Origin of the sequence: Tardiphaga sp. 619_E2_N8_4 (assembly GCF_051810905.1) — a bacterium.
Lineage (GTDB): Bacteria > Pseudomonadota > Alphaproteobacteria > Rhizobiales > Xanthobacteraceae > Tardiphaga > Tardiphaga robiniae.
The window spans coordinates 4,887,564-5,000,048 of the sequence record NZ_JBPWQJ010000001.1 but is presented as its reverse complement, the minus strand read 5'-3'; the positions used below and the strand labels follow the sequence as shown (position 1 = coordinate 5,000,048).

The window sequence follows — 112,485 nt, the reverse complement described above, 5'->3', positions numbered from 1 at the left end:
CGAAGTTAGCAGCAGTCGATAAATTGCAAGTATTTGCGATGCGGTTAAATCGACGAAAATTCGCTTCATTCGGTTTGGCGTAAATTTTCCATTGATGAGCCGTTCGTGCGTTTTCCGACACGATGTTGGGGATGCACACTTTCGAAACCATATGGACGCGGCGATGGAAACTACTCGTTCACCATCGTTGCCGAATGGAAATGCGAAAACTCCTCTTAAATCAGCACTTACGCGTTAGGCATGGCGAACACGGGATGCGCTTTAGCGTTCGCTTAATGTCGCTCTGACACGTTGGCGCAACGATAAAAGGAGGCGTTTCGGCGCGTCTGAATTGACGATCAAGCCGAAGCGAGACCAGTGACAGTATCGACCATCATCCGCGACTGCCTTGATGCCATGCTGCACCCTTCAGTGCGCTACGATGCGCTGACGAGCGCGCGTCACCGCGCATTCATGGCGCCGCGTCTGCTTGGCAGCCTTGCGGCCTTTGCGGCTTTTCCTGTCTATCTCGCGCTACGCGGCGCGCCGAACGCGATCGAGGTCGCGGCTTTCGCCTGGCTGATGGCGCCGATCCTCTGCTCATATTTTCTGTCGCGCACCGGTCGCTATGAAAGCGCTCAGGTGCTGTCGTCCGTCGCACTCGCCGGCCTCGTGATGATGATGGCGATCTCCACCGGTGGCATCAATTCGTTTGCGGCGATCTGGCTTGTGGTGGTGCCGATCGAGGCGGCACTCTCGGCTTCGCGCCGTATCGTCGCCTTTGCATCGGCGCTGGCGCTGTCCTGCGTAAGCATTCTCATCGTGCTGACCAGCCTCGATTGGTTGCCCGTATCCGAAGCCGGTGTCGCCGGCCATGGCGTCTTCATGGCCTTCGGTATCGCGTCCGCCACCATTTATGCAGCCGGTTTGGCCTTCGGCGCGGAGTCGCTGGCGCGCACCAGCGTCTCGCTGCTCTATGTCGAGGAAGACCGCTATCGCTTGCTGGCGCGCAATATGAGCGACGTGATCTCGCGTCATCGTCACAATGGCGCCGTGCAGTTCATTTCGCCGGCGGCTGAAGCACTGATCGGCGCGCCCGTGCAGCGATTGCTCGGCCATGGCCTGTTCGATCGCGTCCATGTCGCGGATCGCCCCGCCTATCTCACGGCTCTGTCCGACGCCGCGCGCGGCGGCGAAGCCCGCAGCGTCGAATTCCGCCTGCGCCGCGATGTTGTGCGCGGCAATGATCGCATGCGTCCGTCTGGCGCCGAATTCATCTGGGTCGAGATGCGTTGCCGGCCGCTGGAGCAGGGCGCTGATATCTCGTCGCCCAATGCCGATGCGGAAGTCGTCGCGGTGCTGCGCGATGTCACCGACCGCAAGCTGCAGGAAGAGGCATTGGCGCAGGCCCGCATCGAAGCCGAGCGCGCCGATGCGTCGAAGACGCGCTTCCTCGCCACCATGAGCCACGAACTGCGCACGCCGCTGAATGCCATTATTGGCTTCTCGGATATGCTGGTACAGGAAGAGCTGATGATGCTCGATGCGACCAAGCGCAAGGAATATGCCCAGCTGATCAACGATTCCGGCCAGCACCTGCTGTCGGTGGTCAATGGCATCCTCGATATGTCGAAGCTGGAATCCGGCAACTTCGAGATTTCGCCGGAGCCGTTCGCCCCACGTCCCGCGCTGATCAATTGCTGCAATCTGCTGGCGCTGAAGGCGCGCGAGAACGGCATCGATCTCATCACCGATGCGCCGAAGGATCTGCCTGAGGTCAACGGCGATCCGCGCGCATTCCGCCAGATACTGCTCAACCTCGTGTCCAATGCCATCAAGTTCACCGAGCGCGGCGGCAGCGTCACCGTGGCAGCGGGCGTCGAAGGATCGCGCTTGATGCTGCGCGTCAGCGATACCGGCGTCGGGATTGCATCGGACGATCTCGCCCGCATCGGCGATCCGTTCTTCCAGGCCGGCAAGACCTATCAGCGGCGCCATGAGGGCACCGGCCTCGGCCTGTCCATTGTGAAGAGCCTCGTTGGCATGCATGGTGGCGAGATGCAGGTGCAGAGCCGGATCGACGAAGGCACCACCATCACCATCGCGCTGCCGCTGGAGTTTACGCCGCAGGCTGAACACGTCAGTAATATCGCGATCTTGAATCCCGCGGCGCGCACCGCGCCGTCCGACCAAGCCCATCAGGTGAAGAAGAGTGCCTAAAGCCAGTTCCAAAGCGACCAAGTCCAAACGCGGCCGCGCCGTCGCCATCGTCGACGAGCCCGCGGAGCGCGGTATCGTCCTGCGCGTGCTGCTGCACAGCCCGAAGGACATGGTCGCCGGGTTGATCGCATTCGCTGCGGTCAGCGCCATCATCGCCAATGCCATTTTCCTGCAGAAGGGCCATCATCCGTCGCCGATGTTCGGTTCGAGCACCGTCGTTGCATTTCCGGCACCGGCGCAGGTCGCCAATCCGCTGCCCAAGCCGCGTCCGCTGGATGCTGCTTCGCCGGACACCAAGCTCGATTCCCGCATGCTGGATTCCAAGCCGGTCAACAGCGCCAATGAGCCGAAGCCGTCACTCGCCGCCAAACCCGTCGAGCAGCGCGCGGCCGATCCGGTCGGCAATCTCCTGAAGGCGCCGGCACCACCGGCCTCACCGGCGACCACGGGCGCCGTGGCGCGCCCGCCGGCGGCGATCCCGAATGCGACCCGCACCGATCCGCTCGGTGATCTCATCACCAATACGCGCCGCGTCGCCGCTGTTCAGCGTGCGCTGACGGAATACGGCTATGGTCAGCTCAAGCCGACCGGCAATGTCGGCTCGGACACCGCGGCTGCGATCCAGCGCTTCGAGCGTGAGCGCAAGCTGCCGGTCACCGGGCAGGTGTCCGATCGCATGGTGCGCGAACTCGCCACCGTCACCGGGCGCGCGATCGACTAGCGCCAGCCCTGCGGCTGGCTTATCGTCGATTCCATGAGATTGAAGTCAGCAATATGGGTGGCCGCATATCTGCGCCGCTGCCAGACCGAAGGCGTGTTCGGCGCCGTGCGCCGTCGTGGTGCGGAGGAGGCGGGCGCCGTGTTCGTAAAGGTCGCGCTGCTGGATGGCACCGCGATGCTCTACACGCCGGCGCCGCAAACCGCCTATGACGAGAGCCGCCCTGTCGATCGCGTCTTCGCAGCCTCACCGCCGCAGCCGGTCGAGGAACGCAAGATCGAAGAGCGCCTGCAGAAGGAAATCTCGTTCGATCCCGACGTCTGGATCGTCGAGACCGAGGACAAGGCTGGACGGCATTTCCTTGAACTGGCGAAGGGCTAGCGCCCCGACGAATTTCTGATGCGCGTGATATCCTCGCCCGGCTGCACGCCCGGCCGTGCCTGTGGCGCGCTCGGCCGCGCGCGCTGGCGTTCGTCGTCATAGAGCGCGGGGCGGAACTTGGCGCGCGTCGCGGCCATATGCGCGCCGCGCCAGGCGGCCACCATGATCAGCGCCGAGCGTTCGCTCAGCACGTCATACATGCGCGCGATCCGGTAGACGTTCGTCACCGAGGTGCCGAATTCCGGATTGAGGAACAGCAGGACACGCTGGAAGATGTCGCTCCGCATGCCGAGCGCCTTGGCGCAGCAGGCAAGCGGCTCGCCGCCGGGGTCGCTCACGACCTGTTCGGCAATGGCGGCAGGCAGCATCAGGGCTTCGCTCAGCTCGCGTGCGAAGTTGTCGCGGTCTTCGGCGAAGGCGGCCATTTCGAGGATATGCATGGCGCGGGCGGCGCGCGCTTGCGGGATCCGGGCGGAGGATCGCAGCGGCGTTTCAGCGAGGTTATGCAGGATCTGCGCACGCTCGCTGCTCGATGCGGCAAAGAATAGCGTACTGATTTCGGACGCGTCCCTGGGCGCCATGGCCATATTGGCGGCGACACGCATCTGCGCTTCGCTCGGCTGCTTCACGGTCGGTGCGGGAGATTCTGCGGCGGAAATGGGCTGCGCGAGTGGCACCGATTGGCCGGGTTCGGTCGGGCGCAGATTGAGCCGGTTGAGGATCGCGCGCGGGGTGTTCGGATAGATCGACAGCCGCGCGCGCACCGCAGCGCGGGTGGCGTCGTCGACCTGATCGATCAGGCGCGCGGTGAGTTCGACGAACTGCTTCTCTTCGTCGATCGTATGGTTCGGTGCCTGGACATAAAGATCCGTCAGAACGCGCAGCAAGGTCGGTCGCACGTCTACACCTTCGCGACGTGAGAGCGTCAGCAATCCGTCAAAGCCCGGAAACATCGGAGGTGAGGCAGGCATGGCATACGCTTACTAAGGGAACCTTGCCTCAAATTATCGCGGACGCATTAATATGTGTTTAACCATGGGCCGTTGGCCGAGGCAGATCTGATTCCGACGAGTCGCTTCAAGCCTGAGCGTTGTAGTACCGCGGCATCTCGCGCGGCTTGATGGCCCGTTCGGCCCGGCGGCCCATGAAATACACGCCTGACGCCGCGTCGGCGCGGGCACGCGAGCGGCCGAGGCGATCGAAGTAGCGCAGCCAGAAGAATGGCAGGGTGAAGAGGCGCGAGAATTTGTCCCCGGCGCCCAGCGTGCGTGAAAAATACCGGATCGACCAGAGCAGGCCGATACCAGCGCCGCTGACGGCGCCGGCGTCGATCTCGGTGAATTTCTTGAACAGCCAGCGATGTCCGCTCTGGGTGAAGCGCGAGAAGTCGTAGGCGCGTTCGTGCACCTGCTGCATGAAGGGCGTCTCGGCATAGACAATGCCGTTCTGGCGCAGCACCCGATGGATTTCGGCCGCGACCGTGGCCGGCTCCAGAACGTGTTCGAGCACAGCCTGAATCCAGACGCCGTCAAAGGTCGCGTCCTCGAATGGCAGTCTGTGCGCGTCGGCGACCAGCGCGGTGTTGTCGGTGGAGAACACGTCGGTTCCGACAACTTCGACATCCGGATCATCATAGAGGCAGTCCGCACCGGAGCCGACGGTGCCACCGCCGACAACGAGCACGACAGGTCTCGCGGTTTCCTGCTTGAGAAGGTCGAGGAATTTCTCGCAGTTCTTGGCCGCGACAGGATTTTCACCAAACGTGAAGCGATGCAGGCGCGTACCGATCGATTGGCCGGCGACATCCCGCGGCATCACCGAGCCATTGTCGCGATGATACAGGCGGCGGTCGAACACGCTGGACTCGAAGTCAATGAGCACCGGCTGGCCATCGACCACGGGAAAGCCGGCGCTGCTGTAGTCGCAACTGTAGTTCACGCAGGACGGCTTGGTGTGAATGTCGGAGATCGATGAACCGCAGCGCGGGCAGCGCATGCGGAACTTCCAGTCTTCGGAAGAAGGGGTGGCGCGCTCAATCAAGGTTCCAGCAGTCTCGCTCACGATCAAATACGCCCCTTACTCAATTCAATGCTGCGACGCCTAATCATGTTCCCCAAGGCGGCCACCATATGGCGGTCTGGCGGCGTTAAGGCGTCATTAACCATGAATGTCCTTAATGACCGTGCGTCGGCAAAATGGGCGAAGCGGCGCGGAGAGACCTGGATAATGAGCACCATCATCAAGTTCCCGGCGGATGCGGCAGCGCGACGGCTGGGCGTGAATGTGGCGCCATCTCCCCGCGAAACCTCCGCAGAGATCCTGATCCTGCCGGTGATCCGAATCGAGCGTCAGATCGACGACAGCAATGGTGGCAGCGGCCCGGAAGAGGGCACTGCGCCGGGACGCCGCCGCAAGCGCCGCGCCCGTTCCTGACCCCGGACCTGTTCTGATGTCGGCGATATCCCATCCGAACCGGATACGGCTTCGGCGCAAGACGTCGTTTCTTGCGCCGTGTTTCGTACTTGCGAGCTTGATCGGCAGCACGCTCGGCGGCTGCGCTGGCGGCGATTTCGGCCGTACCCGCAACAATGCGGTGACCGACGACATGCATCGCTGGATCGGTGTCGAGGCGACCGGCAGCGTCGGCCTGAAGTCGTCGGAATTCCAGCTCACCGATCTCGAACGCCAGATGCGCGATCTCGCTTATCCGCTGATCGAGCCGCCACATTCGCGCCCTCTCTGGAAGAGTGTGTTCGGCGACTACAAGCCGATCGCATCGCCATGGCGGCAGAACATCACCTACGATCGCACAGCCTATGGCCGACTCCTGATCGACGAGCCGCATCGCTCGCATACGTCGCGCTACAGCGTGCTGATGGACGACGCGCGCGACGACATCCTGCGCTTCGAAGCCTTCTATGCGACGGCCGCAAAGGTCGTTGAGCTCGATCGCAAACGCAATGCCAGCCTGAAGCTGGTGTCGGCGCTGGAGCCGAAGGAGCGCGCCGACGCCATCGCGCGCATGGATGAGAACGCGCTGATCGTGCAGTGGGTCGAGCAATGCCTGCAGCGCCGGGTATCGTCCTATAAGTGGGCGCTGGAACGCATGGTGATCCACGCCCCCGATGGCATGGCATCCGGCGCCGATATGCTGATCGGCGAATTGGCAGCGCAGACCACGGCCATGGCCGGCAGCCTCACGCCGGTGCGCCCCGGCAAGGTGCTCCAGGTCGGCGGATAGCTGTACGTGTAGGGCTGGAAGAAGGGTGGATTACGCTTCGCTGATCCGCGCTACGGCATCGGACTTTTCCACTGGCTTCACCTGATCGTCCGGCACGGTCTGGCGGCCAAGAATCTGCCGCGCGCCCTTGCGCGAAAACGGCTGCACGATCTGTCCCAGAAAATCCGGTGCAACCTTGCCGCTGATGCCGAGCCGATCGGGCGACGCCTTGGCGGGATTGAGATAGGTGCCGAACACATGGTCCCACACCATGATGTTCTCGCAATAATTGCTGTTGCCTTCCTTGAGCATCTTTGAATGATGCCAGCGATGCAGTTTTGGCGTCGCAAAGATCGGATCGAACAGCGCCGTGCGCGTCTCCACATTGCAATGGGTGAGCAGGCCGGTGATGGCCGTCACCGCGCCAACCCAGAGGAAGACCGGCAGGGGCGCATCGAGCAGGTAGAGCGGCGCCTGGCTGAGCGCCATCTTGATCAGCGAGTCGATCACGTGGAAACGTCCGGTATTCACCACCCAGAGCCGGACCACGCTGTGATGAAGCGCATGGAAGCGCCAGAAGAACAGGTTTTCATGCGCGATCCGGTGCGACCAGTAGAGGCCGAATTCGGCAATCACCAGCGCGAGCACGATCTGCGCGATCAGCGGCCACTGTGTCGGCCACAGATGCGAGGCATGATCGTTCGCGCGCGTCAGGGTCGCCATCGCCATTGGAGCGATCGCGGTGGCCGCGACAGCCAGTTGCGCCGTGCCCTTGGTCAGCAGCGTATGCCCGATGTCGTTCAGTGTTTCGCCATCATGCCGCAGCCATTCGGCGCGATGCGGCATCAGCCGTTCGAGGGCGATGATGGCGAGAAACAGCGCGGCATAGACGATATTGAACCAGAACAGCGGCGCATTGCTGGCGAAGGCCATGCCGGCACCGAGCAGCGCCCCGAAATACAGCAGCGGCCACCAGATCAGGGACAGGAAATAGCTGACGGCCGTATCGGACGGCTCTTGGTCGTGTTGCATGGAGGCCCCGCATTCGCGCCGATTCGTGGGTCGGCGATGGATGCGGAGCTTCGCTGCGGGAGATTGCAGGCAGATTACGCCAGAGGGCTCCCTGGACGTTTTCTATGCGGAAAAACGTCACGGCCGAGGTCGTCTTACAGCTGATAATTCACGCCGATGCGGACGATATTGCCTGTGACGTTCGAATTAACGCCCATGATCGGTTTTCCTGGCCAAGCCGCGAAGGTGGCCTTGCTCAAGCTCGTATCGCTGATCGTTCCGAGATCGAAATGCAGATATTCAACCTTCGCGGTCCAGTTCGATGCGATCTTCGATTCCACGCCGCCGCCGATCGCCCAGCCGATCCGTGTCTCCGATGCAGAACCTGCGGAGCAGAGAGCGTTCCGCGCACATGGAAATGTCGGCTCCGGCACAAGAGTGGACGAGACTTTCACGTGGCCGTAGGCAAGACCGCCGGTAGCGAAGAACAATGTCTCCGGTGTCACCAGATAGCCCAATCGTGCACGCGCGGTACCAAACCAGCTCAGCTCGGTTTTATGGCTGGTCAGGGTTTCCGGATTGGCACCAATCTCCGGGGCGTAATAGGTGACGCTCGCGCCCATTTTCGAATAGGACAAGTCTGTTTCCAGACCTGTTACCCAGCGGTCGATCTGCCAGTTGTAACCGATTTCAGCGCCACCGATGAATCCATCGAAGCGGGAATTAAGCGACCGGGGCATCGTGCCCTGCGACAGGAAAAATGGCGTGATGATCGTGTCGATGGCCGTAATGGTGGACGCACTTTCGGTCCAGCTATAGCCCAAGGTGGCGCCGATATATGCGCCTGTCCATGTCACGATTTGTGGGGACACTGCCGCCTTGTAGTGCGGTTGAGCGAGATTGTCCGCGGCTAGCGCGGGCGTTGACACAAGCAGAACGCAGCCGATCACAAGGGCCAACTTAGCGGTTTCCGACATCGAGCTCTCCAGTACTTCGAGACATGACTTCCAGACGTGCGGGCCCGCCGGACAAGCAGGCCGCTCATTCGCGCCCCCGAAAAGTCGAGGGTCGCCATCGCCACTGCTAAGCGTTGCAGGATTCCGTGTCGTCACCCCGAAGTATGATGTGGTAAAATATGCTGCGTGTGCGCGTCCGGAAATTGACTTCGATCTCGCCCTGCCACACCAGAGCGCGCGCAATCACGGATTTGGAATGTTCATGGACGTTGTCGACAATGACGTGCTCTCTTCAATCATCGGAGATATCTACGATTGCGTTCTGAACCGTGAGGGATGGTCGAGCGTTCTCACCCGCATCACGCAGACGATGGACGCGGCCTACACCACGATCGCACTAGCCGGCACGTCGGATAATCACGGCCGGTTTGCTGCCCAATCGCCCTGGGATGCCGAGCGCATGCGCGCACTGCAGGACTACAGTTTCGATGATATTCCGGGCCTGAAAGCTGCGGTGGTCGGCGATATCGATACGCCTGTATCGACGCTCTCGCTGATGCCCGAAAGTGAATTGCAGCAGACCGCGTTCTTTCGCAATTGGGCCGGACCGCAGGGATTGCGCGAAGGGTGCATCGTCAAATTCGTCCACACGCCGGATCGCATCGGTCTGCTCGGCTGCACCACCTGGGCGGACAAGGCTGCCGTATCTGCCGAGGATCAACGGTTTCTGACCTTGCTGTCTCCGCATTTGCGCAGGGCTGCGATGATCAGCGACCTGCTTGATGACGTGCGCGTGACCGCGCAGCTGTTTCGTGAATCCCTTGAGAACCTCGCGGTGCCCGTCGTGTTGACCGACGCGGCCGGATCGGTGCTCCATGCCAATGCAAGTGCCGAACGCATGTTCGCAACGGATGGTCCGATCCTGCGTCAGGGGCGAACCATTCAGGCGCAGAACGTAGTGATGGGCGATGCCTTGCTGCAGGCCATCGCCAGTGCTGCCTCGGACCTCTCGCTCGGCGCCAAGGGCATTGGCTTGCCAGTGTCGGCAGCAGGACAACCGCCCGCGGTCGCCTATGTCCTGCCTTTGACCGCTGGTACGGCGCGCGCCGCTTTCCGCCCCGCCTGCGCCGCCATCTTCGTCTCGACGACGACGTCCGCCTCACCATTGCCGGAGGCTGTGCTGACAACGCTGTTTGAGCTCACGCCCGCCGAAGCGCGCGTGCTGGTGAGCGCCGGAAAAGGGTTCAACCCGTCCCAGACCGCTGCCTCGCTCGGGATCTCGGAGAATACGCTGAAGACGCATCTCAACCGGATCTATGCCAAGACCGGCAGCTCGCGGCAGGCCGATCTCGTGAAGCTCGTTGCGGATATCGGCACGCCGCTGGCTACGGGATAGCGCACGTAGGATGGGTAGAGCGCAGCGAAACCCATCAAATACACACGACGACATGATGGGTTTCGCGAAGACGCTCTACCCATCCTACGATGACGATCGCTTATCAGCGCTTGCCTTTCACCGGCGCAGCCGGCGGATCGGTCTGCACCCGACAATTCGATGCGGCGAGGGCCGCCTGGGCCTGGATCATCAGGCCGGGTTCGGCGGCGAGCGCCTTCAGCACGATCAGGCCGGTCGGGGTCGGCGAGTCGATGATGAGGCGGTCGGCGGACGTGACGTCCTCTTCCTCGGGCAGCGCTTCGTGCTGCGCCTCGGTCATCAGATCGAGCTCGATGACGCGGCGGCCGGCGGAGCGGTCGTTGATCGCGTAGTAAGCGACGTCGCTGCGGGTATAGAACGACACCGATGTGTAGGACTGGCTGACCGGCACGGTGAGCTTGATCGGTCCTTTGGCCAGGTCGTAGCGGCAGACAGCCATGGCGAAGGCCGGGTCCATGAACGGCAGCAGCGCATTGGCCGGCTCGGTCTGCGGCAATGCTGTCACCGCATTTTCTTTCGTCACCGAAGCGAGGCGCGAATAGGCGTCCTGCGTCGCGATACGCGGCAGCGCCAGCACGCTGACAAGATGCACGATGCCGCCAAGCACGACACCACCGATGAGCGCGAACATCAGCCGGATCATGGGCAGCTCACCGTGGCGATGGCGGGCATCGGTGCGTCTTTCTGCGTCCGGGTGGCAACGCCAACCGGCGTATCGTACAGCCGCAGCATCAACACATAGCGTTCCAGCGCTGATGTCGGCAGCCAATTTCCGGCGCGCGAGCGTGCAGCGATGCGGATCTCGAACGCGCCGTCGGCATTGCGCACCACTTCCTGGCTGGTGAAGCCGTAGCGCTGCAATGTGTTGGGCACCAGACGGCCCTTGGTGTCATAGAGCGAGAGCGTCCAGAAACGCGCAGCCGGTGTCACGCCTGACACGACGATATCGCAGCGACCGTCTAGCGGCTTTTTCTTGTCATCGGTGGTGGCAGTGAAAGTGACGCCGTCGCCCGTGCCGATCGGCAATTCGCCCGACCGTGCAATGGACGCACGCGCATAGGGATCGATCTCGCTGGTGCCGGTGCGTGGGCGCGCCGTCCATGCACCGATGGTGAGTGTGCCAAGGTCTGTGCCGCGGGTCGCGGTGGTCCAGGTCAGGCCGAGACCGACAGCAGTGGCGATCGCGAGCGCCAGAAGCGTGAGGAAGATCAGCCGCACGTGCGCACCGTCATGATAGCAGCTTCAGTTCTTGCGCGACGCGGGGGCGGTTGCGGATGTGGTCGTTTTGGCATCCGGTGCATCATTCGCCGACGCGTAGCTCTCGGGGAAGGCCAACGCGGAGGAGGCGCGGGGCTTCAACGGTTCGTTGGATGATGTGCGGCCGGCGGTCTTGCCGGCGTCGTCGAGCAGCTTCTCGACACGCAGCAGGACGTCGGCGCCGCGGCGCGTCAGCACCGGTGGCGGGCCGGGCTTGGCGTCCTGCGCGTTGGCGGCCATGACGGATGAGGCGGCTGCGGCAGGATTCTTGGTACCCGCGCCGACACCCGGGATTTCCTTGATCTCGATACCCTGATGGGCGGCGACCATGATGTCGTGCCATGTCTGCGCCGGCAGCGAGCCGCCGGTCATGCGGTTGGTCGGCGAGTAGTCGTCATTGCCGTACCAGACTGCACAGCTGAAGTTGCCGGTGTAGCCGACGAACCAGGCGTCGCGATACGCATTGGTGGTGCCGGTCTTGCCTGCGGTTGGAATGCCATCCAGCGCGGCGCGGCGCGCGGTGCCTTCGCTGACCACGTGGCTCATCATGCCGGCCATATCGGAGGCGACGGAGGCGGGGATGGCCTGCAACTGTTTCGGACCATCGCGGTCGAACCGCCAGACGAGGTCGCCGGCGCCGGTACGGACTTCCAGCACGGCATGTGGCTTCGACGAGCGCCCCTTGTTCGGGAAAGTCGCATAGGCGACGGCGTGTTCGAGCACGGTGACTTCGGTGGAGCCGATCGGCAGCGACGGCGTATCGAGCAGCGGCGCCGTGATGCCGAAGCGGCGCGCGGTCTCCACGATCTTGACGCGGCCGGCCTTGGCCGGATTCTGCGCGCCCTTGCCGAGCGCAATCGAAATCTTCACCGGCACGACGTTGATCGAACGGGTGATGGCCTGCGTCAGCGTGACGTTGCCGGAATAGGAGTGGCCATAGTTCTGCGGGCACCAGTTGCCGATACAGACCGGGCCGTCGAGGATGATCGAGGTCGGCTTGTAACCGTTGAGCAGCGCCGTCGTGTAGACATAAGGCTTGAACGATGAACCGGGCTGGCGCATCGCGTCCACCGCGCGGTTGAACTGGCTTGCGCCATAGTCGCGGCCACCCACCATGGCGCGAACGCCGCCTTCGAGGTCCGACACCACGGTGGCGGCCTGCGTCGCATGATAGTCGCGGCCGAACTGGCGCAACTGGTTTTCCACGGCGGCTTCGGCGGCGCGCTGCACATTCATATCGATGGCGGTGCGGACCACGAAGACGCGTTCGACATAGGATTTCGGGAATGTATCGACGAGCTTGCGCATCTCGTCGAAGGCCCAGTCGAGATAGTAGTTCGGCGAGATTTCCTGACGACGATCGACGGCGACGGCGGGATTGCGCCGCGCACCGAACACCTGGCCTTCGGTCATGAAGCCGGCGTCGACGAGGTTGTCCAGCACCACGTTGGCGCGGGCGCGGGCGGCGGGCAGGTTGATATGCGGCGCGTATTTGGTTGGGGCCTTGAACAGGCCGGCGAGCATCGCGGCTTCCGCGAGGTTCACGTCGCGCGCGGATTTGTTGAAATAGAAATGCGCTGCGCCGTCGACGCCGAACGTGCCGCCGCCCATGTAAGCGCGGTCGAGATAGAGTTTCAGAATTTCGTTCTTGGTCAGGCGGGTTTCCAGCCAGATGGCCAGGAACGCTTCGTTGACCTTGCGCTCGATGGTGCGCTCGTTGGACAGGAACAGGTTCTTCGCGAGCTGCTGCGTCAGCGACGAGCCACCCTGGCGTACGCCGCCGGCCTGCGCGTTGGTGACCAGAGCGCGCGCGGTGCCGGCGATGTCGATGCCGAAGTGATCGTAGAAGCGGCGGTCCTCGGTGGCGAGGGTGGCCTTGATCAGGTTATCCGGGAAATCTTCCAGCGGAATGGAGTCGTTGTGCTTGATGCCGCGGCTGCCGATCGGATTGCCGTAACGATCGAGGAACGTGACCGCGAGGTCGGATTTCTTCAGCCAGTCTTCATCCGCGGTTTCGCGAAACGCCGGCTGCGCCAGAGCGAGCATGAGGATCAGACCGCCTAGGCCGATGGTGGCCATTTCCGACAGTGGCTCGATGAACACCCAGCGCTTCCAGCGACCGACATAGGAGCGGTCCATGAAGGTGGAGTAGCGCTCCCAAAGCTCGCGGGTGCCGCGGCCGGACGAGAACAGGCCGGAATCGATGCGCGCATCCAGATCCAGCAGGAAATGCCGGAACTTGGTCTTCCAACGGGATGGCACGATCTGAGGCACAGGGGCCCTTGGTTTGTTGCAGCGCTCGCGTGCACCCACCGGCACCGCGCGGACGTCATGCTGAAATAATGCGGCAACCCGGCGGCAGGTTTGCGGCCGCCGGAGAGTCGTTCAAGTTCTAGCCGAGCAGGGCGGATAAACCAATGGCATTGCTTATCATTTGCACGACAGGGCTAACAGCTTGCCGGTTTTGCCCTTGTTTGCGAGCCGGCCGACACGATGTTGCTTGCAGAGCCTGCACCGCAACTCCTAGAAGGGCGTTTCACCGCAACCTGGATCGATTCAAATCGCATGACCGCGCGTCCCCCGCGTCCTTCCGCACAGGAGGGAATGTTCTGGAAAACCAAGACGTTGGAAGAGATGTCCGGCGCCGAGTGGGAAAGCCTGTGCGACGGCTGCGGGCGCTGCTGTCTGGAAAAGCTGGAAGACGAGGATACCGGCAAAATCTATTACACCCATGTGTCCTGCCGATTGCTCGATGCGGGTCTTTGCGCCTGCAAGGATTATCCGAACCGGTCCGACCATGTTCCCGATTGCGTGCGGCTGACCCCCGACAATGTCCGCACCCTGAGCTGGCTGCCGCCGAGCTGCGGCTACAAGCTCGCAGCCGAGGGGCGCGATCTCTACTGGTGGCACCCGCTGATCTCGGGCAGCGCCGACACCGTCCATGAAGCCGGCGTATCGGTCCGCGGGCGGGTCGAGGGCAGCGAGGACACGATCTCCGACGACGAGCTGCAGGATCACATCGTGACCTGGCCAGCGCTGCTGCCGCGCAAGGCGAAGCTGAAGAAGCGGCCGGCGTAGAATCCCCGGCGCGCGGTGTTCGATCACGCGCATATGACGGTCAGATGATCGCCGCGGGACGCTCCCATGCAAGGAAACAACTGTTGCTGCACGGGGCAGGGGAATAGATTTCTTCCAAAGAGAGTCTGTGCGCGGGAGTTCGCGCCGATCTGGCTCTCCGGTTACCTCCCAAGTCCTTTGAATCCGAAGTTTCATGAACAAGTTCGAGCGACAGAGCCGGTCAGCGGCCGATGATCAGGTATTGCCCGAGGAAATGCCGTCGGATGCGGTCCTGTCGGACGAGCTCGCGCAGGAACTATCGCGGATCCCCACAGAAGTAATCGAACCCGGCGACGCGCCTGCTGCCGTGAAGGCGCCGCTGACCCCCGCCGAAGTCCGCACCATCCTGATGAGCCTGCTACTGACCATGTTCCTGGCAGCGCTCGACCAGACCATCGTCGCCACCGCGCTGCCGACCATCGGCCGGCAATTCGCCGATGTGAACAATCTGTCCTGGGTGATCACCGCCTATCTGCTGGCATCGACTGCAGTGGCGCCCGTGTTCGGCACGCTCAGCGATATCTATGGTCGCCGCGCGATGATCATCACCGCGATGTCGCTGTTCATGGTCGGCTCGATCATGTGCGCATTGGCGCCGAACATGATCGTGCTCATTATCGCGCGCGCTTTGCAGGGCCTCGGCGGCGGCGGCATCCTGCCCATCGTGCAGGTGGTGATTTCCGACGTGGTGTCGCCGCGTGAGCGCGGCCAGTATCAGGCTTATTTCAGCGGTGTGTGGGTCGCGGCCGGCATCGGCGGCCCGATCATTGGCGGGCTGTTCGCCGAGCATCTGCACTGGTCGATGATTTTCTGGATCAATATTCCGCTCGGTGTGGGATCGCTGGCGCTGCTGTTGCCGAAGATGAAAAAGCTTCCGGTGTTTCATCGCCGCCGCAAGGTCGACTGGCTCGGCGGCATGCTGCTGATGGCTTCAGCCGTCGTCTTCATGCTGGTGCTGACATGGGGCGGCACCAAATTCTCCTGGGCGTCGCCGACCATCGTCGCGATGATCGGCGCAGCAGCGGTGATGGGTTTCGCCTTCATCTGGCATGCGATCCATCACGATGAGCCGTTCCTGCCGTTACCGCTGATGTCGGGCTCGGTGGTGCCTTTCGCGATGGCCGCCGGCGGCTGCGCGATGGGTGCGATGCTCGGGCTGACCGTACACATGCCGCTCTATTACGAAGTGGTCTACGGCCTGACTGCAGGTCAAGCCGGCGTTGCGCTGATCCCGATCGCGGCGGTGTCAGTCGGCGGCGCTGCCTTTGCCGGCCACATGATGACCAAGGCGAAACACTACAAGCGCGTGGCGATCGCCGGCACCGCCATGTCGGCGCTGATGGGTCTGCTGCTGGCGCTCGCGACGCCGCTGCCACTCTGGGCGCTGCTCACGATGCTCGGCCTGTTCTCCATCGGGCTCGGCACGGCATTTCCGGTCAGCCTGGTGTCGATCCAGAACGCCGTGCCACGCCCGCAGATCGGGACCGCGACCGGCGCCATGAACTTCTTCCGCGCGCTGATGGCGTCGTTCACCGTCGCCGCCTTCACCACCATTCTCCTGATGGCGCTCGGCACGGACATCTCGATCTCAGGCGAGCATGCCGCCAGCACGCATCCGATCGCGGCCAGCGATATGGTCAGCGCCTTCCGCTATGTGTTCGAAGCTGCGGCAGCCCTGCTGGCGCTGTCGACACTGTTCCTGCTGCTGATGGAAGAACGCCCGCTGGCAGGGCCGGCAAAGGCGAAGCCGTCGCTGGTTTCGGAGTAGGCGAAGCCGTCATCCGACTTCAGAAATGTTCCGCTGCCACGCGTGTGAAGGCGATGTCCTTGACCAGCGGCTCGAGCGGGACTGCCACGCTCGCAATATTCCCGTCTTCGCCGGTGGAAAATGAGAGGGAAAGCCGGCTCGGCATCAGGCCGCCGGGCGACGCAGGTGTCTCTGGCAGCTCGAACGTGTCCGAGTTTCGAGGCGTGAGCGGCTCCGACATGCCGCGAAACGCCCAATGCAATTTGCCTTGGGCATGCGTGATCGTCATCCGGCCGTAGCCGGGATGCGCGTAGTCACCGGCGTAATCCGCGAGGTCACGGTGCGGCTCGGTGGCCGGCGTCGGCGCGGCTTTCCCGGTCTGCAGCCAAGCCTCGTATTGCGTCACGAAGTTGCGGCGTTGCTCGCGGAAGCGATCGAAGCAGGGTACCGGTTCCTTGCCGCAGACTCGGTCGAAGACATAATTCGCGAGGATGTGCGGAGCGAGTATCGGAGTCATGCCATTATTGGCGAGCACCGCGACACCGACGCCGCGATCGGGCAACATCATCATCAGCGCATTCGTGCCGGTGAAGCCGCCTCCGTGCCACACCACGCGTTCTCCGCGATACCAGTGCGAGCGGAAGCCGAAACCGTAATGCACATCGCTGTAGTCGGCGAATCCGGTTGCCCCGACATGCACCCGCGGCTTCTGGAGCTCCTGTATCAGGCTGGATGACAGAAGACGTTGTCCTTCAAACGCGCCCTGGCCGAGATGAAAACGAAGCCAGTTCGCGAAGCTTGCAATCGACGTGCTCATGCCGCCCGCAGCCGGCACGCTGATGGGCCAGAGTTTCGTGCGCTGACAAGTGTCTCCCATCATCCCGTAGGGCACGGCCGCGTCGGTAGCTGCGGCAAGCTCCTCCACAGTGAACGTCACCTTCATGTCCAGCTTGTCGGTCAGCGAGCGGGTGAATTCGGCCCAGCTCTGGCCGCTGACGCGCTCGGCCACCATGCTCGCAATGAGGTAGCCGAGGTTCGAGTACTGAAAGGCGCTGCGAATGTCGGCGCTCGGTTCGAGATAGCGCAGCGCTGCCAGCATTTGGGCGGGTGACAGATCGCCGGGCAACCAGATCCAATCGTGACGTGGCAATCCGGAATGGTGGCATAGCAGGTCGCGCACCGTGACGCGGTCGCTCGCAACGGCGTCATAGAGCCGGAATTCCGGGATGTATTCCCGCACCGGCTTCTTCCAATCCATGCGCCGCTCGTCAACCAAGAGGGCCAGGCCCGTAGCGGCGAACGACTTCGAGACCGACATGATTTGAAACTGCGTATCCGTCGTGACGTTCAGGCCGGCTGCGATATCGCGAAGGCCATAGGTCCCAACGAACGCAACCTCCAGGTCTTGCACGATAGCGACGGCGAGGCCCGGGACCTTCCACTCCTTCATGACCTCTACGACAAGATGCTCGAATTCGGGAATGAACGCCGCGACGGATTGGCAGCATGCGACAGGTTCAGATGCCATTGGGACAAGCCTCGACACTTCTGGTTAAGTGCAAGCTGAAATGCAGACGATACCCGGCCCCACGATACTCCCAAGTCCCGTTGCTCCGGGCGAGCGCACACATAGTTACCGCACGATTAATTCATAATTGAGCCTGTTGGTGAACCTTCCTGCAACCTCTGCCGCTTAGGTTGAGTTCAGTTTTCAGGGGACGGCGTGGAAGAAATCCGCAGCCGTATGAGGAGATTTTCGTGTTGCGTTTGATTTCGAAATTTATCGACGATGAGTCTGGTGCGACGGCCATCGAATATGCGCTGATCGCTGCCGGCATCAGCCTCGCGATCATCGTGGCTGTGCAGGGCCTTGGTACCACGCTGAACGGGCGCTACGCCGCCGTGAATACCTCGCTGAAATAGGGCCGCGAAGACCGGCCGGTGCCGGGCGCCGCCATTGCAATCGACAAAAGACATGGCTGTCTTGTCGAAACGCAATGTCGTGAATGTCCTATCGATTGGGGTGCTGCACCCTATATGATCGTGCGCGGGCCTCGAGCCTGCGCATTTTCATATGGATGACCATCATGACATTGAATTCGCGTTTGAAGCTTTCGGCATTGGCCGGTTTGGGATTTGCGGCATTCATCCTCGCGGGAGCGACGCCGGCCTCGGCGGCTGGTGCGCAATTCTGCATCGCCCAGAGTGGCGCCAACGGCGAATCCTCCTATGTCAGCAACTGCATCTTTTCTGACTACCAGCAATGCATCAATGCTGCCGTCGGTACGCGAGGCAACTGCGTGGGCAACGTCGAGTATCGCGCCGGCGCTGCTGCGGAACCGGCGCCACAACGTCGCCGGCGCGCGCGGTGAGTGATCGTCCGCTCGTGAAGGACGCATCGATGACAACAAGGATTCGCAGGCTCCTATGGGCTGTGGCCGCGATTGCAATCGCGTCGGCGTCGTTGCCGGCTGTGGATTCTGCGCAGGCGCGGCCATCGGTCGCGGCCAGCTCCGGTATTCCGCCGTTCTGCGTGTTGACCGGCGGCCCCCGCGGGCCGGGGAGTGTGCCGCAGATCTGCCGGTTCTTCGACTATCAGCAGTGCCTGCAGGCCGCGACTGCGTTGCGCGGCAATTGCGTGGTCAATATCGACTATCCCGGCAAGATCACCGGTGCGCCGGGAGCGGCGTGGTCGCAGCCGCCGCGATAGCCAGCGCGTTGATCGCGCGGACAAAATTCCGATTTCAGGACTAAATTCAAATTCTAGGATTTTTAGCCTTGACAGCGTTGCGCTGTCGAAGTAGGTTTGCGGCATGCTCCACAATTGGGTTCGCAGGAAACGCCGCTGCTGATTGGCGGCGAATCTGCGCCGCGCTGTTTAGCCCGGTGTGCGGTGAATACCCGGAACATCGATCCAAATCCTGCGTTGCTTTCCATACGGTGCCGCAAGGAATCTCATCGGCATCCAACAGCAAGCCAAACGAGGGTGCCATGATAATCAGGAATTCGGCAACCAAGCAAAAAGAGCAGATCGTCGAATCCGCGACGGAGGCACGCCAGGCCGAACCGGGCCCGTCGATCCTCGCGCTTTTGGCGATCAGCCTCGGCCTCGCTGTGTTGATCCTCGGCGTGGTCTGGTTTGTGTTCTTCAGGACGTGATCGGTTTCGGCGATCGGCCGATCAATTTCAGTCAGTCCGGCATGATCGACTGACAGCAGCAACGAGTTCCCAACATGGTCAGAAAGCCAATAGCCCGCCCGGCGAGAAAGCCGGCGCGGGCTGCTGTCGTTGTGAAGGCCGCGCGGAAACCAAGGGCGGCGAAGAAGAGCTCCAAGAACTCGAAAGTAAAGAATTCACAGAAAACATGGAGCGCCGTTGACCCGGCCACCATGGCAGCAGCCGCTGAAAAAATCCGGGCCAGCGTGGTGGCCCGGAAGAGGACGATTGCGGCAACGACCATCTTCGCCGGACCGAGGAGGCCGAAACCAGCATCCGCTGCTGAAGTTGATATACCTCCAACTCAAATCAAGAAGCGACCGGCCGCAATGAAAGCTGTTACCAAGAAGCGGTCCAGCGCTCCGCGTGCAAGACGGCGAACGGCCGTCGATCGGTTCAATGATTTGCCGCCTGACGCGCCGCTGACCGATCGCGTTACCCAAGCCATCGAACGCGAACTCGATTCGATCCAGAAGATCGTTGGCCGCCGGCGCTTGAATGAAGCGTTGCGCACAGAGGCCGAGCGCCGCGCCCGCACGCTGGCTTCCCTGGCGCGCACATTGACCGAACTGAAGAAAGTGCAGGGCGGCAACGAACAGAGGCCCGCCGAAGATGACGACCGCCCCCGAGACCTCGACGAACTCCGTCGACGCATTGCTGAACGTCTTGCAAGACGGCCTGGCGGGCGACCGCCAATTCCTGTCGACGGGAATGACGCGGGGCGAGAGAGGCTTCCTGAGTGAGTGCTGGAATGTCTTCGCGCATGCGCATCAGGTGCCGCCTGACATCGCGCCGAATGGTGCGCCGTGGCTGACATGGCTCATGATTGGTGGACGAGGCGCAGGCAAGACACGCGCCGGTGCCGAATGGGTGCGTGCGCAGGCGCTCGGTCAGGCGCCACTAGCGCACGAAAAAGCCCGTCGTATTGCGCTTGTTGGCGAAACCGAACACGACGTGCGTGAAGTGATGATCGAGGGAGTGTCCGGGCTGCTCAGTGTGCATCCGGATCACGAGCGCCCGGTCTGGATGCCGTCACGCAAGCGGCTGGAATGGAGCAACGGCGCCGTCGCACAGGTATTCTCCGCGGAAGATCCCGAGAGCCTGCGCGGCCCGCAATTCTCCTGCGCATGGTCGGACGAGATGGCGAAGTGGCGCTATGCCGAAGCCACGTTCGACATGCTGCAATTCGGGCTGCGGCTGGGCCACCGGCCGCGGCAGATGATCACCACGACGCCGCGGCCGACGGCGCTGCTGAAACGCCTGATGGGCGATCCGACGACGGTGACGACGCGCGCCGCAACCGTAGTGAATGCGTTCAACCTCGCGCCGACGTTTCTGCAGAGCGTGATGGATCGCTATGCTGGCACACGGCTCGGCCGACAGGAGCTCGACGGCGAAATCATCGAGGATCGGCCCGATGCATTGTGGTCGCGGGGGCTGCTCGAACAGTGCCGCGTGCGCGAGGCACCGCCGCTACGACGCATCGTCGTGGCGGTCGATCCGCCGGTGTCGTCCGGCAAGCGCGCAGACTGCTGCGGCATCGTTGCCGCGGGGATCGCCGAGGGCGGCATCGTCTATGTGCTGGCCGACGACACCGTCTCGTCGGTGACGCCGACGGCCTGGGCCAACAAGGCGATCGCACTGTGGCGCCGGCTGGAGGCCGATGCGCTGGTGGTGGAAGTCAATCAGGGCGGCGAGATGGTGCGCAGCGTGATCAACGAAGTGGATCACACCGTGCCGGTGACGCCGGTGCGTGCCTTGCGTGGCAAGTGGCTACGCGCCGAGCCGGTGGCGACCTTATACGAGCAGGGCCGCGTCAAACACGTCGGCAGTTTTGCCGCGCTCGAAGACGAGATGTGCGACTTCGCAAGTTCGGGGCTGTCGTCGGGGCACTCGCCGGATCGTCTCGACGCCATGGTCTGGGCTGTCGCCTCGCTGGCGCTGGTGCCGCGCGGGGATGGGCCAAGGATCAGGGTGTTGTGACCTCGTGTCCCGTGCACAGTTGAATTGGATCATATCATGTTCGATCGCTTGAAAGCCTATCTGGCGGCGCCGGAAGTGAAGGCGTCGCGCACCGCGCGCGTGCTCGCATTCGAGAGCGGCGGGCGTGCGCGCTGGACACCCAAGGATTTTGCGGCGCTCGCCCGTGAGGGCTATCTGTCGAATGCCATCGTGCACCGCGCCGTCCGGCTGATCGCCGAGAATGCGGCGGCCTGCAGCTTTCTCGTCTTCGACGGCGCGCAGGAACGCGAGGCGCATCCGCTGGCGCAGCTGCTGACGCGGCCGAATCCGCGCCAGGATGGCGGGGTGTTCTTCGAGACGCTCTATGCGCATCTGCTGCTCGCCGGCAATGCCTATGTCGAAGCCGTCACGCTCGACACGCAGGTGCGACAGCACGAGGTGCGGCAGCACGAGGTCCGCGAACTCTACGCGCTGCGGCCGGACCGCATGAAAGTCGTGCCTGGCAGCGATGGCTGGGCCGAGGCCTATGACTACAGCGTCGGCGGCCGCAGCGTGCGCTTCGATCAGCAGGCGTCCGGCGTGCCGCCGATCCTGCATCTGACCTTCTTTCATCCGCTCGACGATCACTATGGTCTGGCGCCGATCGACGCCGCCGCGACCGCGCTCGACACCCACAACGCCTCGTCGAAATGGAACAAGGCGCTGCTCGACAATGCGGCGCGGCCGTCGGGGGCGCTGGTCTATGCGGGACCGGAGGGATCGGTGCTGTCCGAGCCGCAATTCGATCGCCTCAAGCGCGAACTCGAGGGCAATTATCAGGGCGCCGCCAATGCCGGGCGGCCGCTGCTGCTGGAAGGCGGGCTCGACTGGAAGGCGATGTCGCTGACGCCGAAGGACATGGATTTCCTCGAGGCCAAGCACAATGCCGCGCGCGAGATCGCGCTGGCTTTCGGCGTGCCGCCGATGCTGCTGGGGATTCCCGGCGACAATACATTCGCGAATTTCCAGGAAGCCAACCGCGTGTTCTTTCGCCAAACCGTGCTGCCGCTGGCGGCGCGCACCGGCAACGCGCTGGCGCAATGGCTGGCGCCCGCGTTCGGCGACGGCATCCGCATCGACATCGACACCGACCGCGTGGATGCACTCGCCGCCGATCGCACCGCGCTATGGGAGCGCGTCAGCAGCGCGGATTTCCTGACGCTGAACGAGAAACGCGAAGCGGTGGGCTATGCGCCGGTGGAGGGCGGGGACAGGCTGGGATAGGGGCCTGACTGCAACGCGTTCTCCAAGCGGTGCGGACGGACCCGCCCGACGTTATGGACAGACGCGAACAGTACTGGAGTGTATTGCGCGTTTGTTCACAATCAGGGGTTGAGTTTGACCGTGGGTGTTGCCGTCGCGTGACAGCATTCGGGCCGTGGGCGGCCTAGGATCGCTGACATAATAAGACGACAGACTTGGGAGATTCTCGTGAACAAGATCATTCTGGCAGCTTCGGTTCTCGCCTTGAGCGCAACCTCTGCATGGGCCGCTGATATGGCGCCGCGCCCATACACGAAAGCGCCGGTGATGGTCGATCCCGTTTACAGCTGGACCGGCTGGTATATCGGCGGCAATGTCGGCTACGGCTTCGGTCGCAGCGGAGCCGATACGGTTCTCGATCCGACCAGCAGCTGGGCCATTGAATCGCCTGCTTTCCGCAACGAACTGATCGGCCTCAGCAACCAGCGCTACAGCCCGCAGGGCGTGGTCGGCGGTGGGCAGGTCGGCTACAACTATCAGGTCGGCAGCTGGGTGTTTGGCCTCGAGGCCGATATCAACGCGTCCGGCATGAGCAAGACGATTGCCTTGTCGGGCCTCAATGGTGGCTTCATCACCCGCAATTTCACGGAGACCACCAAGAGCGACTGGTTCGCCACCGTGCGTCCGCGCCTGGGTTACGCGGTGAACAATACGCTGTGGTACGCCACCGGCGGTCTGGCGGTCGGCGATGTGCAGGGCAGCTGGACGCTGCTGTCGAGCAATGGCTACAACAAGACCGGCTCGGGCAGCGAAACCAAGGTCGGCTGGACGGTCGGCGCTGGCGTCGAGCATGCCTTCCAGCCGAACTGGACGGTGAAACTCGAATATCTCTACACCGACCTCGGCAGCATCTCCTATAACTCGACCTATATTCCGGGCAGCACCTTCGCTCCGCCGGGCTTCAACTACCGCGAGAACATCTCGCAGGATTTCACATTCCATACCGTGCGCGTCGGTTTGAACTACAAGTTCGGCAGCCCGGTGGTTGCGCGCTACTGATGACCTGAGATCTTATCCCGAAAACGTAAGAGCCCGGCCTTGTGCCGGGCTTTTTCTGTGGCAATGCACGGAGCGTGCGGCTCATGTCACATGAATGACAGAGAACGGGACGTATCACCGCTGCCCAGTTGCGCCGGTGGAGAGATCGCGCCAGTTGGGATATGATTGCGCGATGCCCCGCACCTACGTCATTCCTGATCTGCACGGCCGACGCGATTTGCTCGATGCGGCACTGCTGCGGATCGAGACGCATCGGGCCGGTGAAAACGCCACGCTTATTGTGCTCGGCGACTATGTCGACAAGGGGCCGGACTCGCGCCGCGTCATTGCGCGGCTGCGGGCAGGGGTGGCACCTGGCCTGCGGCTGGCGATGCTCAAGGGCAATCACGATGCGCTGATGGTGGCGGCGCTGCGCGGCGATGTGGCGATGGCAAACTGGATGACGAAAGGCGGCGATACCGCGCTCGCCTCCTATGGCGGCGACGTCGCCGATGTGCCGGTGCATGACATCGACTGGCTCGATGGCCGGCCGCTGTGGCACATGGATGCGCATCGCATTTATGTCCATGCCGGCGTCGATCCCGCGCTGCCGCTGACGCAGCAGGACCCGGTATTGCTGATGACCAAGCGCTATGCGGATGATGACGCGTCCGGCCATGACGCAGGCGAGGGCGCGCGCCATGTGGTGCATGGCCATGACCGCCATGCCGATGGGCCGCTGCTGAAACAGGGCCGCAGCAATCTCGACACCTATGCCTGGAAGACAGGCCGGCTGGTGATCGGCGTGTTCGATAACGCGCTGCCGGGCGGGCCGGTAGAGCTGATCGAGATCACCGCGCCGCCGGCGCCTTGAGGCTGATATGACCTCTTGAACCAAAGACCGCGCCGCGACGCCTAACCGGCAACGCAACTGAACCGGCACGCTGGCATGTCCTCGATCATCGAAACCGTCGTCGAATTTTTTGCCGAGCTCGTCTGGGGCTGGGTGACAGCGCGATGGCCATGGGTCGGGGACGCCGTAGGAGCGACCTGCCTCGTGGCCGGCGCGGTCGTGGCACTGTCGTCATCCGGCACTGAGCGCGTGCAGGCACTGGTGATCGGTGGTCTTGTCGGCATCGGTGCTGGTGGGTTGCTGCTGGTGTGGTTCTGGCGCCTGCGCCGCGCGGCGGCGACGCGGACGGAGTGATCGCCATGACTGTGACACCGGCGATGCTCGGCGCCAGCCAGGCGCTGCGCGACATGTTGTGGCCGTTCGAATTCACGGTCACGGACAATCAATCCCACGGTCCGGTCTGGATCGATGTCACCGCGCTGCAGCCGTTCGAGGTCGTCGGGCAGAACGGATCGGGCGGGGTCTTCGCGCTGGTCGGCGATATCAAGCATGTATTGCACCTGACGAGCGAAGGGCAGGCCGGCATCGTCGCCGCCAGCCTGCAGGAATTCCTCGAACTCGTTGTCGAACATCCCTGGTGGGAACAGATCGCATCGGGCTGCGACGGTGATCTGGCCGCGATGCGCGCAATGCTGGATGACGAAGGCGCGGACCTGGACGCGGACGCCATCGATAACGATCCGGCCATCGAAACCAATCGCCCGCTGCTGCAGCAACAGCTCGGCCTCGGGATTCCCGCCGATCCGTTCGGCCTGCTGCATCATGCGCTGGTGACGCTCGGCGCCGCTTACGATCTGCGCGATCTCGACGGCCAGCCGATGGAACCGCTGTTTGCGGCCTAGTAACACACGAAGGGACATACCGATGCCGGATTGGATCTTGCCGCTGCTGCTGCTGATCGGAATCCTCGCCGTTCTATATCGCGCCTTCCTGCACACGCCGCGGGCGCCGCCCAGCGGCAGGAACCACGAAGAGGGCGTCACCAATTACTGGGACGTCCACCGCGATCGCTGACGGATATCGGCCCGTATCGCGCTGCGTGCAACGGCCCCCCGCAAAGGCGTCTAGTGCGTGGTTTGTGCCGCGACCCAGTCGGGATCGATGCGGGTCGCCTCGGCGATATCGTTGAGTGCGCCTTCGGCATCGCCGGTCACGCGTTTCTGCACGCCGCGGTAATACAGCGCCTTGGCGTTGTCGGGCGTGTGCGTCAGCACGGCATCGAAATCGGCGATGGCGCGCAGCGGCTCGTGCTTGTCGATCAGGGCCGCGCCGCGGTTGAACAGATAGAGCTCGGACTCGGGGTTGAGCTTGATGGCCATGCCGAAATCGGCGATGGCGCGGTCGAGATCGTTCCGCATGTAGTGGATGACGCCGCGGCTGTTATAGGCGCTGGGATAGTCCGGGCTGATCCGTATCGCTGTCTCGAAATCGGCGATGGCGCGGTCCCTGTCGCCCTTGTCGTCAAAGGTGCGGCCGCGCCAATAGACTGTCACGGCATTGGTGGGATCGAGACGGATCGCTTCGCTGTAATCGGCGATGGCGCGGTCGAGATCGTGCTTGTCTTTCCAGGCCCGGGCGCGGCTCTCATGGGCGGAGGCATCGTCCGGCGCGAGGCGGATCGCGGCATCGAAATCCGCGATGGCCTGGTCGGTCTTGGCGGTGTCGAACCAGATGCTGCCGCGGTCCTTGTAGAAGTCTGCATCGTCGGGCCGCAGCCGAATGGCGGCGCTGAAATCGGCGATGGCCCGGTCATACACTTTCATGACCTGCCAGAGGTGGCCACGCATGGCGTAGCCCGATGCGTCGTCCGGCTCGAGCCGGATGGCGGTGTCGGCGTCGGCGATGGCTGCATCCGTTTCGCTATAGGTCTCATGCAAGAGCGAGCGGCTGCGATGCAGCGCCGCCAGATCGCCGCCGCGGTAATAGTCGAGCCCGATGGCGCGGTCGCAGGCGGCCATCGCCTTCGTGCCGCGGCCTTTCAGGCAAATGGCATAATCGCCGCCAGGGCCGGCCAGTGTGGCAGCAGTGGCATAAGTCGGCGTTGCGGCGGCGCTGGCGGCCAGCGCCATTGCCATCAGCGTGCTGCAAAACGGCAGGCGCAAGGATAGGCGCAAGGACAGGCCTGATCGTGCGTTCGGGTGCATGTGTCGTGCTCGGATGGCGAGGGAGCCGGGACGGCGTTGCTGCTTGGTCGGCGGCGTCAGCCGAAAGGTTCGACGGCACGCGCGAACGCGGCAGCGGGGGCGCGCAAGATGAAAGTAACAATCGCCATGGATGACCTGATCCGAATTTTCACCGAGCGCGGCGACCTCGCGCATCTCGCTTTGTTTCTGTGGGCGAGCGTGGCCAGCGCCGCGGCTTTGTTCGCGCTGCGCGAACTCGCCGGCGCCTCGCGCCGCTTCGACGAATTCGTGCGGCAGCTCGCGCGCTTCAACCGCCGTGCACACCGCCGCCACCGCATGCGCGACGACACCGACGACATCTGAAAGGGATCATCCATGGACAGTCTGCACGACGTGATGCGTTCGATCCGCCCGGAGACGAAATCGGGCAAGGATCATCTGAGTGTCTTCAGAGAATTTCTCGCCCATCTCGATCAGTTGCAGCGCAAGGCCCTGGCTGTGAAGTCGCGGGTGAAGCCGGCAGCGCGACGGAAGCCGCCGCGGCGCGCGAAAGTGTAGTTCGCTTTTTTCCCCTCTCCCCCAGCACGGCGCAGCCGTGCGCCGCGGGAGAGGGTGGATCGAATGCACATCGTGCATTCGAGACGGGAGAGGGCGCCGCAGGCTCCGGTGCTTGTAGCGCCCCCTCTCCCTGACCCTCTCCCGCCAGACGCAGCTGCGCTGCGCCCGGGGGAGAGGGGACATCTCCGCCGTAGCTTGTTGCTCTCCTCTCTCTTCTTCCCCCGCATGTTGCGAGGCCGCCGATGCATGCCCCGTTGCCATCTCCCTGGCCATCCCCCCAGCCATTCTCCGCGCGCCTCGCACTTACGCCGGACGGCGTGATCGAGGGCTATGCCAGCCTGTTCGGCGAAATCGACCAGGCGCGCGACATGGTGATGCCCGGTGCCTTCACGCAGACGCTGAAGCTGCGCGGCTTGCGAAAGATCCCGATGCTGTTCCAGCACGATCCCTCCGAGCCCGTCGGTGTCTGGCTCGAGATGAAGGAAGACCTGCGCGGATTATGGGCGCGGGGCCGGCTGATCCCGGATGTGACACGCGCGCGCGAATTGCTGGCGCTGCTGCAGGCCGGCGCGGTGGACGGATTGTCGATCGGTTATCGCACCCAGCGTGGCCAGATCGAGCCGAAGACGCGGGTGCGCAAACTCTATCAGGTCGATCTCTGGGAAGTGTCCATCGTCACATTCCCGCTGCTGAACGGCGCGCGGGTGAGTGCCGTGAAGGAGCAGCCGATGTCGCGCCTGCGCGATCAGGCCGAGCGCGACTGGACCCAGCTCACCGGCCAACACGTCATCGACTCATATCGCACCGATTTGAGCGGCGCCGCGGATGCACCGGCGCTGGTCATCCGGCGTGGGCGCAAAGCGGGCGGACCTGTCCAGGCCTGTTCGCTGCGCGCCCGCGCCGATCGCAAACGTGCGCTGCATGGCGTCGCCGCCCACGCCCGGTTCGCCGGGCGCTGAGGACAACGCGCCGCGCCGCGATGCGCGCTCAGAACAGTTTGTTGATCGTCATCGTGATCGCCTGGGTCTGGGTCCGCGCGGCGGCGGTGCCGACCATGGTGCCCTGGTTGGTGGTGCCGCCGGTGCCGTTCGGATTGGTGAACGGGCTCGCATAGTTCGCGGTGTTGTTTTCGGTCATGGCGAACATGTAGTTCACATCCACGAACCAGGTCGGATCGAGGAAGTAGGTGGCGCCGACCATGGCGGCGCCGCCGAGCACCCAGCTCTTGCTGGTCAGGTTGATCGGCGCGCCGGAGACGTCGGTGCGGTTGCCGTTGAGGTCGGCGAAGCCGATCAGGCCGTTGAGGTCGGTGCGGACCCGGGTCAGCGTCGGGCCGGCGCCGAGATAGACGAAGCCGCGGTCGAACGCATGGCCGATGAAGGGCACGAACGTCATCTTGTGATCGATATGAATCTGGTAGGACTGCACCAGCGCGTTGCCGGTGAACGGCACCACCGTGCTCGTGCCGGTCGGCGTGAACGATCCCACCTGCGGCAGCAGCGCCGCGCGGATGTTGGAACTGGCGCCGAGATAGCTGTAGCCGAACTTGGCGCCCCACAGCCAGTCGCTGCCGGAGAAACGGGAGAAGTAGCCGCCCTGCGCCGAGAAGGCGATCTGCGCACGGTCGTCCGGATACAGCGTCGCCGGGCCGGCGGCCGATCCCGAGGAGGTCAGCACGCCGTTGGTGAAGACGTCCGACGTCCCCACCGCGTAGACATTCTGGGTGCCGAAATCGAGCGTATTGGCGCTGCCGCCGATGCCGACGAAGAAGCCGGAGTGCGGCACCCACGAGGTCTCGGCCGGCGGCCGCCGCGGCGCCTTGACGGTCACATCGGCCGCTTGCGCGGCTCCGGCCGCGACCAGGCCGGCGAGCATTCCAGTCATGGTGATGTTGCGCATGTCGTTTCCCCCTTTGCGGCGGGGGCGAATCCCCGCTTGCAGCAGCCTAGGCAGAGCGGGGGAGGCGGGTCTGTGCCATTCCGCACAGTTCCGCCGCGTCCGAGACAAGTGACCTCTATCATCGCCAAAGGCGGCTTTGCGCTGCCGCGCGAGGACTACGACGAACTGCGCAACACGTTCGAGGAATTCAAGTCCGCCGATGACGAGCGCATCGCGCGGATCGAGCGCGGGCGCGGCGACGTGCTGCTGGAGGAGAAGGTCGATCGCATCAACCAGGCGCTCGATGCGCAGCAGCGCCGATCGCAAGCAGGCCCTCGGCGCCGTGAGCGCCGGTGTCGCGTTTCGCCGGAAACCTGAAAGGACCTAGTGCAACTCGTCGCGCGAAATCGGCAGGTGCAATTGCGCCGCGCGCTCCTCACGCTCGCGCTTGCGGAATTCACTTTCGCGCCGCTCGAAGGCGAGCATCTGTTCCTGCGCCTGCTGCAGGAACTGCTCGTATTTCGTCATCGGTGGTTGAGCGTGTTGCATCGCGTCGGCTCCGTGCCCTGTCATCATGCCGGGCGATAACACCAGACCCCGCCCGCGGGTTCACTGTTCCAGATCAAATTCGACGTCGCTCACGGCAAGTTTCGCAGCCCCAACGGCGCGCGTCAACGCGCCGGCGCGGCTCTCTTCGCGTGACCCCTGTTCCATCACCCCAATGACCCCCAATGGAGATCTGCCCATGAATTTCGACATCACCGATGCTGCCCCCGAACATAAAGCCGGTTTCCCGTCCGTTCCGCGCGACGACTATGACGAGTTGCGACACACCTTCGAGGAATTCAAGGCCGCCAATGACGAACGGCTGGCTGTTATCGAGCACAAGCGCGGCGACGTGCTGCTGGAGGAGAAAGTCGATCGCATCAACCGGGCGCTGGATGCGCAGCATCGGCGGCTCGATGATCTGGCGCTGCGCCAGGCGCGGCCCTCGATCGATGGCATCCGGCGGCAGCCGCGCGATGGCGTGGCGCGCGAGCACAAGAGTGCCTTCGATGCCTATGTGCGTGCCGGCGATGTCGATGGCCTGCGCCAGATCGAGACCAAGGCTATGTCGGTCGGCAGCAATGCGGACGGTGGCTATCTGGTGCCGGTGGAGCTCGAACACGCGATCAACCAGCGCGTGATGACGATCTCGCCGATCCGCAGCATCGCGTCGGTGCGCGAGATCTCCGGCAATGTCTACAAGAAGCCGTTCATGACCGCGGGGCCGGCGACGGGGTGGGTCGGCGAAACCGACGCGCGGACCCAGACGACGTCGGCGACATTCGACGCGCTGTCATTTCCGGCGATGGAGCTTTACGCCATGCCGGCTGCGACCGCGACGCTGCTCGATGATAGCGCAGTGGATCTCGACCAGTGGATCGCTTCCGAAGTCGAACTGGTCTTCGCCATGCAGGAAGGCGCGGCCTTCGTGGCAGGCGACGGCGTCAACAAGCCGAAGGGATTTCTCAGCTACACCACGGTGGCCAATACATCCTGGAGCTGGGGTAATCTCGGCAACATCGCCACCGGCGCGGCCGGCGCTTTCGCGGCATCGAACCCGTCCGACAGCCTGGTCGATCTGATCTACAGCCTGAAAGCGGGCTATCGCCAGAACGGCAGCTTCGTGATGAATCGCAAGACCCAGGCGACCATCCGCAAGTTCAAGGACTCCACCGGAGCCTATCTCTGGCAGCCACCGGCGCAGGCCGGAGGGCGCGCCACGCTGATGACGTTCCCGCTTGTGGAAGCGGAGGACATGCCGGACATCGCGGCAAATGCGCTCGCATTGGCCTTTGGCGATTTCCAGCGTGGTTATCTCATCGTCGACCGCGTTGGCGTCCGCGTGCTGCGCGATCCCTACAGCGCCAAACCTTATGTGCTGTTCTACACCACCAAGCGGGTGGGCGGCGGCGTGCAGGACTTTGATGCGATCAAGGTGTTGAAGTTTGCGGTGAGCTGAGAGATCGGCGATTGGCGCGGGCGACGTGCCGTCGTCCACCGCTTTCTCTTTTGTGGAGCATGATCCCTCGACAAACGAATTCGTTTGTCGGCGAAAACCGGAAAGCCACTTTTCGGGATCATGCTCTGTGGATCAGCAATAGCGGTAGTTGCAGCCAAATTGCTGGCGGCCCATGAGCAGTTCCTGGGGCACGCCATAGTGGCTGTAATAGTAGGACACCTGCGGCGGGCCGAAATAACGGTGAACCTGAAGCGGACCGGCGCCCTGGGGTGCATAGGTGATGATCTTGTCGAATGGCGGGGATTCAACGGCAAGGTAACGCCCGCGGCCCGCAAGCGGCGCCGGCTCCATCACTTTGCCATGGCCATAGCGCGGAGTGCCTGAGAGATCGGCGGCCGCTGCCGGCAGCGTCACAGCAAGGATGCAGGCGAAGGCGAGCGGGCGTAGCACGACGGGCATTCCTTCTGATCAGCGACCTACTGCGCGACAGCGATGGTGACGCATGGTTGCCCGAAAGAGCTTGTGTGAGGCTGATCTGACGTGCGCGGCGTGTATCGCAGACATGCCGGATGTCGCGGCGGGGTCGCTGTCGATCGCCTTCGGCGATTTCAAGCGCGGCTATCTAAGCGTAGATCGCCGAGGGGTGCGGGTGCTGCGCGATCCCACCAGCGCCAAGCCCTATGTGCTGTTCTACACGACCAAACGGGTTGGGGGCGGCGTGCAGGATTTCGAGGCGATCAAGCTGCTGAAGATGGCGGCGAGCTGAGGGGCGCGTTCAGTTCGATCTTGATTAATCGGAGCCGGCCCTTGGGCCGGCTTTTTGTTTGGCCTCACCAACGGTCGGAACAACTCGCATGGACCTGCGCGAGAACGTTTATCTGCGGCATCAGCTGCAGCGCTTCATGCGGCCCGATGCGGCGCGCTATTTGAATCCGCACGCTGCGCGATTTCTGAAGCGGGGAAGCGAGAAGGCCGATGTCTATCCGGCGCTGGCGCGAAAGTATGAAGGTCAGCCGCGAATTCCGGAGGGCGAGGAAGGCGGGGGGCAATTCACGTTCGGGACGAGTGGCTCGGAAAGACCTCGCGTCTATATCACTCGCAGGGAAGGCGTTGGAGACGCAGGACTAGGCGATGGAGAGGGCGACTCGGGTTCGGGCTTCGGGAATGATCTCGACAGTTTTCTATTGGCTGCAGCGGGTCCTCCAGGGATCGGACATAATCAGGGTCCTCCGCTTGGCGATCCGCCGAGAATTCCAGAAACGAAGCCTTCACGATCGCCTTCAACTTTCCTGCGGTCCGCCGCGAGTTGGATTGGCCGGGCGCTGGGTTTGGGTTTGGCAGTCGATGCATATTTCAGTGCGTTGAATGAGGTAGAGTGGATCAAGGAGAAAGCAGCCGAGATTGAGACTTATCGCGATCCGGCGCGAACGATGCAGGAGCTGCAGGACGCGGTTGATGAGCCCCGGCCGGGCACGGAGATTCATCATATTGCAGAGCGAACAGCGGCCGAGCGCTGGGGATTCCCGCGAAGTGAAATCGAGTCACGCGAAAATCTCGTGAGAATTCCGACGCTGAAGCACTATGATATCACAGGCTGGTATGGGCGGCAGAATGACAAATTTGGTGGCCTATCACCGCGGGAGTATCTGGCAGATAAGGGTCTGGAGGAACGCATGCGTGTCGGGCGCGAAGCTCTGATCCTGTATGAGGTGCTGAAACCATGACCACAAAAGCTCTAAAAAGCGTGCCAACAGAACAGCTCGCCGATGATTTCTTGGCCCTCGCGATAGCCAAAGGTGAGGCGATCATGGGTGATCAAACCGCTCAAGCGAACCGGCTTTACTGGAGGATTGATGCGGTGAGGAAAGAGCTGAAAGCGCGAGAGGGCGACCAGCGACGGTTCCTGGCGAGGTTCTACAGTCATCGCGACCCTCAGGTACGTATGGAAGCTGCAATGGCGACGCTCGCGATTTTTCCAGAACAGGCGCGTGAGGTCCTTCAATCGATCCGGGACCGGAAGGAATTCCCGCATGCCGGCGAGGCCGGATTGACGCTGCTCTATCTGGATCGTGGCGAATTCAAACCGGTATAACACTGACACTCCGCCAATCTGCGGAACCATTCTCCCGCTGCCGTCGTTACCTCCATTCACGCAAGCTTTGGGAGAACGACAATGAGACTGACCGAACGCGTCGCGTGTGCGGCCGTGATTGCCGTGCTGGGATCCTTTGCGGGATCGGCGGCCCAGGCTGACCAGACCTTCACAGGGGTTGTCACCATTCTCGATCGCACCACTAGCGAGGTGGTGATCAAGCAGGCGCCGGCTGGCGAGACCGTCGGCGCGAATACGCCGGGCGCGGTGGAGAAATTCAGGCTGCGCACGGTTCCGGAGTCGCTGCATGCCGGCGAGCGCGTCACGGTGACCTATACCGAGAGCAATGGCGTCAAGACGATCAGCAATGTGACCGAGAAGAAGGACTAGGCGATACGGGCGCGTGGGCTGCTGCCGCAGGGATACTGCTGCATGCGACCATGCGCCCGGAATTCCTGGTGCAGACAGGGTCAATCCTTCAGCACGAACTTCTTGCGGAGCTCCACGGCCACTTCGTCGGCGAGCTGCTGGGCATAGGTGGCGTGTTTCGGCGCGGTGATCACCATCGGCCGCCAACCGAGCAGGGCATCCCTGCGTACCGACACATAGACGCCGCCGACAACAATGCGCTGGGCGATCATTTCCTCAAGTTCGGCTTCGGTCTTTTCTTCTTTTCCCATAACCGGCTTCCCGTGATGCTTTGAAGCACCCCTCTAGCTAGGGAGGCGTTTCGGAAATGCAGTTCACAAGAATGAGAGACGCCACTATCACAATGTCGCAGGCAATGTTGTCGCGGGAAATGCTGTCGCATGAAAATGCTGTCGCAGTCTGAAGCCTCCGCAGCCGGCGCGCCGGTTTCGCGCGGCGCTCAGCAATAGCCGTAATAGCCGCAGCCATAGGGCGCGCGGCTGAAGATCGTCTCGGACGGGGTGCCGTAATAGTTGCGGTAATAATAGGAATTCGGCTTGCCGTAATAGCCGTGCACGATGGAGGAGATATCCACCTCCGGCGCATATTGCACGATCGGCTCTTCCATCGGCTTTTCGTCCTTGACCACCACCACGCGGCGGCTCTTCACCACCGGCTCGTCGAACAGGCGGCCGATGCGGCCCTGGCCGGCCATGTCAGCGGCCTGCGCGCCCGCGATCAGGGCAGCGGCTGAAATGGCCACGGAAACGGCAAGAGTGAGCAGGCGCAGCATGTCGGAGATCCCCATGATTCGCGGATCATAGCGGAGAACCTTTCACGGATCTTAACGACACCTGCCTTGCGCGGCGCTTGCTTGCACAGCGTTGCCTGAATGGCGCCTGCGATCAGAGCGGCGTGCCCCAGGCGCGCGCGGTCTGCAGGATCCAGTCGCGATACAGCGTCAGCGGCGTCACGCCGGTGAGGCCGCCGCAGCCGGCGGCGTTCTTCGCGCCGGTGGACCAGGACACCACGCCGATCACGATGTTGCGGCCATTTTGCTGCTGCAGCACGGGCCCGCCTGAATCGCCGGTGCAGGCGCCGAGGCCGTCGCGTGTGTTGTCGGTCGCGGGATCGACCAGTCTTATCTGCAATTTGCCGGGATGGCTGGTGGAGGTGAGCTGCGCGGCGCGCACGGTGCCGCCGCTCTTGCCGTCGCCGCGCGCGGCGACGCCGATGCCGGCCACGAGATAATTCTGCCCGGCGGCGAAGGGCTCGGTGGGCACGCCGAGCGGCAGCGCGGTCTTGCCGGGCAGTGGCTCGGCAAGCTGCAGCAGCGCCACATCGGCGCTGGCGCGATGCGCCTTGATGCCTTCCGCATTGAATTGCGGGTGATCGGCCACGCGCTTCACCGCCAGCAATTGCGGCTGCCGCTGGGCGTCATAGAGCACGATCTTGTAACTGGCGCCGGGCGTCACGCAATGCGCCGCCGACAGCACCAGGGTCGGCGCGATCAGTGCGCCCGAACAGAAATTGCCGCGCGAGCCGACAATGGTGATCACCGCGCGGCCGATCTCGTCATCGCGCACGCTGGCGCCGCCGACCAGGGCAGAGGCGGGAATTGAGATGAGCGACGCAAGCGCAATGCTGGCAATGGCGAGAGAGTGCCTGATAGCGCGAGTGCGCGGCGGCGTGCGGGAACCTGTCTGAATCATGGCGGGGATGTCAGCCCCGCGGACCCGCGATGTCAATTCCCTGATTGGTCACACGAGCCTCCCGGAGATCCCCATGTCCGCCATTCTGCTGGTGCCGCCGGCCAGCGAACCGCTGTCGCTTGCCGAGGCCAGACAATTTCTGCGTGTCGAGCACGCCGACGATGACGCGGTCATCACCGCGCTGATCGCCGCCGCCCGCGCGCATGTGGAAGCGCTCACACGCCGCGCGCTGCTGACGCAGACCTGGCGGTTCGTGCTGGACGCGTGGCCCGCGAATGGACGCATCGCACCGCGCATCGGCCCGCTGCAGACGCTGCTCGCCGCGCGGGTGTTCGATGCGAGTGGCGTCGCGCATGCGCTGGATGTGGAGAGTTTCGTCGTCGATAGCGCGGCGAATGTCGTCGCGGCGCCGTGCTGGGCCTTGCCCGCACCGGGGCGCCATGTCGCCGGCATCGAGCTCGACGTGATCTGCGGCTTCGGCGCACTCGCGAGCGACGTGCCTGCGGATCTCATTCATGCGCTGAAGATGCTGCTGGCGCACTGGTATGACAATCGCGGCCTCGCGGCGGTCGGCGGCGGCGCTGCGATGCAGCCGGCTGGTCTGCACGCGCTGATCGCGCCGTATCGGGGGCTGTCGCTATGATCGATCCTGGACGGTTGAAGACACGCCTGGTGATCGAGGCGCCCGATGAGGCCGATGACGGGCAGGGCGGCGTTACGCGCAGCTACAGCGCCGTCGCCACGGTCTGGGCCGCGGTGCTGCCGGCCCGCATGACGCACGCTGTCGAGGCCGATGCCGACGGCGCGCTGGTGCATCTGCGCATCGTCCTGCGCAGCGGTTTCGCGCTGACCCTGCGGCATCGCTTCATCGACGGCGCGAAAATCTATCGCATCACCGCACTGCGCGAGATCGATGAGCGCCGCTTCGTCGAGATCGACGCCGAGTGGCGCATCGACTGAACTGAATCTTACCCTCCCCTGAAGGGGGAGGGTCGTCACGTGCATAGCACGTGGCGGGGTGGGGTGAATGTTCATCGACGAGCTTGTGGCTTCACCCCACCCCGACGCTCGCTGACGCTTCGCATCGACCCTCCCCCTCCAGGGGAGGGTAAGCCAGAAGGATCATCTCATGCCCGCAGCCCAAGCTGCAGCTCACGTCGCCTTGCGCGCGGCGATTTTTGATGCGCTCAAGGCTGACACGGCGCTGGGCTTCGCGCTTGGCGGTCACCGCGTCTATGACGAGCCGCCGGCCAATGTGGCGTTTCCCTATGTCACGCTCGGCGATGCGCGCATCGTCGATGTCTCCGCCGATGACGGCGCCGTGCAGGAGCATCAGCTCACGCTGCATGCCTGGTCGCGGCAGGGCGGCCACAAGGAGGCGCATGTCATCACCGGCGCGCTGCTGCAGGCGCTGGACGACGCGCCGCTGACGCCTGATGGCCATCGGCTGGTCAATCTGCGCTTTGCCATCGCCGATATCCGGCGCGAGGCCGATGGCCGGACCTATACGCCGTGGTGCGGTTTCGCGCCGTCACCGAACCGCAGGATTGAAGGAACACGCGATGGGCGCACAGAAGGGCAAGGATCTGCTGATCAAGATCCATAACGGCACGACGTTCGTCACGGTGGCGGGACTGCGCAGCCGGCGCATCGCCTTCAATGCGGAGATCGTCGACATCACCCATGCGGAATCCGTCGATCGCTGGCGCGAGCTCTTGGCCGGCGCCGGCGTGCGGCGCGCATCGATCTCCGGCCGCGGATTGTTCAAGGACGGCGCCTCCGATGCGCTGGTGCGGCAGGCGTTTTTCGACGGCACCATTAACAATTGCCAGGTGACGGTGCCTGATTTCGGCACCATCACCGGTCTGTTCCAGATCGCCAGCCTCGAATTCGCCGGCGAGCACAATGGCGAAGTGAGTTTCGATCTCGCGCTCGAGTCTGCGGGCGCGCTGATATTTGCCGCGGTGTGACCCTTACCCTCCCCTGGAGGGGGAGGGTCGTCACGTGCGTAGCACGTGGCGGGGTGGGGTGAATGTTCATCGACGGTGCTTGTGGCTTCACCGCACCCCGTCCCGCATTGCGCTTCGCGCGCTCTCACCGACCCTCCCCCTTCAGGGGAGGGTAAGAACGGAGATCACCATGCCCAACAGATTGCGCGGCGAGATCGCCGCCGAACTCGGCGGACGCAGCCGCACGCTGGTGCTGACGCTCGGCGCGCTGGCGGAGCTCGAAAGCGCATTCGGCGCCGACGATCTCGCGGCACTCGCCGAACGTTTCGGCTCCGGGCGGATGTCGGCGCGCGATCTCATCCGCATCATCGGCGCCGGATTGCGTGGGGCGGGGGAGGCGATCAGGGACGACGAGGTTGCGGCCATGACGGTGCCGGGCGGCGCCGCAGGCTTTGTCGGCATCGCCGCCGAACTGATATCAGCGACCTTCACCGACACGCCGCAGGCCGCGCGATGACACAGCCCGCGCCATTTCCATGGGCCGAGGCGATGCAGTTCGGTTTCGGCGTGCTGCGGCTGTCGCCGGATGCGTTCTGGCGGATGACGCCGCGTGAGCTGGCGCATGCCATCGCGGCGGTGCGCGGCCCTGTATCCACGCCGATGGATCGCGGCGCGCTCGACGCATTGATGAAACAGTTTCCGGATTCCGGGGAGCCTTTGCATGAGTGACACCAGTGACCTCTCCGCGGCGTCCGGCACGCTCGACAGCATGACGGTGAAGACCGCCGGCCTGACATCAGCCGCGACGACATTCTCGAAAGTGATGACCCAGGCATTTTCGAGTTCGGTCGCATCGGGCCAGAAGTTCGACGACGTGCTGAAGTCGCTGGCGCTGAAGATGTCGGACCTGGCGACGAAATCGGCGCTGCAGGCCGGCGCGGGCGCGATGTCATCGAGCATTTCCTCGCTGGTCTCGAGCCTGTTCGGCGGCGCGGGCAAAGCTGGTGTCAGCAGTCCGGTGAAGGCGTTCGCGTCGGGCGGCGTGATCGGCACGCCCAGCTATTTCCCGATGCCCGGCGGCGGCACGGGTCTGGCCGGTGAATCCGGACCGGAAGTGATCATGCCGCTGCAACGTGCCGCGGATGGCAGCCTCGGCGTCGCCACGCAGGGCGGTGGCAACACCATCCATGTGCAGATCGCGACGCCGGATCTCGACGGCTTCCGTCGTTCGGAGAGCTATGTCACCGGCCAGATCGCGCGGGCGGTGGCGCGCGGACAGCGCAGTCTGTGATGGATAGTGTGCGATCTGCTTACCCTCCCCTGGAGGGGGAGGGTCGTCACGTGCGCAGCGCGTGACGACGTGGGGTGACTGTTTATCGACGGTACTTGTGGCTTTACCCCACCCCGTCTCTCATCGCGCTTCGCGCGCTGATCGTCGACCCTCCCCCTCCAGGGAAGGGTGAAGGAAGAGTCTCATGACAGCCTTTCACGAGATCCTGTTTCCGCTCGATATCGCGCTGAAAAGCGCAGGCGGGCCGGAGCGACGCACCGAGATCGTGTCGTTCGGCTCAGGCCGAGAGGAGCGCAACGCACGCTGGGCGCATTCGCGGCGCCGCTACGATGCAGGCTACGGCATCAAGACGCTGGCGGCGCTGCAGAGCGTGGTGGCGTTCTTCGAGGAGCGGCGGGGACGGCTGCACGGCTTTCGCTGGCGTGACAGGCTCGATCAGACGTCGAACATATCGGGCGAAGCGATCTCGCCCCGCGATCAGGGCATCGGCATCGGCGACGGTGCGACCGCCTCGTTTCAATTGATGAAGACCTATGGCAGCGCTTTTGCGCCATATCAGCGGCTGATCGCCAAGCCCGTCGACGGCAGCGTGCGCATTGCCGTTGGCGGCGACGAGATCGTGGGCAGTGCCTTCAGCTGCGATGTGACGACGGGTCTCGTGACATTCGCCAGCGGACATATTCCTGGGGCGGGTGCCGCGATCACCGCCGGCTTCCAGTTCGATGTGCCGGTCCGTTTCGATACCGACTATCTCGAAGTCGATCTGTCGGCCTTTGCCGCCTGTGCAATCCCGAAAATTCCGTTGGTGGAGATCAGAATTTAGCAGGCGCATCGGTCGTGAGGGGGGCGGACTATCAGTCGGTCGTCTCGCCGTGCAGTTCGAGCTTGTAGCTGTCGGTGTTCTCGAAATTGACCGTGACCTTCTTGCCCTCGAAAGCCAGCGTCCAGGACTGCATTTCGCTGTGGCCGAGAATACGGCGCTCGACGACAAAAGTATTGGCGTTCGTCCATCGTCCGCGGACCGCATCGACACCGTAGCTGACGGGAGAACCGGTCCGGAAGTTGCCGTCAAGTCCAAGTGGACCGGTGAAGCGGCGGGTCTGCTCGGGCTTGCCGGTGACGGTGGTGATCTCCCACAACGGGCTGTCGCCGACCAGGTTCAGGCTGAACGTCCCGACCCGGATTGCATTGTTGGTGAAGCGGTAGGTCTTGCCGGAGACGTCTTTGGCCAGATCCGGCGTCAGGCCGAGCGGCGACGGCCGCGGCGTTGCCGCGTTGCGGATCGATGCGGCCAGCAGGGCCTGCGCAATGGGATCGTCGGGCAGGGCGCTCTCGGATTTCACTGCGCCGGCGATGTCGTCGATCAGACGGCGGGTCGGATAGAATTCATCCTTGCGCATGCTGCCGGTCAACACGGCGACAATATCGAGCTTCGGCAAAACCATGATCAGCTGCGAGTGCAGACCACGCGCCATATAGGCGCCTTTCTCAGGGATCGACCACCACAGATTGGCGTAATGATTGTCGGCAGTTGCGACGATCTTGCCCTCGGCCGCGCGATCGACCCATGACGGCGGAATGATCTCGCGGCCTTCCCAGACACCGTTTTGCAGATAGAGATAGCCGATCTTTGCCATGTCATGCGGCGGGATATAGAGCCCGGCTTCGCCATCGGTCACGCCCTGTGCGTCGGGGCGGCCCCAGTCGATGTCGGTAATGCCCAGCGGCCCGAACAATTCGCGCTTGGCGAATTCGAGTGCGTTCTGTCCCGTCTTCTTGTTGATCAGCGCGGAGAGCAGATAGGGATTGCCGCTGTTGTAATAGAACCGCTCGCCCGGCGCCCGGCTCATCTCCTGGCCGAGCACGAATTCGGTCGGATTTTTGCTGCGATACATCCGGTCAAGCGTTTCGTCGGATGTATAGGCTTCCTCCTTCCAGGCGATGCCGGAAGTCATGTCGAGGAGATGCTGGATCGTAATGGCCTTCTTGCGATAATCCAGTTTGTCGATCTGATTGTCGGCGAACAGATCGACGACCGGGTGATCGACACTGTCGAGTATCCCGTTTTTCAATGCGATGGCGATCAGCGTCCCGGTGACGCTCTTGGTCACCGAGCGCAGATCGTGGCGCAGGCCGGCGACATAAGGCGCGTAATAGGCATCGGCGACCAGTTTGCCATGGCGCACGATCAACAGGCTGTCCTGCTGGCGTGCGCCGACGGTATCGATCAATTGGGCGAGCCTGCCGGAATCCATCCCTTGCGATTCCGGCGTTGCGACCTGCCAGCCCTTGGTCGGCCATGGCGCCGTCGTCGCCGGCGTTTCGTCCGGCGCACCTGCTGCGCGAATGACGGTCGCGGGAGTAACGATCAGTGTGACGATTGCCGCGAGCACGGCGATCCCGGCAAGGCGTTGTCGCAGCATCCGTCCGCTCCCTGTGCCCGGTCTGTTGCATGCCGGTACTGTGAGAACAATTAGAGCGCGAAGGATGGTCGCGCGCAACGACGACGTTTCAGGATTCAACCATGCGCAGCATCCCGCCCGCACTTCAGGCCAGGCTCGATTCGGGCGTCACCACACTGGCGCAGGTCTGGAAATTGACGCGGCGCGATGGCGTCATTGCGGGCTTCACCGATCATGACTGCGATCTCGTCATCGGCGGCGTCACCTATCGCGCCGGCACCGGGCTCGCCGCGTCGGAAGCCACGAGCCGTTTTGACCTGTCGGTGGACGGCGGCGATATCGCCGGTGCACTGGACGACGACATCCTCACCGACGCGGATCTCGCGGCGGGGCGCTACGATGCCGCGCAGGTGGAGACCTGGCTGGTGGACTGGAGCGACACATCACTTCGCGTGCTCACGGCACGCGGCACGCTAGGCGAAGTGAAGCGCGAAGGCTCTGCATTCATCGCCGAATTGCGCGGGCTTGCGGCGCTGCTGTCGCAGGAGAGCGGGCGGCTTTATACGGCGCGGTGCAGCGCCGATCTCGGCGACGGAAAATGCCGCATCAATCTCGCAGGCTGGCAAGGCACTGGTGCGGTCGAGGCGCTCGAGGGCGTGTCGATGTTTTCCGCGAGTGGCCTCGGTGCCTTCGCAGATGATCTGTTCACCGCGGGGCGTCTGACATGGACGAGCGGCGGCAATGCCGGGCTCGCCATGGAAGTGAAGCAGCATCGCGTTACGCCGGGCCATGTGCGGCTGTCGCTGTGGCAGGCTATGGCGGAGCCGATCGCTATCGGTGATGCATTCACCGTCACGGCCGGCTGCGACAAGACGCTGGCGACCTGCCGCGATCGCTTCGGCAATGTCGATAATTTCCGCGGCTTTCCCGATATCCCCGGCAACGATTTCGTCATGAGCTATCCGACGCCCGGGATGGGTGGGGGATAAGTGGGTTAGCGAGTGGCCGATATGCGCGAGCTCACCGCGAATGTCACCCGCAGCTATTGTGGAGAAAGTTTCGGTTTCGATCAGGAGGGCGTTTCGGGCAGAGCCCGGCGTCATACATTGTTGCTCACTTGCCGCCAGTGACATCGAGGAACGTGCCGGTGACGAAGGACGCCTCGGCGCTTGCCAGCCACAGGATCGCCCGCGCAACCTCTTCAGGCTGACCGCCTCTACCCATCGGGATCGAGTCCTTGACGCGATCCACTCGTCCCGGCTCTCCGCCGCTGGCATGCATGTCAGTGTAGATGTGCCCCGGGCGAATGCAGTTGACGCGTATCCCATCCCGCGCGACTTCCTTGGCGAAGCCGGTCGTGAATGTCTCGACGGCACCCTTCGACGCAGCATAGTCGACATATTCGCCGGGGCTGCCGAGCCGGGCCGAAGCCGACGAGATGTTGATCACGGAACCGCCCCGCCCGTTGTGGCGATACGACATCCGCTTCGCGGCTTGCTGTGCGCAAAGGATAGGACCGATCGCGTTGACCGCGAAGATGCGCTGCATCCGCTCGAATCCGAGATCCTCCAGCCGGGACTGTCGCGCGAGCATCGCGGCGTTGTTGACCAACACATCGATCCGGCCGAACTTTCGGTCGATCGCGGCGAATAATTGAGCGACCTGTTCAGGCTCCGCACTATCCGCGCGGACCGTCAAAGCCCGACGCCCAATAGCTTCGACATCAGCCGCCACAGCAAGGGCGGCAGACTCGTTGGCGACAAAGCTGATCGCGACATCGTAACCTTGCGTGGCAGCAAGCCGCGCCGTCGCGGCGCCTACGCCACGACTTCCACCCGTTATCAGAATGAGCGGCGTTTGCGAGACTGTATCCATCTAACGAACCTTCATGTGATGGTGAAATGATAATCTAGGGCTGTCCGGATGAGTGCGATGCCAAATTGATTTCGACGTCATCGCTCAGATGCCTTGAGAGTGCGATCATGAACGGGCAGATCGCCAGCGCCGTCATTGCGGTCGCGGCCGTTGCCATTGCAGGTCCGAACGCGTCGCCCAGAAAACCATAGAGAACCGGGGCACTGGCGCCCGCGCCGATGGTGCCGGTATAAAACAAAGCGAATGCACGCTCCGTGCGATCGGCTGGAGTTATTTCGGGGACCGTTCCATACAGCACCGATGACGTGCCGTTGAGCATCACCCCCAGCGCCGGCAGAACGACGATAACCGGGATGAGTGGCAGGACCAGAACGCCGAGGATCAGAAGCGCAGTGGCAACTTCGGTGAAGAGAACGGTGCGCCGGGTGCCGATCCTGTCGCCAAGCCAGCCGCAAGCGAACTTGCCGGCGGCTCCGCCGATGAAGAGAAGTGCCAGAGCAAAACCGCTGATGGGAAGCGAGGCTCCTTTTTCAATCAGGAGAAATGGCAGAAAGGTGAGAAAGCCCATTCTGACGGCGCTATCGAGCATTCCGATCGCCAGGAGCCAATAGAATCCGCCCCGACTTCGACCGCTCTTGCTGGATCGTTCCTTCGCATCTGCTGCATGCCCGATGCCCACGGCCGGCATCCACACCGCCATGGCGACAGACACGGCGATGCCGGCGATAGCGAGCGTAAATACGGCATGGCGCCAGGCGATGGTGACAAGCAGCAGAGACATGAGCGCCGGGATGGCCGCCTTTCCGAGATCGCCTGTGAAATTGTAGATGCCGAGCGGCCTGCGCGCAGCACGCCCATAAGCCCGTGAAACGGCGGCGGACGCCAAAGGGTGTTGGGTGCTCGAGCCTGCGCCTGCCAATGCGAGCGCAAAGCTCAGTCCGACGATGCCACCGGAGATGCCCGCGAGAGCGTAGCCCAACGCTGACAGCGCCGTGCCGCAGCAGAGAATGAGTTTGGCATCGACCCGCTCCGCCAGACGCCCTGCCGGAATCTGCAGACATGCCATGGTGCCGGAATAAAGACCGCGAAAGATCGCAAGGACGCTATAGCTCAGCGCAAACTCGGTCTGCCAGATCGGCAGCAATACATAGATCGCGTCCGTGAAGCCGTCGTGCAAAGCGTGGTTGAGCCCAGTCAGCGCAAGCGTTCGTGCGGCGCGTGTCCGGTTTGCAGGAGCCATAGTGGTCGTGGTCTCGTGGTGGGTCATGTGCTGTTTCTTGGGTCTTCCGGCGCACGCGCTGCAATCGCAGAAAATCTGAAGGCTGGTGCGCTAGAGCTGGTGTCTGGCGTGCAAAGCGCTGCTAAAGTCACTCTGAACTAGACTTCAGGCTGTCACAAATCAGTAATACTCAGGTCATGGGTTAGAAATTCTCAAGTATGTCCACCTTTGTCCCGCGCCGTAGTCTGCCGCCGCTGAATGCGGTCCGCGCCTTCGAAGCCGCCGCCCGCCTCGGCAGTCTGAAGGAGGCGGCCGTTGAACTCAGCGTGACCCACGGCGCCGTCAGTCAGCAGATCCGGCTACTGGAAGACTGGCTGGGTGCTCCGGCGCTGTTTCGGCGTTCGGTCCGACGGGTCTTGCTGACGCCTGCCGGCGCAGCGCTGCTCACCGAATTCGGACCGGCGCTCGATCGTATTTCGGCTGCCGTGCAGCAGCATCGAACCAGACGGCATGACGCGCCATCCATCGTGCTGCATGTGAACGCTCTCGCAACTTTCAGTCTGCGATGGCTGTTGCGACGCATGGGCGCTTTTCGTGCGGAGCATCCCGACATCGAGGTACGCTTGAGCACGTCGAACGAGACGATCGACGCTCTGGCAGAGCCGTTCGATGTCGTGATCAGAGGTGGTCCGGACACTTTCCCCGGTTACACCTCGCGTTTCCTGTTCGGGGAGCGGCGGCTGCCGGTGTGTAGTCCGAGTCTCCTGGATCGGGCACCGCTGACCGATATCCGCGATCTGTCGCACCATACGCTGCTTCACGTCTCCTCGATGGCGCGGCTGTGGCGCGACTGGCTGGCTGAGGCCGGAGAGCCCGCCCTTCGCCCAGAGGCATCCCTGACCTTCGATCATTTCTATCTGACCATACAGGCGGCGATCGACGGACTCGGCGTGGCGATGGGCCCGACCGCACTGGTCGCCGATGATCTCGCGGCCGGGCGATTGATGACGCCGTTTCCGGACATCAGTCTCTCGGCGCGAAGCTACTTCGCCTATCTGCCGGAAGCGCGACGGACCGATCCACATATCGCCGTGTTCTGCGACTGGCTCGAGCAACAAGGCCGTGATCTCGTCCGGAGCTAGCGTCGATAACACCGTCGCTTCCATGAATCGCTGGGGCAAGGCGCGGGCGGCGACGCCGATCAGGGTACTCGTCGGTCGCTCTCCGGCCCCGAACAGCTTCCTGGTGTATCGGCAATGTCGATAATTTCCGCGGCTTCCCCGATATCCCCGGCAACGACTTCGTCATGAGTTACCCGACGCTCGGGACGGGTAGGGATAATCGCGATCAATCCGTCCCCTGCAGGGTGACGGATGGCGGGTGGGTCGCATGTGATGCGACGGCATCGATTCGTTGCAGGGCGATGGTGTGAACGATCACGAAGCACGCGATCGCGGCGGCGTAGAGCAGACGTTCGAGTAATGCCATCGATGGTCCATCCGAATGAGAGACGCGCTTGTCGTGGCTCATCATCGATGGAGCAGTGATATCAAGCGTCCTACGAACGACCGATACGCGTTAACATTCGTCTGTTGCGTGCATTGCCACGTTCCGACGCGAGAGACATTGAACCAGCGCACGCACTGATAGATCGAGCTTGCGATGTGCCAACCGCATCCGATCTCGAAAGACTTTGTTAAGCGTCTTTCGTTGCGCAAACGGCACAGGCCGCGTGTTTGTGTGGGATGAACACGGTTCGATTATTGTCCGATTGTTGCGGCTCATCTTGCTTCGCAAGTGTCCTTCGCGGACGGCACGACAACAAACATCCGCATCCTCGAACGGTGTGGATTCGATCGAAGTGGAATAACGCATGCGCGAATGCATCGGACTTGCGACGATTAGACGACAGTCGGATGACATGCGCCACGAGAGTCCAGATCGCACCCGGCGATCCGCGCTCGATAGTCACGGAACGCGATTGCTTCGCTTGCTTTTGGCGAGCGCCTCGGCAATGGCGCTCACGGTTCTCTCTGCCGGATCGGCCGCGGCTCAAGTCAACTGGACCGGAAGCACAAACAACGACTGGATGGTCGGGAGCAACTGGCAGGGCGGCGCGGTCCCCGTCGGCGTTGCCGTCAACATCGGCGCGACGTCGCCAAACCCGACGGTGCTCGGTGTCGGCGGCGCGGCGGCCGGAACGACCGGCAACATCTCCGTCGGTGTGATCGGCGGGACGGGCAATCTGACCATTCAGAACGGCAGCACGCTGACCAGCACCGGCGCCAACGTGCGGCTCGGACAAGGGGGCGGAAGCAACGGCATAGTGACTGTCACCGGGCCTGGATCGCAATGGCTGGTTACCAACGGACAACTTGTTCTTGGCTTTTTGGGAAGTGGCACGCTCAACATTGAAAATGGGGCGAAAGTATCCGTATCAGCAGCCTTCAACACGAGGGTAGGCGGCGGTACCGGGTCTTCCGGCATGCTCAACATCAATGGCGGCTCCACGCTGGAGACCAACGTCCTGATCGGCAGCGGCGTTGGCGCCTCGCAGGTCAATTTCGACAACGGCATTCTCCAGGCACGAGCCAATCAAGCGACCTTCATCACCGGATTTTCGGGCACAGAGCTTAGCATCCTCGCGGGCGGGCTGACGATCGACACAGGCGCGTTCACGGTCGGCACAGATGCGGCATCCGCCCTCACAGGTGTCGGTGGATTGACCAAGATCGGCATCGGCACTCTGAACCTGGCTGCCAGCAACACTTATGCCGGCCAGACCGTGATCCAGGCAGGCACCCTTGCGTTGACCGGCGCGGGTGACATCAGCAATTCGAGTCGTGTCGTCGCGAACGGGACGTTCGATGTCACGGGTATCACTGCGGCTAGCACAAATATCCAGAGCCTGGCAGGAAGCGGGGCCGTCGCGCTCGGCGCCAAGAACCTGACCATCACCAATGCCAACGACCTGTTCTCCGGTATCATCTCCGGCACCGGTGGGCTGACGGTCAGCGGCGGCAAGCAGACCCTTTCAGGCGTGAACACCTATACCGGTGGCACTACGGTGAGCGGCGGCACGCTCAGCGTCAACGGCAGCGTGTGCGGCGCCATGACTGTGCTCGCCGGCGGCACGCTGCAAGGCACCGGCACGGTCTGCGACACGTCGAACGCGGGTATCTTGGCGCCCGGCAATTCCATCGGAACGCTCACTGTCGCCGGCAACTACACCGGCAACGGGGGAACGCTGCAGATCGAATCCGTGCTCGGTGGCGATGCCTCGCCGACCGATCGGCTTGTCGTCACCGGCAACACCGCGGGCAGCACCAATGTGCGGGTGATCAATCTCGGCGGCAGCGGCGCTCAAACCGTCGAAGGCATCAAGATCATCGATGTCGGCGGCGCGTCGAACGGCGCGTTCTCGCTGCTTGGCGATTATGTGATTCAGGGCCAGCAGGCGGTGGTCGGTGGCGCCTATGCCTATACGCTGCAGAAGAACGGCGTCAGCACGCCGACCGATGGCGACTGGTATCTGCGCTCCAGTCTGATCAATCCTCCGGTCTCGGCGCCTCCCGGTCCGCTCTATCAGCCCGGCGTTCCGCTGTACGAAAACTATGCGCAGGTGCTGCTCGGCATGAACGAGCTGCCGACCATGCAGCAGCGCGTCGGCAATCGCTATTGGGGCGGCAGCGATGCCATGGCGCGCGCCGGTGTGGCGTCGGCGTCAGGCGAGGCGTCGCGGACGCCAACGGCGTTCTGGGGCCGCATCGAAGGCGGCCAATCCGATTTGCAGCCCTCCACCACCACAGGCTCGACCTATAAGACCGACCAGTTGAAAGTGCAGGCGGGCCTCGACGGTCTCCTGATGGAGAACGAGCGCGGAAGGCTGATCGTCGGTCTCACCGGGCAATATGGCCTGACAACCGCCAATATCGCATCGGCCTTCGGCAATGGCCGGATCCGCGTCGAAGGTTCGGGTGTCGGCGGCACGCTGACATGGTTCGGCGACAACGGCTTCTATGTCGACGGCCAGGCGCAATCGATGTTCTACCGCAGCGATCTCTCCTCGGTCCTGGCCGGCAGCATGACCCACGGCAACGAAGGCGTTGGCTATGCCTTCAGCGCTGAAACCGGCAAGCGGTTCTTTGTCGGCAACGGCTGGTCGCTGACGCCGCAGGCGCAGCTGTCCTATTCGAAGGCCGAGTTCGATCGCTTCACCGATCGGTTCGGCGCCCCGGTGTCGCTGCGCGACGGCGACAGCCTGCTCGGCCGCGCCGGCCTTGCGCTCAACCACCAGAAGACCTGGAACGACGGCGCAGGCATCGTGCGCTCGGATATCTACGGCATCGGCAACCTGCGCTACGAGTTCCTCGACGGCACCCGTGTCGATGTCGCCGGCACCGGCTTCGCCAGCGCGCAAGACCGGCTGTGGGGCAGCATCGGCGGCGGCGGCACTTATAGCTGGGCCAACGGCCGCTACGCTGTGTTCGGCGAGGTCTCCTATAGCGCGAGCCTTGAGGACGCGGCGGCGAACCGCAGCTACAAGGGCACTGGCGGCTTCCGCATCGTCTGGTGAGCGACGCGATACGACATACGCGCGGCAAATTATCTGGCGTCTACCTGATCACGCGCGTCGCATAGCCGGCGAACAGCTTGACCAGATCCGCCTGCCGCCGGGTTCCAGTTTTGTAGAACAGGCGGCTGAGATGCGTCTTGATCGTCGTTTCGGCGACGCCGAGCGCTGCAGCGACCTCCGGCACGCCGCCGACCTGGACGATCGCCAGCAGGACGCGAAGCTCTGACGGTGTGAGCTGGAAAGTCTTGCCGATGAGTTCGGGCGGCGAGGTGGCGTCGATATCCGCCTTGCGCACGAACAAAGCCGCCGTGGCCGAATAGACCAGACCGGCCTGTCGCCGTGCTCCCGATGTCAGCGGCAGGAGATGCGCGACGTATCGTTCGCCAGTGCTGCCGACGAGCGGCATGGCGATTCCGCGGGTGCCGAGCGCGCTGTCGCCGTCACCGGCGACGGCGAGGGCCTCCCGCAAGGCGCGATCGGCCTGGCTGTCGCGAGCACTGAGGCGGCCGGAGGAGGCGCGCAGGACGTCCGCTGTATCGAGCATGGCATGGCCGGCAAAGTTGGCATGGACGATGCGCGCAGCCGAATCGACGAGGAACAGGCCGACGCTCAGCCCGTCCAGCGTATCCGCCAGCGTCGCGGCCTCGGCGGCTTTCAGATCGAACATGCGTCCGATCATCACGGCGCGGCGGATATGCGGCGCGATCAGCCGCATCCGGTGACGTGCGCGCTCATCCGCGACGCCGTCACGCTCATTCCGGAACACGCCGAACATGGCGACATTGGTGATGGACTTGTCGAGCACCGAATTGATGCAATCCGCCAGTCCCTGCGGCTGCACCCATTCCTTGTAGAAGCGGGTTTCCCTGAACTCCGCGTAAGGCAGGATGTCCTCGATCCCAATCGGTTCATCGAGCTCTGCGAAGAACTGCACGGTCGTGGTGGGATCGAGCGCAACATATTTGTCGAAATAGGAGCTTTGATAGTCCGCGGAAATGCCGACCACGTGGAGAATATGCCCCGACGGCATGGCTGCATTCTTGGTATAGAGGCTGGCGCCGACGCCGCCGACGAATTGCATCGCGCGCTCGATCGCATTCGCCCAGGACGACGAGTCGAGGACGGTGTCGTAGATGCAGCCGATCAGGTCGCTGAGCTGTTCTGCGCCTTCTGCGAGATCAGGCGATGCGAGCCGGGCGGCCATCGGCCAGAGCGGAGTCACTGACGTCATTTGCAACTAACTCTCGGGAAGGTGAGCATGCACCTTTGCATGCGTGCCTGTGCCGGCACGCCGACGATGCGTGATTGGAAAGCTATGTGGTTCCGGCGGCGATGTCGTTGCCGAACGCGCAGAAGCTGTGTTTCAGCATGCGAAATATTTTCCGGATGATGCGCGGAATAAATCGAAAATCACGGACGTGCGCCGATCGGTCTTTGATAGCAAAATGACGGCGCTTGCGGCGCCGTCATTCGAACCAAATTCAACCGATGCGGAACACTCAATCCTTGCGCAGGAATGCGTAGTCCGCCGAATAGGGGACGCTGAGAAACTGGCCGGCATCATCGCATGAACCGGCGGCAACGCCGCCTTTGGTGTTGATGCGCTGGATCACGTCGACCATTGCGAGCTTGCCGTCGCCATGCCGGTCAGTCACCGTCAATTTGAGCCACGGGATATCGCTCGCGGTTTTACCTGGTGCGCGGCCAACCGCTTTGCCGCCCAGCGTGCTACCATCGGTGAGTTGCCAATGCGGGCCCGCATAGTGGCGGCCGACGGTGAGTCCATCGGACAACAGCGTGGCGGTCGGCTCGCGGAAGGTCCAGGTGAGCTTGCCGTTCGAGCCGGCGATACACTCATACACTTGTGCGCCTTCGGCGTGATAGATCGCCACGATGGTGGCATCCGGCTCGGCAATCTCGGACGGCACCTGAGCCGCGACCGGATGCGTCAGCGCGGCGAGGGCGGCGATGAGCGCCGCCCCGAACGGTCTGCACTTCACTCTGCAATTCATGTGATCGTTCATGGGACCTCGCGCGTGATGTCTATTCAGCGACGGCCTCGCCGGAGCCGCCGAGCTCCGCCGGAAAGTCCTTCAACTTCGGCAGGCCGTCCTTCATCGGCAGCACGGTCTCGGCATAATTGACGTGGACACCGGGTTCGAAACGAAGTGTCGGGATGGTCGCCGCAAAGACATCGACCAGGCCGAGTGTCGGATGATTGGTCAGCAGGTGTCCGCCGCATTTTGCACAATACTGGCGCTGGCTGAGCGGTGTCTTCTGGAAGCTTGCAACATGCTTGGGGCCTGCGGTGATCCGCACGGCACTCGGCTTCCACAGGCTGAAGGCATTGACCGGCCCGCCGGACCACGAACGGCATGAACTGCAATGGCAATAGCCCATCGCTTCCGGGGCACCATCCACTTCCAGTTCAACTGCGCCGCAGAAGCACTTCCCAACATGTGTCATCGATCTCGTTTCCTCTTGCTCGTGCATTGTGTCCCGCGGTGAAGCCGGGGGCATCGAGCGTTCTGCTAGCAGGGACGCGCAAAGCGGAGCGTCATGCGATCGGATGAGCCAGCATCACAAGATGTGTCGATGCAATACGCGTGCCGGATGGCGATGTGGCGCGTCGCGCAATCGCTGACGCGATGGAGTTCACGTGATGATCGAAACGCTCACGCCTATGGTCCTCGTTTCCGAGGCGCGGAGCTGGATCGGCACGCGCTATCAGCACCAGGCGTCGCTCAAGGGCGTCGGATGCGATTGCCTCGGCCTCGTGCGCGGCGTCTGGCGCAACTGCATCGGCGACGAGCCGGAAGCACCGACGCCTTATGCGCCGGACTGGGCCGAGGCGCGGGCTGAGGAGTCGCTCGCGCAGGCGGCGTTGCGTCATCTCGTGCCTGTCGCGCTGGATGAATGCGGTGCCGGCCATGTCCTACTGTTTCGCTGGCGCGACGGTTATGTGGCCAAACACGCGGCGATCGCGAGCGGTGAGGGCACGATGATCCACGCCCATGACGGCGCGGCCGTCTGCGAGGTCGCCCTGACACCCTGGTGGCGTCGTCGTCTGGCCTATGCGTTCCGCTTTCCCGGAGTGAGCTGATGTCGCAACTGGTTCTCTCGACGGCCGGCGGCGCCATCGGCGGAATGTTCGGGCCGATCGGTACAATCGCGGGCCAGCTCGCCGGCGCGGCGCTCGGCGGTGCGATCGATAGCGCGCTGTTCGGTTCCGGCGATCAGACCACAAGCGGGCCGCAACTGGCCGATCTCGATGTGATGGCGTCCACCGAGGGGGCGCCGATCCCGCGCATCTATGGCCGCGCGCGGCTGAGCGGTCAGGTGATCTGGGCGACGCCGCTGGAGGAAGTCGCAACGTCGGATACGGTGCCGACGGACGGCGGCAAGGGGCTCGGCGGCGGGCCGACCACAACGACGACGACCTATAGTTACTTCGCGAATTTCGCGGTGGGGCTTTGCGACGGCGTGATCGGCCGCGTCGGGCGGATCTGGGCTGACGGCAAGCCACTCGATCTCGACGGGATCAATTTTCGCGTCTATCGCGGCACCGAAGACCAGATCCCGGACGGGTTGATCGTCGCCAAAGAAGGCGCGGGCAACGCGCCGGCCTATCGCGGGCTGGCTTATGTCGTGTTCGAGCGCTTGCCGCTGGCGAATTTCGGCAACCGGATTCCGCAACTGTCCTTCGAGATCATCCGACCGATCGGCCTGCTCGAAGCGATGGTGCGCGCGGTGACGCTGATCCCCGGCACCACCGAGTTTGGCTATGAACCGTCCACGGTAGTGCAGCTGCTCGGCCCCGGACAATCCGCGCCGGAGAACCGCCATCACGGCTCGGCGCGGTCCGATGTGGTGGCGGCGCTGGACGATCTGCAGGGCCTGTGCCCGAACCTGCAGCGCGTCGCCATTGTCGTGGCGTGGTTCGGTTCTGATCTGCGCGCCGATTACTGCCTGGTGCGGCCGGGCATCGACAACCCCGCCAAGACGACCAGTCCGCTGACGTGGTCGGTGGCTGGCGTCACGCGCCCCACCGCCTATGTGGTGTCGCAAATCGACGGACGTGCGGCATTCGGCGGGACGCCGTCGGATGACAGCGTCGTGCATCTGATCGGCGAGCTGAAAGCGCGCGGGCTGAAGATCACATTCTATCCGTTCGTCATGATGGACGTGCCTGATGGCAACGGCTTGCCCGATCCGTGGAGCGGGGCGGGCGCACAACCGGCCTATCCCTGGCGCGGCCGCATTACCTGCGATCCCGCACCGGGACAGCCGGGCTCGCCCGATGGCACCGCGACGGCCGGCGCGCAGGTCGACAACTTCTTCGCCGGAGGTGTCTGGAATTATCGCCGGATGGTGCTGCATTATGCGCAGCTCGTATCGCTTGCCGGCGGCGTCGATGGCTTCCTGATCGGCTCGGAATTGCCCGGGCTGACGCGCGTGCGCTCGGCGTCGGGCAACTATCCCGCTGTCGCTCAACTGATCGCGCTCGCAACCGACGTGAAGACGATCGTCGGGGGCGGTACGGTGGTGACCTATGGCGCGGACTGGACCGAATACGGCGCGCATGTCGCAACCAGTGACGCGTCGGAGATCCGTTTTCCGCTCGATCCGCTCTGGGCATCCGGCGCAATTGATGCGGTCGGGATCGATTACTATGCGCCGCTGTCCGACTGGCGCGATGAAGCCGATCATCTCGATCGTGATCTCTTCGACACGATCTATGATCGCGCCTATCTGCGCAGCAATGTGGCGGGCGGCGAGGCCTATGACTGGTACTATCCGGATGATAACGCGCGCGATGCGCAGGCGCGCGTCGCGATCACCGATGGCAGCGGCAAGCCGTGGATCTATCGTGTCAAGGATCTCTGGAATTGGTGGGGCAATGCCCATCACGAGCGCGTCGGTCATGCGGAGCTCGGTAGTTCGACGGCATGGGTTCCGCGCAGCAAGCCGATCTGGCTGACCGAGGTTGGCTGTCCCGCCGTCGACAAGGGCGCCAATCAGCCAAGCGTGTTTCCCGATCCGAAATCGTCGGAGAACTTTGCGCCGTATTTCTCCAGCGGCGCGCGCGACGACCTGATGCAGCGGCGTCATCTGGAAGCGCTCATCTCTGCGTTCGATCCGGCCTTCGGCGCAAGCGACATGGAGAATCCGGTGTCGCCTGTTTATGGCGGACGGATGATCGATGTATCGGCCATTCATGTCTGGACCTAGGACTCGCGGCCTTATCCGATCTTTCCGGCCGCCGATGACATCTGGGGCGACGGCGCCAACTGGCATACCGGCCACTGGCTGAACGGCCGGCTCGGCGGCGCGCCGCTGGATGCATTGGTCGACAGGCTTGCTGTTGATGCCGGCGTGACGGGGATCGATGCCTCGGCATTATTGGGCGGCTGTGATGGTTATGTCGTGGACCGGCCAATGGCGCCGCGGGCGATGATCGAGCCGCTGTCGGTGGCCTATGCCTTCGATGCGACGGCGGCTGATGGCACGTTGCGCTTCATCCCGCGCGGCGGGCTGCCCATGGCGAAATTCACTGAAGACGATCTGGTGGCGCCGGATGACGGCGCGCTGGCGCGGCTGGTGCGCGCACAGGAGACCGAATTGCCCCGTCAGGTTAGCATCGGCTTCAGCGATGCGCTGACGGATTATCGGCGCTCGGCAGTCACATCGCGCAAACTCACCGGCGGCGCCAGCCGGATGCTGCATGCGGACCTCGCCGTCATCACCAGCGATACGGCAGCGACGCAGCGCGCCGAGGTCTGGTTGCAGGATCTGTGGGCGGGGCGCGAGCGCGCGGAGTTCGCCGTCGGCATGACTGCGCTCGCACTGGCGCCGGGCGACGTGATCGCGCTGACGCTCAACGAAAGGCGACGGCTGTTCGAGATCAGCGGGCTCGTCGATACGCAGGCGCGGCAGGTGACGGCACGCAGCATCGATCCCGACGTGTTTGCCGTGCCGCTGCTGGCGCCTGAGATCAAGCTGCCGCCGGTGCCAGCGGCGCTCGGGCCGGTACAGGTACTCGCGCTGAATCTGCCTGTCATCGACGGTGGCAATGCCGATGTGCTGACGCGGCTCGCTGTCTTCGCGAATCCGTGGCCGGGCTCGGTGGTGATCTGGCAATCGAAGGACGGTGCGAGTTTTCAGGTCGCAGCCGTGGCGGCAACGCCTGCGGTGATCGGCGAGACGCTGGATCCGCTGCCGGCCGGTCCGACCGCACGATGGGATAATGCCAGTATCTGCCGCGTGCGGCTTCATGGCGGCGCGCTGGCTTCGCTGTCGGACGCGCGGGTGCTCGGCGGCAGCAATTCCGCAGCACTGCGGAATGCGGATGGCGACTGGGAGATTATCCAGTTTGCCGATGCCGAACTGGTCGAGGCCAACACCTACAAGCTGTCGCGGCTGCTGCGCGGGCAGGCGGGGTCGGAATCCGCGATGGCAGCGCTATTGCCGGCCGGCGCGCCGTTCGTGATGCTCGACAGAAGCCTGGTGCCGATCGCGCGCGGACTGGATGCGCTTGAGCGCCCGTTGTCGCTGCGCGTCGTCGGCAATGGCCGCAGCCATGACGATGCCTCGGCCGTCGCGCTGACGCTGACGCCCGATCGCAGCGCGTTGCTGCCGCTCGCGCCCGTGCATGTAAAAGCCGTGCGCAAGCCCGATGGCATCCAGATCTCATGGATCAGGCGCACGCGTCTCGATGGCGATGGCTGGAATGCCGAAGTGCCCCTTGGCGAAGACGGCGAGGCGTACCGGCTCGAGATTCTCTCAGGCAGCTCTGTCGTCCGCAGCATCGCCTGCACCACAGCGCAGGCGCTCTATGCGGTGGCCGACGAGGTCGCCGATTTCGGCGCGCTGCAGCCGAGCCTGCATCTGCGCGTGGCGCAGCTCTCCGGCACCGTCGGAGCGGGGTATCCCACGGAACTGACACTGACACTCTGAGGCCGATATGACCGACACGCCGAATCTCAAGCTGCCCTTCATCGATGGCGGGCAGGCGCAGAAGCACGTCACCCATAATGAGGCGCTGCGCATTCTCGATGCGGCGATCCAGATCTCGGCACTCGATGTGACGCGGACCGTTCCGCCGGCATCGCCGGCCGAGGGCGCACGGCATATCGTGGCGGCCGGGGCGTCAGGGGCCTGGAGCGGCCATGCGCTGGCCATCGCCACATGGCAGGACGGGGCATGGACGTTCCTCGTGCCGAAAGCCGGCTGGTGCGTCTGGTCGATCGCCGATGACGTGATGATGGTGTTCGACGGCGCGCTGTGGCGCGATCTGCGCAACCTTGCGCTCGACAGTATCGACCATCTCGGCGTCAACACAGCGGCCGACAGCAACAACCGCTTCAGCGTCAAGTCCGATGCCGTTTTGTTGTCGCACGACGACGTAACACCCGGCAGCGGCGACCTGCGGGTGACGTTCAACAAGCTGAATGCAACGAAGGATGTCGGCTTCACATTGCAGTCGAACTATTCACCGCGCGCGCTGATCGGCCTGCTCGGCAGCGACGATCTCTCGATCAAGGTCTCCGCCGATGGCGTGACCTATCGGACCGCGCTGGCAGTCGACAAGACCAGCGGGCAGGTCAGTTTCGAGCAGTCCCCGAAGTTTCTCGCCTATCTGAACTTCGACAAATATTGTGCGGCGAACACCTTCACCAAGGTGCAGTTCAACAATAGCCGGCATAACGACCAGAGCGTTTTCGATGCCGCGAACAACCAGTTCGTCGCGCCGGTCGCCGGCATCTATGCGCTCGGATTCCGCGTGATGTTCAAGGCCAATGCGGCGGTGCCGACCATGCTGACGGCGGCCATGTACAAGAACGGCGTTGAGCTGCTCAACGACACGCGGGTGCAGACATCGTCGGCGCTCGTCAGCAACAGGACGATGTTGAGCGGCCATGCGCTTCTCAAGCTCGCCGCCGGCGATGCCATTTCGGTCTGGGCCGCGATGGAGACCAATGACGGCTATATCGCCGCCGCGCAGAACGGCTTCTACGGCCACCGCATCGCCTGATTGCGCGAAGGCGAGGATCTCGCTCTCTTACAGGATCATCATCATGAAGCTCGATGAAACAACTTTGCGGCGTCTCTGGCCGCAGGGCGACAGCCGCGTGCCCGGATTGCTGTCGGGTATGGTGCAATCGTCCGAGGCCGTGTTTGCGCGCTACGGCATCACCACGCCGCTGCTCGCCGCGCATGTAATGGCGCAGATATCACACGAATGCGGAGCAGGGCGCGACGTCGTGGAGAACATGAACTACAGCGCCGGGCGCATGATGCAGGTCTGGCCGTCGCGGTTTCCCACCATGGCGAGTGCGCAGCCTTATGCCGGCAATCCGCGGGCGCTCGCCAACAAGGTCTATAACGGCCGCATGGGCAATGCCGTTGGCTCCGACGACGGCTGGAATTTCCGCGGCCGGGGCGGGTCGCAGACCACGGGCCGCGAAGGCTATGAGCGGGTCAGGAAGGCCACGGGGATCGATGTGGTCAAGCATCCCGACTACCTGATCGATCCGCGTTACTTCCTCACTTGCGCCGTGTCAGATTTCATCAATTGCGGCTGCCTGCCGTTTGCGAAAGCGGATGACGTCGTCGGCGTCACAAGGCGGCTCAATGGCGGCGCCGTGGGTCTCGCCGAGCGCAAGGCCTGGTTGGCGAAATGGAAGGCTGGGCTACGCGATGTGCCGCTGGTGATCGCGCCATCCGTGGGGCTACCGCCCGTGATCGCATCGCCGCCGCTGGCGCCCGAACTGCCGACAGCCAAGCCCACCAATCTTTCCGCTTTCATCGCCGCGCTTGTCGCGGCCTTCCGGAGGACATGACCATGGACTGGGGTGACCTTGCCAAACAGGTGATTGCGTTGGGCGCGCCGATGCTGGGGACGGCCCTGGGCGGCCCGCTCGGCGGTGTGGCCGGCGAGATCCTCGCCAAGGCGGTGGGCTCGGTGACGCTGACGCCGGCGGCGGTGCAGGCGGCACTGCCGGCGGCCGATCCAGCCAGGCTGGCTGAAGCCGAGGCGCATTGGGCTGACATGATCCGCGCCGAGGCGGAGACCCAGCGCGCGGCGATATCAGAGACCCAGGCGACGATCCGCGCCGAGATAGTCAGCGACGATCCGCTGCAGCGCTGGTGGCGGCCGGCCTATGCGCTGGAATTGACGGTAGAATGCGCCGCGCTGTGGTGTGTGCTGATGCACGAATTCTGGACCGGGGATATCCAGACCATCAACGCGCTGGTCAATGCCACGGCGCTGCTGGTGACCTATTGGGGGTTCCGTTTCGGCGTGCTAGGCGTCTATATCAGCGGCCGCACCCGCGAAAAGGTCAGTGCACTGACCGGGCAGGATTCGCCCGGCATGGTCGAGAAGCTGGTCAAGGCGCTGACGGTTAAAGACGGTGTGAAGAAAAAGTAAGGTTGGCGGCCGTCGCCATTCATGGAGTGTTCACGCGTCCGGGCATCAATTCGGATTGTGAACGCGGAGAAGTCATTTGCGCCTGCTCGTTGTCGAAGATGATCCCGATCTGAACCGTCAGCTCACCACGGCGCTGACCGATGCCGGCTATGTCGTCGATCGCGCCTTCGATGGCGAGGAGGGGCACTTCCTCGGCGACAGCGAGCCCTATGACGCCGTGGTGCTCGATATCGGCCTGCCGAAGATGGACGGCATTTCGGTGCTGGAAGCCTGGCGCCGCAACAACCGCATCATGCCGGTACTGATCCTGACGGCGCGCGATCGCTGGAGCGATAAGGTCCAGGGCTTCGATGCCGGCGCCGACGATTACGTCGCCAAACCGTTCCACCTCGAAGAGGTGCTGGCCCGCATCCGCGCGCTATTGCGCCGCTCCACCGGCCACGCCCAGTCCGAACTCACTTGCGGACCTGTGTCGCTGGATACCCGCACCGGCCGCGTCAGCGTTTCCGGCAGTCCGATCAAGATGACGAGTCACGAATACCGGCTGCTGTCCTATCTGATGCACCATACCGGCCGCGTGATCTCGCGCACCGAACTGGTCGAGCATCTCTACGATCAGGATTTCGATCGCGACAGCAACACCATCGAGGTGTTCGTCGGCCGTATCCGCAAGAAGCTCGACGTCGATATCATCCAGACCGTGCGCGGCCTCGGTTATCTGCTCACGCCGCCGCAGCCGTGATCGTCCCCGGGATCATGCGCTGATGCGCAACAGCTCGCTCGCAACGCGGCTGTTTCTGTCGGCGACGGCCTGGGTGGTGGTAATCCTCTTGATCACCGGCATCGTCCTGTCCTCGGTCTATCGCAGCGCCACCGAGCGCGCCTTCGATCGCCGCCTCAATCTCTATCTCCGCACCCTGGTGGCCGAAGTCGCCAATCCGCCGGACGCGCCCGATCACGATACGCCATCGCTTGGCGAGCCGTTGTTCGAACTGCCGCTGTCGGGCTGGTACTGGGAAATCGCACCCACCGAAGGCGCGAAGACCGAGATGCGGGCCTCGCGCTCGCTGTGGGACAAGAAGCTGCCCAAGCTCGAAGACCAGGGCGTCGAGCTCACGGCGTCGGGGATCCGCCAGGGCTATGTGGATGGGCCGGAAGAGCAGCGCCTGCGCATGGTGGAGCGTCCCGTCGATCTCGGCGCCGACGGCAAATTCCGCATCAGCGTTGCCGGCGACGCCACCGAGATTTTCGAGGAAACCCGCACCTTCGACTATTATCTTGGCGGCACATTCGCTGCCCTCTCGATCGTGCTCGTGCTCACCACGATCTTCCAGGTCCGCTTCGGCCTCGCGCCGCTGAAGCGCATGTCGGATGCCATTGCCGATATCCGGTCCGGCCGTGCCGAGCGGCTGGAGGGCACATTCCCTGTCGAGATCTCACCTCTGGCGGGCGAGATGAACGCGCTGCTTGATGCCAACCGCGCCATCGTTGAACGCGCGCGCACCCATGTTGGCAATCTCGCCCACGCGATCAAGACGCCACTGTCGGTCATCGTCAACGAGGCGAACAGCCGTGGCATCGACCCCTTTGCGAGCAAGGTGCTGGAGCAGGCCGATGTGATGCGCGATCAGGTGACGCATCATCTCGAGCGTGCGCGGATCGCTGCGCGTGTCACCATCGTCGGCACCGTCACCGATGTCGCGCCGGCGCTGGAGGCGCTGTGCCGGACGATGCAAAAGATTCACCGGGATCGCGGCATCACCATCGACCTTGAGGCCGATGCCGCGGCGAAATTCCGTGGCGAAAAACAGGACATCGAGGAGATGGTCGGTAACCTCGTCGACAACGCCTGCAAATGGGCGGACTCCCACGTCACCATCGGCGTGCAGGTCGAGCGCACCGGCAGTGCCGATCCGGCGTCGAAGCTGCGGATCATCGTCGATGACGACGGACGCGGGCTGTCGGACACCGAGCGCGCCCAGGTCGCGCGCCGCGGCCAGCGGCTCGACGAGACCAAGCCGGGGTCAGGTCTGGGTCTGTCCATCGTGGTCGATCTGGCTGCGCTTTATGGCGGTAGCCTGACGCTCGGCAAGGCGCCGATCGGCGGGCTGCGGGCCGAACTGGTGTTGCCGGGTGTCTGAGTTCCGGCCTTGTTGCGCCCCGTTGTCGCCCGAATTATCCCGTTCGTAACGTCTTTGACGTTTCCTGTGTTCCGGTTTGCGTTCGGGGTCTGCGGTCCATGGTCAAGTTCAACGCCTTCTGTGTTGCCGCCGTCGCGCTGGCGCTGGGTGGTTGCGACGTGACGACGTCGGACGGCGGGTTGGGCCTCGGCACCGATACGATCGCCCGGGCCTATAGCAGCACCAAGTCGGCCGTTGGCCTGTCCGAGGAAAACGCAGCGGTCGCGGTGACCAATGCCGCCTTTGGCGGGCTGATCGGCGCCAAACTCGGAGCCCAGCTCAACGACGAGGACCGCCGGCTGGCTTACGAGGCCCAGATCGCCGCCCTTGACCGCGGTGCACCCGGCGCTCCGGTGCCCTGGCGCAACGCCACGTCGGGACGCTATGGCAATATCGTCGCCGGACCGGCCTATAACCAGAAGGGCCGGGAATGCCGCGGCTTTTCCCACACGGTCACCGTCAATGGTGACCTCAAGACCGCCCGCGGCACCGCCTGCCGCAGCCCTGAAGGCACCTGGGCGGCGGCCTGATCCCGGTTCCTCAACGCCTTCTTAACGGGGCGCCTGCTACAAAAATCGGTGGCGATTTTCGGTTGTAGATCGACCGGAAAGCACGGATTCCTAGGCTGCATGAACAAAACCTCGATCGATCGCTTGCGGGAGTATTTGGCGCAACTGCCCGAGCAGTCGCAGATGCTGCTGATGCGCGAATATGAGCGCGCGATCGAGCGCGGCGAAGACGTCGTGGTCGCCAATTTCGTGCTCGACCTGCTGCGCGGCGTGGTTCGCGGCCACGAGAATGCAGTGCGCCCGCGCGTCGAGGATCCCACCCGTCTCGTCTTCAAATCGCTCGAGCCGTTCCTTGTCGAAGGTGTGGGCAATGTCCGGCCCGGACAGATCCGGCGCGCCTCGCTGCTGCCGATCTGGCAGTGGCTGGAGCGCGACGCCGCAGACGCCGTGCGCGAGTTCGAGGCGGCCGTCACCGTATCGCCTGAGCCGGGCGCTTCTGACATCGAACGTGCGGTCAAGAAATTCCAGCAGGCGGCAGCAGCCGCCATTACCACTGCCACATCGGGCAATCGCGGCGCGGCCCGCATCGGGCCGACCCATGCCGTCGAAGACCTGCCGTCCATCGGCGCGGTGCTGAAGGCGCGCGAGCAACTGGACGGCTTTGCCGGCAAGCTGCCGAGCGTGCTGCGCAGCTTCGGCGATAGCCAGATCGCCTCGGTGAACAGCGCGCTGAACGTGCCGACGCTGACCACGCCGCAGGTGCTGCCTTTCGCGCTGTCGCTGGTGATGCAGCGGCTGGCGGCGCCGTGGCAGATCATCCGGCTGGCGGTAAAGATCGCGGCCTCGGACGATGAAATCCGCGTGGCCGCCACGCCCTATGGCGTTGCCGTGACCATGGCGCTGTCCGATCTCAATCGCGTCGCGGCCGAACTGCGCTCCGATATCAGGCGCGGCAAGTTCGACAGCGCCCCCGAACATCTCAAGGTCGCCCATGACGGCGTGCGCGGCCTGCGCACCGAACTCGACATGCGCAACGATTCCACTTGGGGCCGCCAGATGGCGTCGATCCGGGTGGAGATTTCCTCGACGCTGCAGTCGGAGATCGAGAGCGTGCCGGGCAGGGTGCGGCGTCTGCTGCGCCAGCGCCCTGACAAGGATATTGCCGCGACGGCGACGATCGATTTCGCCGAGGTCGAGGAGACCGTGGCGCTGATCAATTTCGTCGCGGTGTGCCGGACTTATGCCAGCGAACTCGCCATCAACGAGGTGACGCTGCGGACCTATTCCGACCTGCAGCAATATGTCGAGAAGTCCACGGAGTCGCTCGTGCAGTCGCTGCGCGCCGGCGATACCCGCGTCCGTAGCTACCGGCAGATGCAGGCCAAGGCCGCTATCCGCTTCTGCCAGGTGTTATTCGGCCAGGAATATGCCTCGCTGATGAGCCGCGCCGCCGAACAGGCCATGGTCGTGGTCGAGCGCAAGCCGAAGCGGGCCGGCTAGGCCAGGCCATGCGAAATGGCTCGTCGGCGATGTGACATCCGCATCGCCTGATCCCGAGATCAGAGCGCCAATTGAATGCGATTGGCTTCGTTGCCGTTCTGTGCGGCCGGAACGGCGCAGCAGATCAGGACTTCATCGTCGGCCACCGCAGCGGCTGGTTCTTTGACGTAGGTCACCTCTCCCGCCAGAAGCTTCGTTCGGCAGGTGCCGCAATGTCCTTCCCGACAACTGAAATCGGGGCTCAGGCCTCGGGATTCGGCGAGGTCGAGCAGCGTGCCGGATTCAGGCGTCCAGCGCGCTTCCTTCAATGACTCTGTGAACACGACATGCACCGATGTCGACGACGATGGCTGGCGCGCCGGCGCTGTCGCCGGGCTGTCGACGGTTCGTACCAGTGACGTGGGGCCGAATGCTTCGGCGTGGATACGGTTGTCAGCGATGTTCAGTGCACGAAGACCGTCATAGATCGACTGCATGAATCCGGACGGTCCGCAGAGATAGTAATCGTAGTCGCCAACCGGCATGAACCGTGATAGCAGGGCTATGTCGATACGCCCCGCAGCGTCGTAGTCGGGACCTTCTTCGGCATCCGTGATATCGCCGAGAACTCGGATGACCCGGACTGCGTCTCCAGCGGACGCCGCAAGTTCATCCAATTCGTTGCCGAAGGGGCGCTCGTTCTTCGAACGGGCTGCCTGAAAAAGCACGGTTGGTCGAGTCTTGAGCGTCCGCAGCCCTTCGTAAATCACATGCCGCAGCATCGCGAGCATCGGCGTGATGCCGATGCCGCCCGCCAGAAGCACCGCTGGTCGTGCCTCAGCGGCATCGATGGTGAATTCACCGGCGGGCGCCCTTGCTTCGATCACGTCGCCAATATTGATGCCGCCGTGTAGCCGCTGTGACACCAGTCCGTCGCGTTTGACGCTGATGCGGTAGACGTGATCCGAAGGCGCGACCGACAGTGTATAGGTTCGGATGGTGGTCTTCTCCGCTCCGTCAATGGGCAGTCTGATCGGGAGATACTGCCCGGCGCGATGAGGCAGGAGACCGGCGCCGTCGGTCGGCTCCAGATGGAACGACCTGACCGTTGCGCTCTCATCGACGATGTTGATGACCTTGAATGGCCGCCATTTGGTCGCAAGTTCTGCAGCCCGCAGACGACCGGCTGCCTGCTCCCAACTGCCTGTCATGAGTGTGCTCGGCGCCCATCCGTCCGGTCGGAACGCCCAGCGCAGGGGCAGGGCACCGCGCCGAAGAACGACACGCCGCGCGTTGAATTGCCAAAGGCGCTCGGCGCCCTGGAAGGCGGCGATCTCCGGGGAGTCCAGTATGACCCGGGCGTCACCGGTCATCTGCAGCACGTCGCCGGTCTCGAAATCGACAAACAAGAGTCCGGCTTTGCCGTTGATGAGGATGTTGCCCAGCGTCGCGAAAAAGAGATTGCCTGCGAAATCCGGGATTGTGAGCGTACCGTCGTCGGCAACGCGAACGAAACCGGGATTGCCGCCGCGGCTCGAGACGTCGACCTGTCGACGGGATTCTCGCTCGACATAGGACGCGACAAAGAACATGTCGGCGGCTTCGATCATGCGGCGTGCCGTTGCGTCGATTTCGGCTTTCTCTTCGATATTTCCCGTAAACAGTTTGCGTGGATCGCGGACGAACTCATAATCGCGGAGCTGGATGTAGCGCGGGCAATTGCCGAAACTTTGATCGACGTCGAAATGGATCGCGTTGTTGTCCGATGGTCCGATGACGCCGTTGACGCGATTGCGTCTGCGCGTGTGAAGTTCGACGCCGAGCAGGCCGATTGCATCGCCCTCGTGCATCCCTTCGCTGGCGGGATCGCTTGGCTCCCTGACGACATCGATATCGAGCGATTGCGCTGTTCGCGATGAGATGAAGCCGGGCTTGCCGGTGACAAATGTGGCCCATGCGTCACCTGCGCCGTCGACGCTGCCGAGGGCGATGAAGGGGATCTGGGCGTAGAAATCCCGGTGTTGCGTCGGCATGTAGTCGCGCACGATGCGCCTGCCGAGCTCATCCATGTGAGTCGAAACGCCGACCTTTTCCTGAATCGCCTTCTCGCCGGCGTGCCAGATGTCCAGTTTTGATAGCGACATAGTATCGGTCATCGGTCCGCTCTCGTTGGCGGTGTCGGGCGTATGCCTGGATACGCCCGACACACGCAGTTAAGCCGCAGCGGCGAGGCCGACGGGGGTCTTGGCGAAAGGCACGAAGCCGGGCAGCGCTTCGATGCGGCGCAAGAAGGCGGTCACCTTGGGATAGCCGGACAGATCGACATTTCCTTCCGGCGCGCTTGCGATGTAGCTGTAAAGCGCCACATCCGCGATGGTCGGACCATTGCCGACAAGCCAGTCGCGATCGGCGAGATGCGCTTCGACCAGTGCCAACAAGGCGTGCGCGCGCTCGATGACTTCCTCCGGATTGAAGTTCCTGCCGAAAACGGTGATCAGCCGTGCAGCGGCAGGACCATAGGCCAGTTGGCCGGCAGCGACAGACAGCCAGCGCTGGATGGCCGCGCTTCCCTTCGCGTCATCGGGCAGCCACTCGGCTCGGCCGGATGTCTTGGCGAGATAAACGAGTATGGCGTTCGAGTCGGAGACAATGGTGCCACTGTCATCGAGGACCGGCACCTGACCGAACGGATTGAGCGCAAGGAAATCCGGCGTCTTGTGTGCCCCCGACTTCAGGTCAACCTCGATGAGTTCGTGGGGCAGGCCAAGGAGCGAAGCGAACAGATGCGCGCGATGAGAGTGGCCGGACAGTGGATGGTGATAGAGCTTCATGATTGTGATCCTGAATTCGTGGTCGGGTCCATTCCCGTTCAGCGAATGCAAGTTGCTTCATGATCCGGCGCGCGAGAATGCACGCTCTGTGCACTTCATCATTGCGCCGGATGAAATAACCGCGGCCTTTGTCGGCGCGCGACAGGCCCGATAGCGGTTTCATCAATCGCGTCGATGGGTCTTCCCGGAGGGCATCCACGTCGCGGAGGGGGCATTACTCAAAAAACGGGCTCGCAGCCGCCGCAATTCTTGATCCAGAACAAGCGGCTGGACGTCGCGATGGCATAAAAGTCAATTGCGCGGCGTCGATGGCCATGGTGTAACCCGGCAAAGACGTCGTTTAGATCGACTCAAGACTACGCCGGAACCCATTGATGGCCTTATGGTTTGTGTTCGCCTTGATGACCGCCGCAGCGACTTTCGCCGTGTTGTGGCCGCTTGGCCGGACCCGCTCCGATGCCGGGGGCACCGAGGCCACTGTCTACCGGGATCAGCTCGCTGAAATCACCCGCGATACCGCCGCCGGCCTGATCGGGCCGACCGAGGCGGAAGCGGCGCGTGTCGAGATCAGCCGTCGTCTGCTGGCAGCGGTCGATGCGGAGGGCGCGGCGTCCGTGGGCAGCAGTCCCGGCTTTCGCCGCGCGGTGGCGCTGGTGGCGCTGATCGGCCTGCCGTTGCTGGCCATCGGGTTCTATCTGCCGCTCGGTTCGCCTGCCATGCCGGACTTTCCGCTCGCCGCGCGCAACCAGTCGCCCAGTCCCACCCAGCCGCTGGACAATCTCGTCGCACAGGTCGAGCAGCATCTCGAGAAGGACCCGACCGATGGCCGGGGCTGGACCGTGCTGGCGCCGGTGCTGGCGAAGATCGGCCGTACCGACGACGCGGTGCGCGCGTTCCGCAATGCGATCACCTATGCCGGCGATACGGCTGCGCGGCGCGCCGATCTCGGCGAGGCCATGGCGATGGCCGCCAATGGCGTCATCACCGCGGATGCCAAGACCGAATTCGAACGCGCTGTCGCGCTCGATGCTGGAGAGGTCAAGGCCCGCTACTTCCTGGGCCTTGCGGCCGAGCAGGACGGGCGTGGCAGCGACGCGGCGGTGATCTGGCGCGACATGCTGACAAAGGGACCTGCGGATGCGCCATGGCGTCCGGTGGTCACGGCGGCTCTGGCGCGCGTCGGCGGCAGCGCTCCGAAATCAGGCCCGAACCTGCCGGCGCTGTCGGAAGACACGATCGCGTCGGTACAGGGCATGAATGCAGGCGACCGCAATGCGATGATCCATGGCATGGTCGACCGGCTTGCCACGCGGCTCAAGCAGGATGGCAGCGATGTCGAGGGATGGTTGCGGCTCGTGCGTGCCTATATGGTGCTCGGTGAGCGCGACAAGGCAAAGAGCGCGCTGGCGGATGCACGGGAGGCGGTCGGCACCGATGCCGAGCGGCTGCGCAAGCTGAACGATGGCCTGAAAGACACCGGGCTGGATGGGTAACGCGCAATGACACGCAAGCAGCGACGATTGACGATGATCGGTGGAGCGCTGGTGGTGCTCGCCATCGCGGCCGGGCTGGTGCTGAACGCGCTGCGCGACTCCATCGTGTTCTTCTCGACGCCGCAGATGGTTGCCGAAAAGCAGATCCCCGTTGGCAAGCGCTTTCGTCTCGGCGGCATGGTCGAGCAGGGCTCGCTGGTGCGCGGCGATAATCTCGCCGTGAGCTTCAAGGTCTCCGATGGTGGCGCAACCTTGCCGGTGAACTACAAGGGCATCCTGCCGGATCTGTTCCGCGAGGGGCAGGGCGTTGTCGCCGAAGGCGCGATGGATGCGTCGGGCGTGTTCAAGGCCGATACGGTCCTGGCGAAGCATGACGAGAACTACATGCCGAAGGAAGTCGCTGACGCGCTCAAGAAACAGGGGCGCTGGCAGGAAGGCGAGGGCGGCAAGCCGGTGATGTCGCAGGGCGCCGCCAAGCCCATGGTGACGCCTGCAAAACAGAGTGTTTTGCAGTGATTGCCGAAGCCGGACATTACGCACTGGTGCTGGCGCTCGCGCTGGCGCTGATCCAGTCGACGGTGCCGATCATCGGTGCGCGGCTGCGCGATCCCGCGCTGATGAATGTCGCGCGCTCCACGGCACTGGCGCAGCTGCTGTTCGCGGGGCTGTCGTTTCTCGCGCTGACGACGCTCTACGTCACGTCGGATTTCTCGGTCGCCAACGTGTTCGAGAATTCGCATTCCGCAAAACCGCTGCTCTACAAGATCACCGGCGTATGGGGAAACCATGAAGGCTCGATGCTGCTGTGGGTGTCGATCCTCGCATTGTTTGGCGGGCTGGTTGCCGCCTTCGGCAACAATCTGCCGCTGTCGCTGCGCGCGCATGTGCTGGCGGTGCAGGGCTGGATCGCTGCGGCGTTCTATCTGTTCATCCTGATGACCTCGAATCCGTTCCTGCGGCTGGCACAGCCGCCGCTCGAGGGGCGCGATCTCAATCCGGTGCTGCAGGATATCGGCCTCGCGGTGCATCCGCCGATGCTCTATCTCGGCTATGTCGGCTTCTCCATCGCATTCTCCTTCGCCGTCGCCGCATTGATCGAAGGCCGCATCGATGCCGCCTGGGCGCGCTGGGTGCGGCCATGGACGCTGGTGGCGTGGATCTTTCTGACGCTCGGCATCGCGATGGGCTCGTACTGGGCCTATTATGAACTCGGCTGGGGTGGCTGGTGGTTCTGGGATCCCGTCGAGAATGCCTCGCTGATGCCATGGCTGTCCGGCACCGCGTTGCTGCATTCGGCCGTGGTGATGGAGAAACGCAACGCGCTGAAAGTCTGGACCATCCTTCTCGCGATCCTGACCTTCTCGCTGTCGCTGCTCGGCACATTCCTGGTGCGCTCTGGCGTCCTCACCTCGGTTCATGCCTTCGCGACCGACCCGACGCGCGGCGTGTTCATCCTGCTGATCCTGTGCGTGTTCATCGGCGGTAGCCTGACGCTGTATATGTGGCGCGCGTCGTCGTTGAAGCAGGGCGGACTGTTCGCGCCGATCTCGCGCGAGGGCGCGCTGGTGCTGAACAACCTGTTCCTCACCACGGCCTGCGCGACGGTGTTCATCGGCACGCTGTATCCGCTGGCGCTGGAAATGCTGACCGGTGAGAAAATCTCTGTCGGCGCGCCGTTCTTCAACCTCACTTTCGGGCCGCTGTTCGTGCCGTTGCTGCTGGCGATGCCGCTCGGGCCGTTGCTGGCGTGGAAGCGCGGCGATCTCAGAGGCGTGACGCAACGGCTGATGGCTGCCGGAATCGCCGCGCTTCTAGCGGTGGCATTGGTCTGGGCATGGACGACCGGCGGTGCGGCGCTGGCGCCGCTGGCGATCGGGCTCGGCGTGTTCGTGATCGCCGGATCGATCGTCGATGTCGCCGAGCGGACCATGCTGTTTCGTTTGCCGTTCGACGCCGCGTTCCGGCGTGCGCGCGGATTGCCGCGCGCAGCCTGGGGCACGGCCTTTGCTCATGCCGGCATCGGCGTCGCGCTGATCGGTATCGTCTGCGAGAGCACCTGGAATACCGAATATATCGGCACCATGCAGCCGAATGATGTGGCGAAGCTTGCCGGCTATGAGCTCACGCTCAAGGATGTGACGCAGCGGCAGGGGCCGAATTTCCGCGAGAGCCTCGCGCGTTTCAGGGTGACGCGCGGCGGCGACGAGATCGGCGAGATGACGCCATCGAAGCGCAACTTCACCGCGCGGCAGTCCTCCACCACGGAAGCCGCGCTGCTGTCGCGCGGCGCCAGCCAGCTTTATATCTCGCTCGGTGAGGAGGCCGCCGGCGGCGCAGTTGCCGTGCGGATGTATCACAAGCCGCTGGTGCTGATGATCTGGTGGGGGCCGGTGCTGATGGCCTTTGGCGGGCTGCTGTCACTGTCCGACCGGCGGCTACGCGTCGGCGCGCCGAAGCCGGCCAAGGCATCGCGCGCACTGCAGCCGGCGGAGTGATGGCGTGACACGCATTGTCGCAAGCCTCATCGCCGTCATGTTCCTGCTCGCTGCGCCGCTCGCGCATGCGGTGCAGCCCGACGAGATCATGAAGGACCCGGCCCAGGAAGGCCGCGCGCGCAACCTGTCGAAGGAGCTGCGCTGCATGGTCTGTCAGAACCAGTCCATCGACGATTCCGACGCACCGCTGGCGCGCGATCTGCGTTTGCTGGTGCGCGAGCGCATTGCCACCGGCGAGAGCGACAAGCAGGTGCTGGATTTCCTGGTGGCGCGCTATGGCGAATTCGTGTTGCTGAAGCCGCGCCTCAACCTGCATACGCTGCTGCTGTGGCTGCTGACGCCGCTGGTGCTGATCGGCGGCGGCTTCGCCTTGTGGTGGCACAACCGGCGACGGGGTAGGGCTGCAGGCGATGATGATGCCGTGATGCAGCTCACCGCTGAGGAAGAAGCGCGGATCGAGCGGCTGATTGCCAAGGAAATGGTGCAGGACAAGCCGGTTTAGTTCGCCGACCCCGGCCAGCAGCCGACTAGTGAGAGCTCGCATCTAGATCACAAGGCAAAGTCCCGAAAACAGCAACAAGCCCAGGATAATTCGTTTGAAGGCTGCTTCGTTGACCCGTCCGAACAGGACGATGCCTAAAGCCGTTCCAGCAGCCAAGGCGGGTAGAGACATGCCAAAGTTGATCAAGACTTTTAACGAAAGGCTGTGGTGCGAAAGCATGAGAGCAAGGGCGAAAAGCTGCATCACCCCTATGTAGGGTTGAACCAGACCGCGCTGCTGATTTTTCGGGAGACCATGGATGTCGCACCAGATCGCAGGAAGTGCGCCGGGCATCGCCGTCAATCCGCCGACCAGTCCCCCACCAAACCCCACCAGCGCGTTTCTGCTCTGGCTCTCCATCTCACGCGAATAGGCAGGCGTTGGCCGGAACAAGGCATATGTCGCGTAAAGCGATACGAGAGCTCCAAAACCCAGTCTGAAGGTTCCAGTACCTACATTCTGCAGGAGATAGATCGCGATCGGAATGCCCAGCAGTCCACCCGCGATGAAAACGAGGCTGGTTTTCCATTGCATGCTCTTGCGTAGCGCAAACAGAGTGGCCGCTTGTACAGTGATGCTGCAAGCCATCATCAATGGCACAGCTTCCATAGGCGGAAAAACGTGTAGCAGGACAGCGCCGGCGACCGCCGAGAACGCAAACCCGGAAAGGCCGGAAACGAACGCGCCCGCAAAAACCGCCCCGCTTAGCGTCAAATAAGCCGCTATGTCTGACATGGCATCGCTTCCTTTGGAATGGTGATCGTCTTCAATAGCGGGACAGCGTGGGGCGTCCGAACTCACTCAAGCGATAACAACAAATCCATCTAGTCGCCGTGGATCGCCGTTGTTGCCGTTTCGATCGGTTGGATACTCGACACGTGGTTCAGCATGTATCCTCCGACAACGTGCAAAATGCCGAAGCCAGCCATGACAGCGATTGCCCACGCTTTGAGAGGAGACGGAGGAGGCGTTGGTCGACGGATGCGGAAGCTTTTGGTAACTGCCATATCCAAATTTCCTTCTTGCACGCGTTCGGAAAATTCGACTGTCACTTTGAAAGCGCGCTCCTGCTTCCAACTGCCGAATTCAAGATCGGCTGCTGTTCAAGCGCGTCCAGTTGGGGTGAACGATATCGCTGAGTTCATACGCGAGCGATACGGCAGATGTCGTATTTCGTCGTCGGCAAGGAGGCTAGTGTCGAAAGGCTTTGCGCCGCTGCAGGTGGCGCCGCCGTGGAAGATCAGTGCCGAGACACAATCTCAATCGTGGCCGGGTGATCGCCAATCCGTGGGCAGCTACACATCCTTTTAGCAACCGTCATTGGTTTATTTCTTAGCGCCACGGGATCAGCCGCCTGCCGGATGTCGTTGGTGAGGGGCGGCCAACTGCCAGTTGGCGCGGCCATCGCTTCGACCGGACCTGTCGAGGTCATGGCATCGAGCATCGGCTCGCGGCTTTCCTGAACAGCTACAACTTCGCCAGGCGGCTGAAGACGCGGCCTCACTGCCCATGAAGCCATCTGTACGGCCTGGGCAAATGAGCCATACCGCTTTCGGCTCAATCCGTTCCACTTCACCTCGGGACTGAACACCTAGGGCGAAAGGGGAGACGCGCGGGTTCTGAAGTTGCCGCGCTGGCTAAATTCAAATCGGTTGACGTCAAAATTCTTCGGATAGGTGTTTTCCAATTGTGGCGGTATCGGCAGGTTATAGCCGATCTTCAATTGGTTCATCAGGACACTGCGTAATCGCATCGATCCGGCAAGGCCGGCAGTCACGCAGGTGCCTGCCACATTCTCGAGTCCGGGGGCGCATGTGAATCGGGCCGCGGCAATCGAACTGGTAAGGACGCTGGCTCCAAAAGCGAGCGTGACGAGAAGGCCGGTGTTGAAACGTTTTGACATGTCGGCCTCTCTCAAAAATTCACGGTTGCGCCGCCGGCGACGACCCAGGCGTCGCCGGACATGAATGGCACTAACGGCGCGAAGGCCGGCGGTCCCGGAGTTTCATTCTCCCGAATCCAGACCCGCTCGACCCTGCCATTGATGTTGATCTTGTTGGTGACATTGTAGTTGGCGACTCCGCCCACCGCCCAGCGGGTCTTGGCCGGCACGAAGCTGAACGTCGCAGCATCATAACCATCGTGGTCGCGATAGAGATAGCCCGCGGTGGGGCCGACGGTGAAGCCATTGGCAAATCTGTAGTTCAATCCGGCATTGACCCTATACAGGTTGCTGTTGGAATTGAACCCTTCCGGAATCAAGGCCAACCCGCCAGGATCAAGAATCTCATTCTTGTTGGTATGGGTCCAGAAACCATCGCTGTAGATCGACCACCTTTGATCAAAGGCATAAGATGCACTGCCGGAAATCGTCGTGCGCGGCCCGACCCTGTACTTGTCGTAGCCTAGCATGCCGAACTGGCCGGATTGCGAGATGCCGTCCCAGGAATAGGACCCGGAGCCCTGCAGCGAGAGCGGCCCATTGGAATATCCAAGCGCGGCTGTCACGGTTGCCTCGTCGCCGTTCTTGATACTGATGGTATCGGTGGTCAGGCCCGTAATCGGGTTGAGGGCTTCCTTGTTGAAGGGGTTGCGCTGGGTATAGCCACTCGACAGGGTCAAAATCAGCGCCTGCGACAGCGGAATGTTGACGCCCGCAGTCGGTCCGAAATTCCAGCCTTCGCCATAGGTGCCCTGGTCGACGAGATCGCCGTCCATGCGCGCGAAGCGCGAGTTACCGTAAAGTGCGGAGGTTCCGGTCGGGGCGTTGATCAGCATTGCGACGAAGGGCTGGAAGCCGGTGAAGCCATTGTAAGTGGCGGTGCCCGAGAGCTGCGTATCGACCGGCGTATCGACCGAGCCGCGTTCGCCGGATGTTGATTGCGACGAAGAGACAAAGCCCCCCCGCAGCACGAATTCGAATTTCCAATTGGGGTTGGGATTGCCTGTCAACGACAGTGACATCGGCGCGTAAAGTTGCGTTCCCTGACCGACGCCGTTCAGGGGGGCAGCATTGGTCGGAAAGCCTCGGGTATTCCGCCAACTGAAATAGCGGACTTCGCTGTTGTAGCTGATGTTCCACAACTGATCGATCGACTGCACAACGGCCTTTATCGGCATATCGGCTGCAAGCGCCTGACCTGGAGCACCTCCGCACGCAACCACGACCGCACCGGGAATTAATAGTCGCATAAAATACCCCCGCCGCCCAAAATTCCAGAACGCATTTCACAGCATTACGGACAAATTTCAAAGTCAGTAATGTTCCCCCAAACAGGGCTGGTCTGTGGAGGAATGATGCACCGGTTACGGAGTAGCCGCGGCGAGGGCGGCCCGTATTTTGTTTGCTAGTATAGAAAAGGCCGCCTGGAGGCGCCTCCGAAACGACCACGTCGTAGCCGCGGTTTGGTCGGTTATTGTTTTCCGATATACTTCAGACCGACATAGGGGCCGTTGAGGCCGAAGTTGGTATTGTTACCGTTGCGGATCGTCGAGCCGGAGGAAGGCGAACCGGAAAAGTAGTTTGAGGGCGGTTTGGTCTGCGAGAGATTTAGCGCGCCGTTTTTCATCGTGTATGACGGTCGCTGGCCAAGCCCGCCCTGACTTTGGGCGAGCGCGTCGTCTGAGGCGGCCAAGTAGCCACCCGACGCCAAGACAGAGCCAACTACGGCAATTTGTTTCATGAACATGTTAGATATCTCCTGTGTGACATCCACTCATCCTCGCGGACAATCGATTGACGTGCACTTCGCCACTCATGCGACCGACTTTGGAATCAAAACGTCGCCGTTGCCTCATAATAGCTAGAGGAACGCGCTCGCCTGCATGCCGCTCACCACTTGTATCCCAAGACAGGTTTATAGGGGCCAGAAGCGCTGTTACCGTTGCGGATCGTCGAACCGGACAAGGAGTTTGAGGGCGATTTGGTCTGCGGACCGGCGAGATTTGGCGTGCCGTTTTTGACCGTCTGCGAGGGGCGCTGGCCAAGCCCGCCTTTACCTTCGGCCAGCGCGCCATCTGAGGCCGCCAAGTAGCCGCCCAACACCAAGACGGCACCAACTACGGCAATTTGTTTCATGAACATGTCAGATATCTCCTGTGTGACATTCACTCGACATTCCCTGCTCACCACTGGTACCGCGCGACACTTTCGCCTGCGTAGCTGCGTCACATTGGAGAACTCACCCTCGAAGGTCGCCGTCGTCGTGCGAGACTTCCCGAAGCGAAGCTGCTCGTCTTGATAGCTCCGTTGATGGCACACTCCTGCTCTCAACTGCCGAATTCGAAATCGGCCGCTGTTCTAGCGTGTCCAGTCGCACGAAAGATATCGTTGGGTTCGGTCGCAAGCGATACGGCAGATGCCGTATTTCGTCGTCGGTAAGGAGGCTAGAGCCTTTTCCGTTTCGATAGAATCGAAACGGGGCTCTAGATTCGTTATTCTGACGCGTTTTCTTGACGCGAACCGGGTCCACTTCGCTGGAAAACGCTCTGGTGTCGAAAGGCCTTGCGCCGCCGCAGATGGTGGCCCGTGGGAGATCAGCGCGGAGACGCGCTCTCAACCGTGGCCGGGTGATCGCCAATCCGGGGCAGCTACATATTTTAGCGACCGCTATCGATCGATTCCTTGCCGTCAACACAGGCTGCAACGATCGCTTCGTGCAATTCCTCGCCGGTGATCGGCTTGTGCAGAATACGATGACCGCTGGCGATGGCTTCCTTGATCCGCGACGGCGAGGTATCGCCGGTCACGATAACGGCAGGGACCGAGCGGCCGATATGGGCGCAAAGAGCCTCGATTACGTCCAGGCCCGTAGCCCCATCTCCGAGGCGGTAGTCGGCAATGATCAGATCGACCGGTGCCTTGCCGGCCTCGATCGCCTCTGCATGAATCTGTTGCACCTCGGCGGCAGATCGGCCGGCATAGACGCGATGCCCCTGCAGTGTGAGCAACTGCACCATGATATCGAGAACATCCCTCTCGTCTTCCACGACCATGATGCCGACGGCGATGCCGGCTGGTGATGCCTTGTTGTCGGGCAAGGGAGTTTCCACCGCACTGGCTATCGGAACCGTAACGGAAAACATCGAGCCGCGTCCGGTGACGGAGACCAGCTTTAGCGGATGTTGCAGCAGTACGGCGGTGCGGCGAACGATGGCGAGGCCAAGGCCGAGGCCGAGCGCGCGATCCCTCGCAGGGTTCTGCAATTGCACGAATTCCTCGAAGACCATTGCTTGCTGATCTGCGGGGATGCCGGGGCCGGTATCCCATATCTGGATTTCCACCGAAGCGCCGCGCCTACGGCAGCCGAGCAGAACGCCGCCGGATCTCGTGTATCGAAAAGCGTTCGACAGCAGATTGTCCAAAACCCGTTTCAGCATCATGGGATCGCTGTCCACCAGCAGACGGCTTTCAACAACACGCCAATCAAGGCCGCGATCCTTCGCCACGGGCGCGAATTCGTTGCCGAGTTGATTGAAAAGTTGGGACATATTCACCGTCTCCTTCGCAACAGTGACGACGCCGGCATCGAGCCGGGAGATGTCGAGCAGTCCATTCAGGAGGGCGCTGAGATTGCCGACAATGGATTTTGCCTTGCCGGCCAGATCGCGAGCATCGCCGGATGCGACAGCGCCGCGGTGACCCAGCGCCGCCAGCGTGGCGATCAGTAGGCTCAAGGCATGGATCGGCTGGCGCAGGTCGTGACTGGCGGCCGCAAGGAAACGCGTTTTCGCATGATCGGCCGCTTGCGCGCGGTCGCGTTCTTCCTGCAGGTGGCTCACCAGTTCGACATTTTCCAGACGCAACCTGATGGTCTCACGCAGCATGTGGTACGTTGTGCGGCAGTAATAGAGATTGATGGCCACAAGCCCCGCAAGTAGAGAGAGATATGCGCCGGAGATATCGCCTCCATTGGTAATCGAGCGTACCGTGATCGGAAGCACCGTTGCGACGATCGAGCCGACGAGAGCAGGCGGAAAGGCCGAGAGCGACGGAACGGTGCCGCAGATCAGACCGGTCAAGACAATGACCGTGAATGAAAAAGGAATGGGCGCCTCAGGAAGGAACCCAACCCAGCCGAGCATTCCCCACAGCAGACCTGACACGCAGGAAAACGCAGCCGCAAGCCAGGCCCATCGCAACGCGGACGTCGGCTCTCTATCTCGGCTGAAGAACCGGCGCGCCGCCAGAACGCGTATGGCAGTGAGCAGATATAACGCGCCGAGCCATCCGATCAACCAGTTCGCCGATACAACGCTCCTCAGTACGTACGCTGCCGCCAGGGAGATCAGGATGTTGGCGACCACCACTCCGTAGGAATTGCGATACAAAAGCTCGACGAGCGCCTCGCGTATCTTGTCTTCTTGCATCGAAACCTCTTCGCGCGCCGGTAGGTGCGGCGGCTTCGTTCGCGAGTTGCCGTTGCGCTAGCCCGCTGGAAGGCCGAGACGAATTGCGTAGGCTGTCAATTCAGCACCGCTGTGCAGATCAAGCTTCCGCATCAGATTCTCGCGATGTTTCCGGGCGGTCAGCGGGCTAATGCCGAGCCGGCTGGCGATGTCGCGGCTGGTGGCACCGTGAGGGATCATCCCTAGGATTTGCCGCTCGCGCCGTGTAAGCGTGACCGGAGATATGATCGCAGCCGTGGGCTCCGGGGAGTCGTTCGGGCCGTCATGCTGGTCCACCGCAAAACGAACCTCCTCCGCCACATAGGCGTTGCCTTTTCTGATGGCATCGACTGCAGCGATGAGTTCGGATGGATCGCCGCTCTTGGTCAAATAGCCATTCGCACCTGCAGAAAAAGCTGCCCGAACGGAACGTGGCTCAACATTGGCGGTCACGACAAGAACTCGCAGCTCCGGCCATTCGGTTCTCAGGTTAGCTATGAATTGAAACCCGTTCACACCCGGCATGCCGAGATCGAGTATGAGAAGATCGGCGGAGCTTTCGTTCAGCAGCCGGTGAACGGCTTCACCGTCCGCCGCTTCTCCACTGACCGTAAGCCTGTCCACGGTCGACAGAAGCTGTTTCAGGCCTTCCCGAATGAAGGCATGATCGTCAGCAATGATCGTCCTCAGCAGTCCGCTCATGCATCGCCCCGCTACAACGGCGCTAGGATATAAATCAGATCCAATCAAAGATTGGAATCCATGCATTCATTTGCCTGATGATCTTAATACAAAATACGCGAGTTGCCGTATTTTTACATATGGTCGCTGGGGCTCAGGACTCATTGAATCCAGGCGCTCGACCGCACCCAACCCGGCTTGCCGACGAAGAAGGGCCGCGTCGGGACGATGATCCACGACTACAAACGGCACGACCAATCTGTTTGCGGCGCTGAATATCCTCGACGGCACCATTATCGGCCGCAATATGCAGCCCCACCGGCACCAGGAGTTCATCCGCTTCCTCAACACCATCGAGGGCCAGGTGCCGGCACGAAGGCGATCCACGCCATCATCGACAACTACGCCAACCGCAAACATCCCAAGGTGCAAGAATGGTTGGCCCGGCATCCCGCTGGACGTTCCGCTTCACACCAACCTCGGCATCACGGCTCAACGCTGTCGAAGGCATCTTCGCAAAGCTTGCGAGACGCCGCCTCAAACGCGGCGTGTTCCGATCCGTGGATGATCTCAAAGCCGCCATCGATCGCTTCGTTACCGAAACAACGCCGATCCAAAGCCCTTGTCTGGACGGCCAATCCCAAACTCGTCCTCGTCGCTATCAAACGGGAGAAGCGTCAATCCACTAGTGCAGCTGTTGCCGCGGCCGGCGTCTATTCGGCGGGCAACACCGCCTGGATATTCCGACCCGTGCGTTCGATATGCTCCCGCAGGATCCGTGTTGCATCGCGGGTGCGGCGCTCGATCATCGCATGGGCCATGGCAGTGTGTTCTGCAGGCACATCGCGATCTGGCTGATGTTTCTTCAGGAAGATGCGGCGATAGCGATCGCTCTGATCGTGCAGCGTCGCGCAGAACTGCCGCAGCAGCGGCATCTGGCATGCCGAGATCAGTTCGGCATGGAAGGCGCGATGCGCAATCTCCCAGGCTTCCTGTTCAGCGGCCGAGCGTGAGCCGCGCTTGCAGCGGCTGAGCTGATGCAGCGAGCCGAGCACGCGTCCTTCCCAGGCGACATCGCCGTGTTCGATGGCTTCCTTGACGGCGAGGCCTTCGAGTTCGACGCGTAGCCGGATGATCTCGGCGAGATTGCTCGCCGAGACCGGCGTGACGCGATAGCCGCGCTGGTCGATCAGCGCGACGAGTCCGTCGTTCTCCAGACGACACAGCGCTTCGCGCAGCGGGCTGAGGCTGACGCCGAAGGCGGTGCGTAGGCGATCAAGATTGAGTTTGCTGCCCGGCAGCAGGTCGCCGCGCATGATCGAATCCCGCAAGCGGGCGACGAGCGTGGTGGACAATGTGGTCGGGATCGCGCCGGCCGTGGTGGTGCGTGCGGTGCTCATGATGGCTTATCCGATGCTCTCGAAACCGCAGAGCGAAGCCGGATTATCCACCAGTGCCATTTGCTGCGCTTTGGGATCCGGCAGCCAGAGCGGGATGAGATCGACGAGGTCGCCATCGTTCGGCATCGCGACCGGGCAGATCGGATGCGGCCAGTTGCTGCCCCAGAGGATGCGGTCGGGACGCGCCTCGACCACGCGCGCGATCATCGGCAGCATGTCGCGATGCGGATAGGGCTCCGCGGAGAGGCGATAAAGGCTGGCGAGCTTGATCCAGCAGCGGTCGGTGTCGAGCAATCGCAGCAGGGTTCGGAACGGTTCGGAATCGACGCCTTCCGCGGCACTGATCCGGGCGAGGTGATCCAGCACGAACGGACTGCGGACCTGCATCAGTTGCGGCGCGACATCGACCAGTTCGCTCGCTTTGTTGAAATGCAGCACGAGATGCCAGCCGAAATCGAAGGTCTCGTCCGCGAGGCCGCGCAAATGCGCGAAGGATGCGCCGCCGCTGACGACGGTGGACATGCGGCAGCCCCGCATGCCGCGAAGGTGCATGTCTTCGAGCTCCTGCTGCGGCAGGCCCGACGGGATCACGGCCACCCCGCGCAGCCGTCGCGGATTGAGGTCGAGGGCCGCGAGCGTCGCACTATTGTCGGTGCCATGAGCGCCGCCATGCACGATGACGGCGCGGTCGATCCCGAGCGTTTCGTGGAGCTGCATCAGGTCGTCATAGGTGCAGTCTTCGGGCGTGTAGCTGCGCTGTTCGCTGAACGGAAATTCGGCCTGCGGGCCGAAGACGTGGACATGGGTATCGCAGGCACCACGCGGCATCACGAATGCCGGCCGCTTCGGATGGCGATCGGGGCCGGGGCAGGGCTTCGGTGGGGCGCCAGGCGTATGCGCACTCATCGTGGCAACTCCCTTCAAATAAGCGATCTTTGTTCGCTGAAAATAAACGGTGGCAATCAGCCGATTTGACGACAGCCTTAAGTAGTGCCAACATAAAATCGACGAAGCAAGAAAAATCGATTATTTGGAGGTTCGCATGCGGCACGTGGTTTCTGCACTGGTGGCTCTGGTCATGGTTTCGCTGGTCGGCCAGGTTGCCCATGCAGGGTTTCCCGAACGCGGCATCAAGATCGTGGTGCCGTTTCCCGCCGGCGGATCGAACGACGTCGTTGCCCGCTTGCTTGGCACCAAGCTGCAGGAGCTCTGGGGACAGCCGGTGGTGATCGACAACCGTGCCGGCGGCGGCGGCAACATTGGCGCGGATGCCGTCGTGCGCTCGCCCGCTGATGGCTATACATTGCTGCTGACGGCGCCCGGACCGCTCGCGGTCAATCAGTCGCTCTACGCGCAACTCCCCTTCAATCCCGCGCAGGATTTCACGCCGGTGGCGTTGATCGCGTCGGTTCCGATCGTGTTGGCGGTCAATCCGGGCGTGAAGGCGACGACGGTGGCTGAGCTGATTGTGCTCGCCAAGGCGTCGCCGGGCAAACTCAATTTCGGCTCGTCCGGCTTGGGATCAACCAACCATCTGGCGGGCGAGCTGCTGAAGGCGCGCGCCGGTATCGATATCGTCCATGTGCCGTATCGCGGCGCGGCGCCGGCGATGAATGACCTGATCGCCGGTCAGATCCCGATGATGTTCGACAACATGCCGGCCATTCGTCCGCAGGTTCAGGGCGGCACGATCCGCGCGATTGCCGTGGCCGGCGCAGCGCGCTCGCCTCTGTTCCCGGAGCTGCCGACGATGGCGGAGGCGGGTGTCGCAAATTTCGAGGCGTCGTCATGGTTTGGCCTCGTCGCGCCGGCCAAGATGCCGCCGGATGTGACGAAGATGCTGATCGACGGCGTGGCCAAGGTGCTGAAGGACCCCGACATGGTGAAGCGTCTCGCCGATGTCGGCGCCGAGCCCGGCACGTTATCCGGCGACGCATTCGCTGCGTTTCTGCGCGCCGAGTCGGAAAAATGGGGCCAGGTGGTCAAGACAGCGGGTGCCAAGGTCGAGTAGGACCTCGGCGGTAATCGATTTGAAAACGGGAATCATATGACGAAGAAAATTGCTGAGCTCGACGAGCTGAAGTCCCGCTACGAGACCATGATTGGCTTTACGCCGCCGAAGATCGCGAAGCGGCTCGAACTCGGCATGCGCGTCGATCCCGCTCTGGTCACGGCGCTGGAGGACTGGAGGATTGCGGCGCTGACGCCGACGGCACTGGACCAGAAGACCGTGCAATTGATGTCGTTCGCGATCCTGCTAGTCCAGACGTCCGAAGCTGCTGCCAATCACGCAAAGGCTGCGATCAAGGCCGGCGCCACGCTTGAGGAACTGCACGCAAGTGCAGGAATCGCGGCGCTGTTCCGCGGCGTTGCAGCCTTCAACATGGCCGGCGAAATCCTGGCCGGTCTGTTCCCGGAGACGGGTCAAAAGACCGGCGGTTGATACCGCCGCTGCATCTGCCGATATCGGGGTGATTCAGGCGCGGTTTTCCCTGCGTCACCCCGCCACACCTGCATCTCCCAGATTACCAAACCTTAATTCCCCTGCCAGCCCGCGGTAAGGTGGAAACCTCCATCTTCAGATCACACAAGGCGCCTTGCCCCCGCGCCGTTGCTCTGGAGATTTTCTCGATGTCCGACCGCCCCAACGATTTTTCCGAATTGCCGTCCTACAAGGCGTCCCGCCGTTCGCTGTTCTCTGCGCGTAAATTCGCGCTGATGGCGTCGGTTGTTGCGGGCCTTGGTGTTGCCGCTTATGGCCTGTCGCCCTCCAACGGTCCGGTCGACATCTTCACCACCACTGCGCACGCGCAGGTCGACAAGCAGGTCAAGTCGCAGGCCGCGCAGCCGGTCGGCTTCGCCGATATCGTTGAGCGCGTGAAGCCGTCGGTGATCTCGGTCAAGGTCAACATGAAGGAGAAGGTCGCATCGAAGGATGACGACAACAACGGCGACTCGCCGTTCCAGCCGGGCTCCCCGATGGAGCGCTTCTTCAAGCGCTTCGGCCAGGACGGCGTGCCTCCGGGCATGCGCGGTGGTCCGCGCGGCGGCGGCCGTGGCGTCGTGAGCGGTCAGGGCTCGGGCTTCTTCATCTCGGCTGACGGTTTCGCCGTAACCAACAATCACGTGGTCGATGGCGCCGACAAGGTCGAGGTCTCGACCGACGACGGCAAGACCTATTCGGCCAAGGTGATCGGCACCGATCCACGTACCGATCTGGCGCTGATCAAGGTCGAGGGCCGCACCGACTTCCCGTTCGCCAAGCTCGCCGACGGCAAGCCGCGGATCGGCGACTGGGTGCTGGCAGTCGGCAATCCGTTCGGCCTCGGCGGCACCGTGACCGCCGGCATCGTCTCGGCCTCCGGTCGCGACATCGGCAGCGGTCCGTATGACGATTTCATTCAGATCGATGCGCCCGTGAACAAGGGCAATTCGGGTGGTCCGGCTTTCGATACGTCGGGCGAAGTGATGGGCGTAAACACCGCGATCTATTCGCCTTCGGGCGGCAGCGTCGGCATCGCGTTCTCGATCCCGGCCTCGACCGTGAAGACGGTGGTGGCGCAGCTCAAGGACAAGGGTTCGGTCTCGCGTGGCTGGATCGGCGTGCAGATTCAGCCGGTGACCCAGGATATCGCCGACAGTCTCGGCCTGAAGAAGGCGGAAGGTGCGCTGGTCGCCGAGCCGCAGGCCGATGGTCCGGCAGCCAAGGCCGGCATCAAGTCGGGTGACGTCATCACCGCGGTGAATGGCACGCCGGTGAAGGATGCACGCGAACTCGCCCGCACCATTGGCGGCTTCGCGCCGGGCAACACGGTGAAGATCAACGTGCTGCACAAGGGGGAGGACAAGGTTCTGTCCATGACCCTCGGCCAGTTGCCGAACACGATAGAGGCGAAGGCCGATGTCGATAGCGGTGACAAGGGATCGTCATCGCGCGGCAGCGACGTGCCGCGGCTCGGCCTCACGGTCTCGCCCGCGAGCAGTGTCGCCGGTGCCGGCAAGGACGGCGTGGTCGTGACCGGCGTCGATCCGAAGAGCGCCGCTGCCGAGCGTGGCTTCAAGGAAGGCGACGTCATTCTCGAAGTCGCCGGAAAGAGCGTGACCAATCCCGGCGATGTGCGCGAGGCGATTGTCGCCGCGCACAACGACAACAAGAACAGCGTGCTGATCAGGGTTCGCTCGAACGGCTCATCGAAGTTCGTGGCCGTTCCCCTCGCGAAGAGCTGATCACCGCACATGAACGGAGAGTGTCGCCGGCATAGTCGCCCCCGCTGACGGCTCTTTCCAGGGGGCGAGCCACAAACTCGCTCCCGCTGCTTCCTTTCGATGGAAAACGCCCCCCTCCGTTGAAAGGCCAATGGGCGGTGAAGTTTCCCCCAGCTTCACCGCCTATTCTTCTTTCTGCCCCGAAGGATAACCGGCGGGCATTCCGCCGCCTTGCATGAAAGCCCGGTGCGCGCCATGGTGACCGAGACTCACAAGATCCACAGCGAATCCGATCCCCAGATGCGTCTGCTCATCATCGAAGACGACCGCGAATCCGCCGACTATCTGGTCAAGGCTTTCCGTGAGGTCGGCCATGTCGCCGATCACGCCAGCGATGGCGAGGAAGGTTTCGCGCTCGCCGATTCCGGCGATTACGACGTGCTGGTGGTCGATCGTATGTTGCCGAAGCGCGATGGACTCTCCGTTATAGGCGGCCTGCGCGACAAGGGTAACCGGACGCCGGCGCTGATCCTCTCGGCGCTGGGCCAGGTCGATGACCGCATCAAGGGCCTGCGCGCCGGCGGCGACGATTATCTGCCGAAGCCTTATTCATTCGCTGAGCTGCTCGCGCGCGTCGAAGTGCTGTCGCGCCGCCAGGGTGGTCCCGCCGAAGAAACGACCTATCGCGTCGGTGATCTCGAACTCGACCGGCTGTCCCATGGCGTGACGCGCGGTGGCCAGGAACTGATCCTGCAGCCTCGCGAATTCCGGCTGCTCGAATATCTCATGAAACATGCCGGGCAGGTGGTCACCCGCACCATGCTGCTGGAAAACGTCTGGGATTATCATTTCGATCCGCAAACCAACGTGATCGATGTCCATATCTCGCGCCTGCGCTCGAAGATCGACAAGGGCTTTGAGCGTCCGCTGCTGCACACCATTCGCGGCGCCGGCTATATGGTCCGCGACGGCATGAAGTGAGCGAAATCTAGGTTCAGTTAGAAGATTGAGGCTTTACGCGGTCATTGCTGATCGTCATCGCGTCAATCGTCCCGGACTGCGAAAGTGATTGATCTTAATTGACGGGCGGGTGCGCGGGGGCTGCTCCGGCGACTGACCGTTCGGGAACCGAGACGCAGCGCGAGCCTTTAATGACCATCAGCGCCGTGCCCACGACGAGACCCGTGAAGAGCAGGTAGGTGAGAGACATGTTCTCCCCTGCATCTGCCAGCAGCAGGTAAGCGAACAGTCCTGCAGTCGATGCGGCGTAGCCGAGCCACGCAAGTTTCGGAAAGCGGAAGCCGCTCTCATCACGCGAGAGGTCGAGCACCAAGTATATGGCCAGCAACGTATTGCACAGCGCCGCGGGTAGCAGGCCCATCACGATCTCGCGTTCGAATCCGAGATAGGACAGCACGCCGGAGACCTGAGCGATCACCGGGAACGGCAGGTAACGCGCATTGAGACATGCGAGCCCGATGGACGCGACCTCGAACGCAAAGAAGTAACGATCGTGCATCTTCGGAAGCAGGTAGGGCATGATCATCAGAGATGCGCATGCGACGAGCAAAATAAACTCTGGCCCTTCTCGCTTGGACCGCGCGAGCAAGGCTGCCAGAGCCAGCCCGCCGAGCACCGCCAATGCGAGCCCGATGGGGACACCCATCTGGTAGGGAACGCTCCCTGCGAACACCCAGATATTCGCGGCGTTCATGGTGAGGCGGTGGAATGTGTCAGCCTGCTCCATGTAGATGTTGAATACTGAGGCGATGGGTCTGCCGGCGACAACAACAGGAATGGCAAGGGCTGCATAGACCGCGGGGACGGCGGCGAGCCATGCCCAGTGAATCTTGTCACGCAACATCATGCCCAAGACAAACGGCCCCAGGAATACGCCTTGCGCCTTCACCGCGACCGCGACTGCGAATGGCAAAATGCCGTTCCGATGCTGCATGAACGCGGCTATCGAAACGAGCGTGAAGAATGTCCAGATCGAGTCGGCCTGTCCCCACACAGCGCCGTTGAAGATTACTGTCGGTGCAAGCCAGACACAGCAAAAGGCAACGCACGCGCGCGATGGTGCCTTATTCGCCGACCACACGATCAGAGCTACCACGATCGCGCAGCCGAACTCGAATACGAACGAGATCGCCTTCACCAGAGTGAGGGGCTGGCCCAGCCCATTGAATTGCGCCGTGATCAACAACAGGTAACTGTAGAACGGCGTGTAGTTGGTGAAGGCTTCGCCAAGCCCGCCGATACCGCGGTCGCGCGCGAATATGTACCAGGGGATCAGGTATCGAACGGCGTCAGTGGTGGCATGCTCCCGAGCGAGGAAGCGGAGCAGGAAGCCTAAAAGAACGCATCCGATCACGATCAAGGAAACAGAAAGCCGCCGGCTATCCAACCGTCGAGCAAGCATCTGCATCAGCCTCAATTCCTCCCCCAAGCTACTTCATCTACTGCCCGATAGCGGTATTTGGTAGGATTAAATCGGCCGAGTTGCCGATGTCGTTCTGGTTGTTGTCGGCCTCCAACCGGATCTGCCAAGATCCATAGAGCTTTATCCTCTTCACCCATAACTAAGGAGATTAGGCAAATTTACCCGTGATTCCCACACTTTGGCGCTTGATCAGGTCGCCGGCGAAACTATGGCAGCGGGCGAGGTTGCCTTACGACAATCGTGACATTCTCCCGGAACCTGATTCTAATGAAGATACAGCGGCGGTGCCGTCACGCCATCTATGGCTGTTCTTCGTCGAACGGCGCGTTGATCACCAGTTCGACGACGGAGCTTGCCTTGTAGCCCGCCACGAAACGTTCGCCGAAATCGCGAATGAAGTTGTCGTAAGTGGTGCCGGGTTGGGTCCGGGCGATATGGCAGAAGCAGCGAGTCATTTTCTGCTTCATTCCCAAACGTGGAAATTCTGCGACAATTGCCGCAACTTCGCTCGGTGGAATAAGCTCATACTGCAAGCCGACGACATCGAAGCAGATGCCGGCGGTGCAGAGCGCGACTTCGGCTTCCTTGAACAGCCCAATCGACGGCGTGGAATTGAGCGCAACGCTATCCCAGATCAACTGTGCACGGCTTCGGTCGAAGCCATGCTCCCGTGCAAAGAGACGCGCGAGGTCGGCGCCTTCTACTTCGAAGCGACGCGGCCCGGCGAAGCGTTCATTGAGCGTGATGTCATGCAGCAGTGCTGCGACGGCGAGAACCTCGCCGTCGTGCTCGATGTTCTGCAGTTGAGCGAGCCGCACCGCAAACAACCATGACCTGACGACATGGTTGAACAGGTACGGTTCGCAACTGTTCCGGGCGTGGTCGATCGCGCTGGCGATGATGGCCGTATCGGGGACGGTCACTCCCGCCAGTTGCCTGTCATTGATCTGTTGCATGTTCGTCGCCTCGCTCTACCGGACCGTGAAGGTTGCTCTTGCTAGCTCTTCAGGAATTTCAGCAGCTCGGCATTGACCTGATCCGCATGGGTCGCCGTGATGCCGTGCGGTGCGCCGGGATAATAGACATCCTTGGCACCCTTGATCAGCTTGGCTGATTTCACCGCGGAGTCCTTCACGGGCACGATCTGATCGTCCTCGCCATGCAGGACGAGGGTAGGGATGTCGAACTTCTTCAGGTCTTCCGTGAAATCCGTCTCCGAGAACGCCTTCACGCTCTCATAGGCGTTCTTCGCGCCGGCCTGCATGCTCCACAGCCAGAACTGATCCAGCGTGCCCTGGGAGACTTTCGCGCCGGGCCGGTTGGCGCCGTAGAAGGCGATCGCCAAATCCTTGTAATATTGCGACCGATCTCCGGCCACGCCGGCGCGGATGCCGTCGAACACCTCGATCGGCAATCCTTCCGGATTGGCTGGTGTCTTCAGCATGATCGGTGGCACCGCCGCGATCAGCACCGCCTTCTTCACACGCTTGGTGCCGTGGCGGCCGATGTAGCGTGCGACTTCGCCGCCACCCGTGGAATGGCCGACCAGCGTCGCGTCCTTCAGATCGAGCGTCTCGATGACTGCGGCGAGATCGTCGGCATAACCGTTCATGTCATTGCTGTTTGAGGCCTGGCTGGAGCGGCCATGACCGCGGCGGTCATGGGCGACGACACGATAGCCATGCTGGGCCAGAAACAGCATCTGGCCGTCCCACGCGTCCGCATTGAGCGGCCAGCCGTGGGAGAAGGTAACGACCGGGCCCTTGCCCCAGTCCTTGTAATAGATCTCGGTGCCGTCCTTTGTGGTGATGGTGCTCATGGTGCGATGTCCTTTGTGAGCGTGAGGTTTGGTTGGCTTGTCGCCGGCCTTGCCCTCGGCGATCGAGGGCAAGCCGGCAGTGATCGCGGTGATGGCGGCAGCTGCGAGCAGATCGCGGCGGGAGGGTGTCGAGCGCGGAACGTCGTCGGTCATGGTCGGTCCTTGGTTGGCGGAGAGCAGGTTGCGTCGATCAGCCCTTGAGCCAGTCGTCGAGATGGATCGCTCCGATGCGCGCGCCGGCATCGGGCGTCAGGGAGCGATCATTGATCGGCGTGCCGAAATAACCCACGTGGATGTCGGCGATGACCTGGCGTGGGTCCTGCTTTGCCGTCAGATATTTGCGCCCGAGTGCGTCGAGCGGGAGCGGTTCGGGCCCGGCCACCTCGACGACGCCGTTCACCGGGGTGCCCAGGGCCAGGTCCACCATGGCGGCTGCCACGTCCGCAGATGCGATGGGCTGGATCAGGGCTGGCGTCAGGCGAATCACGTCGCCGTCCACGCCGCCTTGCACGATGGCGGGGATGAATTCGAAGAACTGCGTCGCCCGCAGGATCGTGTAGGGCATTCCAGACGCCTTGATGAGATCCTCCTGGGCCAGCTTGGCACGGAAATAGCCGCTGGCTTGAAGGCGCTCGGTCCCGACCACAGACAGGGCCAGATGATGCTGGACGTCTGCGGCCTTTTCCGCCGCGAGCAGGTTGCGGGTGGATGTCTGGAAGAATTCCATCACCGGCCCGTCCTCGAATGATGGTGAATTCGCCACGTCGATGACGACGTTTGTCCCGGACATGGCCTCGGCCAGTCCTTCCCGCGTCAGCGTGTTGACGCCCGTCGACGGCGAGGCGGCGAGGACCTTGTGGCCCAGCTTCCTCAAGCCGCTCACGACCTGCGTACCGATGAGGCCGCTACCTCCGATGACGACGATTTTCATGATATTTTCTCCCTTTCACACGGTGACGATCGTGTGGGCGGACCATGCGCCGCGGCGCACAGGAAGACTTTGCCGCAATCTTCGTTTTCTCTTGAGTTTCGCTTGGATGTTCGTTCAGAAAGGGCCGGCTGGCACGTCACCGCCGATGGCGCGCGACAGGCCAGTTTGTGGGGTCGGTTCTGTTGCCTCCTGAAGGTCTTGACGGTTCATTGCCGCCGGCCGAAAACGCAGGCAGTCATGGAGCGCCGAGTGCCGTATCTGTTCGCAGGCTATGTCCTCGATCCCGACCGCAGAGAACTGTCACATGGCAGCGACAAAGTGGCGATCACGCCGCAGGCTTTCGACCTGCTGCTGCATCTGGTGAAGAACCGCGACCACGTCGTCAGCAAGGATGCCCTTCTCGACGCCGTTTGGGCGGGACGGATCGTGTCCGAATCGACGCTGGCCAGTCACATCAATGCGGTACGCAAGGCGCTGGGCGATAGCGGCGATGAACAGCGGCTGCTGAAAACGGTCGCGCGCAAGGGCTTTCGTTTCGTCGGCGATGTGACCGAGACGGCAATGCCGGCGCAGTCTGACGCGGCGGTTGCCGATCACGCCACATCGACGGTGAACCCGGACGCCGCGCTGACGTTGCCCGATCGGCCGTCGATCGCAGTGCTGCCGTTCCTCAATCTGAGCGGCGATCCGCAGCAGGACTATTTTGTCGATGGCATGGTTGAGGACATCATCCTCGCGCTGTCGCGGCTTCGCTGGCTGTTCGTCATCGCTCGCAACTCCAGTTTCACGTTTAAAGGCCGTGCCGTGGACGTCCGCGAGGTCGGGCGCGAACTTGGCGTGCGCTATGTGCTGGAAGGCAGCGTGCGCCGTGTGGCGAACCGCGTGCGCATCACCGGACAGCTCGTCGATACCACCACGGGCATGCATCTGTGGGGCGAGCGCTTTGAGAGCGTTGTTGATGACATCTTCGATCTGCAGGATCAGGTCACGGAAAGCGTCGTGGGCGCCATCGCGCCGCAGCTTGAATTTGCCGAGATCGAACGCGCCAAACGGAAGCCGACTGAAAGCCTCGACGCCTACGATTACTACCTGCGTGGACTGGCGAATTTTCATGTGTCGACGCGCGATGGAATCGACGCAGCATTGGCGAATTTCTACAAAGCCATCGAGCTCGATCCCGACTTCGCTGCGGCCTATGGGATGGCCGCGGGATGCTTCTACTGGCGCAAGATGAACCGCTGGCTTTCCGATCGTGTGGCTGACGGGCGTGAAGCGGCGCGGCTTGCCGAACGCGCCGTCACGCTCGGCAAGAACGACGCGGTAGCGCTGACACGCGGCGGCCATGCCTGGCCGCATTTCGGCGGCGACCTGCATGCCTGCGTCGCCTATGTCGATCGTGCGCTGGTGCTCAATCCCAATCTCTCGACGATCTGGTACCTCGGCGGCTATCAACGCGTTTCGCTCGGCGAACACGACGAGGCCATCGCCTATTTTTCACGCGCCATGCGGCTCAGTCCGCTCGATCCCGAGACATTCCAGATGCATACGGGAATCGCGATGTCGCATCTCTATTCGCGACGCTTTGATACCGCGCTCGATTGCTTGCGGGAGGCGTCGCGCGAGGTGCCGAACATTCTCCGTGTTGCTGCATTCCAGGCGGCCGCGCATGCTCTGGGTGGGCGAATGGAAGAGGCGCGTGAGGCGATGGGCCATGTGCGCCGGCTCGATCCCACATTGCGGCTCAGCAATATTGACGACTGGCTGCTGGTGCGGCGACCGCAGGACTTCGCACTGGCATCGGAGGGCCTGCGAAAAGCCGGCCTTCCGGAGTGAACCTGGCTGAAAGATAAAATTCCCATAGCGCGGCGACATTACCAACATCTCATATTCACGCCCTGTTTGTTACAGCTTGCGCCTGCTAGAACAGGGGATGACTTCCAGAACCTTCCATTTCCGCACGTCCCGAGCGTGACCCGTGACGGCTATCGGTAAACTGTTTCGCACGACGGCCTTCCGGTTGACGTTGGCCTATCTGCTGCTGTTCGCGCTGTTTGCAGCATCGCTGCTCGGCTATTTCGCCTGGAATACACACCGGCTGATCAACGATCAGATCACGACCACGGTCGATGACGAAATGACCGAGCTGAGCGATCTGTTCGGGCGGCGCGGCTTGCGGGGAATCGTGGGCGCCATCGAGAACCGGGCGCTGCGTCCTGGCGCCAACCTCTATCTGATCACGACACCGGCGGGTCAATCCATCGCCGGCAACGTGTCCTCATTGGCGCCCGGCGTGATGGCGACCACGGGCTGGTCCGAGACCGCCTATCGCCGCCTCGACGATCCCGACTCGTCCAACCATCGCGCGCTGGTGAAGGTGACGCAATTGAGCAGCGGCTTCCGGCTGCTGATCGGCCATGATCTCGAGGAACGCCGGCGTCTATTCGACATCGTCGGCGATGCCGCGAAGTGGTCGGTGTTGATCGTCGTTGTCCTTGGACTCGGCGGCGGCATCTTCGTCGCCAGCCGCGTGCTACGGCGGATCGACGCGATGACCGGCACCACCCAGCGTATCATGGCGGGCGATCTCTCTGGTCGTCTGCCGGTCGGACGCAGCGGCGACGAACTCGACCGTCTCGCGGAAAATCTCAATGCCATGCTGGAGCGCATCGAAGCGCTGATGACAGGACTGAAGGAAGTCTCGGACAATATCGCCCATGACCTCAAGACGCCGCTCACGCGGCTGCGCAATCGGGCGGAGGAGGCGCTGGCGCGATCCAGCAACGAGGCCGAATATCGTGCGGCGCTGGAACGCACCATCGAGGAATCCGATGGCCTGATCCGGACCTTCAATGCGCTGTTGATGATCGCACGTGCCGAATCGGGCCAGGCGCGCGGCAATATGGACAATTTCGATGCTGCCGAGGTCGCCCTGGGCATCCACGAGCTCTATGAACCGCTTGCTGAAGACAGCGATCTTACGCTGACCGTCAAGACCGCGGCTGCGCCGCTGCGTGGCAATCGCGAACTGATCAGCCAGGCGCTCGCCAATCTCGTCGAAAACGCCATCAAATATGGCAAACCTGCGATCACAGACGAGAATGCCGATAGCGCAGGCGCTGCGGCCGCCAAGGACATCGTGATCGAGGCGCGGCGCGAGGGCGATCAGGTGCTGCTCAGCGTGTCCGATCATGGTCCAGGCATTCCCGAAGCCGATCGGAAACATGCGGTGGAGCGCTTCGTGCGGCTGGAAGCGAGCCGCACATTGCCCGGTTCCGGCCTCGGTCTCAGTCTTGCATCTGCCGTGGCCACGCTGCACGGCGGTGAATTGCAGCTGGGCGACAATCATCCAGGGTTGCGGGTCACGTTGGCGCTGCCGGCAGTGGCCGCCGAAGGCCTTGCAGGTCAAACGGGGAATGTGCCACAGAAGTCGGCATGACCTCAGCCGCAACAGGCGAGGGCCAGCTCCCGCTGGCCGCGCAATTCGTCAGCGGACCGCAGCTGTTCGCCCCCGCCGATGCCGAGCAGCGCTTCGGCGAATGGCTCGCCGATATCGCGCCGGACGATGCTGCCGCATTTCGCGCGATCACCGACCAATTTCCGCATGCCAGGGTGATCCTGCTCGGCATTGCCGAGGCGTCGCCCTATCTGTTCGATCTGATCCGTGCCGATGCCGCACGTGCATTGCGGCTGCTGCATTGCGATCCCGATCGCCATCTTACCACTCTGATCGCCGAGACCTCCGCGAATGTCGCTGCCGCCGGCGGCGATCCCGATGTCATGCATCTGCTGCGACGCATGAAATCCGAAGCAGCCTTGTTGATTGCGCTGTGCGATATCGGTGGCGTCTGGCCGGTGATGCGCGTCACGCGGGCGCTGACCGATCTCGCTGTATCCTCCGTCCAGACGACGGTGCGCTATCTCCTGCGCCAGGACATGGCACGCAAGCGTATCCTGCCGCCGGATCCCGAGAATCCGGAGCAGGGCAGCGGCCTGATTGTGCTGGCGATGGGCAAGATGGGCGCCGGCGAGCTGAACTATTCCAGCGACATAGACCTGATCGTTTTCTTCGATCTCGAGGCGCATACGTTGGCCGAGGATATCGAGCCGAATTCATTCTTCGTGCGTATTGCGCAGGGCGTGTCGCGGCTGCTGCAGCAGCGCACCGGCGACGGGTACGTGTTCCGCGTCGATCTGCGGCTGCGGCCAGATCCGGCCTCAACGCCGGTGGCGGTCTCGACCGCGTCGGCGCTGCATTACTATGAGCGCGAGGGGCGCACATGGGAACGCGCGGCAATGATCAAGGCGCTGCCTTGCGCCGGTGACTTCAAGGCCGGTGAAGCACTGCTGGCCGAGATCGCGCCGTTCGTCTGGCGCAAGCATCTGGATTTCGCCGCGCTGGCCGATGTCCATGACATGAAACGGCAGATGCAGACGTTTCGCGGGCAGAATGAAATCTCTGTCGAGGGACATAATGTCAAGGTCGGGCGCGGCGGCATCCGTGAGATCGAGTTCTTTGCGCAGACCCAGCAGCTGATTGCCGGCGGGCGCCATCCGGAATTGCGCGTGCGGCCGACGCTGGAGGCGCTGAACATTCTCGCTGCCAGCAACTGGATCACCTTTGAGGCGCGCGATGAACTGACGCTCGCCTATGAATTCCTGCGCCGTGTCGAGCATCGACTGCAGATGGTGGCCGACGAACAGACTCATTCGCTGCCCGATGACGTCGGCGCCATGGAACGCTTTACGCGCTTCTTCGGCCATGACAGCCGCGAGTCATTTGCCAGCGATTTGCTCGGGCATCTCAATTGCGTGCAGGGGCATTATGGCCGCCTGTTCGAGGGCGATCCGACCGATAACGTCCATCTGCCGGCCGTCGACTATAAAGCAGGCGCAACGGACCAGCGGTTGCTCGAACATTTCACCAAGCTCGGCTTCCGCAAGCCCGCCATGGTGGCGGAGACGGTGCAGCACTGGATGACGGATGACTATCGCGCGCTCAAATATGAGGGCACGCGGCAGGCATTCATGGAATTCGTGCCTTCGCTGATCGTCGGGCTTGCCGATGCCGAGGAGCCGGATCTTGCGGTCGTTGCGTTCGACCGCTTTCTGCAGGCGTTGCAGCGCGGCGGCAGGCTGATTTCGCTGCTCAGCCAGAACCGCGATCTCGTCGCGCTGGTGGCGCTCGTGCTCGGCGCGGCGCCGCGTCTGGGTGACATGCTGGCGCGGCAGCCGCAGATCATGGACGGCCTCATCGATCCGCGCTTCTTCGGCGCCATGCCGGACCAGCGCGAGCTGTCCGCGCGTCTTGCGGCGACCCTCGAAGATGCCAATTCCTATGAAGAGTTTCTCGATCGTCTGAGGCTGTTCGGGCAGGAGAGCCTGTTCCTGATCGGCACGCGTATTCTGTCGGGCACGGTGTCGGCGCAGCAGGCCGGGATTGCATTCGCCGACGTCGCCGAAGGTATCGCGCATACGCTGCATGGGCTTGTGCTCGATCAGTTCGTGGCCCAGCACGGCCGCATCAAGGATCAGCAGACCGCCATCGTGGCCATGGGCAAGCTCGGCAGTCGCGAGATGACGGCTGCATCGGATCTCGATCTGATTTTGATTTACGACTTCGATCACGATGCGCCGGACTCAGATGGACCGCGCCCGCTGCACGGTGCGCAGTATTTTGCGCGGCTGACGCAGCGCCTGATCAGCGCCTTCACCACGCGCACCAATTATGGCGTGCTCTACGAGGTCGATATGCGGCTTCGCCCGTCGGGTCGCGCAGGACCGCTGGCGTCGCGCATCGACTCCTTCGCAGAATATCAGGAGACCGAGGCCTGGACCTGGGAGCACATGGCGCTGACGCGCGCGCGGGTGATTTCGGCGACGCCCGCGTTCCGCGAGAAAATTGAACTGGTCATCCGCGACGTGCTGACGCGTCCGCGTGAAACCACGATCATCGCCAATGATGTTGCCGAGATGCGTCAAGCCATCGCCGAGGAAAAGGGCGAAGACGATATCTGGGACCTGAAACATGCCGCGGGTGGCATGGTCGATATCGAATTCATCGCGCAATATCTGCAGCTGGTACATGCGGCAGAGAAGCCCGAGATCCTCAGCATCAGTACGCAGCAGGTGCTGGAGAATGCGGCGCGACTGGGCATTCTGTCGCCGGCTGCTGTCGATGTGCTGCGTCCGGCGGTGCGGCTCTATCACGACCTCACGCAGGTTCTGCGGCTATGCGTGAGCGACAAGTTCAAGCCGGAGACGGCAGGCACGGATCTGTTGCGCATACTCGCACGCGTGAGCAACGAGCCGGACTTCTCTTCGTTGCAAGCACGGGTGCGCGATATGCAAGCCGACGTGCGGCAGGTGTTCCGCGCGGTTGTCGAAGGTCAGACATAGACGTATCTGCCGCGCCGTGTGGCGGGCATGCGAGTTGTGTATGACCGGCTGCGTATGATCTCGCGTGAACGGCTGGATAGATTCTAAACCCGCCGCATTGTGACCGCACCCTGACGTCCTGTAGGTCCGCATCTCGTTTGCCGATGACATGCGGCTTGAGATGTTGCAGCTGCCTGCGCCCGAATGTCGCAGCATCGGCGATGCCGTCATGCACACTGAAATGAAACCGCCGATATGGAGTCGACATGCAGGTTCTAGGCTTCCGCGCCGCTACTGTTGCTCTTGCCTTGATCGCTGCATTTGCTCCGAACGGGACCAAGGCGGATGAAATCTCTCTGATCGAGAAGTCACTTCCCGGAGAGGGGCAGCGCCCGCAAGCGATCGTTGTCGGCCCGGATGGAAATTTGTGGGTGACGGAAGTCATCAAGCACCAGATTTTTCGGGTCACGCCAAACGGTGAGATGAGTTCCTTTCGCGTTCCGGGCGATCAGGTCGGAGTTATTCAGGGGATCACGTCTGGCCCTGACGGCAATCTCTGGTTCACGTCACGCGAAGAGAACGCTATTCGCCGGATTTCAACCAAAGGGGAATTCAACGGGACATTTGCGATCCCCTCACAGGCGACGACACCCACGAAATTCAACACGGGATCATGGCCGCGCGGCATTACGGTCGGTCCCGACGGACAGATCTGGTTTGCGGAAATGGCGGCGAACAAAATCGGCCGCGTGACGCTGAGCGGTCAGTTTTCCGAGTTCGCAATCCCAACCGAGAATGCCGAAGCCTATGGCGTGGTGACAGGTCCAGATCAGAATTTATGGTTCACGGAAAGCGGTGCCGGGAAGATCGGAAGGCTCGACGTCAAGACGGGAAAGATCGCTGAATTCCCGCTCGGCAATCCGAAGTCGCGCCCGCGCGACATTACGGTCGGGCCGGATGGTCATCTCTGGTTTTCGATGAATGGCTCCGATCACATCGGCAGAATTTCCATGGCTGGGGAGATCAAGGAATTTCCATTGCCGGCAGAGACGCGCCCCATTGGTATAGCCGCGGGAGCCGATGGCAATGTCTGGTTCACCGCTTTCAAATCTCACAAGATCGGCCGCATCACGCCGACAGGTGAAGTTTCGTTCTTCGATCTCAAGACGGAGAACGCACAGCCCTTTGGCATGACGAAAGGGCCGAACGGCGTGGTCTGGTTCACGTCTCAGGCCAATCAGGTCGGACACGTTGACATCACGGCAAAGCGTCAGTGATGATCGTGATAGCGCGCCGCAAGGGAGCGCGAGCGCGCTGCTATCCAAGCTGATAATGTGCAGGGTTCCAGAGTAAAATGAAGTCCTGCAGAATTCATCGTCTGTGTCAAATCGCATGCGCGCGGTAGCGAGTTGCATGCGGCATTCCGCGTATGAAGCGGCGTGAAGCATTAGATAGAATCTAGACGCGCCGCATTGTGACCGCACCATGTCATCCTGTAGGCCCCATTGAGTTAGTCGACAGAAGTCGACGAAGTTTTTTGGGGCGACTGATTCAATGACGCGCAGAACTACACTTCACAAGAAAACCCTTTTGGCTGCTGTGAGCGCATTCGCGTTATTGCTTGATGCCGACGCAACGGTTGTTGCGCAGACCTCGCAAGCGCTGCCCGCCGTTGAAGTACATGCGCCAACGCCGCGTGCGGTCCGTCGTGTCGCGCCGCGCCGAAATGCCGCAGTCACGCCGCGGGCGACGCCGCGGCCGGTGGAGCGCCGCACACCCGCGACGCCCCCGACTGGCATGATCGGCTCGCTGCCGGCGGCTTATGCGGGTGGCCAAGTCGCATCCGGCAGCCAGGTTGGTTTGCTCGGCAATCGCGGCGTTATCGATACTCCGTTCAACCAGACCAGCTATACGGCGCAGACGATTCAGGATCAGCAGGCGCGCAAGCTCGACGACGTGTTCGCGAACGATCCGTCGGTGCGTGTCACCGTGCCGCGTCTCAGCGGTTTTGATCAATTGAATATTCGCGGCTTCAGCGTGTCCAGCACGGCTTACGGGCTGAACGGACTTTACGGTATCGCGTCGGCGTTCTCGCTCTCGTCGCTGTCAGCCATCGAGCGCGTGGAAGTTCTGAAGGGGCCGTCAGCCCTGCTCAATGGCATGCCGCCCGGCGGTGGCGGCGTCGGCGGCAGCGTCAATCTGGTGACCAAGCGGGCGGGCGACGTGCCGCTTGCGCAGATCACGAACACCTATTCGTCGCGGTCGCAATTTGGCACGCAACTGGATGTCGGCCAGAGATTCGGCGAGTTCAAGGAATTCGGCGTTCGCTTCAATGGCAGCTACAAGGACGGTGCCACGGAACTTGCCAATCAGAACCAGGAAGTCGGCAATGCGTTTGTCGGGCTAGACTATCGCGGCGAGCGGGTGCGCCTCTCAGCCGATATCGGCTACGAGAACAACAATGCCACCGCGATGACGCGCTTCGTCGATCTCGGCAATCTCACGGTACTACCAGCAGCGCCGGACGCTCGCGCGAACTACATGCCGAACTGGGGCTTCTGGAATTCGGAGTCGCGTTACGCACTCGTCCAGGGTGAAGTGGATATCACCGAGAATCTCACAGCCTATGCCCAGGCTGGCATCGGCACGAGCAACACGCGATATCTTTATTCCGATATCCGGATGGACAGTCTGAACGGCAACTTCAACGGGACGCCGAGGCGTAACAACCAGAAGCACGAGCGGACGGCGGCCCAGGCAGGCTTCCGCGCGAATGTCGATACCGGCCCGGTCAACCACTCCGTCAATTTCAACGTAGCGATAGCGGAAGCCGAGACGGGTATTCTCAACGTCTCCGGAGCGCTGTTCAGGTCGAACCTGTACAATCCGCGTCAAAGTCCCTTCCCGAACGTGGACGTCGGCGCGCCTCGCAAAACTTCCGGCACGGACCAGTCCAGTTTCGGTGTTGCCGATACCATGTCGATCTGGAACAACCGGATCCAGCTCACCGTCGGTGTCCGGCACCAATATGTGGAGTCGGAATCGTTCGCCATGGGCACGGGAACGAGGACCGGCGGTTACGATGCATCGGCGACGACACCAGCCTATGCGCTCGTCATCAAGCCGCTGGAGAACGTCTCGGTTTATGCCAACTATATCGAGGCGCTGGAAACAGGCTCGATTGTCGGCGAGAGTTTTGCCAATGCCGGACAGGTGCTGCCGCCATACCGGTCGACGCAGCATGAGATGGGCGTCAAGATCGACTGGGGACGGGTCACGACCACGGTGAGCGCCTTCGACATCATGCGCCCGTTCCAGATTGTTGATCGTCCGACCAATACCGTGTCGCAGGGAGGCGAAAGCCGTAACCGCGGCGTTGAAATCAATGCGTTTGGCGAGGTGACCGAGGGACTGCGCCTGCTCGGTGGTGTCATGTTCCTCGATGCACGACAGGAGAAGACGGAGAGAGGGACATATGATGGTTTGCGTACCTTCAACGTTCCTGACACGCAGTTTAATCTTGGTGGCGAATGGGACGTACCATTCCTGCGCGGGCTGACGGTGACCGGCCGCGCGATCCATACGGGCGGATATTTTTCGGACCAAGCGAACAAGGTCTCTGGCGCGAGCTGGACACGCTATGACGCGGGGGCTCGCTATACGTTCGCTTCACCGTGGAGCAGCAAGCCCGTTGTGATCAGGTTCTCGGTCGACAATCTGCTCGACAGCAACTACTGGCAGGCGGCGACCAATGATGGATACGTGATCCTCGGTGCGCCGCGCACCTATCTCGTCTCAACGACGTTCAACTTCTAGCCTTGGCTTAGTGCGTCCCGGACGCGGTGCACTTTGATGACACGCGCCGCGCCCGGGACTGTCTTCGAACACTGATCCGCTTGAACCAGACTCTGCGCTGCTTGAGAGACGTGTATCGCAGTTCCTACTGCTCCGGCTTGACCTTGCCGATCTCGACAACTGTCTTCCAGCGGGCGAGTTCTTTTTCCAGGAAGCTCTGAAATTCCGCGCTCGTATTGGCGACGACCTCGAAGCCGCTATCGGTCAGCCGCTTCTTGAGATCGGGCGAGGTGAGGGCGGTGGTGATCGATGTCTCGAGCTTGGTCTTCACATCGGCCGGAAGACCCTTGGGCGCGACGAAGGCCTGCCACGAATAGATATTGAGATCGTCGACGCCGACTTCCTTCATCGTTGGGGTCTGCGGGAATGAATCGGAGCGCGTGTCACTGGTAACGGCCAGAATTTTCATCTTGCCACCTCGGATGTAGTTGGCGACTGCGCCGAGATTCTGGAAGGAGACGTCGACATGTCCGCCCATCAGGTCCGTATGGGCCTGCGAGCCGCCCTTGTAGGGCGTATGGATACCGGTGGTCGCCGTCTTCTGCCAGAACAGCACCGCCGTCAGATGGTCGGACGAGCCCACGCCCGATGAGGCGAACGTGACCTTGTCCGGATTCTTCTTGAGATAGTCGATGAGTTCCTGGACGGTATTGGCCGGGAAATCGGGGCGCGTGATCAGCACGTTGGGATTGCGCACAGCGACACTGAGCAGATCGAAATTCTGGAGCGGGTGATAGCCCGGGTCCTTGTAAAGCACCGGATTGATCGCGATGACCCCGATCGAGCCCACCATCAGTGTGTAGCCATCCGGCTTTGAGCGAGCGAGTTGTGTCGCGCCGATGGAGCCGTTGGCGCCGGGTTTGTTCTCGATGATGAAGGACTGCCCGAAGCCTTCCTGCATCTTCTGCGTGGTCATGCGCGCTGTCGTATCGCTTGCTCCGCCGGCGGTGAAAGGCACGATCACCGTGACGGATTTCGATGGATAGTCTTGCGCGACTGCCATGCCCGGCATTGTCAGACAGAATGCCGCCGCGGCGAGATGGCTCAGTTTCATCGTCGTTTCCTCCACTGGAATGCTTTTGTTTATTGAACAGGCGACAATCTCCGTGTCGCTCTTGTCTTGACGGCTCATCCATCTGCTGAAGAGCAGTGTGGTTCGTGAGTTCGGGAGCTCCCTTCAGTCGGCAACCGCTGGAGTTTTGTTGGTAGATACTTCGCAGATGGCCGCTTTGAAAATTGACAGGTCACACAGGAAAGAACAGCGGTCCCAGTCCAGACCGGCCGTGCCGACGCGCCAATATAGCGACCTGCAACCTTTAGTATAGGTATGGGCAGGGGCCTCCCAAGCGGCCATTTGACGCTTGGGCATCATGCCATGGGCGTTGGCTCGGCCGGGTCAGCGGTAAGCATCGACGCCTAGGCGGCCTCGGAGATTTCCGCTGGCCTGTGTCTGCCGCGGAGCGGGATGGTGACGCAGACCACGGTGCCGGTGCCAAGCTTGGAGCGCAGCTTCATCGATCCGCCATGCAGGTTGGTCAGCGATTTGGCGATAGCGAGGCCGAGGCCCGAGCCGTGATAGGTCTTGGCGAGCTGGCTCTCGACCTGCTCGAACGGGCGTCCCAGACGCTTCAGCGACTGCGGGGCGATGCCGATGCCACTATCGGCGATCATCAGAGCGACGGAGTCGCGCAGCACGCGGCTGCGCACGGTGACACGGCCGCCATCGGGTGTGAACTTCACGGCATTCGAGAGCAGATTGACCAGGATCTGCTTGATGGCGCGGCGGTCGGCCACCACCGGTGCATCAGCCGCGATGTCGGCACTGAGTGTCAGATTCTTGTCGTCGGCGCGGCCGGAGACGACACGCAGAGCTTCGGACAGCGTCTGTCCGAGATCGAGCGGCTCGAGGTCCAGCTGCATACGACCCGCCTCGATCTTCGACATATCGAGAATGTCATTGATGACTTCGAGCAGATAGTGACCGCTGGTGAGAATGTCGTGGCAGTATTCGGCATATTTGTCCGAGCCGAGATTGCCGAACATGCCGCTGCCCATGATTTCCGAGAAGCCGATAATGGCATTCAGCGGCGTGCGTAGTTCGTGGCTCATATTGGCCAGGAATTTCGACTTGGTCTGGTTCGCTTCTTCGGCGCGGTTCTTCTCGTCGGAATATTTCTGGGCCAGGTCGGCGAGTTCGAGCGCCTGTTTCTCCAGCGCAGCCTGGGAGTGCTTGAGATCGATGACGCTGGCGCGAAGGCGCAGATCGTTGTCGACCAGCTTGTGCTCGTGCTCCTTGATACGGGTAATGTCGGTGCCGACGGAGACGTAGCCGCCGTCCTTGGTGCGGCGCTCGCTGATATGCAGCCAGCTGCCGTCCTCGATCTGCGCTTCGAAGGTACGGGCGCCAGGCGCCGCAGCGCCGGATTCCGCGAGACGCGAGCGGACCTCGGGCATGCTGCCGACTTCGAGCACGGTCTCGTAGGACGTCCCGGGCGATACTGCCGAGTCCGGCAGCTTGTGCAGGCGCTGGAAATGCGAGTTGCAGAGCACCAGGCGATCTTCCGCGTCCCACAGCACGAAGGCTTCGGGAATGGTCTCGATGGCGTCGCGCAGCCGGACGTCGGCCTCGACGGTCTTCTCGGCGAGGCTCTTCTGTTCGGTGACGTCGATGGCGATGCCGATCAGGTGCTGGCTGCCATCGTTCTGGCCCTGCGCGAGTTCGCAGCGCAATTGCAGCCAGATCCAGTGGCCGTTGCTGTGCTGCATGCGGAAGGTCTGGTCGATGTGATCGATCTTGAACGAAATCAATTGATCGGCGATCTCGAACAGGTTGATGTCGTCGGATTGTACCAGCGCGTTGACTTCGCCGAAGGTCAGCAGGTCACTGCGGCTGTCGAGGCCCAGCATGGTGAACATCGACTGCGACCAGAAGATACGACCGCGCGACAGATCCCAGTCCCACAATCCGCAGCGGCCGCGATTGAGGGCAGTGTCGATGCGGCCGCGTACGGCGTCGTTGATCGCATCGCCTTCGCGGGCACGGGTCGATTGCCAGTGGAAGGCGAAGCCGAGGATCAGTACCACGAAGCCGGTGGTGGCCGAGAGCGTGATCGACAGCGCGGAGTCCGAGCGCCAGATCGGCTCGTTGTTCTCCTGAATGACAACCACCTGTCCCGGCAGCGCCTTGACGATGCGACGGGTGGCCAATGCATGGCTGTTGTCGGGCAGCTTCACATCGACGACGTCAGTGCGTGGACCCTGCGCAGCCATGGTCTGCGTTGCGCTGAGGACGTCGAGGATGCGATTGGCGTCGCCAGGCGGCAGGTCGATCGGCACGCGCGCGAGAATGCTCTGATCGGCACCCAGCACGATGACGTGGCGTCCCCCCGCGATCCCCCAGGATGGAATCAAACTGGGCAGCAGGCTCTGCAGGCGCTCGACGGCGGCAGAGCGATCCTGACGGATGGTGCCGTTGCGTTCTAGACGCTCGGCGAGCAGATCGGCGAGCGCTGCGAGATCGCGCTTCATCGATGCCTGCTTCTGCCGGCTCTGATCGACCACCTGCACGAAGGCGCCGAAGAAGATCGTGATGAGAAAAGCGATGATGAGTGTAGGGACGGCTCGGCGAAGTGCCGGCTCTGCGATCAGCAGCCTGTGATAGGCCGGTTTCGCGATAGACTGCGCCAATCCTTTGATCGAATCGGATTGGACGCATGCGTTGTCCGCATGCGCACGCGCCATACCTAAGCCCCCTCGGAAGAATCTCGCCCGCGTCGCTCGAAACAACTGCCCCGCCACTTCGAATCGCAAGACCAATAAGAATCCACTTTGCCAGGGCTGTCGAGAGTCAACGAAACGTTAACGTGAAATAAATCGTATCCACCGGAGAATTTCATCACTGTTCGGTACTTGCATGAGTCCGAAACAGGAACGCCGCGCATGAGAATCACGCGCGGCGTTGAAATCGAAGACTCGCAGAACGCGCGTTACAACGTGACCACGATCTTGCCGAGATGCTTGTTGGCTTCCATGTGGTCGAACGCCGTTCCGATGTCGTCGAATGTGTAGACCTTGTCGATCGGCAGTTTCAGTTGGCCGGCTTCGATAGCGGGCCAGATGTCCGCACGCACCGCACTGAAGATGTCGCGAATCTCCTGCAGTGACCTCGTGCGGAAGGTCACGCCGATATAGGTGATGCGGCGTGCGGCATGGAGATCGAAATTGAAATCGCCGTGGGTGCCGCCGAGGCGGCCGACATTGACGATGCGTCCCATCACCTTCGTGGCTTTCAGGTTCTGGTTGGCGACGGGGCCCGAGATCTGGTCGACGATCAGATCGACGCCGTCGCCGTCCGTGGCCTTGAGCACCTGATCGACCCAGCCGGCATCCTTCGAATCGATGGCGAGGTCGGCGCCGAAGTCCTTCAGCCGGGCGCGACGTGCAGGGTCGGTGGATGAGCCGATCACCGTCTTTGCGCCCTTGAGTCTGGCGATCTGCAGCGCCATCAGGCCGACGCCGGAGCTGGCGCCCTGGATCAGCACGGATTGGCCGGGCTGCAGTCCGCCATTCGTCACCAGCGCATTGTGCATCGTGGTGATGGCGACGGGCAGGGTGCAGGCATCCTCGAAGCTCATGCTGGCTGGCATGTGGAACAGCCGGCCGTGATCGGTGACTGCGAATTCGGCAAAGGCCGCACCGCCGGAACCCATCACGCGATCCCCGACCTTGACGCCCTTGGCCTCCGGGCCGAGTTCGGCGATCTCACCCGCCCATTCCATTCCCAGCACCGTGCCGACGCCGCCGGCAGCACCGTGGACATGGCCTTTGGTCATGCCGAGGTCGGCGCGGTTGAGGCCGCAGGCCTTCACCTTGACCAGCACCTGCGTGCCCGTGGGTGAGGGTTTCGGGGCATCACCGATCGCAGCGCCGTTGGCGCCGTAGACATAAGCTTTCATGGCTCTGCTTTCCGTTCCGTCTATTCAGCGGCCTGGCGCTGGCTGCCATCAAGCATGGCTTCGAAGCGTGCGCGGATAATCGTCTCGGCATCATGCATGATGCGCGACACGAGTTCCTGGCAGCTCGGAATGTCGTGGATCAGGCCCTGGACCTGGCCGGCCGACCAGATGCCGTCTTCGGCATCGCCGTGCGAGTAGACCAGCTTGCCGCGGGCGCCGGCGACAAGTTCCTTGATCTGCTCGAAAGTGGCGCCTTCCTTCTCCATGGCGACGACCTGTTTGCTTACCGCGTTCCTGGCGACGCGCGAGGTGTTGCGCATGGTGCGGAAGATCAGGTCGGTCTCGCGCTCGTCATTGGCAACGATGCGCTCCTTCACCAGCTGATGGATCGGGCTTTCCTTGGTGCACATGAAGCGCGTGCCCATGTTGATGCCCTCGGCACCAAGCGCCAGCGCGGCGACAAGGCCGCGGCCGTCACCGAAGCCGCCCGAGGCGATCATCGGGATCTTGATCTTGTCGGCCGCGGCCGGGATCAGGATCAGGCCGGGGGTGTCGTCCTCACCGGGATGGCCGGCGCATTCGAAGCCGTCGATGGAGATCGCATCGACGCCCATCCGCTCGGCGGAGAGGCCGTGGCGCACGCTGGTGCATTTATGGATGACCTTGATGCCGTGCTTCTTGAATTCGGTGACGTGTTCCTGCGGCTTGTTGCCGGCAGTCTCGACCACCTTGATGCCGGCCTCGATGATGGCCTGGCGATATTCCGCATAGGGTGGCGGCTTGATGGTCGGCAGAATGGTCAGGTTCACGCCGAACGGCTTGTCGGTCATGTCGCGGCAGCGCGCGATTTCCTTGGTGAGGTCTTCCGGCGTCGGCTGGGTCAGTGCGGTGATCAGGCCGAGCGCGCCGGCATTGGCCACCGCGGCGACGAGCTCGGCGCGGCCGACCCACTGCATGCCGCCCTGGACGATCGGGTGTTCGACACCCACGAGCTCGGTGAAGCGCGTCTTGATCATGATGGTCCTCTTGTTTCCCCGGAGACGCGCTTGGCGCCGAATGGTTCTTGTTTGTTCGGGGCGAAGGATGCCGTTGGGGCGCAGCAATGTCTACCGCCACGGGATACGGCCCCATGCGCCGCCGATGCAGGTCTGATGCGTGAGGCGCGCCGTCGTGATCGCTGGAACTCGCGGCGCGAACATGCTTTTCTCCCGCGCATGACCGAGCCGACCCCGCAACAGATCGAACAACTCACGCGCGCCTTCGAACGTTTTACGCGCAAATTCAAAGTCGCGGAGGCAGCCGCTGCCGCCGACAACGCGCTCAATGCGCTCGACGCGCAGACGCTGGTGTTTGTCGGTGACAATCCCGGCTGCCTGATAGGCGATGTCGCCCGCTATCTCAATGTCGCTATGACCACCATGTCCTCTGCCATCGACCGGCTCGTCAAAAAGGCCCTGGTCGAGCGTCGCCGGCCCGAAGACAATCGCCGGTCCGTGGCGTTGACCGCGACCGAGAAGGGCAAGCAGGTGGTGGAAGAACAGGTCGCCGGCTATCGCGCGGCCTGTCAGATGATGCTGCGGTCACTCGACCCGATCGAGCGTAACGAATTGATTCGGTTGACGGAAAAAATCGCCGACAACGAAACTTGAACATTACGAAATTCGTACTATCTTGGGCGTGCCGCCGGCCGTAAGCCGGTTCCTGACGGAGGCGCTCATGGCCATCGCCATCAATGGTACGGACTACTCGTTGCCCGACGATCCCCGGGTTTCGCTGCTCGACCTTCTGCGTGAACGGATCGGCCTGACCGGCACCAAGCTGGGCTGCAATCAGGGCGCCTGCGGCGCCTGCACCGTCATTCTCGATGGTGAGCGGGTGCTGTCCTGTCTGACACTTGCGGTGCAGGCGGACGGGAGCGCGGTAACCACCATCGAAGGCCTGAGCAAGCAGGGTGACATGCATCCCCTGCAGCGCGCATTCATCGAGCACGATGGCTTGCAGTGCGGCTATTGCACGCCCGGGCAGATCTGCTCGGCGGTCGCGATGCTCGGCGAGATGCGCCGCGGCGATCCCAGTTATGTCACCGCCGATCTCGTTGCGGGGCAAGGCAGCACCACCCGCGAGGAAATCCGCGAGCGCATGAGCGGCAATCTGTGCCGCTGTGGCGCCCATCACGGCATTGTCGAAGCGATCGAAGAACAGCTGGTTGGAGACACCGCATGACGCCGTTCGATTATAGGCGCGCCGCCGACCAGACTGAAGCCCTGTCGCTCGCCGCAGCCGGGCACTGCCGCTTTCTCGGCGGTGGCACCAATCTCGTCGATCTGATGCGGCAGAATATCGAAGCGCCCGCGGCGCTGGTCGATGTCAGCCGATTGCCTGCTACTATCGATGTGACATCCGAAGGCGGCCTGATCATCGGCGCCGCCGTTCGCAACAGCGCGGTGGCCGCGCATCAGGTCGTGCGCGCGCAGTATCCGATGCTGTCCCGCGCACTGCTGGCCGGTGCATCGGCACAGATCCGCAACATGGCCACCGTCGGCGGCAATTTGCTGCAGCGAACGCGTTGCAGCTATTTCTATGACGCCGCAGGATCACGCTGCAACAAGCGCGATCCCGGTGCGGGCTGCGATGCCATCGGTGGCCTCAGCCGTAATCACGCGATCCTCGGCACATCGGAGCATTGTATCGCGACGCTTCCGTCGGACATGAGTGTGGCCTTTGCGGCGCTGGATGCCACTGTGCATCTCGACGGTCCGATGGGACCACGCAGCGTGCCGCTGCTGGATTTCCATCAACTGCCGGGGACGACGCCGCACATCGAGACCGTTTTGCGGCCAGGCGAGCTCATCACCGCAATCGCGATATCCCCCAGCGCTGCCGCAGCCAATTCGCGCTATCGCAAGGTCCGCGATCGCTCGAGCTACGCTTTCGCGCTGGTGTCCGTCGCCGCGGGGCTGGATGTCGCCGACGGCCGGATCAGGGACGTACGGATTGCTCTGGGCGGTGTCGCCGCAAAGCCATGGCGCGCTGTGCAGGCCGAAGACGTCCTGCGCGGCGAGGCGCCGACCCGGGAGAACTTTCTGCGCGCCGCTGATGTCGAACTCGCTGCGGCTAAACCCACCGAAGCCAACGCTTTCAAGATCGAACTCGCAAAGCGAACCATGGCCGCCGTTCTCGGCGATCTGACAGGAGCAGGCGCATGAGCAAGCTGCAAAATGCGATCGTCGGTGGTGTTCGCACGGCGATGGGCTATGTGCCATCGAGCTGGCTGCCGGGTGGCACGCGCGATCCGCTGATCGATAAGCGCGTTACCCTCGGCACGCAGCAGTCGCGGGTCGATGGTCCCGACAAAGTGCAGGGCGTTGCACGCTTTGCTGCGGAAGTGCGAATGGACGGGCTGGTCTATGCGGCCTGCGTGCATTCGACCATCGCGCGCGGCAAGATCACCGAACTCGATCTTGCTGCCGCGGAAGCCGCACCGGGCGTGGTGTTGGTGATGACCCATCGCAATGCGCCGAAACTGGCGCTGCCGCCGCCGATCGGCATGACCAACCTCAAGGCCGCGGGCAACAACATTCTCCTGATCATGCAGGACGCAGAGATCCGCTGGAATGGGCAGACGGTGGCGCTGGTGCTGGCCGAGACCCAGGAGCAGGCGAATTATGCGGCGTCGCTTATTGTGGTTCGTTACGAGCAAGCTGCCGCACGCACTCGGTTCGAGGATGCTAAGGCTGACGCGACCACGCCCGACTCGCTGATGATCGAGCGCAACCGATTGAAGCGCGGCGATACGGTCGCGGCATTTCGAAACGCCGCGGGCAGTGTTGACGCAGTCTATCGAACGCCTTGGCACAATCACAATCCGATCGAGCCCAATGCCGCGACGATTACCTGGCAAGGCGACCGCCTGATCGTGCATGACGCGACGCAGATGCTCAATGGCACCGCGGGTTCGCTCGCAAAAGTGTTCGGCATCAAGGATACGCAGGTATTTGTCAGCTCCCCCTTCGTCGGCGGCGCTTTCGGTGGCAAGGCGCTGTGGGATCACCAGATCCTGGGTGCTGCAGCATCGAAACTCGCCGGCCGGCCGGTGCGGATCGCATTGTCGCGTGCCAGCATGCATCGATTGATCGGCGGCCGGAGCCAGACCGAGCAGCGCGTGGCGCTGGCCGCCGATGCGACCGGAAAGCTGAAGGCACTGTTGCATCAAGGTTTTTCCGTCAAACCCCCGCATAGCGTCTGCGACGAGGCCTTCACCCTGTCAGGCCGCTCGCTTTATGAATCGGAGAGCTACGATATCGTGCAGCACACGCTCGATCTCGATCTGCTGGCCAACACATTCATGCGCGCGCCCGGCGAGGCGGTCGGTACCTTTGCCATCGAGAGCGCGATGGACGAGCTCGCGCATGATCTCGGCATCGATCCGATTGCATTGAGGCTGCGCAATATCGGCGATACCGATCCGGTCAGCGGTGCGCCGCATTCCCAAAGTGACCTGACGCTGGCCTATGAGCTCGGCGCGAAAAAGTTTGGTTGGGATCGCCGCGCGGCGACACCAAAGTCGCATCAGGACGGCGAATGGCTGATCGGCATGGGCTGTGCCACCGGCTCTTTCCCCTATGTGCGCATGCCCGGCATGTCGGCGCGGATCACGATCGACAGCAATGGCCACGCCACGGTGTCGAGTGCCGCGCATGAGATGGGCATGGGCACTGCGACGGTGCAGCGACAGCATGCTGCGGATCGTCTCGGTTTGCCGCTCGATCACGTCACCGTGCGGATTGGCGACACCGATCTGCCTTTCGGCAGCTTTGCGGGCGGCTCATCGCAGACAGCTTCGCTCGGCGCTGCGATCAACGCGGCCAGCGTGAAACTGGCCGGAGATCTGCTGCGGCTGGCTGGTAACGACACGCCGCTGGCGGGATTGCGGGCGAACGAGATCGAATTCGCCAATCACGGCCTGCGCAAGGTCGGCGAGCCATCGCGCTACGAGAGCTTCGCGTCGATCCTCGAGCGCGCGTCGCGCAGCGAGATCAGCGCGATGGGAGAGAGCGGGGCACCGCTCGAAATCCTGAAATTCTCCATGCACAGCCGATCGGCCATCTTTTGTGAACTCCGCGTTAGCGAGGTGACCGGCGAGGTCCGGGTCACCCGTCTTGTTGGAGCGTTCGATTGCGGCCGCATCCTCAATCCCAAGACGGCGACCAGCCAGTTTCGCGGCGGCATGATCATGGGGCTTGGTATGGCGCTCACCGAAGAGACGCTACTCGACAAACGCAACGGGCGGATCATGAGTGCGTCAATGACGGACTATCACGTGCCCGTGCATCTCGACGTGCCGGAGATCGATGTGTTGTGGACCGACATTCCGGACCCTCGCACGCCGATGGGCGCGCGCGGGATCGGCGAGATCGGCATCGCCGGTGTTGCCGCCGCCATCGCCAATGCGGTGTTCAACGCGACCGGAAAACGCGTCCGCGATCTGCCCCTGACGCCGGACAAACTGCTGGGCGACTGAAAGTCGATCGCCCGCTGGCTAGCGGGCGTGAAAATGAACCATCGGCCTCGTGCCGGGACATATCACGTGACGCGACCGGCGTCGTTCGAAAGGAAGTATCCCATGGTGACTTCGCATAAAACTTTCGCAGTGATGGCGGGTCTGGCGGCGTGCCACCTCTTGGCAGCGACGCCGGTGCTCGCGCAGTCGGCGCCATTCGCCGGATTGTCGGGCGCCTGGTCGGGTTCGGGCACCATCATGCTCGCCGACGGTTTGAAGGAGCGGCTGCGCTGCCGCGCCAGCTATCGCGTGTCCGCCAGCGACAACGCGCTGCAGCAATCGCTGCGTTGCGCCAGCGACAGTTACAAATTCGAACTCAGTAGCGATGTCGTCAGCGAGGGTGGGCGCGTGTCAGGCAACTGGAGCGAGACGTCGCGCGGCATCAGCGGCAGCCTGCAGGGCCGTGCCAGTGGTGGCCGGATCGCGGTTGCGGTGGAGTCGCCGATGTTTTCGGCAAATCTCACGCTCACGACGACAGGCAACAAGCAGTCGGTGTCGATCGTCTCGCAGGGCGACATCCGCAATGTCTCGATCGCCATGGTACGAATCTAGCTGTCGCCTCTCGGGCGGCTCGCCTGTTCTGAAGCCCTTTCAGTACAGCCCGGCAACCTTGGCGCGCTGGGCGACGAGTGCCAGAATGGAATCGATCGCGGGCGTCGGGATGCCGGTGAGGCGCCCATTTCCGATGGCGCCGGCGCCGTAGATGCAGATCTTCATGAAATGTCACCAAGGCAACGGGCGCGGACAAGGCAAAAGAACTGGCATCACGGACCGCTGGCGGTCCGTGTCGATACCGGTATGAAACGCGAAGTGAGCTTGAGGCTAGGCCTCAGGCGACCGCTGCATGCGCTTGCGGCGCATCCTCATGGTCGAGCGCCCTGCTGATGTCGCGGATGCTGATCACACCGATCAGCGTGTGATCGTCGATGACCGGGACGTGCCGAATGTGATGCTTGTTCATCAGGTGTCGCACATGTTCGAGCGTGTCGGTCGAGTGGCAGGAAATCAATTCCTGGACCGAGATCATATCCGAGACCTTGCGATTGACGCCGGCGGCGCCGTGTTCGGCGATCGCGCGCACCACGTCGCGTTCCGAGAACATGCCGACCGCGGTGTTGCCCTCGGTGCGGCACACGTCCTTCACGACCAGTGCGCTGATATTGCCCGTCCGAAGCAACTGCGCCGCGATGGCGACGGTCTCGTTCATGCGGACAGTGGCGATACGGGTGCTCTTCCTACGCAGGATATCTCCGACTTGCATGGCAATAACCTCCCTTGGCTGATCGGCTGAGGATCGATCTTGTAGGCGCAAGATTGGTATACGGTATGCCAGTTGTCAACGCGGAAACGAGGATATCGAAGCCCGGTGGTCAAGAAAGAAAGTCAGTGTTTCTGACGTTTATTGCTGCGTGGCGTGTGTTTTTCGCCGTGCTTCTATCGCACCAGCGAATCCAGTGGGAGGTCTGGCATGCCAGTTGGGCATGAAAAAAGGGGCGCGCTCGCGTGCGCCCCTTAAATCTTGAACAAGCTTCGATCGATCAGGCGGTCTTGGCGCTGTGCGCCGCGGCTTCCGGTACGGCAGGCTCGCTCCCCAGAATGAATGCACGTCGCATCGGCTTGATAACGAACAAAGCGAGCAACGCAGCCGTGGCATTGAGCGCAACGGCGATCACAAACACGGCCTGCCATCCATAGCTCGCTGCGATCAGGCTCGCGAGTGGTACCAACAATGCCGCCGTGCCCTTTGCGGTGTAGAGCATGCCGTTATTCGTCGCGGCGTATTTGGCGCCGAACGTATCGCCTGACGTCGCCGGAAACAGACTGTAGATCTCACCGAAGACGCCGAAATAGACCGCCGTCGCCAGTACGAAGACGAGTGGGTTGTGGCCATAGGCCGACAGCGTCAGCAGCATCAGCGCGGCGGTGCCGAAGGCGATGAACATGGTGTGTTCACGACCGATCTGATCGGACAACCAGCCGAAGAGCGGGCGGCCGAACCCGTCGAAGATGCGATCGAGCGAGATGGCGAAGGTCAGTGCTGCCATCTGGAAGCCGGCCAGTGTCACCGGAGAATTCGCAATATTGTAGTCGTGGGCGATGGGCGCGATCTGCGCTGCGGTCATCAAGCCACCGGCGGCGACCATCACGAAGACAAGATACATGACCCAGAAGATCGGGCTGCGCAGCACTTGCGGCGGCGTGAAATCCGTCTTTGTCTGCGGCAGATTGAGTTGTTTCCTCGTCACCGGCACGGCCTGCCCAGGCGGACGCATGAAGAAGGCGAGCATGAACACGATCACGCCCTGGCCGATGCCGAAGGTGAAGAAGGCGTGCTGATAGCCGCTCTCGGCTATCATATGCGCAATCGGCACGACGGTGATCGCAGCGCCAGCGCCGAAGCCTGCCGCCGTGGCGCCCGCAGCGAGGCCGCGGCGATCGGGAAACCACTTCAGAGCATTGCCGACGCAGGTGCCGTAGACCGAACCGGCGCCGATGCCGCCGACGACGGCGCCGGCGTAAAGCATCACCAGTGAGTCCGCATAGGAGTTCAGCACCCAGGCGAGGCTGATCATGGCTCCGCCGAACATGATGACGACGCGGGGACCGTATTTGTCGACGAACCACGCTTCGACCGGCACCAGCCAGGTTTCGACGACGACGAACAGCGTGAAGGCGAGCTGGATCGCGGCGCGACCCCAGTGATACTTGGCGTCGATGGGATCGACGAACAGCGTCCATCCGTATTGCAGATTGGCGATCATCGCCATGCAGACGATGCCCATCACGAGTTGAATCCAGCGGAAGCTGCCGGGTGGGTTGGACGCGGTGGTGAAGTCTGGCTGAGCCATCGTGTTTCCTCCGATGCGCGCTTTTTCCCTTGCGGCGTGGTGTCGCTAAGGTTGTGGCGTATTGCCGCAGGCGTCGCTTGGTCGGAGACTGGTATATTATATTCCACGATGCAAGGTGGTCTTGGCCGATTGTTGCGTGAAGGCGATCACGCCTTGGCGAGCAGCGCATCGCCCACGCAAAACGCGCCCAGCCAGGGCTGAGCGCGTTGTTTTCTTGAGGCTTTTTGCGTTTTTTAGGTCGCCAGCGCCTTGCTGACGACGACCTTACGCCAAGGCTTCAGCACCGCGATCGCGAGCAGTGATGCCAGGATATTGGCACCGGCGGCGATCAGGAACACGCTGTCCCACGTGCCCGACGACTGCTGCATATAGTTCGCGACCGGCACCAGAAGTGCTGCCGTCCCCTTTGCCGTATAGAGCAGGCCGGCATTGGTCGTTGCGAACTTGGAGCCGAAGGTGTCGGTGCAGGTCGATGGGAAGAGCGAATAGATCTCACCCCAGGCGAAGAACACGAAGCCCGACAACAGCACGAACCACAGCGGATCGTGACCCCACATATACAGCGCCCAGATGCCGACGCCTTCCATGCCGAAGGCGATGAACATCGTGTTCTCGCGGCCGATCATGTCGGAGATCCAGCCGAAGAACGGACGTGTCAGGCCGTTGAGTACGCGGTCGATGGTGGCTGCGAAGGTGACCGCCGTCATCGTCATGGCCATCAGCGTGACGGGTACGTTGTCGATCTTCCAGTCGGCCGCAATCGGCTTCAGGTTGGCCGTCACCATCAGGCCGCCGGCACCGACGATCACGAACATGAAGTACATCAGCCAGAAGATCGGATGGCGGATGACTTCTGTCGGCGCGTAGTTGCGGCGGGTCTGGATAACGTTGGCGTTCTGCGTGACCGCCGGTACCTGTCCAGCCTTTGGCGCGAACAGGAAGAAGGAGAGGATCACGATGATGATGCCTTGTCCGAGACCGAAATACAGAAATGCGGTCTGGAAGCCGGAATCCTGGATCATGGCCTGGATCGGCGCGACCGTGAGGGCGGAGCCGGCACCAAAGCCTGCGGCGGTGATGCCAGCCGCGAGGCCGCGCTTGTCAGGAAACCACTTCAGCGCATTGCCGACGCAGGTGCCGTAGACGCCGCCAGCGCCGATGCCCGCAACGATCATGCCGAGATAGAAGCCGTTGAGCGTTTCCGCCTGTGCATTGATCGCCCAGCCGATGCCGCAGAGGATGCCGCCGATAAGGACGACGAGCTTCGGGCCGTATTTATCGACGAACCATCCTTCGACCGGCACCAGCCAGGTCTCGAACAGAACGAAGAGGGTGAAGGCCCACTGGATCGACGCACGATCCCAGCCGAACTTCTTCTGGATGTCGGGGACGAAGAACGTCCAGCCGTATTGATAGTTGGCGATCATCACCATCGCGCCAACGCCGATGGCAAGTTGTGTCCAGCGGTAGGCATCGCTGACACGTGCGGCAGCTGGTGCCACCCCGTGAACTGCATCAGTCATAGTTCCTCCTAAAGCGCTGTTCTATTGAGAGCTCGACAGC

At 62.6% G+C, this 112,485-nt stretch carries 110 protein-coding genes and 4 pseudogenes; 67 read left to right on the top strand and 47 right to left on the bottom strand.

What is annotated here, in order from left to right; genetic code table 11:
• Positions 1-357 precede the first annotated feature (357 nt).
• From AB8A23_RS24070 to AB8A23_RS24060, 3 genes are read left to right on the top strand one after another with little or no spacing between them, the layout of a single operon-like run.
• Positions 358-2,199 carry a PAS domain-containing sensor histidine kinase gene (locus tag AB8A23_RS24070; RefSeq protein ID WP_439057971.1) on the top strand — a complete coding sequence of 614 codons (1,842 nt, stop codon included), beginning with the start codon at positions 358-360 and terminating at the stop codon, positions 2,197-2,199.
• Entirely contained in the window at positions 2,192-2,920 is a 729-nt protein-coding gene (locus AB8A23_RS24065; protein ID WP_231077362.1) for a peptidoglycan-binding domain-containing protein, read from the top strand. The genes AB8A23_RS24070 and AB8A23_RS24065 overlap by 8 nt, the downstream gene beginning before the upstream one ends.
• A gap of 33 nt (positions 2,921-2,953) precedes the next feature.
• Positions 2,954-3,298, top strand: a complete 345-nt coding sequence (locus AB8A23_RS24060) for a DUF1491 family protein (RefSeq protein ID WP_309944772.1) — start codon at positions 2,954-2,956, stop codon at positions 3,296-3,298.
• Here AB8A23_RS24060 and AB8A23_RS24055 read toward each other — a convergent pair.
• Entirely contained in the window at positions 3,295-4,269 is a 975-nt protein-coding gene (locus AB8A23_RS24055; RefSeq protein ID WP_439057974.1) for a DUF2336 domain-containing protein, read from the bottom strand. The genes AB8A23_RS24060 and AB8A23_RS24055 overlap by 4 nt on opposite strands.
• Before the next feature lie 106 nt (positions 4,270-4,375).
• Positions 4,376-5,359 (bottom strand): class I SAM-dependent methyltransferase, encoded by a 984-nt coding sequence (locus AB8A23_RS24050; RefSeq protein WP_439057976.1) that lies wholly within the window; start codon positions 5,357-5,359, stop codon positions 4,376-4,378.
• Positions 5,360-5,524: 165 nt separating this feature from the next.
• Between AB8A23_RS24050 and AB8A23_RS24045 the strand changes: the two genes are divergently transcribed.
• Together AB8A23_RS24045 and AB8A23_RS24040 are read left to right on the top strand one after the other, a co-directional pair.
• Positions 5,525-5,731 (top strand): hypothetical protein, encoded by a 207-nt coding sequence (locus AB8A23_RS24045; RefSeq protein WP_068730489.1) that lies wholly within the window; start codon positions 5,525-5,527, stop codon positions 5,729-5,731.
• Positions 5,732-5,747: 16 nt separating this feature from the next.
• Complete coding sequence (locus AB8A23_RS24040; protein ID WP_439057978.1) at positions 5,748-6,539, top strand: hypothetical protein; 792 nt, start codon at positions 5,748-5,750, stop codon at positions 6,537-6,539.
• Positions 6,540-6,569: 30 nt separating this feature from the next.
• Here the strand turns inward: AB8A23_RS24040 and AB8A23_RS24035 are convergent, their stop codons facing one another.
• Together AB8A23_RS24035 and AB8A23_RS24030 are read right to left on the bottom strand one after the other, a co-directional pair.
• Positions 6,570-7,550 carry a sterol desaturase family protein gene (locus AB8A23_RS24035; RefSeq protein WP_439057980.1) on the bottom strand — a complete coding sequence of 327 codons (981 nt, stop codon included), beginning with the start codon at positions 7,548-7,550 and terminating at the stop codon, positions 6,570-6,572.
• A gap of 134 nt (positions 7,551-7,684) precedes the next feature.
• Positions 7,685-8,641, bottom strand: coding sequence for an outer membrane protein (locus tag AB8A23_RS24030; protein WP_439061175.1), 957 nt, complete (start codon positions 8,639-8,641; stop codon positions 7,685-7,687).
• Between the two features lie 106 nt (positions 8,642-8,747).
• Here AB8A23_RS24030 and AB8A23_RS24025 point away from each other — a divergent pair, with 106 nt between their 5' ends.
• A complete protein-coding gene (locus AB8A23_RS24025; RefSeq protein ID WP_439057984.1) occupies positions 8,748-9,881 on the top strand; it encodes a helix-turn-helix transcriptional regulator in 1,134 nt (377 codons plus the stop codon).
• 103 nt (positions 9,882-9,984) lie between these two features.
• On the opposite strand, the gene AB8A23_RS24020 is transcribed toward AB8A23_RS24025, so the two are convergent.
• From AB8A23_RS24020 to AB8A23_RS24010, 3 genes are read right to left on the bottom strand one after another with little or no spacing between them, the layout of a single operon-like run.
• Complete coding sequence (locus AB8A23_RS24020; protein ID WP_439057986.1) at positions 9,985-10,563, bottom strand: DUF1254 domain-containing protein; 579 nt, start codon at positions 10,561-10,563, stop codon at positions 9,985-9,987.
• Complete coding sequence (locus tag AB8A23_RS24015; RefSeq protein WP_068730494.1) at positions 10,560-11,138, bottom strand: DUF1214 domain-containing protein; 579 nt, start codon at positions 11,136-11,138, stop codon at positions 10,560-10,562. Before AB8A23_RS24015 ends, AB8A23_RS24020 begins: the two co-directional genes overlap by 4 nt.
• A 24-nt stretch (positions 11,139-11,162) precedes the next feature.
• Positions 11,163-13,451: a transglycosylase domain-containing protein gene (locus tag AB8A23_RS24010; RefSeq protein ID WP_439057988.1), complete on the bottom strand. Its 2,289-nt coding sequence runs from the start codon at positions 13,449-13,451 to the stop codon at positions 11,163-11,165.
• Between the two features lie 291 nt (positions 13,452-13,742).
• Between AB8A23_RS24010 and AB8A23_RS24005 the strand changes: the two genes are divergently transcribed.
• Positions 13,743-14,255, top strand: coding sequence for a YcgN family cysteine cluster protein (locus AB8A23_RS24005; protein WP_068730717.1), 513 nt, complete (start codon positions 13,743-13,745; stop codon positions 14,253-14,255).
• Positions 14,256-14,448: 193 nt separating this feature from the next.
• On the top strand, positions 14,449-16,062 hold the full coding sequence (locus AB8A23_RS24000; RefSeq protein ID WP_439057990.1) for an MDR family MFS transporter: 1,614 nt from the start codon (positions 14,449-14,451) through the stop codon (positions 16,060-16,062).
• A gap of 19 nt (positions 16,063-16,081) precedes the next feature.
• Here AB8A23_RS24000 and AB8A23_RS23995 read toward each other — a convergent pair whose 3' ends face one another.
• The gene (locus tag AB8A23_RS23995; RefSeq protein WP_439057992.1) at positions 16,082-17,569 is read right to left on the bottom strand and encodes a serine hydrolase; all 1,488 of its coding nucleotides are present in this window, start codon (positions 17,567-17,569) and stop codon (positions 16,082-16,084) included.
• A gap of 230 nt (positions 17,570-17,799) precedes the next feature.
• Between AB8A23_RS23995 and AB8A23_RS23990 the strand changes: the two genes are divergently transcribed.
• The 3 genes from AB8A23_RS23990 to AB8A23_RS23980 all read left to right on the top strand — a co-directional run bounded on the left by AB8A23_RS23990 (position 17,800) and on the right by AB8A23_RS23980 (position 18,751).
• Positions 17,800-17,964 carry a Flp family type IVb pilin gene (locus tag AB8A23_RS23990; RefSeq protein ID WP_093759013.1) on the top strand — a complete coding sequence of 55 codons (165 nt, stop codon included), beginning with the start codon at positions 17,800-17,802 and terminating at the stop codon, positions 17,962-17,964.
• Positions 17,965-18,128: 164 nt separating this feature from the next.
• A complete protein-coding gene (locus tag AB8A23_RS23985; RefSeq protein ID WP_175367476.1) occupies positions 18,129-18,413 on the top strand; it encodes a DUF3551 domain-containing protein in 285 nt (94 codons plus the stop codon).
• A gap of 29 nt (positions 18,414-18,442) precedes the next feature.
• Positions 18,443-18,751 (top strand): hypothetical protein, encoded by a 309-nt coding sequence (locus AB8A23_RS23980; RefSeq protein WP_175367475.1) that lies wholly within the window; start codon positions 18,443-18,445, stop codon positions 18,749-18,751.
• Positions 18,752-18,797: 46 nt separating this feature from the next.
• On the opposite strand, the gene AB8A23_RS23975 is transcribed toward AB8A23_RS23980, so the two are convergent.
• Positions 18,798-19,262, bottom strand: a complete 465-nt coding sequence (locus AB8A23_RS23975; protein WP_170849707.1) for a hypothetical protein — start codon at positions 19,260-19,262, stop codon at positions 18,798-18,800.
• Positions 19,232-19,501, bottom strand: a complete 270-nt coding sequence (locus tag AB8A23_RS23970; protein WP_439057994.1) for a hypothetical protein — start codon at positions 19,499-19,501, stop codon at positions 19,232-19,234. Before AB8A23_RS23970 ends, AB8A23_RS23975 begins: the two co-directional genes overlap by 31 nt.
• A gap of 85 nt (positions 19,502-19,586) precedes the next feature.
• Between AB8A23_RS23970 and AB8A23_RS23965 the strand changes: the two genes are divergently transcribed.
• From AB8A23_RS23965 to AB8A23_RS23930, 8 genes are all read left to right on the top strand, one after another.
• Positions 19,587-20,000 (top strand): hypothetical protein, encoded by a 414-nt coding sequence (locus AB8A23_RS23965; RefSeq protein ID WP_309944749.1) that lies wholly within the window; start codon positions 19,587-19,589, stop codon positions 19,998-20,000.
• Positions 19,969-21,240: a DNA-packaging protein gene (locus tag AB8A23_RS23960; RefSeq protein ID WP_309946230.1), complete on the top strand. Its 1,272-nt coding sequence runs from the start codon at positions 19,969-19,971 to the stop codon at positions 21,238-21,240. The genes AB8A23_RS23965 and AB8A23_RS23960 overlap by 32 nt, the downstream gene beginning before the upstream one ends.
• A 36-nt stretch (positions 21,241-21,276) precedes the next feature.
• Positions 21,277-22,482, top strand: a complete 1,206-nt coding sequence (locus AB8A23_RS23955; RefSeq protein WP_175367471.1) for a phage portal protein — start codon at positions 21,277-21,279, stop codon at positions 22,480-22,482.
• Between the two features lie 207 nt (positions 22,483-22,689).
• Positions 22,690-23,520, top strand: coding sequence for an outer membrane protein (locus tag AB8A23_RS23950; protein WP_231077348.1), 831 nt, complete (start codon positions 22,690-22,692; stop codon positions 23,518-23,520).
• Positions 23,521-23,692: 172 nt separating this feature from the next.
• Complete coding sequence (locus AB8A23_RS23945) at positions 23,693-24,373, top strand: metallophosphoesterase (RefSeq protein ID WP_439057997.1); 681 nt, start codon at positions 23,693-23,695, stop codon at positions 24,371-24,373.
• A gap of 75 nt (positions 24,374-24,448) precedes the next feature.
• Positions 24,449-24,706, top strand: a complete 258-nt coding sequence (locus tag AB8A23_RS23940; protein ID WP_089267034.1) for a hypothetical protein — start codon at positions 24,449-24,451, stop codon at positions 24,704-24,706.
• 5 nt (positions 24,707-24,711) lie between these two features.
• On the top strand, positions 24,712-25,254 hold the full coding sequence (locus AB8A23_RS23935) for a hypothetical protein (protein WP_141137162.1): 543 nt from the start codon (positions 24,712-24,714) through the stop codon (positions 25,252-25,254).
• Positions 25,255-25,276: 22 nt separating this feature from the next.
• On the top strand, positions 25,277-25,426 hold the full coding sequence (locus AB8A23_RS23930; protein ID WP_170849706.1) for a hypothetical protein: 150 nt from the start codon (positions 25,277-25,279) through the stop codon (positions 25,424-25,426).
• Positions 25,427-25,476: 50 nt separating this feature from the next.
• Here AB8A23_RS23930 and AB8A23_RS23925 read toward each other — a convergent pair whose 3' ends face one another.
• Complete coding sequence (locus AB8A23_RS23925) at positions 25,477-26,487, bottom strand: tetratricopeptide repeat protein (RefSeq protein ID WP_176454704.1); 1,011 nt, start codon at positions 26,485-26,487, stop codon at positions 25,477-25,479.
• A 195-nt stretch (positions 26,488-26,682) separates the two neighbouring features.
• On the opposite strand from AB8A23_RS23925, the gene AB8A23_RS23920 reads away from it, so the two are divergent.
• The 3 genes from AB8A23_RS23920 to AB8A23_RS23910 all read left to right on the top strand — a co-directional run bounded on the left by AB8A23_RS23920 (position 26,683) and on the right by AB8A23_RS23910 (position 28,052).
• Positions 26,683-26,898, top strand: a complete 216-nt coding sequence (locus AB8A23_RS23920) for a hypothetical protein (RefSeq protein WP_089267037.1) — start codon at positions 26,683-26,685, stop codon at positions 26,896-26,898.
• A 12-nt stretch (positions 26,899-26,910) separates the two neighbouring features.
• On the top strand, positions 26,911-27,093 hold the full coding sequence (locus AB8A23_RS23915; protein ID WP_439058000.1) for a hypothetical protein: 183 nt from the start codon (positions 26,911-26,913) through the stop codon (positions 27,091-27,093).
• A 242-nt stretch (positions 27,094-27,335) separates the two neighbouring features.
• Positions 27,336-28,052 (top strand): HK97 family phage prohead protease, encoded by a 717-nt coding sequence (locus AB8A23_RS23910; RefSeq protein WP_439058002.1) that lies wholly within the window; start codon positions 27,336-27,338, stop codon positions 28,050-28,052.
• Between the two features lie 28 nt (positions 28,053-28,080).
• Here the strand turns inward: AB8A23_RS23910 and AB8A23_RS23905 are convergent, their stop codons facing one another.
• Positions 28,081-28,992 (bottom strand): outer membrane protein, encoded by a 912-nt coding sequence (locus AB8A23_RS23905; RefSeq protein WP_439058004.1) that lies wholly within the window; start codon positions 28,990-28,992, stop codon positions 28,081-28,083.
• Positions 28,993-29,100: 108 nt separating this feature from the next.
• On the opposite strand from AB8A23_RS23905, the gene AB8A23_RS23900 reads away from it, so the two are divergent.
• Entirely contained in the window at positions 29,101-29,349 is a 249-nt protein-coding gene (locus AB8A23_RS23900) for a hypothetical protein (protein ID WP_439058006.1), read from the top strand.
• Between the two features lie 6 nt (positions 29,350-29,355).
• Here the strand turns inward: AB8A23_RS23900 and AB8A23_RS23895 are convergent, their stop codons facing one another.
• Positions 29,356-29,520, bottom strand: a complete 165-nt coding sequence (locus tag AB8A23_RS23895) for a hypothetical protein (RefSeq protein ID WP_231077343.1) — start codon at positions 29,518-29,520, stop codon at positions 29,356-29,358.
• A 196-nt stretch (positions 29,521-29,716) separates the two neighbouring features.
• Between AB8A23_RS23895 and AB8A23_RS23890 the strand changes: the two genes are divergently transcribed.
• Complete coding sequence (locus AB8A23_RS23890; protein ID WP_439058008.1) at positions 29,717-30,976, top strand: phage major capsid protein; 1,260 nt, start codon at positions 29,717-29,719, stop codon at positions 30,974-30,976.
• 132 nt (positions 30,977-31,108) lie between these two features.
• Here the strand turns inward: AB8A23_RS23890 and AB8A23_RS23885 are convergent, their stop codons facing one another.
• On the bottom strand, positions 31,109-31,426 hold the full coding sequence (locus AB8A23_RS23885) for a hypothetical protein (protein WP_439058010.1): 318 nt from the start codon (positions 31,424-31,426) through the stop codon (positions 31,109-31,111).
• Between the two features lie 109 nt (positions 31,427-31,535).
• Here AB8A23_RS23885 and AB8A23_RS23880 point away from each other — a divergent pair.
• The 4 genes and pseudogenes from AB8A23_RS23880 to AB8A23_RS23865 form a co-directional block, all read left to right on the top strand.
• Positions 31,536-31,742 (top strand): annotated as a pseudogene (locus tag AB8A23_RS23880) (phage major capsid protein); the annotation flags it as partial.
• Positions 31,743-31,830: 88 nt separating this feature from the next.
• Positions 31,831-32,700 carry a hypothetical protein gene (locus AB8A23_RS23875; RefSeq protein WP_439058012.1) on the top strand — a complete coding sequence of 290 codons (870 nt, stop codon included), beginning with the start codon at positions 31,831-31,833 and terminating at the stop codon, positions 32,698-32,700.
• On the top strand, positions 32,697-33,068 hold the full coding sequence (locus AB8A23_RS23870; RefSeq protein ID WP_439058014.1) for a DUF2019 domain-containing protein: 372 nt from the start codon (positions 32,697-32,699) through the stop codon (positions 33,066-33,068). Before AB8A23_RS23875 ends, AB8A23_RS23870 begins: the two co-directional genes overlap by 4 nt.
• 81 nt (positions 33,069-33,149) lie before the next feature.
• Positions 33,150-33,458, top strand: a complete 309-nt coding sequence (locus AB8A23_RS23865; RefSeq protein WP_184515533.1) for a hypothetical protein — start codon at positions 33,150-33,152, stop codon at positions 33,456-33,458.
• Between the two features lie 80 nt (positions 33,459-33,538).
• Here AB8A23_RS23865 and AB8A23_RS23860 read toward each other — a convergent pair whose 3' ends face one another.
• The 3 genes from AB8A23_RS23860 to AB8A23_RS23850 all read right to left on the bottom strand — a co-directional run bounded on the left by AB8A23_RS23860 (position 33,539) and on the right by AB8A23_RS23850 (position 35,188).
• Complete coding sequence (locus AB8A23_RS23860; protein WP_089267048.1) at positions 33,539-33,748, bottom strand: hypothetical protein; 210 nt, start codon at positions 33,746-33,748, stop codon at positions 33,539-33,541.
• Between the two features lie 188 nt (positions 33,749-33,936).
• Positions 33,937-34,284, bottom strand: a complete 348-nt coding sequence (locus AB8A23_RS23855) for a hypothetical protein (RefSeq protein ID WP_439058017.1) — start codon at positions 34,282-34,284, stop codon at positions 33,937-33,939.
• A gap of 97 nt (positions 34,285-34,381) precedes the next feature.
• The gene (locus tag AB8A23_RS23850) at positions 34,382-35,188 is read right to left on the bottom strand and encodes a S1 family peptidase (protein WP_439058019.1); all 807 of its coding nucleotides are present in this window, start codon (positions 35,186-35,188) and stop codon (positions 34,382-34,384) included.
• A 73-nt stretch (positions 35,189-35,261) separates the two neighbouring features.
• Here AB8A23_RS23850 and AB8A23_RS23845 point away from each other — a divergent pair, with 73 nt between their 5' ends.
• From AB8A23_RS23845 to AB8A23_RS23810, 8 genes and pseudogenes are all read left to right on the top strand, one after another.
• A complete protein-coding gene (locus tag AB8A23_RS23845) occupies positions 35,262-35,831 on the top strand; it encodes a head-tail connector protein (protein WP_439058021.1) in 570 nt (189 codons plus the stop codon).
• On the top strand, positions 35,828-36,148 hold the full coding sequence (locus tag AB8A23_RS23840; protein WP_439058023.1) for a head-tail adaptor protein: 321 nt from the start codon (positions 35,828-35,830) through the stop codon (positions 36,146-36,148). The genes AB8A23_RS23845 and AB8A23_RS23840 overlap by 4 nt, the downstream gene beginning before the upstream one ends.
• Positions 36,149-36,317: 169 nt before the next feature.
• Positions 36,318-36,739 (top strand): annotated as a pseudogene (locus AB8A23_RS23835) (DUF3168 domain-containing protein).
• 11 nt (positions 36,740-36,750) lie between these two features.
• Positions 36,751-37,158, top strand: coding sequence for a phage major tail protein, TP901-1 family (locus AB8A23_RS23830; protein ID WP_439058025.1), 408 nt, complete (start codon positions 36,751-36,753; stop codon positions 37,156-37,158).
• Positions 37,159-37,327: 169 nt separating this feature from the next.
• Positions 37,328-37,654 carry a gene transfer agent family protein gene (locus AB8A23_RS23825; protein ID WP_439058027.1) on the top strand — a complete coding sequence of 109 codons (327 nt, stop codon included), beginning with the start codon at positions 37,328-37,330 and terminating at the stop codon, positions 37,652-37,654.
• Positions 37,651-37,866 carry a rcc01693 family protein gene (locus AB8A23_RS23820; protein ID WP_439058028.1) on the top strand — a complete coding sequence of 72 codons (216 nt, stop codon included), beginning with the start codon at positions 37,651-37,653 and terminating at the stop codon, positions 37,864-37,866. Before AB8A23_RS23825 ends, AB8A23_RS23820 begins: the two co-directional genes overlap by 4 nt.
• Entirely contained in the window at positions 37,859-38,428 is a 570-nt protein-coding gene (locus AB8A23_RS23815; protein WP_439058030.1) for a phage tail tape measure protein, read from the top strand. The genes AB8A23_RS23820 and AB8A23_RS23815 overlap by 8 nt, the downstream gene beginning before the upstream one ends.
• Positions 38,429-38,612: 184 nt before the next feature.
• Positions 38,613-39,251 carry a phage distal tail protein, Rcc01695 family gene (locus AB8A23_RS23810; protein WP_439058031.1) on the top strand — a complete coding sequence of 213 codons (639 nt, stop codon included), beginning with the start codon at positions 38,613-38,615 and terminating at the stop codon, positions 39,249-39,251.
• 31 nt (positions 39,252-39,282) lie between these two features.
• Here the strand turns inward: AB8A23_RS23810 and AB8A23_RS23805 are convergent, their stop codons facing one another.
• Positions 39,283-40,851: a serine hydrolase domain-containing protein gene (locus AB8A23_RS23805; protein WP_439058032.1), complete on the bottom strand. Its 1,569-nt coding sequence runs from the start codon at positions 40,849-40,851 to the stop codon at positions 39,283-39,285.
• A gap of 101 nt (positions 40,852-40,952) precedes the next feature.
• Here AB8A23_RS23805 and AB8A23_RS23800 point away from each other — a divergent pair, with 101 nt between their 5' ends.
• Positions 40,953-41,819 (top strand): DUF2163 domain-containing protein, encoded by an 867-nt coding sequence (locus tag AB8A23_RS23800; protein WP_439058033.1) that lies wholly within the window; start codon positions 40,953-40,955, stop codon positions 41,817-41,819.
• Positions 41,820-41,943: 124 nt separating this feature from the next.
• On the opposite strand, the gene AB8A23_RS23795 is transcribed toward AB8A23_RS23800, so the two are convergent.
• Both AB8A23_RS23795 and AB8A23_RS23790 read right to left on the bottom strand, forming a co-directional pair.
• Positions 41,944-42,705, bottom strand: a complete 762-nt coding sequence (locus AB8A23_RS23795; RefSeq protein ID WP_439058034.1) for an SDR family oxidoreductase — start codon at positions 42,703-42,705, stop codon at positions 41,944-41,946.
• A 34-nt stretch (positions 42,706-42,739) separates the two neighbouring features.
• Complete coding sequence (locus AB8A23_RS23790; protein ID WP_439058035.1) at positions 42,740-43,972, bottom strand: MFS transporter; 1,233 nt, start codon at positions 43,970-43,972, stop codon at positions 42,740-42,742.
• Positions 43,973-44,142: 170 nt separating this feature from the next.
• Here AB8A23_RS23790 and AB8A23_RS23785 point away from each other — a divergent pair, with 170 nt between their 5' ends.
• The gene (locus AB8A23_RS23785; RefSeq protein WP_439058036.1) at positions 44,143-45,066 is read left to right on the top strand and encodes a LysR substrate-binding domain-containing protein; all 924 of its coding nucleotides are present in this window, start codon (positions 44,143-44,145) and stop codon (positions 45,064-45,066) included.
• A gap of 205 nt (positions 45,067-45,271) precedes the next feature.
• Here the strand turns inward: AB8A23_RS23785 and AB8A23_RS23780 are convergent, their stop codons facing one another.
• The gene (locus AB8A23_RS23780) at positions 45,272-45,412 is read right to left on the bottom strand and encodes a hypothetical protein (protein WP_439058037.1); all 141 of its coding nucleotides are present in this window, start codon (positions 45,410-45,412) and stop codon (positions 45,272-45,274) included.
• Positions 45,413-45,938: 526 nt separating this feature from the next.
• Between AB8A23_RS23780 and AB8A23_RS23775 the strand changes: the two genes are divergently transcribed.
• Entirely contained in the window at positions 45,939-48,500 is a 2,562-nt protein-coding gene (locus AB8A23_RS23775) for an autotransporter family protein (protein WP_439058038.1), read from the top strand.
• Positions 48,501-48,540: 40 nt separating this feature from the next.
• Here the strand turns inward: AB8A23_RS23775 and AB8A23_RS23770 are convergent, their stop codons facing one another.
• From AB8A23_RS23770 to AB8A23_RS23760, 3 genes are all read right to left on the bottom strand, one after another.
• Positions 48,541-49,731: a helix-turn-helix transcriptional regulator gene (locus tag AB8A23_RS23770; RefSeq protein ID WP_439058039.1), complete on the bottom strand. Its 1,191-nt coding sequence runs from the start codon at positions 49,729-49,731 to the stop codon at positions 48,541-48,543.
• A 268-nt stretch (positions 49,732-49,999) separates the two neighbouring features.
• A complete protein-coding gene (locus AB8A23_RS23765; RefSeq protein WP_439061178.1) occupies positions 50,000-50,524 on the bottom strand; it encodes a DUF3455 domain-containing protein in 525 nt (174 codons plus the stop codon).
• Positions 50,525-50,543: 19 nt separating this feature from the next.
• The gene (locus AB8A23_RS23760; RefSeq protein ID WP_439058041.1) at positions 50,544-50,966 is read right to left on the bottom strand and encodes a GFA family protein; all 423 of its coding nucleotides are present in this window, start codon (positions 50,964-50,966) and stop codon (positions 50,544-50,546) included.
• Between the two features lie 196 nt (positions 50,967-51,162).
• Between AB8A23_RS23760 and AB8A23_RS23755 the strand changes: the two genes are divergently transcribed.
• The 9 genes and pseudogenes from AB8A23_RS23755 (at position 51,163) to AB8A23_RS23715 (ending at position 62,122) form a co-directional block, all read left to right on the top strand.
• A complete protein-coding gene (locus AB8A23_RS23755; RefSeq protein ID WP_439058042.1) occupies positions 51,163-51,603 on the top strand; it encodes an NlpC/P60 family protein in 441 nt (146 codons plus the stop codon).
• Positions 51,603-55,457: pseudogene (locus AB8A23_RS23750) on the top strand (baseplate multidomain protein megatron). The gene AB8A23_RS23755 and the pseudogene AB8A23_RS23750 overlap by 1 nt, the downstream one beginning before the upstream one ends.
• Before the next feature lie 7 nt (positions 55,458-55,464).
• Entirely contained in the window at positions 55,465-56,535 is a 1,071-nt protein-coding gene (locus AB8A23_RS23745; protein WP_439058043.1) for a DUF2793 domain-containing protein, read from the top strand.
• Positions 56,536-56,578: 43 nt separating this feature from the next.
• The gene (locus AB8A23_RS23740; protein WP_439058044.1) at positions 56,579-57,343 is read left to right on the top strand and encodes a glycoside hydrolase family 19 protein; all 765 of its coding nucleotides are present in this window, start codon (positions 56,579-56,581) and stop codon (positions 57,341-57,343) included.
• A 2-nt stretch (positions 57,344-57,345) separates the two neighbouring features.
• Positions 57,346-57,933 (top strand): 3TM-type holin, encoded by a 588-nt coding sequence (locus AB8A23_RS23735; RefSeq protein ID WP_439058045.1) that lies wholly within the window; start codon positions 57,346-57,348, stop codon positions 57,931-57,933.
• Between the two features lie 76 nt (positions 57,934-58,009).
• Positions 58,010-58,675, top strand: a complete 666-nt coding sequence (locus tag AB8A23_RS23730) for a response regulator transcription factor (RefSeq protein WP_439058046.1) — start codon at positions 58,010-58,012, stop codon at positions 58,673-58,675.
• A 22-nt stretch (positions 58,676-58,697) separates the two neighbouring features.
• A complete protein-coding gene (locus AB8A23_RS23725) occupies positions 58,698-60,074 on the top strand; it encodes a sensor histidine kinase (protein WP_439058047.1) in 1,377 nt (458 codons plus the stop codon).
• Positions 60,075-60,172: 98 nt separating this feature from the next.
• Positions 60,173-60,643, top strand: coding sequence for an RT0821/Lpp0805 family surface protein (locus AB8A23_RS23720; RefSeq protein WP_089267083.1), 471 nt, complete (start codon positions 60,173-60,175; stop codon positions 60,641-60,643).
• Positions 60,644-60,742: 99 nt separating this feature from the next.
• The gene (locus AB8A23_RS23715) at positions 60,743-62,122 is read left to right on the top strand and encodes a hypothetical protein (RefSeq protein WP_439058048.1); all 1,380 of its coding nucleotides are present in this window, start codon (positions 60,743-60,745) and stop codon (positions 62,120-62,122) included.
• 59 nt (positions 62,123-62,181) lie between these two features.
• On the opposite strand, the gene AB8A23_RS23710 is transcribed toward AB8A23_RS23715, so the two are convergent.
• Positions 62,182-64,257: a 2Fe-2S iron-sulfur cluster-binding protein gene (locus tag AB8A23_RS23710; protein WP_439058049.1), complete on the bottom strand. Its 2,076-nt coding sequence runs from the start codon at positions 64,255-64,257 to the stop codon at positions 62,182-62,184.
• Between the two features lie 57 nt (positions 64,258-64,314).
• Positions 64,315-64,932, bottom strand: coding sequence for a glutathione S-transferase family protein (locus AB8A23_RS23705; protein WP_231080989.1), 618 nt, complete (start codon positions 64,930-64,932; stop codon positions 64,315-64,317).
• Positions 64,933-65,306: 374 nt separating this feature from the next.
• Between AB8A23_RS23705 and ccmI the strand changes: the two genes are divergently transcribed.
• The 4 genes from ccmI to AB8A23_RS23685 are packed head-to-tail and all read left to right on the top strand — an operon-like array spanning position 65,307 to position 69,422.
• Complete coding sequence (gene ccmI / locus AB8A23_RS23700) at positions 65,307-66,425, top strand: c-type cytochrome biogenesis protein CcmI (protein ID WP_439058050.1); 1,119 nt, start codon at positions 65,307-65,309, stop codon at positions 66,423-66,425.
• Positions 66,426-66,431: 6 nt separating this feature from the next.
• A complete protein-coding gene (ccmE, locus tag AB8A23_RS23695) occupies positions 66,432-66,941 on the top strand; it encodes a cytochrome c maturation protein CcmE (protein ID WP_309944653.1) in 510 nt (169 codons plus the stop codon).
• Positions 66,938-68,920 carry a heme lyase CcmF/NrfE family subunit gene (locus tag AB8A23_RS23690; RefSeq protein ID WP_439058051.1) on the top strand — a complete coding sequence of 661 codons (1,983 nt, stop codon included), beginning with the start codon at positions 66,938-66,940 and terminating at the stop codon, positions 68,918-68,920. Before ccmE ends, AB8A23_RS23690 begins: the two co-directional genes overlap by 4 nt.
• 4 nt (positions 68,921-68,924) lie before the next feature.
• On the top strand, positions 68,925-69,422 hold the full coding sequence (locus AB8A23_RS23685; RefSeq protein ID WP_439058052.1) for a cytochrome c-type biogenesis protein: 498 nt from the start codon (positions 68,925-68,927) through the stop codon (positions 69,420-69,422).
• 42 nt (positions 69,423-69,464) lie between these two features.
• On the opposite strand, the gene AB8A23_RS23680 is transcribed toward AB8A23_RS23685, so the two are convergent.
• The 7 genes from AB8A23_RS23680 to AB8A23_RS23650 form a co-directional block, all read right to left on the bottom strand.
• Complete coding sequence (locus tag AB8A23_RS23680; RefSeq protein ID WP_439058053.1) at positions 69,465-70,196, bottom strand: sulfite exporter TauE/SafE family protein; 732 nt, start codon at positions 70,194-70,196, stop codon at positions 69,465-69,467.
• Positions 70,197-71,052: 856 nt separating this feature from the next.
• On the bottom strand, positions 71,053-71,364 hold the full coding sequence (locus AB8A23_RS23675) for a hypothetical protein (protein WP_120290907.1): 312 nt from the start codon (positions 71,362-71,364) through the stop codon (positions 71,053-71,055).
• A gap of 11 nt (positions 71,365-71,375) precedes the next feature.
• Positions 71,376-72,653 carry an outer membrane beta-barrel protein gene (locus AB8A23_RS23670; protein ID WP_439058054.1) on the bottom strand — a complete coding sequence of 426 codons (1,278 nt, stop codon included), beginning with the start codon at positions 72,651-72,653 and terminating at the stop codon, positions 71,376-71,378.
• 221 nt (positions 72,654-72,874) lie between these two features.
• A complete protein-coding gene (locus AB8A23_RS23665; RefSeq protein WP_439058055.1) occupies positions 72,875-73,150 on the bottom strand; it encodes a hypothetical protein in 276 nt (91 codons plus the stop codon).
• Between the two features lie 143 nt (positions 73,151-73,293).
• Positions 73,294-73,545: a hypothetical protein gene (locus tag AB8A23_RS23660; RefSeq protein ID WP_439058056.1), complete on the bottom strand. Its 252-nt coding sequence runs from the start codon at positions 73,543-73,545 to the stop codon at positions 73,294-73,296.
• Between the two features lie 515 nt (positions 73,546-74,060).
• Positions 74,061-75,830, bottom strand: a complete 1,770-nt coding sequence (locus tag AB8A23_RS23655) for a hybrid sensor histidine kinase/response regulator (protein WP_439058057.1) — start codon at positions 75,828-75,830, stop codon at positions 74,061-74,063.
• 57 nt (positions 75,831-75,887) lie between these two features.
• Complete coding sequence (locus AB8A23_RS23650) at positions 75,888-76,550, bottom strand: response regulator (RefSeq protein ID WP_439058058.1); 663 nt, start codon at positions 76,548-76,550, stop codon at positions 75,888-75,890.
• A gap of 147 nt (positions 76,551-76,697) precedes the next feature.
• On the opposite strand from AB8A23_RS23650, the pseudogene AB8A23_RS23645 reads away from it, so the two are divergent.
• Positions 76,698-77,198: pseudogene (locus AB8A23_RS23645) on the top strand (IS630 family transposase); the annotation flags it as partial.
• 44 nt (positions 77,199-77,242) lie between these two features.
• Here AB8A23_RS23645 and AB8A23_RS23640 read toward each other — a convergent pair.
• Positions 77,243-77,929, bottom strand: coding sequence for a GntR family transcriptional regulator (locus AB8A23_RS23640; protein ID WP_068730513.1), 687 nt, complete (start codon positions 77,927-77,929; stop codon positions 77,243-77,245).
• A 6-nt stretch (positions 77,930-77,935) separates the two neighbouring features.
• Positions 77,936-78,835, bottom strand: a complete 900-nt coding sequence (locus AB8A23_RS23635) for an amidohydrolase family protein (RefSeq protein WP_439058059.1) — start codon at positions 78,833-78,835, stop codon at positions 77,936-77,938.
• A 136-nt stretch (positions 78,836-78,971) separates the two neighbouring features.
• On the opposite strand from AB8A23_RS23635, the gene AB8A23_RS23630 reads away from it, so the two are divergent.
• The 4 genes from AB8A23_RS23630 (at position 78,972) to AB8A23_RS23615 (ending at position 83,116) form a co-directional block, all read left to right on the top strand.
• On the top strand, positions 78,972-79,940 hold the full coding sequence (locus AB8A23_RS23630; RefSeq protein ID WP_439058060.1) for a Bug family tripartite tricarboxylate transporter substrate binding protein: 969 nt from the start codon (positions 78,972-78,974) through the stop codon (positions 79,938-79,940).
• A gap of 36 nt (positions 79,941-79,976) precedes the next feature.
• Complete coding sequence (locus tag AB8A23_RS23625; protein WP_439058061.1) at positions 79,977-80,372, top strand: carboxymuconolactone decarboxylase family protein; 396 nt, start codon at positions 79,977-79,979, stop codon at positions 80,370-80,372.
• Positions 80,373-80,560: 188 nt separating this feature from the next.
• A complete protein-coding gene (locus AB8A23_RS23620) occupies positions 80,561-82,156 on the top strand; it encodes a Do family serine endopeptidase (RefSeq protein ID WP_089267098.1) in 1,596 nt (531 codons plus the stop codon).
• Positions 82,157-82,435: 279 nt separating this feature from the next.
• Entirely contained in the window at positions 82,436-83,116 is a 681-nt protein-coding gene (locus AB8A23_RS23615) for a response regulator transcription factor (RefSeq protein ID WP_068730718.1), read from the top strand.
• 94 nt (positions 83,117-83,210) lie between these two features.
• Here AB8A23_RS23615 and AB8A23_RS23610 read toward each other — a convergent pair whose 3' ends face one another.
• From AB8A23_RS23610 to AB8A23_RS23595, 4 genes are all read right to left on the bottom strand, one after another.
• Entirely contained in the window at positions 83,211-84,563 is a 1,353-nt protein-coding gene (locus AB8A23_RS23610; RefSeq protein WP_439058062.1) for a hypothetical protein, read from the bottom strand.
• A gap of 314 nt (positions 84,564-84,877) precedes the next feature.
• The gene (locus AB8A23_RS23605) at positions 84,878-85,534 is read right to left on the bottom strand and encodes an HD domain-containing protein (protein ID WP_320443793.1); all 657 of its coding nucleotides are present in this window, start codon (positions 85,532-85,534) and stop codon (positions 84,878-84,880) included.
• Between the two features lie 41 nt (positions 85,535-85,575).
• The gene (locus AB8A23_RS23600) at positions 85,576-86,550 is read right to left on the bottom strand and encodes an alpha/beta fold hydrolase (protein WP_439058063.1); all 975 of its coding nucleotides are present in this window, start codon (positions 86,548-86,550) and stop codon (positions 85,576-85,578) included.
• Between the two features lie 37 nt (positions 86,551-86,587).
• Positions 86,588-87,328, bottom strand: coding sequence for an SDR family oxidoreductase (locus AB8A23_RS23595; RefSeq protein WP_439058064.1), 741 nt, complete (start codon positions 87,326-87,328; stop codon positions 86,588-86,590).
• 249 nt (positions 87,329-87,577) lie between these two features.
• Here AB8A23_RS23595 and AB8A23_RS23590 point away from each other — a divergent pair, with 249 nt between their 5' ends.
• The 5 genes from AB8A23_RS23590 to AB8A23_RS23570 all read left to right on the top strand — a co-directional run bounded on the left by AB8A23_RS23590 (position 87,578) and on the right by AB8A23_RS23570 (position 97,519).
• Positions 87,578-89,161, top strand: coding sequence for a winged helix-turn-helix domain-containing tetratricopeptide repeat protein (locus AB8A23_RS23590; RefSeq protein WP_439058065.1), 1,584 nt, complete (start codon positions 87,578-87,580; stop codon positions 89,159-89,161).
• A gap of 142 nt (positions 89,162-89,303) precedes the next feature.
• The gene (locus tag AB8A23_RS23585; protein ID WP_439058066.1) at positions 89,304-90,764 is read left to right on the top strand and encodes a sensor histidine kinase; all 1,461 of its coding nucleotides are present in this window, start codon (positions 89,304-89,306) and stop codon (positions 90,762-90,764) included.
• Entirely contained in the window at positions 90,761-93,724 is a 2,964-nt protein-coding gene (locus tag AB8A23_RS23580; protein ID WP_439058067.1) for a bifunctional [glutamine synthetase] adenylyltransferase/[glutamine synthetase]-adenylyl-L-tyrosine phosphorylase, read from the top strand. The genes AB8A23_RS23585 and AB8A23_RS23580 overlap by 4 nt, the downstream gene beginning before the upstream one ends.
• A 245-nt stretch (positions 93,725-93,969) precedes the next feature.
• Positions 93,970-94,980: a Vgb family protein gene (locus AB8A23_RS23575; RefSeq protein ID WP_439058068.1), complete on the top strand. Its 1,011-nt coding sequence runs from the start codon at positions 93,970-93,972 to the stop codon at positions 94,978-94,980.
• 322 nt (positions 94,981-95,302) lie between these two features.
• The gene (locus tag AB8A23_RS23570) at positions 95,303-97,519 is read left to right on the top strand and encodes a TonB-dependent receptor (protein WP_439060467.1); all 2,217 of its coding nucleotides are present in this window, start codon (positions 95,303-95,305) and stop codon (positions 97,517-97,519) included.
• 124 nt (positions 97,520-97,643) lie between these two features.
• Here AB8A23_RS23570 and AB8A23_RS23565 read toward each other — a convergent pair whose 3' ends face one another.
• The 4 genes from AB8A23_RS23565 to AB8A23_RS23550 all read right to left on the bottom strand — a co-directional run bounded on the left by AB8A23_RS23565 (position 97,644) and on the right by AB8A23_RS23550 (position 103,529).
• Positions 97,644-98,612: a Bug family tripartite tricarboxylate transporter substrate binding protein gene (locus AB8A23_RS23565; RefSeq protein ID WP_439058069.1), complete on the bottom strand. Its 969-nt coding sequence runs from the start codon at positions 98,610-98,612 to the stop codon at positions 97,644-97,646.
• A gap of 362 nt (positions 98,613-98,974) precedes the next feature.
• Positions 98,975-101,299, bottom strand: coding sequence for a PAS domain-containing sensor histidine kinase (locus AB8A23_RS23560; RefSeq protein ID WP_439058070.1), 2,325 nt, complete (start codon positions 101,297-101,299; stop codon positions 98,975-98,977).
• Positions 101,300-101,544: 245 nt separating this feature from the next.
• A complete protein-coding gene (locus AB8A23_RS23555) occupies positions 101,545-102,513 on the bottom strand; it encodes a zinc-binding dehydrogenase (protein ID WP_175367411.1) in 969 nt (322 codons plus the stop codon).
• Between the two features lie 20 nt (positions 102,514-102,533).
• Positions 102,534-103,529: an NAD(P)H-dependent flavin oxidoreductase gene (locus tag AB8A23_RS23550; protein ID WP_089267106.1), complete on the bottom strand. Its 996-nt coding sequence runs from the start codon at positions 103,527-103,529 to the stop codon at positions 102,534-102,536.
• A 30-nt stretch (positions 103,530-103,559) separates the two neighbouring features.
• Here AB8A23_RS23550 and AB8A23_RS23545 point away from each other — a divergent pair, with 30 nt between their 5' ends.
• The 5 genes from AB8A23_RS23545 to AB8A23_RS23525 all read left to right on the top strand — a co-directional run bounded on the left by AB8A23_RS23545 (position 103,560) and on the right by AB8A23_RS23525 (position 108,625).
• Positions 103,560-104,162 carry a MarR family winged helix-turn-helix transcriptional regulator gene (locus tag AB8A23_RS23545; RefSeq protein ID WP_439058071.1) on the top strand — a complete coding sequence of 201 codons (603 nt, stop codon included), beginning with the start codon at positions 103,560-103,562 and terminating at the stop codon, positions 104,160-104,162.
• Between the two features lie 67 nt (positions 104,163-104,229).
• The gene (locus AB8A23_RS23540) at positions 104,230-104,736 is read left to right on the top strand and encodes a (2Fe-2S)-binding protein (protein WP_439058072.1); all 507 of its coding nucleotides are present in this window, start codon (positions 104,230-104,232) and stop codon (positions 104,734-104,736) included.
• Complete coding sequence (locus tag AB8A23_RS23535; protein WP_439058073.1) at positions 104,733-105,719, top strand: FAD binding domain-containing protein; 987 nt, start codon at positions 104,733-104,735, stop codon at positions 105,717-105,719. The genes AB8A23_RS23540 and AB8A23_RS23535 overlap by 4 nt, the downstream gene beginning before the upstream one ends.
• Positions 105,720-105,760: 41 nt before the next feature.
• Complete coding sequence (locus tag AB8A23_RS23530; protein WP_439060468.1) at positions 105,761-108,034, top strand: xanthine dehydrogenase family protein molybdopterin-binding subunit; 2,274 nt, start codon at positions 105,761-105,763, stop codon at positions 108,032-108,034.
• A gap of 102 nt (positions 108,035-108,136) precedes the next feature.
• The gene (locus AB8A23_RS23525; protein WP_439058074.1) at positions 108,137-108,625 is read left to right on the top strand and encodes a hypothetical protein; all 489 of its coding nucleotides are present in this window, start codon (positions 108,137-108,139) and stop codon (positions 108,623-108,625) included.
• A 39-nt stretch (positions 108,626-108,664) separates the two neighbouring features.
• Here AB8A23_RS23525 and AB8A23_RS23520 read toward each other — a convergent pair whose 3' ends face one another.
• From AB8A23_RS23520 to oxlT (AB8A23_RS23505), 4 genes are all read right to left on the bottom strand, one after another.
• Positions 108,665-108,790: a hypothetical protein gene (locus AB8A23_RS23520; protein WP_439060588.1), complete on the bottom strand. Its 126-nt coding sequence runs from the start codon at positions 108,788-108,790 to the stop codon at positions 108,665-108,667.
• Between the two features lie 112 nt (positions 108,791-108,902).
• Positions 108,903-109,334: a CBS domain-containing protein gene (locus AB8A23_RS23515; protein ID WP_089267110.1), complete on the bottom strand. Its 432-nt coding sequence runs from the start codon at positions 109,332-109,334 to the stop codon at positions 108,903-108,905.
• A gap of 277 nt (positions 109,335-109,611) precedes the next feature.
• On the bottom strand, positions 109,612-110,922 hold the full coding sequence (gene oxlT, locus AB8A23_RS23510) for an oxalate/formate MFS antiporter (RefSeq protein WP_175367408.1): 1,311 nt from the start codon (positions 110,920-110,922) through the stop codon (positions 109,612-109,614).
• A 233-nt stretch (positions 110,923-111,155) separates the two neighbouring features.
• Complete coding sequence (gene oxlT, locus AB8A23_RS23505) at positions 111,156-112,445, bottom strand: oxalate/formate MFS antiporter (protein ID WP_089267112.1); 1,290 nt, start codon at positions 112,443-112,445, stop codon at positions 111,156-111,158.
• Positions 112,446-112,485: the final 40 nt, after the last annotated feature.

Coding starts and splice junctions, on each gene's coding strand:
- AB8A23_RS23870 (WP_439058014.1), top strand. CDS start 32,697: ATGACCACAAAAGCTCTAAAAAGCGTGCCAACAGAACAGCTCGCCGAT.
- AB8A23_RS23940 (WP_089267034.1), top strand. CDS start 24,449: ATGTCCTCGATCATCGAAACCGTCGTCGAATTTTTTGCCGAGCTCGTC.
- AB8A23_RS23565 (WP_439058069.1), bottom strand. CDS start 98,612: ATGAAACTGAGCCATCTCGCCGCGGCGGCATTCTGTCTGACAATGCCG.
- AB8A23_RS23630 (WP_439058060.1), top strand. CDS start 78,972: ATGCGGCACGTGGTTTCTGCACTGGTGGCTCTGGTCATGGTTTCGCTG.
- AB8A23_RS23605 (WP_320443793.1), bottom strand. CDS start 85,534: ATGCAACAGATCAATGACAGGCAACTGGCGGGAGTGACCGTCCCCGAT.
- AB8A23_RS23560 (WP_439058070.1), bottom strand. CDS start 101,299: ATGGCGCGTGCGCATGCGGACAACGCATGCGTCCAATCCGATTCGATC.
- AB8A23_RS23960 (WP_309946230.1), top strand. CDS start 19,969: ATGACGCGGGGCGAGAGAGGCTTCCTGAGTGAGTGCTGGAATGTCTTC.
- AB8A23_RS23625 (WP_439058061.1), top strand. CDS start 79,977: ATGACGAAGAAAATTGCTGAGCTCGACGAGCTGAAGTCCCGCTACGAG.
- AB8A23_RS23795 (WP_439058034.1), bottom strand. CDS start 42,705: ATGGATACAGTCTCGCAAACGCCGCTCATTCTGATAACGGGTGGAAGT.
- AB8A23_RS24040 (WP_439057978.1), top strand. CDS start 5,748: ATGTCGGCGATATCCCATCCGAACCGGATACGGCTTCGGCGCAAGACG.
- AB8A23_RS23710 (WP_439058049.1), bottom strand. CDS start 64,257: ATGACCGATACTATGTCGCTATCAAAACTGGACATCTGGCACGCCGGC.
- AB8A23_RS23805 (WP_439058032.1), bottom strand. CDS start 40,851: ATGCTGCGACAACGCCTTGCCGGGATCGCCGTGCTCGCGGCAATCGTC.
- AB8A23_RS23655 (WP_439058057.1), bottom strand. CDS start 75,830: ATGCAAGAAGACAAGATACGCGAGGCGCTCGTCGAGCTTTTGTATCGC.
- AB8A23_RS23810 (WP_439058031.1), top strand. CDS start 38,613: ATGACAGCCTTTCACGAGATCCTGTTTCCGCTCGATATCGCGCTGAAA.
- AB8A23_RS23780 (WP_439058037.1), bottom strand. CDS start 45,412: ATGGCATTACTCGAACGTCTGCTCTACGCCGCCGCGATCGCGTGCTTC.
- AB8A23_RS23550 (WP_089267106.1), bottom strand. CDS start 103,529: ATGATCAAGACGCGCTTCACCGAGCTCGTGGGTGTCGAACACCCGATC.
- AB8A23_RS23515 (WP_089267110.1), bottom strand. CDS start 109,334: ATGCAAGTCGGAGATATCCTGCGTAGGAAGAGCACCCGTATCGCCACT.
- AB8A23_RS23920 (WP_089267037.1), top strand. CDS start 26,683: ATGGATGACCTGATCCGAATTTTCACCGAGCGCGGCGACCTCGCGCAT.
- AB8A23_RS23995 (WP_439057992.1), bottom strand. CDS start 17,569: ATGGCATCTGAACCTGTCGCATGCTGCCAATCCGTCGCGGCGTTCATT.
- ccmE (WP_309944653.1), top strand. CDS start 66,432: ATGACACGCAAGCAGCGACGATTGACGATGATCGGTGGAGCGCTGGTG.
- AB8A23_RS23765 (WP_439061178.1), bottom strand. CDS start 50,524: ATGAACGATCACATGAATTGCAGAGTGAAGTGCAGACCGTTCGGGGCG.
- AB8A23_RS23770 (WP_439058039.1), bottom strand. CDS start 49,731: ATGACGTCAGTGACTCCGCTCTGGCCGATGGCCGCCCGGCTCGCATCG.
- AB8A23_RS23815 (WP_439058030.1), top strand. CDS start 37,859: ATGAGTGACACCAGTGACCTCTCCGCGGCGTCCGGCACGCTCGACAGC.
- AB8A23_RS23955 (WP_175367471.1), top strand. CDS start 21,277: ATGTTCGATCGCTTGAAAGCCTATCTGGCGGCGCCGGAAGTGAAGGCG.
- AB8A23_RS23615 (WP_068730718.1), top strand. CDS start 82,436: ATGCGTCTGCTCATCATCGAAGACGACCGCGAATCCGCCGACTATCTG.
- AB8A23_RS23555 (WP_175367411.1), bottom strand. CDS start 102,513: ATGAAAGCTTATGTCTACGGCGCCAACGGCGCTGCGATCGGTGATGCC.
- AB8A23_RS24045 (WP_068730489.1), top strand. CDS start 5,525: ATGAGCACCATCATCAAGTTCCCGGCGGATGCGGCAGCGCGACGGCTG.
- AB8A23_RS23580 (WP_439058067.1), top strand. CDS start 90,761: ATGACCTCAGCCGCAACAGGCGAGGGCCAGCTCCCGCTGGCCGCGCAA.
- AB8A23_RS23660 (WP_439058056.1), bottom strand. CDS start 73,545: ATGTTCATGAAACAAATTGCCGTAGTTGGTGCCGTCTTGGTGTTGGGC.
- AB8A23_RS23925 (WP_176454704.1), bottom strand. CDS start 26,487: ATGGCAATGGCGCTGGCCGCCAGCGCCGCCGCAACGCCGACTTATGCC.
- ccmI (WP_439058050.1), top strand. CDS start 65,307: ATGGCCTTATGGTTTGTGTTCGCCTTGATGACCGCCGCAGCGACTTTC.
- AB8A23_RS24060 (WP_309944772.1), top strand. CDS start 2,954: ATGAGATTGAAGTCAGCAATATGGGTGGCCGCATATCTGCGCCGCTGC.
- AB8A23_RS23650 (WP_439058058.1), bottom strand. CDS start 76,550: ATGAGCGGACTGCTGAGGACGATCATTGCTGACGATCATGCCTTCATT.
- AB8A23_RS23905 (WP_439058004.1), bottom strand. CDS start 28,992: ATGCGCAACATCACCATGACTGGAATGCTCGCCGGCCTGGTCGCGGCC.
- AB8A23_RS23775 (WP_439058038.1), top strand. CDS start 45,939: ATGGCGCTCACGGTTCTCTCTGCCGGATCGGCCGCGGCTCAAGTCAAC.
- AB8A23_RS23600 (WP_439058063.1), bottom strand. CDS start 86,550: ATGACCGACGACGTTCCGCGCTCGACACCCTCCCGCCGCGATCTGCTC.
- AB8A23_RS23915 (WP_439058000.1), top strand. CDS start 26,911: ATGGACAGTCTGCACGACGTGATGCGTTCGATCCGCCCGGAGACGAAA.
- AB8A23_RS23890 (WP_439058008.1), top strand. CDS start 29,717: ATGAATTTCGACATCACCGATGCTGCCCCCGAACATAAAGCCGGTTTC.
- AB8A23_RS23665 (WP_439058055.1), bottom strand. CDS start 73,150: ATGTTCATGAAACAAATTGCCGTAGTTGGCTCTGTCTTGGCGTCGGGT.
- AB8A23_RS23935 (WP_141137162.1), top strand. CDS start 24,712: ATGACTGTGACACCGGCGATGCTCGGCGCCAGCCAGGCGCTGCGCGAC.
- AB8A23_RS23735 (WP_439058045.1), top strand. CDS start 57,346: ATGGACTGGGGTGACCTTGCCAAACAGGTGATTGCGTTGGGCGCGCCG.
- AB8A23_RS23610 (WP_439058062.1), bottom strand. CDS start 84,563: ATGCAGATGCTTGCTCGACGGTTGGATAGCCGGCGGCTTTCTGTTTCC.
- AB8A23_RS24005 (WP_068730717.1), top strand. CDS start 13,743: ATGACCGCGCGTCCCCCGCGTCCTTCCGCACAGGAGGGAATGTTCTGG.
- AB8A23_RS23840 (WP_439058023.1), top strand. CDS start 35,828: ATGATCGATCCTGGACGGTTGAAGACACGCCTGGTGATCGAGGCGCCC.
- AB8A23_RS23705 (WP_231080989.1), bottom strand. CDS start 64,932: ATGAAGCTCTATCACCATCCACTGTCCGGCCACTCTCATCGCGCGCAT.
- AB8A23_RS23980 (WP_175367475.1), top strand. CDS start 18,443: ATGACAACAAGGATTCGCAGGCTCCTATGGGCTGTGGCCGCGATTGCA.
- AB8A23_RS23825 (WP_439058027.1), top strand. CDS start 37,328: ATGCCCAACAGATTGCGCGGCGAGATCGCCGCCGAACTCGGCGGACGC.
- AB8A23_RS23785 (WP_439058036.1), top strand. CDS start 44,143: ATGTCCACCTTTGTCCCGCGCCGTAGTCTGCCGCCGCTGAATGCGGTC.
- oxlT (WP_089267112.1), bottom strand. CDS start 112,445: ATGACTGATGCAGTTCACGGGGTGGCACCAGCTGCCGCACGTGTCAGC.
- AB8A23_RS23640 (WP_068730513.1), bottom strand. CDS start 77,929: ATGAGCACCGCACGCACCACCACGGCCGGCGCGATCCCGACCACATTG.
- AB8A23_RS23860 (WP_089267048.1), bottom strand. CDS start 33,748: ATGGGAAAAGAAGAAAAGACCGAAGCCGAACTTGAGGAAATGATCGCC.
- AB8A23_RS23680 (WP_439058053.1), bottom strand. CDS start 70,196: ATGTCAGACATAGCGGCTTATTTGACGCTAAGCGGGGCGGTTTTTGCG.
- AB8A23_RS23985 (WP_175367476.1), top strand. CDS start 18,129: ATGACATTGAATTCGCGTTTGAAGCTTTCGGCATTGGCCGGTTTGGGA.
- AB8A23_RS23720 (WP_089267083.1), top strand. CDS start 60,173: ATGGTCAAGTTCAACGCCTTCTGTGTTGCCGCCGTCGCGCTGGCGCTG.
- AB8A23_RS23850 (WP_439058019.1), bottom strand. CDS start 35,188: ATGATTCAGACAGGTTCCCGCACGCCGCCGCGCACTCGCGCTATCAGG.
- AB8A23_RS23715 (WP_439058048.1), top strand. CDS start 60,743: ATGAACAAAACCTCGATCGATCGCTTGCGGGAGTATTTGGCGCAACTG.
- AB8A23_RS23725 (WP_439058047.1), top strand. CDS start 58,698: ATGCGCAACAGCTCGCTCGCAACGCGGCTGTTTCTGTCGGCGACGGCC.
- AB8A23_RS23800 (WP_439058033.1), top strand. CDS start 40,953: ATGCGCAGCATCCCGCCCGCACTTCAGGCCAGGCTCGATTCGGGCGTC.
- AB8A23_RS24035 (WP_439057980.1), bottom strand. CDS start 7,550: ATGCAACACGACCAAGAGCCGTCCGATACGGCCGTCAGCTATTTCCTG.
- AB8A23_RS23745 (WP_439058043.1), top strand. CDS start 55,465: ATGACCGACACGCCGAATCTCAAGCTGCCCTTCATCGATGGCGGGCAG.
- AB8A23_RS24020 (WP_439057986.1), bottom strand. CDS start 10,563: ATGATCCGGCTGATGTTCGCGCTCATCGGTGGTGTCGTGCTTGGCGGC.
- AB8A23_RS23740 (WP_439058044.1), top strand. CDS start 56,579: ATGAAGCTCGATGAAACAACTTTGCGGCGTCTCTGGCCGCAGGGCGAC.
- AB8A23_RS23675 (WP_120290907.1), bottom strand. CDS start 71,364: ATGTCAAAACGTTTCAACACCGGCCTTCTCGTCACGCTCGCTTTTGGA.
- AB8A23_RS23755 (WP_439058042.1), top strand. CDS start 51,163: ATGATCGAAACGCTCACGCCTATGGTCCTCGTTTCCGAGGCGCGGAGC.
- AB8A23_RS23855 (WP_439058017.1), bottom strand. CDS start 34,284: ATGGGGATCTCCGACATGCTGCGCCTGCTCACTCTTGCCGTTTCCGTG.
- AB8A23_RS23530 (WP_439060468.1), top strand. CDS start 105,761: ATGGGCTATGTGCCATCGAGCTGGCTGCCGGGTGGCACGCGCGATCCG.
- AB8A23_RS23575 (WP_439058068.1), top strand. CDS start 93,970: ATGCAGGTTCTAGGCTTCCGCGCCGCTACTGTTGCTCTTGCCTTGATC.
- AB8A23_RS23525 (WP_439058074.1), top strand. CDS start 108,137: ATGGTGACTTCGCATAAAACTTTCGCAGTGATGGCGGGTCTGGCGGCG.
- AB8A23_RS23820 (WP_439058028.1), top strand. CDS start 37,651: ATGACACAGCCCGCGCCATTTCCATGGGCCGAGGCGATGCAGTTCGGT.
- AB8A23_RS23910 (WP_439058002.1), top strand. CDS start 27,336: ATGCATGCCCCGTTGCCATCTCCCTGGCCATCCCCCCAGCCATTCTCC.
- oxlT (WP_175367408.1), bottom strand. CDS start 110,922: ATGGCTCAGCCAGACTTCACCACCGCGTCCAACCCACCCGGCAGCTTC.
- AB8A23_RS23830 (WP_439058025.1), top strand. CDS start 36,751: ATGGGCGCACAGAAGGGCAAGGATCTGCTGATCAAGATCCATAACGGC.
- AB8A23_RS23760 (WP_439058041.1), bottom strand. CDS start 50,966: ATGACACATGTTGGGAAGTGCTTCTGCGGCGCAGTTGAACTGGAAGTG.
- AB8A23_RS23965 (WP_309944749.1), top strand. CDS start 19,587: ATGAAAGCTGTTACCAAGAAGCGGTCCAGCGCTCCGCGTGCAAGACGG.
- AB8A23_RS24025 (WP_439057984.1), top strand. CDS start 8,748: ATGGACGTTGTCGACAATGACGTGCTCTCTTCAATCATCGGAGATATC.
- AB8A23_RS23875 (WP_439058012.1), top strand. CDS start 31,831: ATGGACCTGCGCGAGAACGTTTATCTGCGGCATCAGCTGCAGCGCTTC.
- AB8A23_RS23535 (WP_439058073.1), top strand. CDS start 104,733: ATGACGCCGTTCGATTATAGGCGCGCCGCCGACCAGACTGAAGCCCTG.
- AB8A23_RS23790 (WP_439058035.1), bottom strand. CDS start 43,972: ATGACCCACCACGAGACCACGACCACTATGGCTCCTGCAAACCGGACA.
- AB8A23_RS23845 (WP_439058021.1), top strand. CDS start 35,262: ATGTCCGCCATTCTGCTGGTGCCGCCGGCCAGCGAACCGCTGTCGCTT.
- AB8A23_RS23945 (WP_439057997.1), top strand. CDS start 23,693: ATGCCCCGCACCTACGTCATTCCTGATCTGCACGGCCGACGCGATTTG.
- AB8A23_RS23520 (WP_439060588.1), bottom strand. CDS start 108,790: ATGAAGATCTGCATCTACGGCGCCGGCGCCATCGGAAATGGGCGCCTC.
- AB8A23_RS23865 (WP_184515533.1), top strand. CDS start 33,150: ATGAGACTGACCGAACGCGTCGCGTGTGCGGCCGTGATTGCCGTGCTG.
- AB8A23_RS24055 (WP_439057974.1), bottom strand. CDS start 4,269: ATGCCTGCCTCACCTCCGATGTTTCCGGGCTTTGACGGATTGCTGACG.
- AB8A23_RS23595 (WP_439058064.1), bottom strand. CDS start 87,328: ATGAAAATCGTCGTCATCGGAGGTAGCGGCCTCATCGGTACGCAGGTC.
- AB8A23_RS23895 (WP_231077343.1), bottom strand. CDS start 29,520: ATGCAACACGCTCAACCACCGATGACGAAATACGAGCAGTTCCTGCAG.
- AB8A23_RS23620 (WP_089267098.1), top strand. CDS start 80,561: ATGTCCGACCGCCCCAACGATTTTTCCGAATTGCCGTCCTACAAGGCG.
- AB8A23_RS23540 (WP_439058072.1), top strand. CDS start 104,230: ATGGCCATCGCCATCAATGGTACGGACTACTCGTTGCCCGACGATCCC.
- AB8A23_RS23970 (WP_439057994.1), bottom strand. CDS start 19,501: ATGGTCGTTGCCGCAATCGTCCTCTTCCGGGCCACCACGCTGGCCCGG.
- AB8A23_RS23635 (WP_439058059.1), bottom strand. CDS start 78,835: ATGAGTGCGCATACGCCTGGCGCCCCACCGAAGCCCTGCCCCGGCCCC.
- AB8A23_RS24000 (WP_439057990.1), top strand. CDS start 14,449: ATGAACAAGTTCGAGCGACAGAGCCGGTCAGCGGCCGATGATCAGGTA.
- AB8A23_RS23930 (WP_170849706.1), top strand. CDS start 25,277: ATGCCGGATTGGATCTTGCCGCTGCTGCTGCTGATCGGAATCCTCGCC.
- AB8A23_RS23670 (WP_439058054.1), bottom strand. CDS start 72,653: ATGCGACTATTAATTCCCGGTGCGGTCGTGGTTGCGTGCGGAGGTGCT.